Source organism: Bradyrhizobium sp. USDA 327 (assembly GCF_041262065.1).
Taxonomy (GTDB): domain Bacteria; phylum Pseudomonadota; class Alphaproteobacteria; order Rhizobiales; family Xanthobacteraceae; genus Bradyrhizobium; species Bradyrhizobium liaoningense.
This window is the reverse complement of record NZ_JBGCCW010000001.1, coordinates 5223444-5335144: the sequence shown is the minus strand read 5'-3', so window position 1 is coordinate 5335144 and position 111701 is coordinate 5223444. Positions and strand designations below refer to the sequence as shown.

Genomic DNA, 111701 nt, shown 5'->3' with positions numbered 1-111701 from the left:
CGCATCAAGGAGTATCAGGATCTCGGCATCGATACCTTCATCATGTCGGGCTATCCGCATCTGGAGGAAGCCTATCGCTTCGCCGAGCTGGTGTTCCCGCTGCTCTCGCTGGAGCAGCCGAGCAACGTGACGAAGCTCCATTTCAACGGCGGTCCGTTCGGCGAGACGGTCGGCAGCGATCTCCGTCCGCAGCACCGGGTGTCGCAGTCATGAGCCTGATCGACAGCGTTTCGCTTCCGCGCAGCCTCCGCCTGCCGCGTCTCGATGGCCTGATCCAGTGGATCGTGCCGCTCGCCATCATCGCGATCTGGCAGGTCGCGAGCGTCACCGGCTTCGTGCCGACCCGTGTGCTGCCGGCGCCGAGCGACGTCGTGCTGGCCGGCTGGAAGCTGCTGCTTTCCGGCGAGCTCGTCCGCAACATCTGGGTCTCGTTCTGGCGCGCCTCGATCGGTTTTCTGATCGGCGGCAGCATCGGTTTCGCGTTCGGCCTCGCCAACGGTCTGTCGCAGCTCTCGGCAAGGCTCACCGACACCACGCTGCAGATGGTGCGCAACGTGCCGCATCTGGCGCTGATCCCGCTGGTCATCCTCTGGTTCGGCATCGACGAGAGCGCAAAGCTGTTCCTGGTGGCGCTCGGCGTCTTCTTCCCGATCTACCTCAACACGCTGCACGGCATCCGCACCGTCGATCCGCAGCTGATCGAGATGGGCCGCATCTACGGCATGACTGACGGCGAATTGTTCCGCCGCGTGATCTTTCCGGGCGCGCTGCCCTCGATCTTCGTCGGCATCCGCTTCGCGCTCGGCATCATGTGGCTGACCCTGATCGTCGCCGAGACCATCGCGGCGTCCTCGGGCCTCGGCTACATGGCGATGCAAGCGCGCGAGTTCATGCTGATCGACGTCGTCGTGCTCTCGATCCTGATCTACGCTCTGCTCGGCAAGCTTGCCGACAGCGCCTCCCGCGTGCTGGAGCGCCTGACGCTTTCCTGGCACCCCGCCTTCCAGAAACGTTGAGCAGAAATACTGGGAATCACATGCAGACAGCGCTTCGTACGTCCCTTCCCGAGACCGAGCTCGCCAGCCGCGCCAATTTCGTCCCTCATGCTCGTGTCGCGCACGAGGAGCGTCCGGTTCACACCGGCGGCCGGCCGCTCAGCATCCGGGGCTTGCGCAAATCCTTCGGCGCCAACGAGGTGTTGCGCGGCATCGATTTGCACATCCCCGCCGGCCAGTTCGTCGCGATCGTCGGCAAGAGTGGCTGCGGCAAGAGCACGCTGCTGCGTCTGATCGCCGGCCTGGACGAGATCGACGCCGGCAGCATCAGTTTCGGCGGTGACGTCCAGCCCGAAGACATCCGCGTGATGTTCCAGGAGCCGCGGCTGCTGCCCTGGGCCCGCGTGCTCGCCAATGTCGAGGTCGGCCTCGGCCGCGATCGTGCCTCCAGCGATGCGCATGCGCGTGCCGAGAAAGCCTTGGGCGAGGTCGGCCTCGCCGACAAGCGCGACCAATGGCCCTCGGTGCTGTCGGGAGGCCAGAAGCAGCGCGTCGCGCTCGGCCGCGCGCTGGTTTCGCGCCCGCGCGTGCTCGCCTTCGACGAGCCGCTCGGCGCACTGGACGCTTTGACCCGCATCTCGATGCAGCGGCTCTTGGAGCGCGTCTGGCGTGACCAGGGCTTCACCGCGATCCTGGTGACCCACGACGTCTCCGAAGCGGTCGCCTTGGCGGACCGGGTGCTGGTGATCGAGGAGGGCCGGATCGCCCATGACGTCACGGTCGACACGGCCCGGCCGCGCGCGCGCGGCTCGGCCGAGCTCGCAAGCCTTGAAGGCTCGATCCTGAGCCACCTTTTGTCGGCGGACGATCGTACCTAAATATGAGGGAAGCCCCGCTTCGGGGAGCAATGCCATGAATGTAGTGCCCCGCGATCTCATGACCGAAATCCCCGTCTCGTCCGCCGATTTTCGCGGCGCCATGCGCCACCTCACCGGCGGCGTCAGCGTCATCACCGCCGGGCGGGGCAAGGATATTACGGGCATGACGGTGACCTCGGTCACCTCGCTGTCGGTCGAGCCGCCGACGCTGCTCGTCAGCATCAACCGCGATGCCTCATCCTTTCCGCTGATCAAGCGCCACGGCGCCTTCGGCGTGAACATCCTCAACGCCGACCAGCTCGAGATTGCCGAGCGCTTTTCCGGCAAGGGCGGATTGAAGGGCGCCGATCGTTTCGCAGGCGCCAAATGGGTGACGGCGGTCTCGGGCGTTCCCCTGCTGTTCGGCGCATTGTCCGCCTTCGATTGCGAGGTCGAGGAGATCGTCGAACGCCACTCGCACGGCATCGTCATCGGCCGCGTCAGGGACATCAGGAACTCGGCCCGCACCGCGGCCCTTGCCTATTGGCACGGCCAGTATGTGGCGGTCGACCAGGACGAGGACGCCGCCAGGCTCGCAGACGTCAGCCTTCCCGCGCGCGGCCGCCGCGGCATTTGATCGCCGCGCGTGTCGGCGCGGAAGGCTGGCCTTTTCTCCGTCGTCGCTCTAGAAGCGCCTGAACCCCCATGCGGGACGGCAATGGAGCGGATCGATGAAACGCGTTGCAACCTGGGCCTTCTACGCCGTCGGCGCGCTTGCGATCGCCTATCTCGCGCTCTACGCCTACGCGATGTTCTCAGGCTCTCCGATCGTGCCGGGCGACCCCATCCACATCTTCCGCAAGCCCGACGCGCCGAGTTATTCGTGAGGCTCGGGAGGTCTCGTAGGGTGGGCAAAGCGAAGCGTGCCCACCGTTATCTCGTATAAGAGGCGATGGTGGACACGGCGCAAGTGCGCCTTTGCCCACCCTACGGCACCTTCATTCACCCGCGCAGAATCGCCAGCGCCAGCGCCTGTGCGCGCGGCACGATGCTGTCGAGCTCGAGATATTCCTCCGGCGTGTGCGCGAGCCCGCCGACCGGCCCGAGGCCGCAGATGGTCGGCGTGCCGACCGCGGCGGTGAAGCCGGAATCGGCGCAGCCGCCGGAGAATTCGCCCTGGAGCGTAGTGAGGCCGACCTGTCTTGCGGCGGCCTGATAATTTTCGAACAGCGCTTTCGAATCCGCGCTCTGCACCACCGGCACGAACTCGCCCTTGATCGTCAGCGTTGCACTCGTGCCCGGCACGTAGGAGGTCGTGACGATCGTCTCGATTGCGGCCATCACCCTCGCGCGGTCCGCCGGATCGACATAACGCAGGTCGATCTGACCCTCGGCGTAGGGCGCCGTGGTGTTGACGGACTGGCCGCCCGAGACGAGGCCGACATTCAGCGTGATGCCCTTGTCGAGGTCGGTCAGCGCATGGATCTGCACGATCTTGTGCGCGAGCTCGCCGATCGCGCTGATGCCGGCAGCGAAATTGGCGCCGGAATGCGCGGCCTTGCCGGTGATGCCGAGATGCATGAAGATGCCGCCCTTGCGGCCGGTGACCACGTTGCCGGTGGGGCGGCCCGGCTCCGAATTGAACACCGCGCGTGAGGCGCGTCCCTCGCGTTCGATCACCGGGCGCGAGGAGGGTGAGCCGATCTCCTCGTCCGAGGTGATCAATACCTTGATCGGGTGCGGTGAGCCGCCGAATTTGTGGAAGGCGGTTGCGACGAACACGTTCATGACGAGGCCGGACTTCATGTCGGCGACACCCGGTCCGTAGGCGCGACCATCTCGAATCGTGAAAGGACGCCGACCGGCCTCGCCCTTGCCGAATACGGTGTCGCGATGCCCCATCAACAGCACCGGCTTCTCGTTGCTGCCGGGCTTTGCCACTTCGGCATGGATCGCATCGCCGAAGGTGGCGTTGGCCTCGCGTCGGAACGGAATGCCGTGCTCGGCAAAGTGCCGCTCGAACCGCGCACCGACCGCATCGACGCCCTCCTTGTCGTAGGATCCGGAATCGATGTTCACGACGTCGCGGAGAAGATCGATCATCGCCTGCCGCTGCGACGCCAGCCAATCCGTGATTTGAGCTTCAGACATGTTCATCCTCGCGTGATTCTCGCAGGGTTATAGGGCCTGGCGTCGCCATGGCCTAGTCACGCGGCGCGGTTCGGTCATGCGAAGGATGCTCTTGAGGTTCGTCATTTCGCTGCGCTCGCAATGACGAGGCTGGCAGCCTGCATCAAACAAAATGCCCGGGACCAGCCCGGGCATCTGCGTTCTCTCAACCAGCGGGGCCGCCTACGCCCCCATCATCGGCATCCGCGGATACTCACCCGGCGTTCCCGCGGGCGGGATCGGGATGCCGCCGTCGGCATATTCGTTGAGCTTGTTGCGCAGCGTGCGGATCGAGATGCCGAGGATGTTGGCGGCATGGGTCCGGTTGCCGAGGCAGTGCTTCAGCGTCTCCAGGATGAGGTCGCGCTCGACATCGGCCACGGTGCGCCCCACCAGTGCGCGCGTCACCTGCTCCGCGGCCATGGTGGCGTGCGCCACGGCCGGCGCGGTCTTGGCGAGATCGAGGCGGTCGCCGTCCGGCGTGATGATGGCGTCGGATCCGATCTCGTCGCCGTGCGCCATCAGCACCGCGCGGTGCATGGTGTTTTCGAGCTCGCGGACGTTGCCCTGCCAGCGGTTGGCGGAGAGCACCCGGCGGGCTTCCGCCGAGATCGGGCGCAGCGGCACGCCGTTGGCCTCGGCGTATTTCTTCACGAAGTGCTGGGCGAGCTCCAGGATGTCGGCAGGGCGCTCGCGCAGCGGCGGGATCTTCAGATTGACGACGTTGAGGCGGAACAGGAGGTCCTCGCGGAACGTGCCCTCGCGCACGGCTTCGACGAGATTGCGGTTCGAGGTCGCGATGATGCGGATGTCCACCGGCACCGGCTTGGTGCCGCCGACGCGATCGATCACGCGCTCCTGGATGGCGCGCAACAGTTTCGATTGCAGGCGGACGTCCATCTCCGAGATTTCGTCGAGCAGCAGCGTGCCGCCGGTCGCTTCCTCGAACTTGCCGATGCGGCGCGCGACTGCGCCGGTGAAGGCGCCCTTCTCGTGGCCGAACAGCTCGGACTCCAGGAGGTGTTCGGGGATTGCGGCGCAGTTGATGGAGATGAACGGGCGTTTGGCGCGCGCCGAGCGGGTATGGACGTAACGGGCCAGCACCTCCTTGCCCGTGCCGGACTCCCCCGTGATCATCACCGATGCGTCGGAGCCGGCGATCTGCTGGGCGAGCTTGATCACCTTCGCCATCGCCTCGTCGCGATAGACCAGCTCGCGGGAATCGTTGGCGACCGCGGCGAGCACCGCGGCGATCAGCTCCGGGTCCGGCGGCAGCGGGATGTATTCCTTGGCGCCGGCGTGGATCGCGGCGACCGCGGCGCGGGCGTCGTTGGTGATGCCGCAGGCGACGATCGGGGCGTGGATGTGCTCGGCCTCCAGCCGTAGCACGAGGTCGCGGATGTCGAGGGCGACGTCGACCAGCAGAAGGTCGGCGCCCTTGCCGCCGCGCAGCACGCGCATCGCCTGCTCGTGATCCTCGGCATGGGTCACGGTGGCGCCGTTCTCCATCGCGATCTTGGTGGCGGTGGTGAGTTGGCCCTTCAATGTGCCAACGATGAGAAGCCGCATGTCAGTCTCCTGTCCGTCTGTTCGCGCTGCCGCGCGTCATGTCCTTGTATCTTGCGCTAGCCGCGTTCGGCCTTGATGATTTCCGTCATGGTCACGCCGAGCTTGTCCTCGACCAGGACGACCTCGCCGCGGGCGACCAGCTTGTTGTTGACGTAAATGTCGATGGCTTCGCCGACGCGCCGGTCGAGCTCGAGCACGGTGCCTGGTCCGAGCTTCAGGAGCTCGCCGACGTCCATCTTGGAGCGGCCGAGCACGGCCGAGACCTGCACCGGCACGTCGAACACCGCTTCGAGGTCGGCGGCGGCACGCGCCGCATATTCGTCCTCGTTGTAGCCGACGTCGGTGCCGGTCGGAGGCATCGGGCCGTTGAGATCGGGCAGCGGGACCTGTCCGTCTGTGTCGCTCATGGCTTAATTCCCCCTGCGGGACGCGATATAGCGTCCGACCATTTCGTCGATCTTGGCCGCGATGGCGCCGCGCTCCAGCACGACGCCGCCATCGGCCCATTCGATCCGGCAGTCGCCGGTGGCAATTTCCGGCTCGGCCAGGATCACCAGCCGGCCCTCGAAGCCGCTCTGCTTGGCGAGCCGCTCGATCTTCTCGCGCGCGGCGTCGTAGAGCGCATCATTGATGCGGACGACGAGATGCGGCGTCGCGACCAGATGCGAGAAGCAGTCCTTGACCAGCGCAACGACCTCGCCGAGCGGCTCGGCGGCGACGAGATCGGCGCACAGCTTGCGCGCCACCGCGACCGCGACCTCGACCGCCTCGGTCTCCATCCTGGTCTCGATGTTGCCGATGCCGGAGGCGACGCCCCGAATTGCGATGTTGATCTCCTCCATGGCGAGCGCGACGCGGCGGTCGCTCTCGGCCTTGGCCTCGCGCTGGCCGGCGGCAAAGCCCTGCTGGTAGGCGCGCGCCTCGGCTTCCGCGACCTTCTGGGCGATCTCGGCTGCCGTCGCGGCCTTCTCGCGCGTCGTCCGCTCGGGCGCCGCGAAGTCGGTATCGAACAGGAATTTTGCCGGAGCGGCCATCAATACACCAGCTCGTCGTCGGCGCGGTTCTTGGTCAGCATGATCTCGCCCTTGGCGGCGAGGTCCTTGGCGAGGTTGACCAGAAGCGCCTGCGCCTCGTCGACGTCGCGCAGGCGCACCGGGCCCATCGCCGCCATGTCGTCCTGGAGCATCTTGGCCGCGCGCGAGGACATGTTGCCGAAGAAGAAATTGCGGACGTCCTCGTTGGCGCTCTTGAGGGCGACGCCCAGCTTGTCCTTGTCGACGTTGCGCATCAGGGTCTGGGCGGAGCCGGAATCGAGCTTCACGAGGTCGTCGAAGGTGAACATCAGCGCCTTGATGCGCTCGGCCGATTCGCGGTTGTCCTCTTCCAGCGAGGTGATGAAGCGGGTTTCGGTCTGGCGGTCGAAATTGTTGAAGATCTCCGCCATCACCTCGTGGGCGTCGCGACGGCGGGTCTGCGACAGGTTCGACATGAATTCGGTGCGCAGCGTCTTCTCCACGCTCTCGATCACCTCCTTCTGTACCGCCTCCATCTTCAGCATGCGGTTGACGACGTCGAGCGCGAGCTCCTCGGGCAGGATGCCGAGCACGCGCGCCGCATGCTCCGACTTCAGCTTCGACAGCACCACGGCGATGGTCTGCGGATATTCGTTCTTGAGGTAGTTGGCGAGGACCTCTTCCTGCACGTTGGAGAGTTTCTCCCACATGTTGCGTCCCGCGGGGCCGCGGATCTCATCCATGATGCCGTTGACGCGCTCCGGCGGCAGGTATTGCTGGAGCAGGCGCTCGGTGGCGTCGAAATTGCCCATCAGCGCGCCGGAAGCCGACATGCGCGAGACGAATTCGAGCAGCATGTCCTCGACGGTGTCGACCTCGACGGTGCCAAGCGTCGACATCTCCAGCGAGAGCTGGCGCACCTCGTCGTCGTCGAGCAGGCTCCAGATCTTGCCGCCATATTGCTCGCCCAGCGCCAGCATCAGGATCGCAGCACGCTTCGGCCCGGCCAGCGCCTCGGTCTTGCTGCCCCCGCGGCTGCCGGCGCGCTGGCCCAGCGTGGAGATCACGCTGGTGATGTCGTTCGAATTGGCGTTTTGCAGGGAGGCGGCCATGTCAGATCACTTCTTGATTCACTTGGCAGAGTTACGTGGCTTGGGTTATTTCGCGGGTTCGGTGAGCCATTGGCGGATGATGGCGACGGTTTCGTTGGGGTTGCGCTCGGCGAGCTCGCCGACGCGATGAACGGACTGGGCGTGGACTTGGCCCTGGATGGTGGCGACGTCGATGGCGCTGGCGGCGCCGCTCGGCAGCAGCGGCTGGCCGGAGGCCGGCGCGGCCTCTTCCGACGCGGCGGGACCCGTCAGCACGCCGGAGATGGCGGCGGCGACCTCGTCGGAGGCGAGGATGCGCTTGACCAGCGGGCGGATCACCAGGAACAGCACGACTAGGCCGAGCAGCATCATCACGCCGAGCTCGACGAAGTACATGACGTCGTCCTTGGTGAACTGGAGCATGCCGAGAAAGCCTGAGGACTCGCCGATCGGCGCGGTGGAAGGCGCGTCGGCAAAGCGCAGATTCACGACCTCGACCTGGTCGCCGCGCTTCTGGTCGAAGCCGATCGCCGAGCGCACCAGGGTGGCGATGCTGTCGAGCTGCTCCTTGGTACGGTCCTGGTAGGCCAGCTCGCCCTTGTCGTTCTTGGAGTAGATGCCGTCGACCAGCACCGCGACCGAGATGCGATTGACCCGGCCGGCTTCGGTCACCTCGGTCTTGGTGGTGCGGGAGATCTCGTAATTGTTGGTCTCTTCGGACTTCTTGCTCTGGTCCTTGGCGGCAGCGCCGGCGTTGTTCTGCTGGCTGCCGGGCAGCTCGTTGTTGACGGTGACCTGGCCGTTGTTGTCGGCGGTCATGCTCTGCTCTTCGCGGGTCTGGCTCGAGCGCAGCACGCGGCCTTCGGGGTCGAACTTGTCCGAGGTCTGGGTGATCTTGTTGAAGTCGAAATCAGCGGAGAGCTGCACGCGGGCGCGGCCCGAGCCGACCACGGAGGACACGATGTCCTCGACCTGCTTGCGCATGCGCTTTTCAAAGGCGATGCGGCGCTCGTCTCCGACCGTTTGCTCCGGATCGGTCGCCGCGCCGTCGGCGAGCAGCTGCCCGGCCTCGTCGACGATCGAGACCCGCTGCGGCTTCAGCCCGTTGACGGCGGAGGCGACGAGATGGCGGATGGCGCGGATCTGCTGGGCTTCCAGCGAGCCGCGGACGCGGACCACGATCGAGGCCGACGGCTCCGGCGCCTCGCGCGCAAACAGCGGGCGCTCGGGCAGCACCAGGTGGACGCGCGCGGCCTGGATGCGGTCGATGGCGCGGATGGTGCGGGCGAGCTCGCCCTCCAGCGCGCGGAGATGGTTGATGTTCTGGACGAAGGAGGTGGTGCCGAGTGCGTCCGACTTGTCGAACACCTCGTAGCCGACGCCGCCGCCCTTGGGCAGGCCGCCCTCGGCGAGCTTCATCCGCAGCCGCGTGACCTTGTCCTTGGGCACCATGATGATGGAGCCCTCATTGCGGATCTCGAACTGGATGCCCTGGCGTTCCAGGTCCTTGATGATGCTCGAGGAATCCTCGACGCTGAGGTCCGTGAACAGCGTCGTCATCTGCGGCGTGGTGACGCGCATGATGACGAAGGCGAAGAAGCCGATGAGCGCGGCAGTGACCGCGATCATCGCCCCGAACCGGGCGGCACCGATACTCTTCAGAAAGTCCGCAAGCCCTTGCAAGCAACCGCCCCAACAGATTCGGCCGCTTTCACCGGAAAGGCCGAGTGGGCAATTATTGCCTAGGTGATGGTTTCGATATGGTTAACGAGAGTTAAGAGGTCGGACAAAACTGCATCAAGAAAAAAATCGGCCTCGCTGGGCGAGGCCGATTTTCGTCAAAAGCCGCAGATTTCCGGATCGCCTACTGGCGATATTGCTGGATGCGGGTGGTGCGAAGACCCGCCAGACCGTGCTGGTCGATGGAAAACTGCCAGGAGAGGAATTCGTCGACCGTCAGGGTATAACGGCTGCAGGCCTCCTCGAGCGAGAGAAGTCCACCACGGACGGCGGCGACGACTTCGGCCTTGCGGCGGATGACCCAGCGTTTGGTGCCCGGAGCAGGCAGATCCGCGATCGTCAACGGACTGCCGTCCGGCCCGATGACGTATTTTACCCTCGGGCGATGGGGTTCTGTCATGGCGTACTCACAAACTCTCAACCACTGAACTCACGCCCGTAACCCTACGCCCCGCGGCTTAAAAATCCGCTAAGCCTAAGGCTTCAATACAATTCTCGTTGAAACTTGCGGGAACACGGCCGTCTCGGCCGGCGGGAGACGCGATTCCGGCGGGCCAAGCGGGCAGAAGGTAAATACTTTACTAACGCCGAAAGTCATTCGCGGGCTCGGCGAAAGCCCTGACTCTGATCCGCCTCTCCCCGCTGGGGAGAGGTGCTCTGCCCTCAATAGGCGCTCGTCGCGATGATGCTCTTGACCTGGCTCAGCGTGTAGCTCGCACCGTCGATGGTGAGCAGCGGCGGCGACTGCGTCAGGTCGACCGACGACACCACGCCCTGTACCTGCGCGGCGATGCCGACATTGTTGTTCGCAACGTCCTTGCCGGTGGCCGAGATCGTGTACCTGCCGTCGGGCCATTGCGTGCCGTCATTGCCCATGCCGTTCCAGGTGAAGGGAATGTCGGTGCCGGCGGAGGAGCTGTATTTGCCGGTGAACACGGTCTGGCCGCTGGAATTGGCGATGGAGATCTCGACGGTGGAGTCGGTCGGCACGTTGAGATGCCAAATCGCCGCCGAGTTCGTCATGCTCGTGGTCGAGCCGTCGACCAGCGCGGTCTTGCCGACGAAGCCCAGCGCCTGGGTCGCCTGCGTGGTCTGCTGGAGGGTGACGAGCTGGGCCAGCGAATCGTTGGTCTTGAGCTGCTGCTCGACGCCGGCGAACTGAACCAGCTGCTGGGTGAACTGGTTGGTGTCGAGCGGATCGAGCGGGTTCTGGTTCTGGAGCTGCGTCGTCAGCAGCGTGAGGAAGGTCTGGAAATTGCCGGCGAGCGTCGACCCCGTGGTCGAGCTCATCGAGTTCGACGAGGAGGATTTCGGGATGTCGGTCGTCCCGGAGACGACGGAAGGGGCGGTGGCGGCATTCGTGGTGGTCATTTGCGAATACTCCTCACACTCTGATGTCGATGCCGCCGCTCGATCCGAGCATGCGGCCGTAGCCGCGCCCGACGGGCGCGGCAGCAACGGTTTCGTCCTCGCTGATGATCAGCCGGCGAGCGTTGCCGCCATTGTCGTGGTTCTGCCCGGAATTCTGGCCCGATGAATTCTGGTCGCGCAGGCTGAAGGACAGCCCGTTGCTGCCGGTCTTGAAGCCTGCATCGTCGAGCGCGCGCTGCAATTGCGGTGCGTCCTGCTTCAGCATCGACAGCGTCTCCGGCTTCTCCACCGTGAGATGCGAGGTGACCTGGCCGTTGCGGTCGACATTGATGCGGACGTCGATGCGGCCGAGATCGGCTGGGTCGAGGCTGATATCGAACCGGGACTTGCCGGCGCGAATGGCAGCCGCGATCTCGATCGGCACGCCGCTGATCGGCACGGCCGCATGGGTTGCCGCGGTCGCGGTGAGCGTCGCGGTCGATGCTGTCGCGGCCGAGGTCGTATTGGTCAGCGGCGCCTGCACGGCGGAAGCGGCTTGCGCGCCGGCATCCGTCGCGGCCATGGTGGCTTGCGTGCCCGCATGCGCGTGCGTGGCTGGCGCGCCTTGTGCCGGATCGGCGGCGCGGTCGGCGAGGGCTGCCTTGGCGTCGGTCGCTCCGCTATCTGCCTGCGGCTTTGCCGCTTGCGGATGCGCGGCCGTCGCGGTCGCCGGAGCCTGCGCGGCGTTCGTCTTGCCGGTGTCCTGGCCGATATTCGAGACGTCGGTCTGGGCCTGCGTGGTTGCTGCATCCTTGAACGAGGTCTTCGGCGTGCCCTGGCTGACGGCGGCGATCACTCCGCCATTGGCCTTTGCATCGGTCGCGGTCGCCTCGCTCGCGCCGGTCGCGGTCTCGCCGAGGGTCGTCGTGGTATCGGCATCGACCTCGGCGCTTGCGGCCTTGGCGCTCTTGTCGCCGGCGGTATCGGTCTTGTTGCCGGCGATCTGCGCCGCAGTGGAGGCACTGGCGGCAAGACCTGCTGCGGCGATCGTCAGCGGCGAGGCGGCGGCATCGCCGGCCTGGCTCGCAGCCGCATTCGGATCGGCCGGCACGACGGGCGCGGCAACGACAATCGCGTTCGGATCAGGCGGGGTGGGCTGCGTCGCATCGGTCGACGCGGCGGCAGCCGCATCGACGGCGGCGGTGGGGGTGTCGGTGCCGTCGGTCTTGTCGCCCTTGGTCTCGTCGGATTCGTCCGCCGATTTGGCGTCCGATGTCTCGGACTTGTCCTTGATCTTGCCGGCGTCCTTGGCGGGATCGCTGGCCGCGTCGCTCTTGTCATTCTTTGCCGGCGCAGACGTGTCGGTATCGTCGCTCGCCTTGCTCTGCGAAGGCTGGTCCGTGGAAGAGGTGTCGCGCGGACTTCGGTCGGATGCGGTGGAAGATGACTTGGAATCGCTCCGGCGCGGGGCTGTGTCCTGCGCCTGCGCCTGCGCCTTGTTGCTGATTGCCTGGGTATTGCTGTCGACCAGCGAGCCGAAAGCGTCGTTCGCGGGCGTGTCCTTCGAGGCTTGCGACCGGGCAGGCTTTTGCTGCGCGCTCTGGACTTGCACGCTTGCCACGACATCTGACGTACGACCAACCACCGGCGACCCCTTGGAAGCAACTTCGGACAAGGGGTAGCAAGGAGCGGGCCAGCGTCCTGCCATGTAGATTTATGCAGCAAAATCAATACTTTGATTGTTTGATGTCGCCGCCGGGCAGCGCGCCGCGGCCCCGCCATTTCTGCCGCCCCGGCAAGAATTGCCCTAAGCTGGCTGCCCGCGTGATTGCTTCACCGGAATGCCGCCTATATTAAAGAGGTCGCTCTCAGCCGCTTTCGACTTGGGCAGTCGTGCCCTTCGGGAACTAAAGTTCCGGGGGATCGCCGATGCCCCGCGAGAAGGCACAGGAATCGCGGATCGCGCTACGCCGCCGTCACAACGCTTTAAGGCCCATGCTGAACAGTCTGGATCTCGAAGGCCGTCCCGAAGACACCAGGGTCGTCGTCGCCATGTCGGGCGGCGTCGATTCTTCGACGACGGCTGCGCTGCTGAAGGCGGAAGGCTACGACGTCGTCGGCATCACGCTGCAGCTCTATGACCATGGCGCGGCGACCCACCGCAAGGGTGCCTGTTGCGCGGGCCAGGACATCCACGACGCCCGCGATGTCGCCGCCAAGCTCGGCATTCCCCATTACGTGCTCGACTACGAGGACCGCTTTCGCGAGTCCGTCATCGACAACTTTGCCGACTCTTACGCGCTCGGCGAGACGCCGGTGCCGTGCGTCGAGTGCAACCGCTCCGTCAAGTTCCGCGATCTCCTGAAGACCGCGCGTGAGCTCGGCGCGCAGGCGCTCGCGACAGGTCATTATGTTGCCTCCCGCCGCCTGCCCGATGGCTCGCGCGCGCTGGTCTGCGCGGCAGATAGCGACCGCGACCAGAGCTATTTCCTGTTCGCGACCACGCGCGAGCAGCTCGACTTCCTGCGCTTTCCGCTCGGCGATATGACCAAGCCGCAGACCCGCGAACTGGCGCGCCGCTTTGGGCTCGCGGTCGCCGACAAGCACGACAGCCAGGACATCTGCTTCGTGCCGACGGGCCGCTACACCGACATCATCACGCGCCTGCGTCCGAACGCGATGGACCCCGGCGACATCGTCGATCTCGACGGACGCGTGCTCGGCCGGCACAACGGCATCGCCAATTTCACCGTCGGCCAACGCCGCGGCCTCGGCATCGCATCCGGTTCGCCGCTGTTCGTGGTGCGGCTGGATGCAGCGCACCGCCGCGTCGTCGTTGGTCCGCGCGATGCGCTGAAGATGCACCGCATCGTGCTGCGCGACGTCAACTGGATCGGCGATGGCGACATCGACAGCGCGATCGGCGGCGGCCTCGAGATGTTCGTGCGCGTGCGCTCGACCCGCAGCCCCCAGCCGGCGTGGCTGCGCGGCGGCAATGGCCAATACGAGGTCGAGCTCGTCGCCGGCGAGGAGGGCGTCTCGCCCGGCCAGGCCTGCGTGTTCTACGACGCAGCCAGCGGCCAGGCCCGCGTGCTGGGCGGCGGCTTCATCCAGAGCGCCGCGGCGAAGGTTGGCGCTGCCACCTCGCGCCCGCTGGCGGAAGCAGTCCGCGGCTGATCATCATGAGATCGGACTGCACTCTCGCGACACCGGAAGTGCGCCCCCTCTCCCGCCTGCGGGAGAGGGTTGGGGAGAGGGCTCTCTCCGCTAGCGATATATCGCAAGCGGAAAAAGCCCTCACCCGCCACGCTCTTGCGAGCGTGTCGACCTCTCCCGCAAGCGGGAGAGGCTCAGACCGCGGGCGAGGCTGGATTTGATCTCATCAACGGCTATTACTCTCTAGGTTTTTGTAGGGGCAGGGGGCATGGCAGCAGACATCTCGCGGGCCGGGGTCGAGAAGGCTTATGGCCGCTGGGCGCCGGTCTATGATCTCGTGTTCGGCAAGGTGTTCGACGCCGGAAGGCAGTCGACCATCGCGGAGGCCGACCGCATCGGCGGCCGCATTCTCGACGTCGGCGTCGGCACCGGGCTTTCGCTCTCCGACTACGCGCGGACCACGAAAATCTGCGGCGTCGACATTTCCGAGCCGATGTTGCGCAAGGCGCAGGCGCGCGTGCGCGCGCTTCGCTTGAGCAACGTCGAAGTGCTCTCGGTGATGGACGCGAAGAACCTCGCCTTCCCCGACAAATTCTTCGACGCGGTGGTCGCGCAATATGTCATCACTGCCGTGCCCGACCCCGAAGGCACGCTCGACGAGTTCGTCCGCGTGCTCAAGCCCGGCGGCGAGCTGATCCTCGTCAACCACATCGGTGCCGAGAATGGCCCCCGAAAGCTGTTCGAGCTCGCCTTCGCCCCCATCGCCCGCCGCCTCGGCTGGCGCCCGGAATTCCCCTGGGCCCGCCTCGTCAACTGGGCCACCAAGCACGGCGGCATCACCCTCACCGAGCGCCGCCCCATGCCGCCGATGGGCCATTTCTCCCTGATCCGCTACCGCAAATCGTGATTGCGTGACATGGGAACAGGGGACGCCGCGCGGGCGTTTCCTTTCCATGCGCACGACATCGCACATCATTCTGGCCGGCCTCCTGATCGCCGCTTCAGGCAGCGCGATCGCGCAGGCTCCGCCCGCCCCGGCGACGCCGCCGCAACAGACCGCGCCGCCGTCCCTGCAGCACGCGGCCAATTGCACGCCGCAGGACCGTCCCAATCGTCAGGCCGACGGCACCACCACCGGCCAGTCCCGGGAACCGCTCGGCGACAAGCTGGCCAAATCCGACGGCGTGCTTTGCCCGCCCTCCGGCATCGATCCCGAGATGCACGCGCCGGCCCCGGACACCGGCGCCAACACCCCGGTGATCCCGCCCCCCGGCAGCCCCGGCGGCGATCCGAATGTGAGGCCGAAATAGGCCTTTGCCCCCCCAAAATCTCGTCGTGCCCGGGGCTTGCCCCGGGCATCCTCGTTCCCGGGCTGCGAATGAAGGCGTTGAAGGCGTGGATGACCTGGACAAGCCCGGCTATGACGAACTCATTGAAAGAGAGGCTGTATTCACGAGGCGGCTTGTCCCGCCCCCTGGCCTCGGCGAGGGCGGAAAAAGGCGGCCCACTTTGCTTGACTTCCCGCCGCCCCCTTCTTTATATGCCGCGCGTTCGCGAGATCGGCCTCAGTCGCCGCCGCGATCCCTGTGGCGGGGTAGCTCAGCTGGTTAGAGCACGGGAATCATAATCCTGGGGTCGGGGGTTCGAGTCCCTCCCCCGCTACCAATCGTGCGATTTTGCCCGCTAAGCTTACGATTTCCTGCGATCTCGTCCGCCCACGGTAGGAAGCCGAGCCGCTGCGTGAATTGCGTCGGCTCAAAGGAACTCGCATACGTTCCCGGCACACATGCGCCATCAGCTCCCGACCGGTTCGACTTCGTGGTCGTCAGTCCAGTCGGCTCGCTCGGGCAATCCCTTGAACTGGCGACCGTGCTGCATCACGAGCTTCCGTCCGTTCCGATCGTCCTTGCGACGAGGACGGCATTCGAGATCGGTGCCGATACACTATTAGGGGCCGGTATTTCTGACGTCGTGCGGTGGCCCATTGTTGCCGAGGAGATTGCGATTGTTCTGTCGCAGATCTCCCGCGCCGGCAGGCCCGAGGTCTCGAGGCGCCTGATATCGGAGGCGTCAGTGACACTTCCGGCGCTATCGTGATGCGGGCCGACGCTATCTTTTGGAATTCTGAAACTTGTCTCGCACATCCACTCAATTCCCTTGTCGCTGGCGAAGCGGGAGTGGCTGTGCACCTTCACCTCAATCGGCGCGAGGTGAGGGCCAACCGGCTCGAGGACGAAAAGGATGCGCTTGTGCATCTCGATCGGAAGCTTTGAGAATTGCTTCCCATCACCTGACGCTTTTTCAGAGCGCAAGGGTGCAAGCTAGGATTCCGTCCAAAAGGAAACAAGGTCAACGGGCGCGTCGCAATAGATGTGACGGTGCAGAATCGCCTCTCAGGGCAGGGTACGCTGGCGGCCTGCTGGAATAGCCGAGGGCGGCGCCGATGGTCCGGGCTGCCTCCATGACGTGAACCGAATACTCCTTGATCTGCTTGCGCTTGATGCGGGTGTCGGGGCCGGACATGCCGATCGCTCCCACCAGTTCGCCGGAGCGGCCGAGGATCGCACAAGCGCAGGCCGCGATGCCCTCGCGCCACTCGCCATGCAGCACGGAGGAGTAACCCTGCGCGCGTGCCAGCTCGATGTCCTCCCGCAGCTCCTCGATCGTCGTTCGCGTCGTTTCCGTGTAGCGCCTCAGATGCGGCCGGAATCGTTCCAGGTAATCATCAGGCATATGTGCGAGCATCGCCTTCCCCGTCGCCATGGTGAAAGCGGGTGCGCGCATGCCCACGCTCGTATGGGCGCGGATATGGTGAGCGCTTTCGATCTTGTCGACGTAGACGACGTCGGTGTCTTCGAGCACGGACAGATGAATGGTTTCGCCGGTGATCTCGGCAAGCTTCGTCATTGCCGGTCGCGCGACGTTGATGAGATCCATCCGGTGGATGACATGGCTGCCGAGCGCCCAGATCTTGGTCGTGAGCTCGTAGGTGCTATGCGGGGGGATCTGGCGCACATAGCCTTGGGACTGCAAAGTCATCAGCAGCCGATGCACGTTGCTCTTGGTGAGCTTCAGCTCGCTCGCGAGGTCCGTAACCCCGCGGGGCTGCTCGCTCAGAGCAAGCGCTTCCAGGAGACGCAGCCCCTTGGTAAAAGCCTTATCCATCCACCAGCCAAAATAGAATGATCTTTCACTCGATCTAGCATGGCCGCGCGAACGGCAATAGCCCGGGTGTGGAATCAGCCCCGATCCTTTCGGATCGGGGCTGATCAGCCAGCCTACTGGGCCAGCAAGGCGTTGAGCTTCTCCTGCCCGTACTCTTCATTGGTGGAATTTCCGGCCGGCGAAGCCGCGCCCCAATAATCCGGACTCCATTCGATTGCTTTCGAGACGTTGTCCGGGTTGTTGGCCCAGTAGCGGGCGAGCTTCTTGTCGGTCGCGGCCTCGAACACGACCTGGGAGGGAAGGGCGACCGGGAAGGTCGAGGTGAGCTGCGCCGCGCGCTTGGGCTCGAGCCGCCAGGAAAGCAGTTTCAGCGCGTTGTCGTAGTTCGGCGCTCCCTTGGGGATCGAGAAGAAGTCGTAGTAGACGAAGCCCTGATTGAAGGTCAGCTCGATCGGGGCGCCCTCGAGGGCGAGCTTGCTCATCGAACCGGTGTAGGCCATGCACATGTCGGCCTCGCCATCGAGCAGGAGCTGCGGCGGCTGCGCGGCCGTCGTCCACCATTTGGCGATGTGCGGCTTGATCTCCTTGACCTTCTTCAGCGCCCGCTCCATGTCTATCGGATAGAGCTTGCTCTTCTCCACGCCGTCAGCCATCAGCGCCGCTTCGAACACGAAACGCGGCCAGGCGGGCATGCAGCGCCGGCCGGGGAATTTCTTCACGTCCCAGAAGTCGGCCCAGGTGGTCGGTACATTTTCACCCTTGTACTTGTCCTTGTTGTAGACGAGGCCGACGCCGATCACCTGCAATGCCACGCCCTTCTTGCGCTTCAGCTTGTCCGGCATCGCCGCCAGCGTCTGTTTCGCCGCGTCGGACAGCTTGGAATAGTCAAGGTCGGCCAGACAGCAGTCGCCGAGCAGCTTCGTCTCCTGGTCGAAGATGAACGTCAGGTCCCATTGCGCCTTGCCGGCTTCGGCTTGAGCCTTGATGCGCGGGCCGCTACGGGCCTCCTGGACGGTGACCACCTTGATGCCGGTCTCCTTCTCGAACGGGTCGTACATCACCTTGCGCAATGCATCGCCATATCCGCCGCCCGGATCCTGCATGATCACGACGTTGCTCTGCGCTTGAGCCAGACCCGTCCCCATCGCGACGAACAGGGCCGAGGCCAATACGGAAGCCGATAGTCGCCAGCGTTTCATTCCCAGCATTTTCTCTTTCCTCCAGTTGAAATTGATTTGCGTCACGACGCCTTCCGCGACGTGGCGAGAACGGGTCGCGCAAGGACGAGCCCTGCGACCACCAGAAGCACCTCCAGCGTCGAGACCACGGCCAGCACCGGATTGAGCCGATAATTGATGTCACCCCACAGCATGAGCGGGAGCGTCTTCAACTGCGCGCTCGACAGGAACAGCGTCAGCACCAGCTCGTCGAACGAGTGCAGGAAGGCAAAGAATGTCGCCGCAGCCAGGCCCGGCATGATGGCAGGCAGCGTCACCAGGCGGAACACGGTCAGGGACGATGCGCCATGGACGGCAGCCGCCTGTTCGAGCCTGGTATCGACGCCTTGAAGCGATGCGGACAGGATCACCACGACGATGGGAAGGCCTCCGATCGCATGCGCCGCGGCAAGGCCGAAGACGGAGCCGACCAGATCGAAACGCAGGAACAGGCTGTAGAGCGACAGGCCGAGCACGACCGGAGGGACGATGATCGGACTTACGAGAAGCAGCATGATGGCGGATTTGCCGCGAATGCTGCTCCTGACGATGCCGAGGGCGGCCGACGCGCCCAGCACGATCGCGATTCCGGCGGACATCGCCGCGACGACCAGGGATGTCCAGAACGCCCGCATCCAGTTTGAATCGGAAAAGAACTGCTCATACCAGCGCAGTGAGAAGCCCGGTGGCGGGAAGGTCAGATAGCTTGCGCTGCTGAAGGAAATGATCATCACCACGATGATCGGCAGGATGAGAATGGCAATGACCAGGCCGCCCATCAGGCGAACGGTCCAGGTCCCGCAGCTCGCCGGCAGGCGCCCGAACAGCCGCAGCAGCGGCCAGCCGATCAAATTGGCAGCCGAGGCGCCGAAGCTGCGGCGGCCGACATCGCCCGTGTCGCGGTCTGTGGCTCTTGGCGTGGCCTCCGTCAGCTTGCGGCCGCCCCAGATGAACTCGAAGCCGAGGAAGCGTCCGGCCACCGCGACCACCGCCAACGTGATCGTCAGCAGCACCACGCCCAAGGCCTGCAGGAATCCCTCCGACGTGACCGAGTCCGCCTGCTGGGTGATATGCATGGCAAACATCTGGTCGCCGGGGCCCCCGAGCAGGGTCGGCGTAATGAAGAAGCCGATCGCTGCGACGAAGACCAGCAGGAAGCCGGCGCCCATCCCGGGCAGGGTCAGCGGCAGCAACACGCGCCAGAAAGCCGCAATGGGTCCGGCGCCGCTGGCCAGCGCCGCGCGGGTCAGGCTTTGATCGAGGCGCGCCACGCTGGAATAGATCGTCAGCACCATCAGCGGCAGAAGCACCGCGGTCATGCCGAGAAGCACCGTGCCGCGATTGAACAGAAGCTGCACCGGCTCGCTCAATATGCCGACCGAGACCAGTAGCTTGTTGACGGGCCCGTTGCGGCCGAGCAGGACCATCCACGCGTAAGTCCGGATCAGGATGGCGATGAAATAGGGCAACACGATCGCGGTCGCGATCAGGACCTGGGCAATGCCGCGACTGCGGTGAATGAGCAGCGCGGTCGGATATCCGAACAGCAGGCACAGGCCCGCGACGGTCACCGAAATCTGCATCGTGCGGACCAGCGAATCCCAATAGAGCGGGATCGCGAACACCCGCGCGAAATACGACGACCACGATGGTCCGCTGACACTGATACGGATGAGATCGATCAGCGGGAGGAGATAGATGAAGGCCAGGAAGGCAAGCGCCGGCAGGAGCAGCAGCGCCGGATCTTTCAACCTCCTGACGAGATCAAGATCCGCGGGACGGTCTGCCTGGATGCCGATCGATGCCGAGGTCATGCAAGCACCCAGCAGTCTGCAGCGCCCCAGCTCACGTGCAGGCGATCCCCGACGGAGGGCAGGGGCCGGTCGGCCATGTCGGTACACCTGATCAGGAGCGGCTCTCCGCCCTCCATGTTCGCCTCGATCCGCAGGATCTCGCCGAGGAAGATCGCAGACGTGACGCTGACGGGCGCGGAATTCGCGGTTGGCTCGTTCGACACGGCAATGCGTTCCGGGCGCACCAGCACGGTTGCGCGCCCGACGTCGATCGTGTCCCGGCTTTCGGCGTTGAACACATATCCCGCGCGGTTCTTCATCGTCAGCGTCGATCCGCGCTTCTGCAGAATCTCAGCCTCGATCAGATTGCTCTCGCCGACGAACGAGGCGACGAAGCGATCGATCGGATGCCGATAGATGTCCAGCGGGCGGCCGATCTGAACGATCTTGCCGGCGTTGAGTACCGCGATGCGGTCGCTCATCGTCAGGGCTTCGCCCTGGTCATGGGTGACGAACAGGATTGTGCTGCCGATGGTCCGGTGAAGGTCGCGGATCTCGATCTGGATCGACTCGCGCAACCGCCGGTCCAGGGCGCTGAGGGGTTCGTCCATCAGCACGACCTTGGGCCTCCTGACGATCGCGCGGGCGATCGCGACGCGCTGCTGCTGCCCGCCCGACATTTGCGAAGGAGACTTCGTCGCATGCTCCGTCAGCCGCATGATCTCCAGCGTTTCAGCGACGCGTCGCTCCGCAGTCGCCCGGTCGACACCGGCCATGCGAAGTGGAAACGCGACGTTCTGGCTGACCGTCATGTTCGGAAACAGCGCGTAGCTCTGGAACACCATGCCGAAGCCGCGCTTGTGCGTCGGCACGTTGTGGACGGGCTTGCCGTCGACGAGGATTTCGCCGCTGTCGAGGCTCTGGAATCCGGCCACGAGATTGAGCAGCGTCGTCTTTCCGCTGCCGGAAGGGCCAAGAAGCGTGATGAATTCGCCCGGCTCGATGTCGATGCTGATCCGGTCGACCGCGTGAAAGCTGCCGTATCTTTTCACCGCGTCGCGGACGGCGATGCTCGATCCGATGGCGTCGCGTTCCCGGAGGCGGCCGGTCGGCGACGTCCGAGCGTTCGCATCGCCGGAGCGCATTGCGCGCAGAGCCGCGGGCTCACCCATTCTCTCCTCCCAAATCGTTCTATATTGTAGAACACTATTCCAATTATTGTTGGCGCAGCGCGCCGTCTTGTCAAGTCGAGACACCCGATCGCGGCGCAATGGCGCGCCGCTGCGATCCATGCGGAGCCGGGATCCCCTGCAAACAAAGGCTCCATTGGTGAAGCCAGATTGACAGGGTCGTCCCGATCCGCCTAACATAAATTTGGAATATCGTTCCACAATATAGAACATATCGCAGGGAGGATGATGGTGTTGAGCGAGCCTCGCGCAATGGCGAAGCACATCGAGCCGGGCATGCGCGTGGCGCTGCCGGTCGACTACGCCGGCGTCTCCATGGCCATGACGCGGCCCATCATCGAGCATGGTGCGGGCAATCTCGATCTCGTCTGCGTGCCAACCGGCGGATTGCAGGTCGACCAGCTTGTCGGCGCGGGTCTCGTCCGGACCGTGGAGACCAGCGCCGTCTCGCTGGGTGAAGCCGGTGCAGCGCCCCGATTCAACGCTGCGGTCAAGGAGGGCGCCGTTCGATTGAAGGACGCAACGTGTCCTGCCATTCATGCCGGCCTGATGGCGGCGCAGAAGGGCAGTCCCTTCATGCCGCTCCGGGGGCTGATCGGAACGGATCTGCTCCGTTATCGCGACGATTGGCGCGTCGTCGACAATCCGCTGGCGGATGGAGGCGATCCGATCGTGCTGATTCCCGCCATCAAGCCCGACGTCACGATCTTCCACGTGCCGATGGCTGATCGTTTCGGCAATGTCTGGATCGGACGGCGGCGCGAACTTGCCGCCATGGCTTACGCTTCGCGCACCGTTCTGGTCACGGTGGAGCGAATCGTCGAGGAAAATCTGCTCGCCGACGAGATGAGCGCTGCCGGCGTGCTGCCCGCGCTCTACGTCACGGCAGTCGCGCGCGCTCCGAAGGGGGCGTGGCCCTACGGACTGTGGGGTGAATATCCGGCCGATAGCGCAGAGATCGCACGCTATGCGAAGGCCGCGCGAACGGCCGACGGCTTCTCTGCCTATATGGCGCAGGCGCAGATGGAGCCCGCGTGATGGCCGAAGTTCTCCCTCGCGAAGTGCTGATTTGCACGATCGCGCGGCTGCTCGACGGGGTCAGGCATGTCGCCGTAGGCGCCTCCTCTCCAATTCCCGCCGCCGGCGCGATGCTGCTGCGTGCAATGAAGGAAGCGGGCGGCGCCGTCGGTCCACGCATCTCCATTCTTGGTTCTGTCGAGCATAATTTCTTCACCAACGGTTCGGCCGAGCTGTTCGATTGTGCTGGTCAGGGCCGGATAGATGCGTTCTTCCTCGGTGGTGGCCAGATCGACGGCTTCGGCAACGTGAACCTTGTCGGGACCGGTGACTATCCGCGCTCCAGCGTGCGCTGGCCTGGCTCGTTCGGGTCGGCCTATCTCTACTTTGTCGTGCCGCGGGTCATCCTGTTCCGCGAGGAGCATACGCCGCGCGTCTTCGTCGAGAAGGTGGACTTCATCAGTGCCCCCGGCGTCAGTCCCGAGGGGGTGTTTCGGAGCGGCGGCCCCGTTGCTCTCTTGACCGGCAAGGGTCTCTTTCGGTTCGACAAGACGCGGCCGGGATTCGAACTCGAGAGCGTTCATCCCGGGCACGATCTTGCAGAGATCAAGCTGGCGACCGGTTTTCAGTTTACGCACGACGCCGAGCCGCGGGAGACGCCGCTGCCAGACCGATCGACGCTGCAGCTGCTCCGCGGCCGCGTGTTCGACGAACTCGCCGAGACCTATCCCGAATTCGCCGCACAAATGCGGCGCGATCTTGGAGCGGTCGACGCATGAGCAGGATCAAGCGGGTCCCGCATTGCAGCCATTGGGGTGCTTACGCGATCCTCGTCGAGGACGATCGCATCGTGGGCGTCGAGCCGTTCGAGCACGATCCGGCGCCTTCTCCGATCATCCATTCCATTGCCGAATGGGCCAATCCCGAGCGGCGCGTGCTGCGGCCGATGGTTCGTTCCGGCTGGCTGGACAAGCGCGAAAGGAGTGATCGCCGCGGGCGCGGCCGAGAGAAGTTCGTCGCGGTCAGCTGGGACGAGGCGACGACGCTGGTTGCCGACGAAGTACGCCGCGTGGCCGGCGCGTTCGGCAATGCGTCGATCTTCGCAGGCTCCTATGGTTGGACCAACTCCGGTCGCCTGCATCATGCCTCTTCGCTCCTAAAGCGCATGCTCAATCTGGTTGGCGGCTTCACCAGGCACGTCGATACCTATTCCATCGCGGCAGGTCCGGTCATCCTGCGCCACACGCTGGGCAGCGACGACGCATGCGGTGGCCGCGCCAATACGCTCGACACGATCGCGCAGCACACCGAGACGCTGGTGGTGTTCGGCGCTCTGTCGCCGCGAACCGCGCAGAACGAGGCCGGAGGAATTGGCAGCCACCGCCTTGAGACTTATCTCAGGAAGATTGTCGAACGCGGTGTCAAGGTCGTCCACGTCTCGCCGCTGAAGGACGATTTACCGGACTGGGTCGATGCCGAATGGTGGCCGATCCGGCCGAACACGGACGCTGCGCTGATGCTCGGCCTCGCCGGCGAGATCGTGAAGGCGGGCCGGCACGACACGGATTTCCTCGCGCGCTGCACCAGCGGTGCGGATCGCCTGCTCGGCTATCTCGAAGGCAGAACGGATGGCGTGCGCAAGGACGCCGTGTGGGCCGCCGGCATCTGCGGGCTCGATGCCGGCCAGATTGCTGAGCTCGCAAGGCGCCTGGTCGACACGCGGAGCATGTTGACGGTGAGCTGGAGCCTGCAGCGTGCCCATCACGGCGAACAGCCGTTCTGGGCGGCGCTCGGACTTGCATCGGTTGTCGGCCAGATCGGGTTGCCGGGCGGCGGCGTCGGCTACGGCTACGCCTCGCTGGGGGGCGTGGGGGCACCGCTCAATCTGGGCCGTTCTCCTGCCGTTTCGCAGCTGACCAGGCCGATCGACAGCTTCATTCCGGTGGCGCGGATCAGCGACATGCTGCTCAATCCCGGCAGGCCCTTCAGCTACGAAGGCGAGATCCGCACCTATCCGGATACGAGGCTGGTCTATTGGGCGGGCGGCAATCCCTACCACCATCATCAAGATCTCAATCGCCTGTCGGAAGCCTGGACGAGGCCCGAGACGATCATCGTGCAGGACCCGATGTTCACGGCGACAGCCCAGCGGGCCGACATCGTGCTGCCGGCAACCACGTCGATCGAGCGCAATGATCTTGCCGGCAACAGGCGCTCCGACTTCATCCTGGCGATGAAGAAGGCCATCGAGCCGCTGGGCGAATCCCGCCCCGACTTCGAGATCTTCAACGCGATCGCAGGCAGGCTCGGGGTGGCCGATCGGTTCAACGAGGGCCGGGACGAAATGGGCTGGGTCCGCCATCTCTACGAAGCCTGCCGCAGCGATGCCTCGCAGCGCTTCGGCTTCGCGATGCCGGATTTCGATGCGTTCTGGGAAGCCGGCTATGCTCGCTGCCCGGTCAAGACAGAACATACTTTCCTGGCCGACTTCCGCAACGAGCCGGAGGCGCATGCGCTCAGGACCGAAAGCGGAAAGATCGTGCTCGGCAGCGAGACTCTGGCCAGGCTGGACTATGCCGACTGCCGCCCGCATCCCGCGTGGATCGAGCCGGCTGAATGGCTCGGCAATGCCGCCGACGCCGGCCAAATGCACCTCATCTCGCACCAGCCGGCCGGCCGTCTTCACAGTCAGCTCGAAACTGGCGCATCGAGCCGGAGCATGAAACGCAATGGCCGTGAACAGGCTCGCCTTCATCCTGGCGACGCGGCTGCTCTCGGCATCGCTGACGGTCAGACGATCCGCATCTGGAACGATCGCGGGGAGTGCCTTGCGACGGCAGAGGTCACCGACAAGGTCCGTCAGGGCGTACTGGTGCTTCCGACCGGTGCCTGGTTCACGCCGACCGGCAATAGCGGCCTGGAAATCGCCGGCAATCCGAACGTGCTCACGCTCGATATCGGCACGTCCCAATTCGGCCAAGGCTGCTCGGCCCATACCAGCCTCGTGCGAGTCGAGCCGTACGCCGCCGATCGGCGCGATGCGTTCGAGGCCTATCAGGAAACGCTCGTCGCGCTCGCGGCAGTCTAACAGGAGCTTGGAACATGTCTGTGCCCGCCATCAGCCGCTTTCCCGTCCCCGACATCGCAACGCTCCCCGAGGATATCCGCTCGCGGATCGAGGCGGTTCAGGAGAAGTCCGGCTTCGTCCCCAACGTCTTCCTGACACTCGCGCATCGTCCTGACGAGTTCCGGGCGTTCTTCGCCTATCACGACGCTCTGATGGACAAGCCCGGGCCGATCACCAAGGCCGAGCGCGAAATGATCGTTGTCGCGACCAGCAGCGCCAATCAATGCCAGTATTGCGTCGTCGCACACGGCGCCATCCTGCGCGTGCGCGCGAAGAATCCGCTGATCGCGGACCAGGTCGCCGTCAACTACCGCAAGGCCGATATCACCGCCCGGCAGAGGGCGATGCTCGATTTCGCGATGAAGGTCTCGGCGCGGGCCTATGAGGTGGACGACTCCGACATCGTCGATCTCAAGGGACACGGATTCACCGAGGAGGACGCCTGGGACATTGCGGCTATCGCTGCATTCTTCGGCATGTCGAACCGCCTCGCCAACGTCACCAGCATGCGTCCGAACGACGAGTTCTTCGCGATGGGACGCTGAACGCCGCGGACGAAAACTGCAATGGTATCGTTGGTCATCGACAGGCGCTTCCGGGGTCCGCCCAATTCCGGCAACGGAGGCTACGTTTGCGGATGTCTCGCAAGGCACGTCGCCGGAGACGCCGAAGTGACGTTGCGCGCCCCGCCGCCGCTGGAGCGGCCGCTCGACGTGCTGACGAAGGCCGACGGCGGGATCGAGTTGCGCGAAAACGGCGGGCTGCTCGCGACGGCGCGTGCAGCAGGCATCGATGTGTCGGACATTCCCCGGGTGAGCTACGCGGCGGCCGAAGAGGCGGTCGGCAGAACACCCTACGACGAGCAGACCCACAACCTTCCGGGATGCTTCGTCTGTGGCCCCGCACGTGGCCATGGCGACGGTCTCCGGATCTTCGCAGGCCCGCTGCAGGCGGGATCAGTCCCGGGCAAGCCCGTCGTGTTCGCGGCCTCCTGGGTGCCTCATGGCAGTCTGTCCGGCGACGACGGTTATGTCGCACCCGAATTCGTCTGGGCCGCTCTCGATTGCCCGACCGGCTATTGCAGCGTGGGTGCCCGTCACCTGGGATTGAACGGCGACGAGACGGCCCTGCTCGGACGCATGGCCGCTCGGATCGATCGCCGGCCGCGTCCCGGGGATCGATGCGTGGTGGTGGCGTGGCCGACCGGGCGGGAAGGCCGCAAGCTCTTTGCCGAAAGCGCCCTGCTTGATGCGAAGCAGGAGGTGCTGGCGACCGCGCGAGCCACCTGGCTGTTGGTCGACCGGCAGGTCCAGCTCGGAGCAAGTGCATGAACGCGAATTGGAAACAGGGCATGAGCGGCGGCGATACAGAGCTCGAACTTCGTCAATCCATCATCGACGCGTGCCGCGAGATGGCGGCGCAAGGCATCAACCAGGGAACGTCCGGAAACATCAGCGTCCGAACCGAAGACGGCATCCTGCTCACGCCGTCCGGTCTTCCATACGACCGCATGAGGCCCGAGGACATCGTGGCCATGAAGTGGGACGGCTCGTGGACCGCGTCGGCCGGCAACGTTCCGTCGACGGAATGGCGCTTTCACCTCGACATCCTGAGGTCGAAGCCGGAGGTTGGCGCCGTGGTTCACGCCCATCCGATCTTCTGCACGATCATCGCGATCATGAATCGCTCGATCCCCGCGATTCACTACATGATCGCCGCTGCCGGCGGAAACGACATTCCCTGCGCGCCCTATGCCCAATATGGCACGGCCGAGCTGTCGCAGGCCGCCCTGAACGCGCTTCGCTATCGCCGCGCCTGCCTGCTCGCACATCACGGGCTGATCGCCATCGGTCCCAACCTGCGCAAGGCCATGTGGCTCGCGGTGGAGGTCGAGGTGCTCGCCAATCAGTATCACGGCTGCCTTCAACTTGGCTCTCCTCCGCTGCTGCCGGACGAGGAAATCGACAGCATCCTGAAGCGATGGGGGCAGTACGGCCTGCGCGACAGCGACGGAACGCCCAGGATTCCCCAGCGTTCGAGCTAGATCACGATCAAACCACTGTCTGCGAGAAATCATGGCTCACTCTCACGACGTCAGCGTCTGCGGTACTTATATTCTGGATATTCTGGGGGTCCCGGTGACCGAGATTCCGCCCGGTGGCGGCCGCTTGCTGATCGAAGAAATTCGGCTCGCGGTCGCAGGCACCGCCGGCGGAACGGTGGTCCCTTGCGCGCGTCTCGGTCTGAAGGCGCTCGCGGTTGGCGCCGTCGGCTCCGACGAGAAGGCCGACTGGATGCTGAACGCGCTGGAGCGTGAAGGCATCGACATCTCTCTCATGGAGCGAATGGCCGGCAGTCCGACCTCGGCTACGATCCTGCCGATCCGGCCCGACGGCTCGCGTCCGGTCATGCACGCAAGGGGCGCCTCCGCCCGCTGGCGTATCGCACCCGACACGCAAAGGGCCGCTTGCCGGAGCAAGATTTTGCATCTCGGCGGGGTTGGTTCCCTGCTCGCGATGGATGGAGCGCCTTCCGTCGCATTGCTGCGCGACGCGAAGGCGGCCGGTTGTACGACGACGCTCGATCTCATCCAGGCGCGGGGTGAAACGCTGGCGCTGGTCGAGCCGCTGCTGCCCTATGTCGACTTCTTCATGCCGAGCATCGATGAGACCAATGCCATGGTCGGAACCGACGATCCCGCCGCGTGTGCGCGGTTCTTCATCGACAAGGGCGCGGGAGCCTGCGCCATTTCTCTCGGTGCCGATGGTTCGTTCGTGATGACACGCGACGGACGTCAGTTCACGGTGCCGGCGTTCGAGGTCGCGGTCCGCGATACCTCGGGATGCGGCGATTCCTACACGGGCGGCTTCATCGCCGGTCTGGTTCGCGACTGGGACCTGCTCGACTGCGCCAGGCTCGCGACCGCGACGGCCGCGATCGTCGCGACGGGGCTGGGTTCGGGCGCCAATCTCGTGTCGTTCGACGAGACCGTGAAGGCCATGAACACCCTCCCGGTCCGCAAGCCTGCTCGCGCCTGATCCACTCACACCGGCAAAAACCATTCATCCGAACAACAGGGGAGAACGCAACATGGCCCGACATGCGATCGTGACGGGAGCAAGCCGCGGAATTGGCCGCGCGATAGCCATCGGCCTTGCAAGGCGCGGCTACGATCTCGCGCTGACCGACATCGCGGCCCAGGAGAAGGTCCTTCTCGAGACGGTTGCAGAGGTCAGGGAACTTGGCGGCCGATGCATCCCGGTGCTGGGCGATGTGAGCGATGTCGGCGATTGCAGGCGGACCGTGGCTGAAGCCGTCCAGGGACTTGGGCACATCGATGTCCTCGTCAACAATGCGGGGATTCTCAGGCTGGCGACCATCGACGAGCTGACGACCGACACGTGGGACCAGACGTTCGCCGTCAACACGCGCGGTGTGTTCCAGATGACCCAGGCCGTGGTGCCCCATATGAAGGAGCGCAAGTACGGACGGATCGTCAACATCGCCTCGCTCGCCGCCCGAACGGGCGGTCCGGGACAGTCCCACTACGCTGCATCGAAGTCGGCCGTGGTCGGCTTCACGCGCGTCTCGTCCATGGAATTCGGAGGCCACGGCATCACCGTCAATGCCGTATGTCCAGGCATCATCGTGACGGAGATGGGGATGAACAATCTCCGCGATCCCGAGCGAGTTGCCTATTTCGAGAAGGTCACCGACCTGCACCGGCTCGGCCAACCGGAGGACGTCGTCGGTCCTGTGGCGTTCTTTGCGTCAGATGATTCCGCGTTCGTGACCGGCCAGGCCCTCAACGTGGACGGAGGCATCTTCTACAGTTAGCAGCCGGATCGTGCGCCGAAAGAACTCGCTACTGGGCTGGTTCCAGCGTGTCGGTTCGGATCCGAAGCTCCCCGTAAGCCCCAAGGCTTCGTGCGGAAGAACGGCCCTGACGGGTTCGTCTCGCCAGCGAGTTTCTGGCTCCCTCGACAGGGCCGGTGTGGCGCCGGTGACTTTCGCGGGATGAAGGTGGCCGGAAGGACATCGGCTCCCGGGAGACGGGCGCAGGAACTCTTGCACATGGTCGAAGCTTGACTCCGCGGGCCAGCGTCGCCGCCGATGGCTGGCCTGCACGGCCCCGCCTCCACCCCCCCGTACCCCCAAGGGTGGGGCCGTGCTTCCAAAGCAGGAGGTGCAATTGTCTGAGCCGACCGAGCAAGAGATCAGAGAACGCGCGCATCGCCTGTGGGAGCAAGCCGGCAGGCCCGAAGGCCGCGAGGAAGAGTTTTGGCACGCCGCCGAGCAGGAACTGCGCAACGAGGACAAGTCGAACACGTTGCGGACGCCGGATACGCTGTGACCGACAAGACCTGCCCATTCTGCCAGAGACTGGGATGGTCTGCGCACTAGTCTAACAGGTCGGTCGCCCGTATCCCTCGCAAGACAGAAAAAGCCGCCGGGTTCCTCGCCTGGCGGCTTTCGAAAGTCCGTAGCTGTCGATCGTCTCCGCAGCTCGTGCGTACCGCCGTTACCTTGTTTGCGGCCATGCCTGGTCTTTGTAGGGGAAGGCGCGTGCTTCTGCTGTGATCTGGAGCACACAATGGAAGGGATTCGATCCATGTCGCCTTCCGGATCCCGGCGCCGCACCGCGATAAGCGCGTTCGCGACGCGCGATCTGCGTTGCAGCTTGTCCGGGACCCGAGAGATTTCGGCGAACTCCCCCCTCAGCTCCGATACCACGCCGCCAGATTCCACGTGATGGTGTCCCAGCCCGAGATGTCGGTCATGAGGCTGTTGACGCTCGCGTTGACGATGTGGCGCGAGAGCAGCGGCAGGAACACATTGGCCCCGCAGAAGATCTCGTCGACCTTCATCAGCAGCGCGGCGCGCTTGACCGGGTCGAGCTCTTTCTGCGCGGCCTTGTAGGCCTTGTCGGCTTCGGGATCGGAATAGCGCGAGTTGTTGCGGCCGAGCCACTTATTGTCCTTGGTGGCGATCTCCCAGGAGACGCACTGGTTCAGCAGGCGCTCCGGATCGGGCTGCGGCTGCGTCGTGTTGTACATCTCCATGTCGGCATAGAATTTCGAGTAGGTGTCGGGGTTGCCGACGTCGGAGGAGAAGAACACCGATGCGGTGACGGCCTTGATCTCGATCTCGATGCCGGCTTTCTGGCAGGCCTGCTTGATGATGGCCTGGGTCTTCTGGCGCGGGGCGTTGGTCGAGGTCTGGAAGACGTATTTGAGCTTCTTGCCGTCCTTCTCGCGGATGCCATCCGCGCCCCTGGTCCAGCCGGCCTCGTCGAGGATCTTGTTGGCCTTGTCGATGTCGAACTCGTATTTCAGCCTGGGGGACTTGAACTGCCTGGGCGCGTTGACGAAGCTCGCGGTCGCGACGGCGCCGCGCCCGTAGATGAATTTCTGAATCGAATCGCGGTCGATCAGGAGGTTGATTGCCCGACGAACGGCGGGATCGGACAGCGTCGGGTGCTTGGTCTTGACGCTCGAACGCTCACCGTCGACCTCGGTCCAGGGGTCCGTCGTGTTGAGGATGATGAACTCGACATTGCCGGAAGGCGTGATGTCGAGCTTGCCTTTGCCGCCCGCTTCCATGCGCTTGAGGACCTCCTCCTCCACCTGCATGTTCCAGGCAAAGTCGTATTCGCCGGTCTGCAGCACCGCGCGCGCCGCAGACACCGCGTCGCCGCCACCCTTGACCTCGAGTGTATCGAAATGCGGCTGGTTCTTGACGTGATAGTCGGGATTGCGCTCGGCACGGATCATGTCGCCCGGCTTGAACTCGACGAATTTGTACGGACCGGTGCCGACCGGCTTGAGATTGCCCGGAGCCTCGCGCGACTTGGCACCGACATAGTCGCCGAAATGATGCTTTGGCAGGATCTGGCCGACCGAGCCGCCGACGAACGGGTCGGCCCAGAACGGCGTCGGCGCCTTGAAGAGCACCTTGACGGCGTAGTCGTCGATCTTCTCGACCTTGATGTCCTTGTAGGAGCCCGTGGTGTAAGCCGCGGTCGCGAGGTCCGCGGCGTACTGCCAGGTGAAGACGACGTCGTCGGCGGTGAAGGGCTTGCCATCGTGCCAGTTAACGCCCCGCTTCAGCTTCCAGATCACGCTCATGCCGTCCGCGGCAAGGCCGCCGTTCGCCTTGGTCGGCACCTCGGCGGCCAGGCAGGGAATGAGATTGCCGTCCTTGTCCCAGCCGGCGAGCGGCTCGAAGAAGATGCGCGTGGCGATCTGGTCCTTGGTGCCGATCGCGAAATGCGGATTGAGCAGGGTGGGCGCCTGCCAGAGCAGGATCTTGAGCGTGCCCCCGCCGCCGGCCTTGGTCGGCTTGTAGGCAAGCGTGGCGTCCGCCATCGCCACGTCGTGCCACGCCAGGATCTGGCTCGCGACCGGTGCCGCGATCCCGATCGCGGCGACTTTCCGGATGAACGAGCGTCGCGACAGCCTGCCTTGCTTGACCTCGGCGATCAAACCGCGAATTTCGTTCTCGTTCATCGGATGTCCTCCACCTGCGCAACTCGTCACCAAGCAGCCATCATGTTTCATGACGGCCGGGGCGGCAATGCCGGCAAGGCGGGGATGCGACGAAATGACGATGTGGAGAGCGCCCCCCGGTCGGGGCACGGACCCGGATCGCCTGCCTGAGAGACCCAGGCGGCGATCCGGTGCGATCTAGGTGAACTTGGGGAAGTTCTAAGGCCGCACCGAAACGCTAACCCGGCCGGCGCAGATCCATCAAGTTTCGGAGTGTTGCGCTGGCGAAAGAATCATTGCCGCGGCCGGGAAATCGCCACAGATCAAAGACGCCCGGCGTGGTTTCTTTTCCGTTTGATGTCGAATGGAGAACGTGCGTCCGCGCGGGCCTGCCAATATGGTTTTCCATTTCATTGATTTCGCGCGGCGGGAAGCGAATACGGTTCCATATTTGTCGCAGACCTACGGAGACCAAAATGTCGTTTCGCCTGCCTCTGATCCTCTCGGCCGTGCTCGCCGCATGGTCCTCCGCAGCCGGGGCCGAGACCATCAAGATCGGCGTGACGCCGGGTCCGCATGCGCAGATCCTCGAGGCCGTGAAGCCGATCGCCGCCAGGCAGGGGCTCGACATCCAGCTCCTCGAGTTCTCCGATTACGTGGTGCCGAACGCCGCGCTCGACGCCGGCGACATCCAGGCCAATTCGTTCCAGAATCAGCCCTACCTGGACAACCAGAAGGCCGATCGCGGCTACAAGATCGAGGCCGTCGGGCTGACCGTGAATTTCCCGATCGGCGTCTACTCGAAGAAGCACAAAGCCCTCGCCGACATCCCCGAGGGCGGCAAGGTCTCGATCCCGAACGATCCGACCAATGGCGGCCGCGTGCTGCTGCTGCTGCGCGACAAGGGCGTGATCAAGCTGAAGGACGGTGTCGGCTTCAAGCCGACGGTGCTCGACATCACCGAGAATCCCAGGAAGCTGAAGTTCATCGAGGTGGACGCGGCGCAGGCGCCGCGCGCGCTCGACGACGTCGACGCCGCCGCGATCAACACCAACTATGCAACCCAGGCCGGCCTCGATCCGGTCAAGGACCCGATCCTGCGCGAGGATCCGAAGGGCCCCTACGTCAACCTGATCGCCGTCCGCACCGCCGACAAGGACAAGCCCTGGGTCAAGATCCTCGTGGACAGCTACCACACGCCCGAGGTCAAGGAGTTCGTCCTGACCAAGTTCAAGGGCGCCGTACTGCCGAGCTGGTAGGCAATCTGCCTGCGTAAAGTCCATGTAAGGGCGATCCGGCGGGCAGCCTTGTGCAATGCCCCGCTTGTCTGGAGCTGCGGCAACCGACATCATCGGGGGCGTGGCAATCCTCGCCCGACAGGGGTCGTATGAAACGCTTCGCAAACCTGAAACGCCTGGGCTTCTTCACGCGGTTGCTCGACGAGGCACCGCCGGCGGACCGCTATCGCTTCGCGGCCGAGCAGATCGTGCACGCCGAGAAGGCCGGGCTCGATTCCGCGTGGATCGCGCAGCATCATTTTCACGAGCGTGAGGGCGGTCTGCCATCGCCCTTCACGTTCCTCGGCTACGTCGCCGCGCAGACCTCGCGCATCCGCCTCGGCACCGGCATCGTCACGCTGCCGCTGGAGAATGCGGTCAGGGTTGCGGAGAACGCCGCGGTGCTCGATCTGCTCTGCAACGGCCGCTTCGAGCTCGGCGTCGGCACCGGCGGCAATCCCTCGGCCTTTGCCGCTTTTGGCCTCGACAGCGCCCAGCGCAACGAGATCTTTGCGCGCAATCTCGAAATCGTTCGCACGGCCTTGGTCGGCAAGCCGCTCGACGGCGGCGACACGCTCTATCCGCTGCGTCCACAATTGGACAAGCGCATCTGGCAGGCGACCTTCTCGGTCGCGGGCGGTGCTCGGGCCGGCAAGGCCGGCGACGGCCTTTTGCTGTCGCGCACCCAGCCGCGGGCCAAGGATGCGCCGAAGGCCACGCTGGCCGAGATCCAGAACCCGATCATCGACGCCTATCTCGCAGCGCTGCCGTCGGGATGCGAGCCGCGCATCATGGCTTCGCGCAGCGTCTTCGTCGCCGACGACCATCGTGAGGCGATGCGCCTCGCAGACATCGGACTGCGGCGCGCGCTGCCGCAATTCATGAAGGGCGGTCACCTTCCCCCGGGCGAGACGCTGGAGGAGATGATCACCGCGTTCGACACCCATGTCGGCGCCGCCGACGAGGTGATCGCCTCGCTCCGCACCGATGCCACGCTCGAGCGGGTGACCGATCTCGTCTTCCAGGTGCATTCGGTCGATGCGCCGCATCCCTATGTGCTGCGATCGATCGAGCTCGTCGCCGACAAGGTCGCGCCGGCGCTGGGCTGGACCCGGACGGCACCCGAAGTGGCGCTGGCGGGCTAGCCGGAATGAACATGTTCGCGCTGCACGAGGCTGACTGATGGGTACACAAGATATCATCGACACGCTCGCCGGGATCGAGCCGGGATCGGCTCTCGACGCCATCCGCACGCGTCGTCTTCAGGCGCGCGAGAACGCGCAAAAGAGCTATCTCGCCCTGTTTGAGCCGATCGACCCGAGCGAGTTCTCGCTTTCCGAGCGCGCGGCGGTCGCGGCCTTCGTGACCGGGCTCCATGGCGAGTCCGCGGTCGCCGCCTTCTATCGCGAGAAGCTCGCCGCGAACGCGGATGGAGCACCCTTGCTCGAAGCGATCAAGGCCGAGACTGAGCGCGGCAGGACGTCCGGGCCGTACGGCGCCTATCCGGCCGGTCCGTTGTCGATCGAGAACAAGGCCGGGCTGATCTATCGCGTGAGCGCGGAGCGCAAACCTGTCCTCGGCACCCGGCTGGTCGCGGCACTGGAGCACGCGCATCTCCTGGTGTTCCACCCGCGCGATGCCGCGTCCGCCGACATGAAGGCGTTGCTGGCCGCCGGCTGGTCGACCACCGGCATCGTCACGCTCTCCCAGCTCGTTGCGTTCCTGTCGTTCCAGGTGCGCGTCGTCAGCGGTTTGCGCACGCTCGCAGCAGCAAGCGCGCAGGAGGTCGCATCATGAACACCGTCAACCCGCCCGTCGTCTTCACCCAGGACGAGCTCGGCTGGGTCTCGTGGATCGATCCGCTGCCCGAGGCCGAGCTGACCGAACGGCACTTCGCCGGTCTGGTCGACCGCGCCCGCGCCAAGTCGGAATATTTCCGTCTCCTGGTGCGCGACCCCGAGGTGCTGGAAGCCCGCACCAGGACCGACAAGGACATCTTCTACAATGTGGCCGACGGCCTGCCGCGCGCCGAGCGCGAGCTCGCGGCGGCTGCGACCTCGCGCTACAACGGCTGCATCTACTGCGCCTCCGTGCATGCGCGGTTCGCCAGCACCTACTCCAAACGCCGCGACGACGTGCAGCGCCTACTCGACGAAGGCGTCGAAGCCGATCTCGGCGAACGCTGGAATGCCGTGGTCAAGGCGTCCGTGGCATTGGCCGCGACGCCGATCGCGTTCGGTCCCGACAATATCGCGGAGCTGCGCCGTGCGGGCCTCGACGATGCCGAGATCGTCGACGTCATCAATGGCGCCTCGTTCTTCAACTGGGCGAACCGGCTGATGCTGTCGCTTGGCGAGCCCTCGAAATAGGCAATCTCACCGGCACAAGAATTGCTGCTGTTTCAACATTGAATGGATGGAGCCGTGCATGAGCAACATCGATCGCCGTACCCTGGTCAGGGGCTCACTCGCCGCCATGATGGCGGGAGCCGCCTTTTCGCGCGCCGCCCTTGCGCAATCCGCCGAACCGGTCCTGCTCGGCGTCAGCGGCCCCTTGACCGGGCCCAATGCGCAATATGGTGCCCAGTGGAAGCAGGGCTTCGATCTCGCGCTTGATGAGATTCACGCCGCCGGCGGCATCAACGGACGCAAGCTCGCCTACCAGTTCGAGGACAGCCAGAGCGATCCGCGCCAGTCGGTGGCGATCGCCCAGAAATTCGTCTCCGATCCCCGCATCGTCATGGAGCTTGGCGATTTTTCGAGTCCCGCCTCGATGGCGGCCTCGCCGATCTATCAGCGCGGCGGCCTCGTGCAATTCGGCTTCACCAACTCCCACCCTGATTTCACCAAGGGTGGCGACTTCATGTGGAGCACGTCCGTCAGCCAGGCCGACGAGCAGCCGCTGCTGGCGTCCTATGCCGTCAAGCGTCTTGGCCTGAAGAAGCTCGCGGTGCTGCACCTCAACACCGATTGGGGCCGCACCAGCCGCGACCATTTCGTCAAGGCAGCGAAGGAGTACGGTGCCGAGATCGCGGTGACCGAAGGCTACATCGCGGAGGAGCGCGACTTCCGCTCGACGCTGGTGCGCGTGCGCGACGCCAGTCCGGACGGGCTGATCCTGATCTCCTATTACTCCGACGGCGCGCTGATCGCCCGCCAGGCCCGCCAGGTCGGCCTGAAGCAGACGATCTGCGCGGCAAGCTCGGTGTACTCGCCGAAGTTCCTGGAGCTCGGCGGCGAAGCGGTCGAGGACGTCCATCTCGGCACGCGCTATTTTCCGGAAGATCCGCGGCCAGAGGTGAAGAAGTTCATCGCGGGCTTCAAGGCCAAGTACAACGGACAGGAGCCCGACGCCTTCAACGCCTATTCCTATGACGCGATGAACATGGCGGCTGCCGTGGTGAAGATCGGCGGCACCGACCGCCGCGCCATCCGCGACGCCTTCGCCAAGGTGAAGGACGTCTCCAGCGTCATCTACGGCCAGGCGACGTTCGACGTCGAGAGCCGCCGCGTCAAGGGTGCCATGAACGCCGAGCTCGTCGTGCGCAAGGGCCAGTTCACGCTGTGGGACGGCAAGCCGACCTGACCTGACGGCCGGAGTGGGCGCTCCGGCCGCACTTCTCTTTTCGCGGGGATCATCGCTTGTCTTCCTGGCTCGACTACACGATCAACGGGCTGATCGTCGGCAATGTCTACGCTCTCGTTGCGGTCGGGCTCGCGCTGATCTTCGGCGTCAGCCGGCTGATCAACTTCGCGCAAGGATCGATCTACCTGGTCGGCGCCTATATCGGCTGGGTCGCGGTGGTGCGGCTGCATACGCCGCTGCCGCTGACTATCATCGTGGTGGCGGCGGCCGCCGCGATGGTCGGCCTGATCATCGAGCGGTTCGGCCTGCGTCCGCTCCAGAACTCGGTGCGCATCGCGCCGCTGCTGGCGACCATCGGCATCAGCTTCGTGCTCGACCAACTGGTGATGCTGACCTTCTCGCCCAATCCGCGCGCGCTGCCGAGCCAACTGCCTGACGTTCGCTTTCAGCTCGGTGGCGGCACCATCGGGCCGCTCGATCTCCTGATCGCCGGCGTCGGCATCACCAGCGCGCTCTTGCTGTTCGTATTCCTGCGCTACAGCAAGCTCGGCTGGGCCGTGCGTGCCACCGCGCAGGATCGCGACGCCGCCATGCAGATGGGCGTCGACGTCAACCGCGTCAATCAGGCGGTGTTCGGCATCGCGGCCGCGCTCGGCGGCGTCTCCGGCCTGCTGGTCGGCATGTACTACAACCAGATCGACACCGCGATGAGCCTGCAGGCGACGCTCAAAGGCGTCGTCGCGGAAGTGGTCGGCGGCGCCGGCAACGTGCCCGGCGCGGTGATCGGCAGCCTGCTGCTCGGACTGGTGGAGAGCTACGGCGTCGCCGTGTTCGGCACCAGCTATCGCAATCTGTTCGCGTTCCTGCTGCTGGTCGTCGTGCTCGTGCTGCGCCCGAACGGCCTGTTCGCCAGCGCGCGGCAGGCCCCGCCCGAGCCGCTCACCGGCACCTTCATCGCGCCAAGCCGTCCGGTCCGCATTCCGCGCTTGGTCCTGTTGGGCGCGGCTGCTGCCTTCGCGGTCCTGCCGTTCTTCCCGGTGTCCTTTTACGTGCTCCAGACCCTGATCAACGCCTGGCTGCTCGGCATGCTCGCGCTCAGCCTGACGCTGGTCGCGGGCACGATGGGCCAGGTCTCGCTCGGTCACGCCGCGCTGCTCGCGATCGGCGCCTACACCTCCGCGCTGCTGTCACTGACGCTGGCCGTTCCGGTCGGCCTTGCCGTCATCGGCGGCGGCCTGATGAGTGCTGCGCTCGGCACGCTGTTGATCTCCCCATCGTTCCGCCTGCGCGGGCACTATGTGTCGATCGCGACACTCGCCATCGGCGAAATCGTCTCGCTGGTGATCCTGAATTGGGAGAGCGTCACCCGCGGTCCGATCGGCATCTCAGGCATCCCGCCGCTGTCGCTGTTCGGCTATGACCTGATCAGCCCGTCCTCGGTCTACTGGTTCAGCTTCGCGGTGATGCTCGTGCTGGCCCTGGTGCAAGGACGGCTGCTCGGTTCGCATCTCGGCCGCAGCTTTCGCGCCATCCGCGACGATGACATCGCCGCGCGTGCCTATGGCCTCAGCCTGAACCGCTACAAGTCACTCGCCTTCATCTTCGGCGGCTTCGCCGCCGGCGTCAGCGGTGGCATCGCCGCGCATCTTTACTCCTATATCAACCACGAGACCTTCAACACGCAGCAATCCATCCTGGCGCTGACGGTCGTGATCCTGGGCGGCCTCGGCAACGTCGTCGGCGCGATCGTCGGATCGGTCGCGTTGGTCGGCTTGCCCGAACTCTTCCGCATCGCGGCCGAGTACCGCATCCTGATCTATGGCATCGTGCTGCTGCTGCTGGTGCGGTTCAGGCCGCAAGGCCTGTTGGGGACAGTCTGATGGCGGATCAGCATGCGCCCATGTTGTCCCTGCGCGGCCTGACGCGCCGCTTCGGCGGCCTCACCGCGGTCGATGCGATCGATCTCGACCTCGCCAAGGGCGAGCTCATCAGCATCATCGGCCCGAACGGCGCCGGCAAGACGACGCTGTTCAATCTCGTGACCGGGCTCGACCGGCCCGATGGAGGCGCCGTGCGCTTCGAAGGCAAGGACATCACCGGTCTTTCGCCGGAACGGCTCGCGGCCGAAGGCATCGCCCGCACCTTCCAGCTAGGGCGCGTCTTCGGCAATCTCAGCGTCATGGACAACGTCCTGATCGGCGCGCACACCCGTCTGCGTGCGGTGAAACCGGCGATGCCGGTGATCGGTCCACTCCTGGAGCTGGGGCTGGCGCTGCTGCGGCCCGCCAGCGTCAAGGCGGAAGAAGAACGATTGCGCGAGGAGGTGAAGGCGATCCTCGCTCGCTTCGGCGAGCGGCTGCTGCCGCGGATCGACCAGCCCGCCTATAGTCTGTCCTACGCCAACCGCCGCCGTGTCGAGATCGCGCGTGCGCTCGCCCTGAGGCCGCGCCTCTTGCTGCTCGACGAGCCCACAGCCGGCATGAACCCGACCGAGACCGCGGAGATGCAGGCGCTCGTCGCCGAGCTGAAGGCGGAAGGGCTGACCATCCTCCTGATCGAGCACAAGCTGGAGATGGTGATGCGCCTGTCCGACCGCGTCGTCGTCATGGACGAGGGCAAGAAGATCGCGGAAGGGCCGGGCGAAGAGGTGCGTGGTGATCCCAAGGTGATCGAGGCCTATCTCGGCCACGGGCTATCAGGCACGACGGAGCAGGAGAGTGCGGCATGACGAATCCTTCGCCCGAGCCGCTGCTGGCCCTGTTCAACGTCAACACGTTCTACGGCCAGGCGCAGGTGCATTTCGACCTGTCGATCACGGTTGCGCGCGGCCACATCGTCTGCCTGCTCGGCGGCAATGCCAGCGGCAAGTCGACGACGATGAAGATCATTCTCGGTCTGGTCAAGCCGCGCTCGGGCGAGGTGACGTTCGACGGCGCCTCGCTGATCGGCCTCTCCACGCCGCAGATCGTCCGCCGCGGCATTGCCTCGGTGCCGGAGGCGCGCCGGCTGTTCGCGGACATGAGCGTGCGCGAGAACATCCTGATGGGCGCCTTCGTGCGGAACGACCGTGAGGCGGTGGCGCAGGATCTCGACAGGATGCTGACGCTGTTCCCGAAGCTCGGCGAGCGGCTGTCGCAGCGCGCCGGCTCCTTGTCCGGCGGCGAGCAGCAGATGGTGGCGATGGCGCGCGCTCTGATGAGCCGGCCGCGCATGATCGTGATGGACGAGCCGACCATGGGCCTGTCGCCGCTCTACGTCGACCGCGTGCTGGAACTGATCCGCAGCATCAACCAGGTGGGCGTCTCGGTGTTCATGGTCGAGCAGAACGCCAGCCTCGCGCTCGAGATCGCACATGAAGCCTATGTGCTGCAGACCGGCAGGATCGTGCTGTCAGGTCCGGCGCGGGCGCTGAAGGATGATCCGCGGGTGCGCGATGCCTATCTCGGCGGCTCCGAGGCGGCGTAGCAATTCAGGTGCGATGACGCGCCCGCACCGTCATGGCCTGTCCCGGCCATCGCCGTCTGGAACCGCGGCACGACGAACCTTCTCTGGGACTAGCCAGTGTGACTAATCTATGAAAAAATCATACCGTTGGCGCGACAGGGTGTGCAGCGGGACGGAATGAACTTCGTGATGAAATTGTCTGAGCGGGCGGCCGAGCCCGGAACGGTGGTGCTGCTCGGCGGGCTCGTCGCCGCCAACGTCGCCGCATGGGCCTGGGCCTTCTCGCTGTTCGGCGACCGGCCGACGGTGATGGCGACCGCGCTGCTGGCCTGGGTCTTCGGCCTCCGCCACGCCGTCGATGCCGATCACATCGCCGCCATCGACAACGTCGTGCGCAAGCTGATGCAGGCGGGCGGTACGCCGCGCAGCGCCGGTCTCTATTTTGCGCTCGGCCATTCCACCGTGGTCGTGGTCGCGACCATGTTGCTGGCGCTGGGCGTCGTGAGTCTTGGCGGTGACAGCCTGCTCAGGGAGATCGGCGGTCTGATCGGCACGTCGGTGTCGGCGCTGTTCCTGCTGGTGATCGCGGCCATCAATCTCGCCATCTTCGCCGGCCTGTGGCGGACGTTTCGCATGGCGCGAGAGCAGGGCGTTCACGATGCCGCAGGCCTCGATGCGCTCCTCGCCCGTCGCGGCGTCCTGGCGCGGCTGCTTGGGCCGCTGTTCCGTCTGGTGACGAAGCCGTGGCACATGTATCCGCTCGGGTTCCTGTTCGGCCTCGGCTTCGACACCGCGACCGAGATCGGCCTGCTCAGCATCTCCGCCAGCGAAGCCGCGCGCGGCGCCTCGCTCGCCGATGTCCTGGTCTTCCCGGCGCTGTTCGCCGCCGGTATGGCACTGGTCGACACCGCCGATTCGGCGCTGATGGTCAGCGCCTATCGCTGGGCCTTCGTCGATCCCCTGCGCAAGCTCTGGTACAATCTCACGATCACCGGCGCCTCCGTCGCGGTCGCGCTGTTCATCGGCGGCATCGAAGCGCTCGGCCTGATCGGCGATCGGCTCGGCCTCTCCGGCGGCATGTGGACGCTGGTCGACGGTCTGAACGAGTCGCTGGCGAATGTCGGCTTCGCCGTGATCGCGCTGTTCGCGATCGCATGGCTCGCCTCGATCGTGCTCTATCGCCGCATGTTCTCGGTTGACGGGCGAGGTTCGGCGGACGCGGCAGAAGGCTTCGATGCGACCGAGGCCGTCGTGATGAGACGTCCCTGATTCCGCCGACTCAGAGCGAAGCCGCGCTCTGGACCTGTTCCACCGGCAAGTCGTCGGCGTTGGGATCGCCCGGCGCCGTCGCCCAGGCGAGCTCCACCAGCGTCACGATCCGGCGTCCGCCGCCGTCGAGCTGGCAGACGATCAGGCCCTGCTCCTCCATGTAGCCGAGCAGCCGCTGCGCGCGGCGCAGCGAATGCGAGCCGTAGGCGCGGGCGATCGCAGCATCGCCGGGACACGGCCAGCCTTCCTTGGCCGCGCGCGCGATCATCATGAACACGCCCTGCATGTCGTCGGGCAGGATCGAGGCACGCAGCACGACGTCCTGCCAGGCGTCGTCTTCGGTGAGATCAGTCCCCAGCCCGGCGCGCGCATGCGTCAGCAATGCGGCGGAATTCGTTGAGGTCCGGCACCGCGGCGCCGAGCCCCTCGATGCGGCAGCGGACCACGAACTCCTGATAGAGCACGCCGATGGCGCGGAAGCCGGCATCGGGCTCCGCCAGCACGGCGCGCAAGGTGCGGGCGACGCGTTCGCGCCGCTCGGCGAGCTCTTCTGCGCTCACCGGCACCTCGGCCACCTCGGGCCGGATCTCCGGCGCGGCGGCCGCCTTCGCTGCGCGAAGCTGCTCCAGCAGATCCGGCGCAGGCCGGCGCTGCGGCCGGCTGGCATCGGGCGGTGGTGCCGCCAGGATCACGGCGCGCGCATCCTCCAGGGTCGCCTCCGGCAGCGGCATCAGCCGCGGCGTCGAATTGCGCGGGCTTGTATCGGTCGGGCCGATGTTCAAGCGCAGCGGACGGCGCGACAGTGCAGGTCCCAGCGCCATGAACTGTCCGCGCTCGAGGTCGCGAAAGGCTTCGGCCTGCCGCCGCTCCATGCCGAGCAGATCGGCGGCGCGCGCCATGTCGATGTCGAGGAAGGTCCGCCCCATCAGGAAGTTGGAGGCTTCCGCCGCGACGTTCTTGGCGAGCTTCGCCAGCCGCTGGGTCGCGATGATGCCGGCGAGCCCGCGCTTGCGGCCGCGGCACATCAGATTGGTCATGGCGCCGAGCGACAGTTTTCGTGCCTCGTCGGAGACTTCGCCGGCAACGGCCGGCGCGAACAGCTGCGCCTCGTCCACCACGACCAGCATCGGATACCAATGGTCGCGATCGACGTCGAACAGACCGCCGAGGAAGGCCGCGGCACGCCGCATCTGGTTCTCGGCGTCGAGCCCCTCGAGATTGAGCACGGTGGAGACGCGATGCAGCCGGGCGCGCTCGCCGGCGACCTGAAGGCCGCGCTCGGTATGGTCCTCGGCCTCGATCACGAGATGGCCGAAGCGCTCGGCCAGCGTCACGAAGTCGCCTTCGGGATCGATGATGGCCTGCTGCACCCACGGCGCGCTCTGTTCCAGGAGCCGCCGCAACAGGTGCGATTTGCCGGAGCCCGAATTGCCCTGCACCAGGAGGCGGGTCGCCAGCAGTTCCTCGAGGTCCATGGCGGCCGCGGCGCCTGCCGTGGTCTGCCCCATCTCGATCGCAACCGTCATGTCCCCGACTCAAGTCCCCATCATTCGCGGACAGGGGCTTATCAATCCCGTCGCGGCGCGTCGAGCGGCGCGGGGCGAATCATGCCGCGTTGCCCACGACGGGGTTCAGGCGTGCCCCGACAACCGTAGAAGCTCGGGTCGATAGGGGGCTTGCGGATCGTCGTCCTCGGTCTCGGGGATCGCGCAGGAGCCGAATTCCTGCCTGATCCGCTCGATCTCGGCGATTCGCTCGTGCAGCCGCCGCAAATGCTCCGGCGATGTCGCCTTCCAGAATCGGAACGTGTCGGCCGTGAGCGGGAGGAAGGCCGTGCCGAACGGCGTCGGATCGGGAACGATCGTGCGTCCAAGCAGCAGGAATCGCTCGGTGGCGGAGACGACGAGGGTGGCATAGCCGCGGTTTCCGATCCGCCTGATGCCGTTGAGCGACCATTCGGCAAGCTTGCTGAAATATGGCTCCCCGCGCCAGCGATCCGGGCAGTCGTCGTCGACGGTGACATTGACGGCGTCCTGGCTGAAATGCACGACGAGGCCGGCCGTCTCGGGAAACCAGTCGTCGTCGAGATGGCCTTGCAGCCAGGCGCACACGAATGAGCGGCACATCTGCGGGCGGCGGTCATAGATCGTGCACCCCGTGCCCGTCTGCCAATGCCGGCACAGCTGGTTCACCGGCTTGTCGACCGCGGCCACTTCGAGGATATCGCAGCAGGCGTTGCACGATCCGCATTGCCGGGCCGGCCGGGTCGTCTGCGGCAGGCCGGTCGCGCGAAAGCCCCGTCCGTCGCGGACCAGCAGCTTCTGCTTCTCCAGCGTATTCAACGCGCGTTCGATCTTGAGGCGGGATAGTCCGGTGGCGTCGATCACGCCCTTCATCGTCGTCGCGCCCGCCTCCACTGCGCGGACGACGCTCAGCATCGCCTGATCCATTCTTGTTGTTCTTGTCTGGCTATCTCAGCAGTGCATAGCGATCACGCCGGAACAAACGGACCGGCTAACAGGTTGCGGAAACCTGACTCAGAAACGTATCTTGCTCATCTCCCCGTGGCAGGGCAAGACGCCGTGCCCGTCCTGCGCGCATGCAACGTTTGCGCGAATGAAGGACCTGTACGTGTGCGAGCTGATTTCACGTGGAAATCGGCTCGCTTTGGCCACGAAGCGCCGGGATAGGGCGACCGGCATGCGGTCGTCTCACGCAGTCGTGATACCAGCGATCCGCGCGCGGGGCATGTGGCCGATGAGGCGCAAGGATTGTCGTTGAGTTTGCGCCACACCGGGAACAGTGTCGCGCCGAAGCTGGAGTGAGCGGCAATGCAAAGAGGCGATCCCACGCTCGGCACGGAATGACGCAGATCAAGATCCGTGAGCCCCAGGCCTGTTATTTGGCCGTATGACTTTTCTGACCTTCATTACGGCGGCCTATTTCCTGCTGGCGGTGCCGGGGCCGACCAACACCTTGCTCGCGACATCGGGCGCAGGGGCTGGCATCTCGCGCTCCCTTCATCTGCTCGCGGCGGAGCTGTGCGGTTATCTGCTGGCGATCGCGGTGCTGCGGCTGGCGCTTGGTCCCGTCATCAGCGACATCCCGATTGCGGCGATCGTGCTCCGCGTCGCTGTGACCATCTACATCCTGTGCCTCGCCGTCATGCTCTGGCGCGTCAACACACGCGAGCTGCGCGAGGGGGCTGCGGTGACGTTCGGTCAGGTGCTGCTGACGACCCTGTTGAACCCGAAAGCGCTGGTCTTCGCGTTCCTGCTCCTGCCCCTTGGGGCCGGGCCGCTTGAACTGTTGCCCTGGCTCGGCGTAGTCGCGCTTCAGATCGTCACTGCCGGAGCCGCGTGGATCGTTCTGGGCGCAACGCTTGGCCGCGGCGCCCGCCACCTCGGGCATCCCGACCTGATCGCGCGCACCGGCGCGGTCACGCTGGTCGCCGTGACCGGCCTGATCTGGCTTCAATCGTTCCTGATCGCCTGAGCGCCGACGTCGCCGGCGACGGCGCGTTATGGCGCGCCCGATCCACCCTGCACGATCTTCTCGTTCAGCTTCTGGTCCACGGTGTCGACGGTGCGGTCGATCTCGGCGTTCGGCACGCCGAGCTGATGCGAGATCAGTTTCACCAGGAGGTCGACGCGCTCGATGAAGGGCGCGCCGCTCGCGACCGCGCGCGCGGCCGAGGACGGCTTGAGCAGGCTTTCGGCGGCCTTGGCGTATTTCGCGAACGGCACCTGGTCCTGCGGATCGGCGCCGAGCCGGCGGGCGATCGCGTCGACATGGTCGTAGATCGTCTGCGAGCGCTTGAGATCGCCGTGCACGGCGTCGCGGATCGACTGCGGCTCGCCGGGCGTGATGCAGCGGTAATTGCCGGTGAGCAGCATCGACCATTTCGCCAGCGGCACGAACAGCGAGTCGAACACCTTCAGCTTCACCGGCACGTCGTGGCCGTCGAGCGTCACGGCGTCGATGTCGGCTTCGAGCTCGCGCAGCAGCTTGTTGTGCTTCTCGTCGGCAAAGACCGATGCCTTGAAGTTGGTCGGCAGGCCGACATGAAGCACGTTGGCGGCTTCCTCCGGCGGACGGAATGCCTGCGGGTCGGGCGAGCACAGCGTCACCAGCCCCGGCTCGAACCGCTCCCACACCTGCGCATTTGTGTAGGCCTCTTCGAGGTCCATGTCGGCGAGTGCCGGAATGCGCTTCAGATAGGGCAGCGGCGGCATGTTCATGATCGACAGGCACGGCAGTTTCGCCGCGGCGATCTTGACCATGAGAACGCGCACCGTGTGGTTGGTGTATTGCGGCTCCTGCATCGCAAGGCCGACCAGATCGTAACGGGAAAGGTCGACATTGGCCGGCGTGACCGCATCGAGCTTGCCGGGCAGGTCGCGCGAGAAGATCGCACGGTGCGCCGCCTCGTCACGCAACTTGATGCGCACCTCGGTACCGTCCCGATTGATCAGCTCCGCGGTCTTGGCGCGGCAGACCAGGGTCACGTTGTGCCCTGCCATCAGCAGCTTCGTGCCCAGCAGGGAGCCGTAAGAAGCCCCCAGAATCAATATGTTGCGCGCCATGTTCCGTCCCTTTGGAAAAATTGTGTTTTGAGCCCCGGGCTTCGACATCCGAGGCGAGTTGGCGCCATGTAAAGCGAAGTGCCGCGCGATGGCAACTGGGATAATGCATGCCAGTCAATTTGAATACACGGCTCGGCTCGCATCTTGATGAGTGCGGCGAGCGACGCCCGCAGTCAGCGCCGCAGTGACATGCATCGCCCGAAATTCGGAAATATCGCCTCTGCTGATCCCGCCTCGACGGGAGGCGATCGTGTGTCGTCACGCTTCGGCCGCGGACGCGCGGCGCCGATGAAGCGGCAATCCGCTGCGTCGTTCGCGGTCTCGCGCCCGACGGCGCGTCGCTGCCAGCAATGAAAAACTACAAAACTACAAAGCGGGACCACAAAAACGGCAGAGTGCGCAGGCGCATGACTACCTATGAATGACGGAGCTGAGACGTGAGATCGAGTTGTGCCGGCCCGGAGCTTGTCTCGAAGCCGGTTCGTTTGGGCAGACTGCTTCATTCAGTGCCGTTGCCGTCGTTCGGAGACAGAGATGGAAATTGACCATTGGCCTCGCGGCCCGTGCGACGGTGCGGGTCGAAGCCTGGCGCGTCTGCGGAATCGCGCGTCGAATTTCTTCGAGAACATGTCCGTGGCAGAACTTGCGCGCGACGTACACAGGCATCTGTGGGTCTCGGACTGGTTGAGGATTGCAAACGAATATTGGACATTCGCGGAAACTGCGAGCGCGGATGGGCTTCTTGAGATTGCGCGCGAGGCGTACCTTTGTTCGCTGACGGCCTTTGAAGTTTCGAGAAGTCTGGCTTGCCGGGGCGACCTTGCGGGCATCGACCTCGGAAGGAAGATTGATTCCATCACGAGCAGGTTCGAGACAGAATTTGGTGGTGCGATCGAACGCGTCAAGATTGATTGCCACGATCAGGGGACGACCGGCTTCTTTCTCGCGGCGTCCTGTCATGTCCTTCCCGCACCCGCGATCATCTGCATAGGCGACGAGGAAATCTCCTTTCGCTCGATGCTGAGCAGGCTGTTGCCGGCGTCACTCCGCCGCAACGTGTCACTCCTGCTGATCGATGCCTGCAATTCACGTATTCCCCGCACCTTCAAGCCCGAACATCTGCTTCAATGCTGGTTGGATTACCTGGAGGCTCGGCCGGACGTCGATTCGCGGCGGATCGCCATCTACGGCGAAGGGGCGGGCGCCAGTCAAGCGTCCCGCCTTGCCCGCTCTGACCGCAGGATAGCTGCCGCCGTGTGCGACGGAGGTCTTTTGACGTCGGTCATGCGTCGAACATCGGTTCGCTGGATGACCGGCTTTGCGGAGGCCAGCCATGAGGGGACGGCGACGAATTCGTTGCTGCCGTCGCGTCGAATACCTTGCCCGCTTCTCGTGGTCGTTGGAAGTCGCTCGATGGTGCGGGAGCAGGATGCTCTCGAACTGCAAGCCGGCTATCGGCAGGCCGGAGCCGATTGCTCGATCGTCGTACCGAATCGCATCCCGTACCCTCTGGGCGAGGTCGAGAATTTCGTCACCGTCGACGACTTCATTTTCGAATGGCTCGACAGCAAGCTCGGAACTGCCCGCCGGCTCGATCCCGTAGTCTACCTCTAGCCGCGTCGGGGATCGCCTGCAGGCGGTTCGGCGCGACCACAGCAGCTCGGGGCGTCATTCTGCCCCAGGCATCAACGGATCACGAAACGTCGATGGCCAGCAATCGCGCAGCCAGTCGGGCGTTCTTGGCGATCCTTGCGAGTGCGACGTTCAGATCAGCCAAGGTCTTCTCGTCGAGCTCGTTGAACATGGTGGAATTCAAGGCGAGCTTTCTCTTGGACAGTTTTTCGATTTCCGTTGTCGCCTTTGCCGTGAGCGACATCAGGACGAAACGCGCATCCTCCGCTCCGGGCCGCCGCGATATGAAGCCGCTCTTTTCGAGGTTCTTGGTCTGGTTGGTCACAAAGGCCGGATGGACCCGTAACTTATTTGCGATGTCGATTCCGGCGACGCCGCGACCATCGTCCAGTTCAGTTATTGCCATCAAGATCAGCCACTGCGGCTCGGTTATGCCCAGCAGTTCGGCCCAACTGGTGTGGATGTCCTCCAGCTGGGAGTGGATTTCGACCACGTTCCAGATGAAGTCCGTAATCGCTCTGTCGAGTTTCTTCTCGATCATGTCGGTTCGCGGTTTCGTTCGAAGGGAGCAGAGCAGATCTTGTAACGGCATATTTCGTTGATGTCTCGATGATCGCGCGCAGCCTCGGCCCGTGGGCATTGCATGGAGGCAACGAACTGGTCGTTTTTTAATTGCAAAAAACAATTGATGAAGTTATTTAGTCTGTACTCGATATTTGCTGCTCTTGACCATCAATGGACAGCGATGCGAGACCTCCAAGGAAGCCCTCAGGATGCCCCCTGAGGGCTTTTTTGTGCGCTATTGTGCTGCGTTTCTGCTTGTATCGTCTTCCTGTTGCCCACGGGCAACAGCTTCTTCAGAACATACGATTCACGAAATTAATGAATTGGAGTGATTGTTTTTATAAACTATATGTGATCCCGCGACGGAGGGGGCGCCTCACTGTCGTTTCAGTCCGGACCTTCGGTGCGGACCTGAACTGAACGGAAATTGAAGAGGGCAACGCGGCGTCCACCGAGGCGCCGAGCCCCCGGAACCGACTTGGAGGTACTAATGAAGTTGACGAAGACGCTCTTTCTCGGCTCGGCCGCCGGCCTGATGGCTGTCTCCGGGGCACTCGCAGCCGATCTCCCCGTAAAGGCCAAGGCGATCGAATACGTGAAGATCTGCTCGCTGTACGGCGCCGGATATTACTACATCCCGGGCTCTGACACCTGCATCAAGCTGGGTGGTTACCTGCGCGCTGAAGTCGCGCTGGGCACCAACAGCGTCTACGGCGCTGCGAACGGCGCCACCGCTGGTTCCCACAATCGCCTGAGCAACTATTACACCGCGCGCGCTCGTCAAGACCTCAACATCGATACGCGCACCGCGACCGAGTACGGCGTGGTCCGCACCTTCTTCGATGCAACGTTCTCCTGGACCACGGGGAACTACACCGGTCAGGGCTCCGCGACTGGCGCGACTGGCTACTCCGCCACCACCTCCGGTACGTCGACCGTCAATCCAACGGACGGCGGCACCTCAGGCGGTTCGGTGGGTGTGTATTACGCCTTCATCCAGTTCGCCGGCTTCACGATGGGTAAGGCCGTGTCGCAGTTCGACGCGCCCTGGACCAACTATCCCGGCAACAACTTCGACGGTCTCGTCGGCGGCAGCGGCACGGTCACCGGTGTCTTGCAGGGCTCCTACACCGCCGATTTCGGTCAGGGTGTGACGGCCTCGTTCTCGGTGGAAGACGCGACAGCCTACTATCAGGCCGGCAATCTGAACATGTCGGGTGCGAGCGTCGCCGGCATCGTGGGCGGCTCGTATGGCAGCAACGACGTTGGCGGCTCGCGTTCGCCGAACCTCGTTGGTCAGGTGCGGGTCGACCAAGCCTGGGGTCTGTTCCAGGCGTCTGTTGCAGCCAAGGACAACCACGTCGCCTATTACGGCGCCACCGAGGCCACCGGGCACCCCGACGACAAGTGGGGTTGGGCGATTCAGCTCGCTCTGTCGATCAAGAACATCCCGACCGGCGCGGGGGATACGATCAACATTTCGGGCGTCTACACCGATGGCGCGACCCGCTACAATTTCCAGAACCTCGCGGGCAGCTCCTACTCGATGTATGGCAGCTCGAGCAGCTCGTACGGAAGCGTCGGTTTCGCCAATGCTCCTGACACGGTCTTCGTCACGGGCAGTCAGCAGGAGAGCGTCAAGACATGGGGCTTCCGTGGCGCGTACACGCACAACTGGAATCCGAACTGGAACACCGCGCTGTACGGTGCGTATGCCGGGGCTCGTTTCGGTACGCTGGCTAAGAACTATGTCTGCGGTGGTGGCGGTTACGCCGGTGTCATGAACGTCGCCGGCGTTACGTCCTGCAATCCGGATTTCAACGTCGGCCAAGTGGGTGTGATCACCCGCTGGACGCCGGTGAAGAACCTGACCTTCTCGGCCGACCTCACGTGGACCCATCTCGACCAGAAGTATGCAGGCACGGTCACGGTCACGCCGGCAGCCAGCTACGGCAAACCGACAGCAACCTACGAGCTGAAGGATCAGAACAGCCTGACCATGCTCCTCCGCGCTCAGCGCAACTGGTAAGATCCGTCGAAGCAATTCGAGGAGCACCCGGCGGGAAACCGCCGGGTGCTTTTCATTGTGCAGCCCTGCGGACAACTGCGTCTGCAGGCTGCATGGAGCGAAGCGCCTTCAGGACCGTCGCACCGGTGGCAAGACGCCGGACTACGGTTGGAGGCTGCAATCTCCCAAATTGCCCGACCGGGCAAAACACCCCGCGGGGCTGTCAAGCGGGCTGTGCGAAAATATTCCGCTTTACCGAAATTCTGATTTATCGTATGTGTCGTCCATCCCGGGTCATCCTTGAGGGGCGATCATGAGGTCGTCATTGTCGCGAGCCGGGCTTGCGGCGGACGCGGCAGCGTCGTGCACGAGAGTCAGGGCAGGGCGGATTGCTCTCCGTGAGCCCGAAACCGCGTGCGGACGAGCGGCGCTGCTAGGCTTCGTCTCGCCTGTAAGTTTCCAGCTCCGTCGACAGGGCTGGGAAAACTGCGGCGAAATGGCGGGCCGCGCGTACGGCAAAACCGTGTGGTCCTGGCCGTCGTTGCTACGGTCAAGCTCTTGCGGAGGCGGCAGTCGCGTCAACCGGCGCGGCGCCGGCGACTTTCGCGGGGTGAGGGAGGCCAGAACGAACTCGGCTCCCGGGAGAGCACGGCATAAGCCGTCCGACCATCGCGCAGGGAAGGCCGTGTGTTGGGCTTCACCTGTATGCTGCTGTGCGGTTCTTCCTGCGTGTGCATTTCGCGCAGCGGACCGCGGGTGCCGGCCGGCACCCGGTCTTCCCTGCGCCCTCTTGGCTCGAGAGGGTGAGCGACGAAGCAAAGCTCGGGCGAATTCGGCCGCGAGAGCGCGAAGCCATGTCTGCAAGTTGAGATGCGGTGTTGGGACTGCGATGGCGCCTGTGCTCCGCAATGCGAGTTGGAAACAGGCTTGAGGAGCAGACACGCGCTGGATGAAACTTTGGAATCCCTCCAGGGAAACGCACAGGATCTGCTTCGCTGCGCTCGCAATGCCGACGTGCTCCCGGGAGGGACACGTGAGCGTCTCGAAGAGATTCTTCCGCTGCGAGATCTTCCGCAGGTCTTGGGTCGTCATCCCAGGTTGCGGTCGGGTCGTCCGCCTCACCCCCGGCTCGCCACGCGCGCGGGGTCGAGATGCTGCTCGATCTTGGGGCGGTCGCGCGTGCGCTCGAAACTGGTGCAGAGCAGCTCGGTCTCTTCGAGCGAGACCGGCGCACGATACAGCCGGCACATGAATTCGGCGGTTGCACGTCCCTTGCCGGTGCCCGGACCGCGCTCTGCGAGAAACATGCAGTCCCGGCAGATACTGGCATTGAGCCGCTGATGGGCTGCATCGAGGTGATTGAGGATCTCGCGGAGAGAGTCGCGCAACCTGATGCACTCGTCGGTCCCGAGCGAAGTGACCGCATTCACCACGTGATTGATCGGGTCGTGCTGGCTCAGGCATTTCTCGCCCTGGGCGGTGACGTGCAGGACGACAGAACGCTTGTCCTCATGCGACGGCTTTCGCACCAGAAAGGACTTGCTCTCTAAAGTCTTCACGATCTGCGATGCAGTCGCCCGAGTGGCGCCGATGAAGCCGGCCAGCGCGGACGGGGTGCGCGAAAATCTGTTGGCGCGGCCGAGAAAGCGCAGCGCCATCCACTCCCGATCGCGCAATCCATGCTGATCGCCTTCGAAATACCAAGCCCTCGCCGCCTGAACCAGCAGCTCGACGGCTTCCCGCGCCAATGGCATGGATCTACCTCGTCCCCGGAACTTTGTCTGCGGCGTCCCGGAGCCGCTCTGCGCCCTGAGTGTCCGACGAGCCTGTCGTGCCGAGCTCTCGTTCAAAGGCACGGACCGCAACGCGCCGCACCTTGGCCGTTGCGGAACGCATCGTCCGGAACGAGAGGCTGCGTCGATGGCATGCCAGCAGCGTCGTCGTCGCGCGGGAGCCCGGGTTGCCGTCACCGGCAGACGGTGGATCGGAGTGGTTCAACCGAAGCCCCCAAAGTTCAAGTCACAGGCAGACGTTTCTTATACTCGAGCGAAACGATGAATGAGCTTCTCAACAAAATCAAGTCAAGACGCTCGCGCAGACTGGATGTCGTCGTAAGCGGCTGCAACGTTCAAGACAATCGCGCTCTTCGGGACACATGATGGTGAACGCAATACGCTGCCTGACGAGCAACATGCGCTCGACTTTGCGAGGGGCTGATTGCACGGCATGTTGCTGTCTGTCGTCGACGCAAACTGACCGAAGCTTGTGCACGACGATGATGTGTGTCGGCACGTCATCCACAACTTGTGCGTTCCGGCGGAGAATGCCCCAAGGGAACTCACAGGAATTGCACGTGACGGTTGTCGTCGCCGTGTTCGCAGAATCGTCGCGCGCGATCGCCTGCGCCGCGGCGGGGCGTTGTGCTCACCCGAATGGTGACGCGCTCGTGACGGAAATCGGTGATGGATCCGGGTACGCATGCGCCGGCAGCGTAACGCCATGCGCAATATCCTGTCGAAAACCTCGCGCAGAATGGGCGGCAGACGCCTCTCATACGCCGCCTCACCCTCTCCATCCGCTAATCGCCCTTGAGCATGTCCCGGAGCTCGCGGAATGGATCGGCGCTCGGCGGAGCCGAAGCGCCTTGCCGCATCGCGTTGTAGATTCTCGGAACCATGTCGACCGCCTGATCGAGACCCGAATCACGTCCCGACTGATATCCGCCCATCAAGCGAAGGTCGCGCGTGTCCTCGTATTGCGCGATCATGGCGCGCAGCTTGCTCACCAGCTCGCGCTCCTCGGGGTCCCAGACGTTATGGGCGAGGCGTGAGACCGACGCCAGAACGTCGACGGCCGGATAGCGCGCCTGGTCGGCGATGTGCCTGGAGAGCACGATGTGCCCATCAAGTGTGCTGCGGATGGTGTCGGCGATCGGCTCGTTGTGATCGTCGCCGTCGACCAGCACGGAGAAAATCCCGGTAATCGTGCCGGATCCCTCCTCGCCTGGACCGGCGCGCTCGAGCAGACGCGGCAAATCGGTGAAGACCGTCGGCGCGTAGCCGCGCGCGACCGCGGGCTCCCCGGCGGCGAGCGCGACCTCGCGGGCGGCATGGGCGAAACGGGTGATCGAATCGACCATGAGCAGGACCGATTCGCCCCGATCACGGAAATATTCGGCGACGGCCATGGCCGTCTTCGGCGCCAGCCGCCGCATCATCGGGCTTTCGTCTCCCGTCGACACGATGGTGACGGCGCGGTGACGGTCGGTGCCCAGCACGTCCTCGATGAACTCGCGCACCTCGCGGCCGCGCTCGCCGACCAGCGCCAGCACGACGGTGTCGAAACCCTGGCTGCGGGCGAGCATCGCAAGCAGCGTCGATTTGCCGACGCCGGAGCCTGCGAAGATGCCGACGCGCTGGCCGGCGCAGATCGGCGCGAACAGGTCGATGACGCGCACGCCGGTGCGCAGCGGCTTGTGCACGCGTGCGCGCTTCATGGCCGACGGCGCCTCCGCCTCCGCCGAGACCGCCTGGGGACCCTGGGTGAGGGGGCCCTGTCCGTCCAGCGGTGCGCCGAGGGCGTTGATGACGCGGCCCTTCCAGCTCGGATCGGGCGCGAAGGACAGCGGCGGCATCCGGTAGGCGACCGAGCCGAGCCCGCCGGCAAATTGCCGGTCGAACGGCTTGGCAACGATGCCGTCGCTGTCGATCCGCACCACCTCCCCGATCTGGCGCTTTCCGGCCGAATTGACGCCGATGAGCTCGCCGAGCCTGACGAAGCGCGACAGGCCGGAAACGCGGAAATGCGTCGGCGCGATCTCGGAGATCGCGCCGCTGACGCTTGCCAGGGGAGTGCTCTGCTGAAGCTCCAGCAGCGCCCACTCGAGTTGCCGAAGAGCGTTCAAGGAAACCGTCCAACCTCAATCTCAACGCGCGCGAGGCGCAGTCTACTTGCCGGGTTCGCCGAGTGTCCGGATCGCGTTCTGGAGCGAGCTCTCGGTGCCCTCGATCATCGAATTGGTGCCGTCGAAGGCGCGCGAGGCCGAGATCAGCCGCGTCAATTCGAGCATTGGATTGGCGCCGGAGCCCTCGACATAGCCCTGCTTGAAGCCGTCCCGGGAGAAATCGGCAATGGCAGTCGCTGGCCGGTCGGGCGTCACGCCGGAATTGCCGTAGCGTTCGAGATTGGCGTCGGGCGGAATGTTGAACAGGCCGATTGTGCCGATCTCGTTGTTGTCCTGGGTGATCGCGCCGCTGCGCGCGATCGAGATCGGTCCGCCGTTCGGGTCGAGCGTGATCTGCGCGCCGCCGGAATCGACGACGGGGAAACCGCTCACGGTCTGAAGGTCGCCGTTGGGAGCGATCTGGAGGCGGCCGTCGCGCGTGTAGACCGTGCCGTTCGGACCGGCGAAGGCGATCCAGCCCTGTCCGACCACGGCGACGTCGAGCGGGTTGCCGCTCTCGGTGATGCTGCCCATCTCGCGGGAGATGATGTTGTCGCCGGGCGAGGAGAACGCCACCGGGGTCGGTCCCGCCTTGGACAGCACGGTCTCGAACTTCACAACGTCGGTGCGGAACGCCGCCGTGTTGACGTTGGCGACGTTGTTGGCGATCGTCTGGAGACGCTTTTCGAGCGCGACCTGCGCCGACAATCCCACATAGAGAGCCGATTGCATGGCCTACCTGTTGAACTTGATGTTCTGAAGTGTCGTGAGCATGTTGGTATCCATGCTGATCGACGTCGACGCGCCGGCGATCAGGACCAGCGCGGGGTTGGTCGAGGGATCGTTCTGGGCCTGGGTCGCGTCCCACATCGCCGCGAAACGCTGCACGAATTTAGTGACCTTGGCCGGGTCCTGGAAATCGGCGAGATCGATCTTGTCCGTGATCATCTTGGCCTGGGCATCGATGTCGGATGAGCTGATCGTCGACGACCAGCCCATTGCAGTCTGAACCACCTGCGTCAACGCCTTGTCGGCGAGGATCTGGTAGGAGGTCGTGATCGTGGAAGCCTTGCGGGCGAAGTAGAGCGCCAATCGCAGGCCTTCGTTCTGATCGCCGGCCTTCTCCTCCATCGTCTGCGTGACGTATTGGGTCGCGGTGCCGGTCGTGGCCGCGGCGGCCTGCGTTGCCTTGTCGCCGAGGGCAGCGAAATTGAAGGCAGTCGCGAATTGCCGATAGCGGGTGTCGGTCAGCTTGTTGGCGAAGGCGTCCTTGCTCGCAACGCCCTCGGTCAGCACCTTGCGCATGAACGCCTTGGCATAGGTCATGTCGCTGAGGCCGTAGGCCTTCATCGCGTAGGAATAGAGACGATAGTCCTTCAGGAAATCGTCGATGGTCTTCACGTTGCCGATATGGCTGAGGAAATAGTCGGTCTCGCGGCTGACGTCAGGCTGCTGTGCGACCTGCGTCAGCGACTTGCCCATGTCCTTGGTCAGTCGGGTGTAGTCCGCGATGGTGGATAGCATGACGCGCGCCCCTCTGGCCGCTGTTGCGGCTTCGCCTCAAACTGCCGCGAATTGCTTGCGCGAGGCTGGCGACGAAGAAGCCAGCCTCGCGCAAGCGTGGCCGACTAGATATTCCCGATGGGATCGGCGATGGAGCGGCGCGTTGGGCAGTTTCGTGGGGATTTTCATCACGGTAGCGGCACTGCTCGGCGGCTTTGCAGCCATGGGCGGGCATCTGGCCGTGCTCATGCAGCCGTGGGAATTCGTGATCATCATGGGTACCGCGGTCGGCACCTTTATCGTGGCCAATCCCTGGAAGACGGTCGTGGACACCGGTGTTGCCTGCATGCAGGCCATCACCGGCGCGGTGCCGGGGCAGCGCTATTATCTCGACCTGCTCGGGGCCCTGCATGCCCTGATGCGTGAGCTGCGGGGCAAGGGCCGCAACGAGGTCGAGGCACATATCGACGATCCCTCGTCCTCCGAGATCTTCAAGGCGTTTCCGAGCGTGCTCGGCGATCCTTCGCTGCTCCAGTTCATCTGCGACTACGTCCGCCTCATCATCATGGGAAATGCGCGCACGCACGAGATCGAGGCGCTGATGGACGAGGAGATCCACACCATCGTGAAGAGCAAGCTGACCCCCTACAATGCGCTGGTGGTGGTTTCCGAAGCGCTTCCGGCGCTCGGCATCGTCGCGGCGGTGCTCGGCGTCATCAAGGCCATGGGCGCGCTCGACCAGTCGCCGAAGCTGCTGGGCGGCTTCATCGGTGCCGCGCTCGTTGGCACCTTTGCCGGCATATTCCTGTCCTACGGCATCATTTCGCCCTTCGCGCTGAAGATCAAAATGACGCGCGAGAAGCGCTGCCGGCCCTACATCATCGTCAAGCAGACGCTGCTGGCGTTCATGAACGGCGCCATGCCGCAGATCGCCGTCGAGCACGGCCGCAAGATGATCGCGAGCACAGAGCGGCCGTCGATCGACGTCGTCGAGAACGAGACCATCGCAGGTCCCAAGCCGGTCGTGGCCGAAGCCGAACCCAAGGCGGCGCGCGCATGATGATGGAAGACGCCGAAGTCGATCAGCGCAAGCAGCTGCCGAACTATTTGCTGGACGCCGCCGGCATATCGATCGATCGTATGCCGATGCTCAATGTGATCTTCGATCGCATGGCGGCATCGTGCACCGACAGTCTCCAGCCGATGGCTGGAACCCCCTGCTATTTCTCGGTCAACGGCATTACCAACGACCGCGTCGGCGACATCATCAAGGACTACGAGGCCAACGCGGTGGCGGCGGTGCTCTACGCCGAGCAGTGGGACTCCCGCATCATCATCATGCTCGACCGTGACTTCGTGTTCACGATGGTCGAGGCGATGTTCGGATCCGACGGCGCCGAGCCGCCGCTCGACGTCGAGCGCGCGTTCTCGAACATCGAGCTCCGCCTGGTGCAGGCACTGTTCGAGCGGTTTGCCAAGGCGCTGCAATCCGCCTTCGCCGGCACTTCGAACGTCACCTTTCGCGTGGAGCGGGTCGAGACGGCGATGGCTTCGCTGGCGATCGGGCGAAGCGGCAACATGTCGATCTGCGCGAACATCATGCTGCAGGCGCTCTACCGCGGCGGCCAGATGTTCCTCATCATCCCGCACTCCGCGCTCAATCCGCTCCGGCAGAAGCTTGCTCATGTCGTGGTCAGCGACGGTCGCGCGGCCGACCCACGCTGGCGCGAGCAGATGGAGAGCGAGGTCCACCGGACCGAGGTGACGCTCAGCGCGGTGCTCGACGAGAAGACGGTGTCTCTCGGCGACGTCGTGAAGTTCCAGGTCGGGCAAGTGCTCGAGCTCGAGGCCACGCCGCGCACGCTGGCCCGTCTCGAAAGCAACAATCAGGTGCTGTTCTGGTGTCAGATCGGCCAGCTTGACGGCTATTACGCCATGCAGGTGGCAGATCCGGTCGACCAGAAACGGGAGTTCGTCGATGATATCCTATCTCGTTGATGCCGTGCTGCTGATCGCGCTCGCCTTCACCAGCATGCGGGTGACAAGGATGCACCGCGAGCTGGCGCGGCTGCGCAGCTATCAGGGCGAATTCTCGACCATCGTGCACGAGACGGCGGGCGCCTTCGACACGGTCATCACGGCGGCGCACGATTCCACCGCAAATCTCGGACGGCTCGCCAACGTGCTGAGCACGAAGATCGATCAGGCCCACGAGGCGATCGCGGCGCTCGATGCCAGAAGCGGCCTCGCACCCGCCGCGACCGCAGGCGGCGCCGACTTGAACAAGCATTGAAGCCGAAGCCGGCAGGACAACTACGATCGGAACGCCACGGCGCTCCGGCAGCGGATATACCAAGAGGCGATACCAGATGGCGCAATCCTTCGACTATGAATCTGCACCCGCATCGGCAGAGGCCGAAACGTCTCCCCTTGAGCGGCTGGCGGAGATCGCCCAGCGCACGGCCGAGGAGACCGGCAAGTTCGCCAATATCGACGCCATCCTGCGGATCCCCGTGACCATGCAAGTGGTGCTCGGCTCGGCGACCATTCCGGTGGCGAACCTGATGAAGCTTGGTCGCGGCGCGGTGGTTCCGCTCGATCACCGGGTCGGAGAGCCCGTCGACGTCGTCGTCAACGGCCGCATCGTCGCCCGCGGCGAGGTGGTCGTCGTCGAAGAGGACAATTCCCGCTTCGGCGTCTCGCTCACGGAGATTGTTGGTCCGCTGGGCCAGGGTGATACCTGATCATGGCGGCACCGGTCGGCATCGCGCCAGCCAAGCAGCGAGGTGTTACCACGCTGGGCGGCACGGAAAAGGTTGCCGCGCTCCTGCTGGCGATGGGCCGGCAGGCGGCGGCGAGCGTGCTGCAGCAGTTCGAGCCGCAGGAGATCCGCATCGTCACCAAGGCGGCGGCGGAGCTGCGGCCGATCACTGCGCAGGAGCTCGAGGGAATCGTCGAGGAGTTCGCCCAGCAGTTCTCGATGGGCGCCAACATCCTCGGCACCCTCGGCGGCCTGGAAGCCGTGCTCGGCGACGTGCTTCCGGCCGACCAGGTCTCGCAGATCATGTCGGATCTGCTCGGCAATTCGAGCCGGTCGGTATGGGACCGCGTCTCGTCGGTGTCTGAAAACTCGCTCGCGAGCTATCTGTCCAAGGAGCATCCGCAGACGGCGGCGCTGATCCTGTCCAAGGTCAAGCCAGCCTGCGCCGCCAAGGTGATGAGCCAGCTGCCCTCGAGCCTGCGTAACGAACTGATGCGGCGCGTTCTGAGCCTCAAGCCGATCGTCGACGATGCCATGCGCATCATCGAGAAGACGTTGCACGAAGACCTGACGCTGAACTTCGCCCGCAACCTCGGTGCCGACACTTACGCCCGCGTCGCCGACATCATCAATAAGATGGAGCGGGGTCATATCGAGGACATGCTGAAGAGCCTGTCGGAGAAGCGGCCGAAGTCGGCCGAAGTGCTGAAGGAACTGCTGTTCACCTTCGACGACGTGGTCAACCTGACGCCGAAGGCGCGCACCATGATCTTCGACCAGGTGCCGACCGATCGCATCGTCGTCGCGCTGAAGGGCACCGACAAGCATTTCCGCGAGCTGATCCTGTCCTCGGTCGCCTCGCGCGTCCGCCGCGTCGTCGAGCACGAGCTCGCCATCGGAGAGCCGTCGAACCAGCGCGACGTGCTGGAGGCGCGACGCGTGATCACCGATCTTGCGCTCGAGCTGGCGGAAAAGGGCGAAATCGAGCTCAACCCCGAGCAGGAGGATGAGCTGGTCTTCCGCTGACCGCTGAACGGGCATGGCAGAAACATCCGATCCGGAGAGCAAGACAGAAGAGCCGACCGAGAAGAAAGTCCGTGATGCGCTCGAGCAGGGCAAGATTCCGGTCTCTCGGGAGGCCTCCATATTCGCCTCGATGGCCGCGCTGATGGTGATCCAGGCCTTCCTGATCGGCCAGGGTGTGCAGCAATTGACGCCGACGCTGAAGAGCCTCCTCGACGATCCCGAGGGCTTCCCGCTCAGCACGGGCGCAGACGCGCAGAACCTGCTCACCGTGGTCGGACTCCAGGCGCTCCGGTTCCTGGTGCCGCTGGTCGTCATCCTGGTGGTGTTCGGGCTCGCCGCCTCGCTGCTGCAGAACGCCCCGCGCGTGGTGCTCGAGCGCATCAAGCCGGACTTGAACCGGATCTCCCCGATCAGCGGCTGGAGCCGGTTGTTCGGGACGCAGGGCCTGATCGAGTTCGCCAAGTCGCTGTTCAAGCTTGGCGCGGTGAGCGCCGTCGTCGCCTTCGTGCTGCGCTCGTCCGAAGCGAGGGCGTTCGAGGCGATGTACACCGATCCGGTCGCGCTGCCGGAGATGATTCTCAACATCGCGATGCGGATCGTCTCGGCGATCTGCATCGCGACCATCGTCCTGGTGGCGATTGATCTCGCCTGGGCGCGCTTTCACTGGCGGCGCGAGCTGCGCATGACGAAGCAGGAGATCAAGGACGAGCACAAGCAGGCGGAAGGTGATCCGCTGATCAAGGCGCGGCTGCGCTCGCTGGCGCGCGACCGTTCGCGCCAGCGGATGATCGCCTCGGCCTCGCGCGCGACGCTGGTGATCGCGAACCCGACGCATTTCGCGATCGCGCTGCGCTACAAGCGCGAGGAAAATGCCGCGCCGCTCGTCGTGGCCAAGGGCATGGACGTGATCGCCTTGAAGATTCGCGAGGTTGCCGAGCAGAATCGAATCCCCGTCATCGAGAACAAGGCGCTGGCGCGCGCACTCTACGAGGCGGTCCAGGTCGATCAGGTGATTCCGGCCGAATTCTTCCGACCCGTCGCCGAGATCATCTACTTCCTCCAATCCAAGCAGACGCCGCGGCCGGAGAAGGTCCAGTAGGATTTCGGAGGATAGCGTCTGCCTCATCAGCCTGACGAAAGCTTGACGCCCTAAGCTTCCCTCGAATGGACCAGAATGGGGCTGTCGTGGGACCGCTTTATCTCTTCGAACTCGCATCGTCGCAGGCGCGGTACCTCGAACTCCGCCAGTCGACCATCGCCACGAATGTCGCCAACGCCAACACGCCGGGCTTTCGGGCGCGCGACGTCGAGCCGTTCAACAAGGTGCTCGACGGCATGCCGGTCAGGCTTGCGACGACGTCGCCGTCGCACATGCAATTGTCCGCGACCGAGACCGACACGCGGGCGACCGCGAAGAAGGACAGCTGGGAGGTGGTTCACTCCGGCAACTCCGTCAGTCTCGAGCAGGAGATGATCAAGGGTAGCGACGTCAATCGCGACTATTCGATGAACTCGGCGATCGTGCGGTCGTTCCACCGTATGGTTCTGTCGAGCGCAAAAGCCTGAGGTGAACTGACATGCTGGACTCACTGCAAGCTTCGTTGACGGTCGCGAGCTCCGGGCTCGAAGCGCAGTCGACGCGCATGCGCATCGTCTCGGAGAATCTCGCGAACGCCACCTCGACCGGGCGCATTGCCGGCGCCGATCCGTATCAGCGCAAGACCATCACCTTCGATGCCGCGATGGACCGAGCCTCGGGCGCGCAGCTCGCGAAGGTCAAGGAGATCGGGGTCGACACCACGCCGTATCGCGTGGAGTACGATCCGGGACATCCCGCTGCCGACAAGGCCGGCTACGTCAAGCTGCCGAACGTCAACATGATGATCGAAATGGCCGACATGCGGGAAGTCAACCGGTCCTATGAAGCCAATCTTCAGGTCGTGAAGCAGGTGAGATCCATGCTCGGCATGACCATCGATCTTCTGAGGAGCTGACAATGCTTGAGGCGATTTCATCCACGGCGATATCCGCTGGCCAGGCGGCTAGCCGCGCCACCGAGACGCAGGCCGTCTCGCCCGCGGCGACCACGGCGATCCAGACCGGTGACGACGTCGGCTTCGAATCCGTGATGAAGCAGGTGACGACCGACGCGATCGGGACGCTGAAGGCGGGCGAGGCGGCGTCGATCTCGGCGATGCAGGGCAAGGAATCGACGCGTCGCGTCGTGGAGGCGCTGATGTCGGCCGAGCAGGCCCTGCAGACGGCGGTCGCGGTTCGCGACAAGGTCGTGCAGGCCTACCAAGAAGTCGTTCGGATGTCGATCTGACCTGAAGGAATGAAATAAGTGAAATCGCTCGCCATTGCGGCCACGGGCATGAACGCCCAGCAGACCAACATCGAAGTCATCGCGAACAACATCGCCAACATCAACTCGACCTCGTACAAGCGGGCGCGCGCGGAGTTCACCGATCTGTTCTACCAGATGGACCGCATGCAGGGCGTCGCGAACGTCAACGGCTCCTCGCCGATCCCGGAAGGTGCCAATCTCGGCCTCGGCGTCAAGTCGGCGGCGATCCGCAAGCTGCACATCCAGGGCGCGCTGACCCAGACCGGCAACCCCTACGACCTCGCGATCAACGGTCGCGGCTGGTTTCAGGTGCTCGGCCCCAACAACGAGGTGCAATACACCCGCGCGGGCTCGTTCAATACCAATGCCAACGCTCAGCTCGTCACGATCGACGGCTATCTCCTGGATCCCGCGATCACCGTGCCGCAGGGGACGGTCGAGGTCACGGTCAACGCCACCGGCCAGGTGTTCGCCAAGCTGGATACGGAAGTGAACCCGCGGCAGATCGGTCAGCTCAACCTCGCCAACTTCGCCAATGAAGCGGGCCTGGAGCCGCTGGGCGGAAATCTCTATCGCGAGACCACGGCGTCCGGCACGCCGGTCGTCGGGCTGCCCGGCGACGCCGGTTACGGCAAGATCAACCAGAAATGGCTCGAAGCCTCCAACGTCGATCCGGTCAAGGAAATCACCGAATTGATCTCAGCGCAGCGCGCCTACGAAATGAATGCCAAGGTCATCCAGGCCTCGGATGAAATGGCCCAGACGGTCTCGAAGGGCATGCGCTAGTTCCGGTGTCTCGATGTTGAACAGGGTGGGCCTGATCATGCGCGGGTTGGCCGCCGTGCTGCTGGTTCTCGTCGCGGCGCGCGGCGCTGCGGCCGAGGAGAAGCGGCTTCCCGTGCCGGCCGTCTCGATCCGCGCCGGCGAGCTGATCCGGGAGGAGATGATCACCGAACGCGCCTTCGCGCCGAGTCTGCTCGGCGTCGCCATGTTCATCGAGGGCCGTCAGGTCCTGGTCGGCCGCATGGCGCGGCGCGCTCTGTTTCCGGGCCAGCCCATTCCGACCAATGCGGTGGAAGACCCCTGGACCGTCGCCCGCGGCGCCACGGTCAAGGTCGTGGTCGAAGACAGCGGCCTGTCCATCGTCACCTACGGTTCGGCGATGCAGTCGGGTGCGGCCGGCGCACTCATTCCGGTACGCAATACGGATACCGGGGTGATCATCAGGGGCGTCGTCCAGCCGGACGGCACCGTTAAGGTCGTGGACGGGTCATGACAAGACTCCTGCTTGCGCTCGTCCTGCTCATGTCGGTCGTCAGCGCCCAGGCGGCCGTCCGCGTCAAGGACATCGCGGACATCAAGGGTTTGCGCGAGAACCAGATCGTCGGTTACGGCCTCGTCATCGGCCTGAACGGCACCGGCGACACGCTTCGCAACGCGCCGTTCACGGAACAGTCCCTGCAATCGATGCTCGAGAACATGGGCATCAACGTCAGGAACGAGACCACGAGCACCAACAACCCCCCGCGTCCGACGACGCTGCGCACGCGCAACGTCGCGGCGGTGATGGTGACCGCGGACCTACCGCCATCGATCGGGCCCGGCGAGCGCATGGACGTCACCGTGTCGTCGCTCGGCGATGCGACGTCGCTGCTCGGCGGCACGCTGGTCATGACGTCGCTGCGCGCCGCGGACGGCGCCGTCTACGCGGTGGCGCAGGGCGCGATCACGGTCGCCGGCTACAGCGTCGGAGGCCAGGCGCAGAACGTCAGCCAGGGTACGCCGACGGCCGGGCGCATCCCGAACGGTGCGCTGGTCGAGCGCGAGGTGCAGGGAAGTCTCCGCGAGATGGAGTTCCTGGTGCTGGAGCTGAAGAACCCCGACTTCGTCACCGCGACGCGCATTCTCGACGCCATCAACCGATACGCCGGCGGACGTTACCGCGCGCAGATCGCCTTCGAGCGCGACTACCGCACCATCGTGCTGTCGAAGCCGCGTCACATCGGCCCTGTCCGTTTCCTGGCCGAGATCGGCGAACTGACGGTCGAGCCGGATACGCCGGCGCGGGTCGTGATCAACGAGCGCACCGGCACGGTCGTGATCGGGCGCGACGTGCGGATATCGACCGTTGCCGTGACCCACGGCAATCTGACGGTTCGTGTCACGGAGATGCCGGTCGTTTCGCAGCCGGCGCCGTTCTCGCGAGGGCAGACGGTGGTCGTCCCGCAGACCGTGGTCGAGGCCAACGAGGCGGGAGCGCAGGTGGCGATCCTGAGCGGGGTCGATCTCCAGCGCCTGGTGCGCGGGCTGAACCAGATCGGCCTGAAGCCATCGGGGATCATCGCGATCCTCCAGGCGATCAAGACGGCAGGCGCGCTCCAGGCCGACGTCATCGTGCAATGATGCATAAGCGTCGTGCAAGCTTGGTCGCTCAATGCTCAAGTCTCGACCGAGAATCGCACGCGGCCCGATGCTGAAGCTGGATCACAAAGCCAAACTCCTCCTGCTGGCCGCGGCCTCAATGCTCGCGAGCGCATCGCCCGTGCTGGCGCTGGACGAGGCCAGGCCGTCGAAGCCGCTCAACCTGCTCTCCTTCGCGCGCGCCCGCGCGGCGGGACCGCAGAAGCCGCAGGTGCCGGCCGCCCCGAATTCCGGCGAGAGTGCTTCGATCCGGGCGACGGCATGGGCGGCCGAAGAGTCGGGACCCGCGGTCACCGGGGCGATGCCGGCTTCCGAGACCCCGACACCCGCGCCTGCGCCCGCACCGGTCCGTCCGGCCAGGCCCGGCAGCGTCACGGCGCCGCCGAAGCCTGCGCCGCCGCAGGCTGCGCCGGCCCCGGACAACGAAATCGCCCTGTTCTGCAGCAACGTCGCCGATCCCGCCGTCGACGCAAGGCTGGCCTGGCAGCTCAAGGAGCTGGAGAAGGCCGAGAGCCTGCTGCGCGAGCGCATTGCCGAAGTCGAGGCCAAGCGCGCCGAATACGAGAAGTGGATGGTGCTGCGCGACGACTTCCTGAAGAAGGCTGAAGCGAGCGTTGTCGAGATCTATTCGCGCATGAAGCCCGAAGCTGCGGCGACCCAGATCGCCGGCATGACCGACGAGACCGCCGCCGCCGTGCTCGCCAAGCTCAGCCCGAGGAGCTCGAGCGCGATCTTCAATGAGATGGATACGGCTCGCGCGGCCCATCTCGCCGACCTGCTCGGCGGCATGCGTCGCGTGGATGACGGAAAGACCAAATAGATGAACAAGCCGATCCTCGTCCCTTCGCTCCTGCTGGCGTCCATGGTCCTGGCGGGATGCTATCATGATCCGGCCGAAGTCCTGACCGGTCCGCAAATGTCGCCTGTCGGCAGCGGCCTGAGGATGCAGGCCGATCCGATCCCGGTGACGCCGCGCATGCGCACGCCTGTCAGCTATCGCTCGACCTGGGACGACGGCACCGATCTCTACCGCGATCCCCGGGCTCGGCGCACCGGTGACGTCGTGACGGTGATCATCTCGATGCAGGACAAGGCCAAGCTCGACAACAAGACCGACCGCTCCCGCGATTCCCAGGTCAAGTTCGGGCTCGACTGGCTGATGAACGTCGCAGGCTGGAGCGACACTGGCCAAGCCAATGCCAACCTCAACACCAATACCCAGATCAAGGGCAACGGCCAGATCGATCGCACCGAGGACATCAAGCTGTCGATCGCGGCCATCGTCACTGACGTGCTGCCGAACGGCAACATGATGATCAGCGGCTCGCAGGAATTTCGCGTCAACACGGAGATGCGCGTGCTCAACGTCGGCGGCATCGTACGTCCGCGCGATATCTCGCGAACCAACACGATCTCCTACGACAAGATCGCTGAGGCGCGCGTGTCCTATGGCGGGCGCGGCAATCTGTCGGACGTGCAGCAGCCTGGATGGGGACACCGTATCTATGACGCCGTGGCACCATTCTGAGGCTTGCGCCGGCCGGGTCGCGTCACGATGGCAGGGGACGTTATGCGCCTGATTGCCGCCATCGTCGTGCTGACCTTGATCGCGATCGGCGCGGGCGCCCTTGCCGGCCTGCATCTGATCGCGACCGCCGAGCGCGTTGCCGATGCGAAGAAGAGCGCCACGCCGCCGCCGATCGCCTCGAGCTACGCCGGCAGCGCGCGGCTCAGGAAACTGTCTCCGATCGTGACCAATCTTGCCGCGCCGACCAACAACTGGGCGCGCATCGAAGCCTCCATGGTGACCGACAGCATGAGCGACGAGGATGCCGGCATTCTGGCCGCACATATCAGCGAGGACATCGTGACCTATCTGCGGTCGGCGACGGTTGCGCAGTTCGAGGGATCGCGCGGACTCCAGCATCTGCGTGACGACCTGACCGAGCGCGCCAACATCCGCTCGTCGGGCAAGGTCCGAGAATTGATCATCGAGACGCTGGTGATCCAGTGAGAGTGAAAGTCCTGCTGATCGCTTTGGTTCTGGTCGTGCTGCCCGAAGCGGCGCTGGCCCAGATTCCGGACCTGAATTCCCTGTTGCCGCCGGGAAACGGCTCGACCAGCGGCCGGATCATCCAGCTGATGGCGTTGATCACGGTGCTGTCGGTGGCGCCGGGGCTGCTCATCATGGTGACGAGCTTCACGCGATTTGCGGTGGCGTTGTCGTTCCTGCGCGCCGGTCTCGGCCTCCAGACCACGCCTGCCAACCTCGTACTGATCAGTCTCGCATTGTTCATGACCTTCTACGTCATGGCGCCGACCTTCGACAGGGCCTGGGAGACCGGCGTCCAGCCGCTGATGAAGAACGAGATCTCGGAAGAGCAAGCCTATCTCAAGATCACCGACCCGTTCCGCGAGTTCATGCTGGCCCATGTCCGCGACAAGGATCTCCAGACCTTCGAAGCGCTCGCCGCGGAGAGCTTCCGCAAGAAGTTCGACGACAAGCGCGTCGATTTGCGCGTCATCATCCCGGCCTTCATGATCTCCGAGCTCAGGCGCTCGTTCGAGATCGGATTCCTCATCATCCTGCCGTTCCTGGTGATCGACATGATCGTGGCGACGCTGACCATGTCGATGGGCATGATGATGATGCCGCCCACGATCCTCGCGCTGCCGTTCAAGATGCTGTTCTTCGTGCTGATCGACGGCTGGAACCTGCTGGCCTCCGGACTGGTGCGCTCGTTCTCGTAAGAGCCGATATCGCTGACCGGCTGGATATGGTTAAGCGATAGGCGCGGGATATGGTTAGCGGCGGGTAATGTTAACCATATGATTTTACAGCGAAATTCTATCTGACCTTAATCTGGAGGCAAGATTCGGCGTGCTAGCAATGCGGCACGGCGGGTTGGACCCCACCCACATCAGTCCAAAGGCATGATGCCGTCCCTCCGTACCGGTGAAAGCCCGGTATGTCCCCTCGTGAAAATGTATCGCGTACAAAAAAGGGACATTCGCAATGTCAAGCCTGCTTACGAACTCGACTGCCATGACCGCACTCCAGACCCTGCGGTCTGTGAGTTCGCAACTCTCCACCACCCAGAACCGGATCTCCACCGGCCAGCGCGTCGCCACCGCTTCGGACAACGCCGCCTACTGGTCGATCGCGACGTCGATGCGCGCCGACAACGCCGCGCTCTCCGCCGTCTCGGACTCGCTCGGCCTGTCGGCCGCGACCGTGGATACGCAGTATACCGCTCTGAGCACGGTCATCGGGGACAAGGACTCCGGTCTGACCAAGCTCCAGTCGCTGCTGGTCCAGGCCAAGACCGCCGGTATCGACCGCACCAAGATCCAGGCGGACATCACCCAGATCCAGCAGCAGATGAAGAGCACGGCCGATGCCGCGACCTTCAACGGCGTCAACTGGCTGAGCACGACGACCGGAACCACACCGACGAGCTTCAGCCTCGTGTCGTCGTACTCTCGCGTCGGCGGCACGCCCACGACCGGTTCCATCACCGTGACGACCGCCGACTACACGCTCTATTCCAGCACGCAGACCGGCATTCTGGACACCGTGAGCGGCAGTGCGTCGGTCAACACCATCAACATCTCCGCGCTGACGGACTCGGCGGCTGACCAGACCACGCTCGACGGCTACATCGCGCAGGTCACGACCGCCATCAACTCGGTGGCCGCATCCGCTGCCAATCTCGGTGCGGTCAAGAACCGTATCTCGACCAACACGCAGTTCGTGAAATCGCTGATGGACTCGGTTGATCGTGGTGTCGGCCAGCTCGTCGACGCGGACATGAATGCGGAATCCACCCGCCTGGCCGCCCTTCAGGTCCAGCAGCAGCTCGGCGTTCAGGCGCTTTCGATCGCCAACAACAGCAGCCAGAGCATCCTGTCGCTGTTCCGCTAAGATCCAAGTCATCGGAGGAGGGCCGCGCTTCTCGCGAAGCGCGGCCCTTTCGTTTGGCGTGACGCCATGCGCACGCCGTCATTTCGGCTCCCTGTTGCAGCTGGAGCACAGAGCCACAAGCCTCGCACAAGCTTCGCTCGCTAACCTCGCCGTTACGACAGATTGGGCCTTGAACCCGCGTTTTGCGGGAAGCCCAAAGGCATGACGCCGCCCTGTCGTACCGGTGCAAGCCCGGTATGTCCCCTAAGCTCGATTCAATCTTCAAAGGGACATCAAAATGGGTTCTAGTCTCCTCACCAACTCCTCCGCCATGACCGCGCTCCAGACCCTGCGGTCTGTCAGCGCGCAACTCGCCACCACGCAGAACCGGATCTCCACCGGCCAGCGCGTGGCCACCGCTTCGGACAACGCCGCCTACTGGTCGATCGCGACGTCGATGCGCTCCGACAACGCCGCGCTGTCCGCCGTTTCCGACTCGCTCGGTCTGTCGGCCGCGACCGTCGACACCGAATACACCGCTCTGACCTCGGTGATCGGCGACAAGGAATCCGGCCTGACCAAGCTGCAGGCGCTGCTGGTCGAAGCCAAGACCGCGGGTATCGACCGCACCAAGATCCAGGCCGACATCACCCAGATCCAGCAGGATATGAAGCTCAAGGCCAATTCGGCCACCTTCAACGGCATCAACTGGCTGAGCACGACGACCGGTACCACCCCGACGAGCTTCAATCTCGTATCGTCGTATTCGCGTGTCGGCGGCACGCCCACCATCGGCTCCATCACCGTGACGACCGCCAACTACACGCTCTACTCCACCACGCAGACCGGCATTCTGGACACGGTGAGCGGCAGCGCGTCCGTCGACACGATCAACATCTCCGCGCTGACCGACTCGGCGGCTGACCAGACCACGCTCGATGGTTACATCGCGCAGGTCACCGCTGCGATCAACTCGGTGAGCTCGGCCGCTGCCGATCTCGGTGCGGTCAAGAACCGCATCTCGACCAACTCGGAGTTCGTGAAGACCCTGATGGACTCCGTGGACCGCGGTGTCGGCCAGCTCGTGGACGCCGACATGAACGCGGAATCGACCCGCCTCCAGGCTCTGCAGACCCAGCAGCAGCTCGGCGTCCAGGCGCTCTCGATCGCCAACCAGAACAGCCAGAGCATCCTGTCGCTGTTCCGCGGCTAAGCGGCGCTTTCGAAACGACCGTGCTCCCTCAGGGGGCACGGTCCCCGCCATGATCGGCGGATGCGACGGCGAACGACACGCCGGCATCGACCTTCCGACGCCAGACTTCATGCAATACGCCGCAGCCGATGGCGCTGCCATGCGCCCGAGCGTCGGCTTGTGGCCGCCGAACGGATTGCGTCGTCCTGGCTTCTTGCAAAATTGCAACGCCTCGCCAGCGAACTGACACATTCGCGGCCTCGCGCAACCTTCAGACAAGGTTGGCAGCTGAGTGTCCTGTACGTTCGCATTGGTACGAGGTCATATGCTCAGTCGTGCGCAGGTACAGCAACTGCTCAACAATCTGCTGGAGCTTGGGCCGCGACGCCTGATGGCCTTGGGACTGATCGGCTTTGCCGTTCTCGTCACCGTCGTCGGCGGTACCTATTATCTCAGCCGCCCCGAGTTCGAAACGCTCTATACCGGCCTCACACGCGAAGATGTGACGCGCATGGGCGCTGCGCTGCGCGAGCAGAACATCGCCTTCGACGTCAACACCGCCGGCGATGCGGTCTCGGTGCGCCCGAGCCAGACCATGCAGGCGCGGATGCTGCTTGCCGAGAAGGGGCTGCCGACCAGCGCCAACTCCGGCTACGAGCTGTTCGACAAGATCGGCTCGCTCGGCCTGACGTCGTTTATGCAGGAGGTCACCAAGCTCCGCGCACTGGAGGGCGAGATTGCGCGCACGGTACAACTGATGAAGGGCGTGAAGGCGGCGCGGGTGCATATCGTGCTGCCGGTCCGCGGCTCGTTCCGCGCGACGCAGCAGCCGCCATCGGCCTCGGTCGTGCTGCGCACCGACGGCGCGATCGAGGCGCGCACGGCGCAGTCGATCCGTCATCTCGTCGCCGCCGCCATCCCCGGCATGAGCCGCGACAAGGTGACGGTGCTGGACGCCGACGGATCGATGCTGCTCGCCGAAGAGGACGAGGCTAGCGCCGCGCCGACCAAGATGGCGAGCCTTCAGAAGACGGTCGGCGGCATGGTGCAGGAGAACATTCGCAAGGCGCTGACGCCGTATCTCGGCCTCGACAATTTCGAGGTGAGCGTTGCACCGCAGCTCTCCACCGACAAGCGGCAGATCAACGAGACGGTCTATGATCCCGAGAGCCGCGCCGAACGTTCGGTCCGGAACGTGCGCGAGAAGGAATCGTCGCAGAACGCCGACCGCTCGACGCCGACCACGGTGCAGCAGAATCTTCCCGACCAGCAGGTGAATGCCGGCGGCGGCAAGAACTCCAGCGAGGACAAGAGCCGCCGCGAGGACGTCACCAATTTCGAGGTCTCGTCCAAGACCACGACGACGGTAAGCGACGGCTATTCGGTCAAGAAGCTCTTCATCGCCATCCTGGTCAACCGCGCGCGGCTGGTCGCCGATCTCGGCGACAAGAGCAACCAGGCCATCGTCGACAGCAAGCTTGCAGAGATCAGTCAGCTCGCGGCGACGGCGGGCGGACTGGACAAGGCGCGCGGCGACCAGATCCAGGTGACGGCCGTCGACTTCATCGAGGGCTCGCGTGAGCTGGCGCCGGTGCCCCCGATCAGCTTCGTCGAGATGATCAACAAGCAGCTCGGCAGCGTCATCAATGCAGTGACGATCCTGGCGGTTGCTGCGATGCTGGTCTGGTTCGGGCTTCGGCCCGCGGTCAACGGCATTCTGACCCATCGCGCGGAGCAGGAGCAGGCCGAGGCGGCTGAGGCCGCCCAAATCGAGGCTGCGGCGGCCCTTGCGTTGCCCGACAGCGAGGAGGCCGAGCTCAACCTCGTCGAAGACCTCGAAGGCAAGATGCAGCGAACGCCGCAGAAGCGGCTGGAGCAGATCGTCCGGCTCGATCAGATGCAGGCGGCTGCGATCCTTAAAGACTGGATGCGACGTGAGGAGGCGGCATGAACGCGGCAATCGGAAAACTCCTGACGCAGTTCGACGCGAATGGCCGGGTCAAGTCGTCGCCGCCTCCGTCGCCGAAAATCCAGGACGTGCTGACGAGGTCGAAGGAAGCCCGGCGCGAGCCTCAACCTCAACCGCAGCCCCAGACCCAGCCGCAGCTACAGGCGCCGCCTCCGGCGCCCGCGACGGAAGCTCCGCCCGCCAACCTCCTGGACGATGCCTATCGGCGAGGACATGCCGCCGGCGTCGCGGAGGGCGAAGCCAAGTTGGCGGAGGAGCGCGTCCGCGGCGCGATCCGGCTCGGAGAGGAGCGGGCCAAATGGTCCGACCAGCAGGCGGTCGCGATCGTCGGCGGCTTCGAGGCGGCCTGCCGGGAGATCGAGAGCAACATCGCAAGCTCCGTTGCGCGGATATTGCTGCCGTTCCTCACCGAGGCGGTGCGCAACAAGGCAATCGAGTCACTGGTCGAGCAGATTGCGGTGCTGACCGGCGGTTCACCGGTGCCGGTCTTCAAGGTCACGGGCCCGAGCGAGTTGCTCGACCTCGTGAAGACGCAGCTCGAGGCTTCCAGGCGAACCGGCATCGCGTACGAGGCCGCCGATACCTTCGAGGTCCGTGTCGTGGCCGACCAGACCGTGATCGAGACGCAGATCTCCGCCTGGAGTGAACGCCTCAAGGAAGCGCGCCGGTAGTCCGCCATGGAAGAGGTCAAGCATGAGATCGTGATCGTCCGCCGGCGCAGCGCCTTCGCCGAGGAGGCGCATCACGGCGGCGTCTGGAAGATCGCCTATGCGGACTTCATGACCGCGATGATGGCGTTCTTCCTGGTCATGTGGCTGCTCAATGCGCTCAACCAGGACCAGAAGCAGGTGGTCGCGAGCTATTTCAATCCGATCAAGCTCGCGGAGAACGCACCTGCTCCAAAGGGTCTCAAGGATCTCTCCAAGAAGGAGCCGTCCTCGTTCGAAGGCCAGGACGGCAAGCGTCAGCCGGCCGGGCCGAACGAAGAACGTCGCGGTGACTCTCCGACGGCCGAGAAGCCGGCCTCCTACGAGGAGAAGGTCCTGTTCCGCGATCCCTATGCGACGCTCGCGGAGATCGCCAACAGCGCGAACCAGTCCACGGGTCAGCGGCGTGCCGGCGCTCTGACGTCCGTCGAAGAGGACGGCCTCAAGGGCGGCGACGCCTACCGCGATCCCTTCGATCCCGGCTATTGGAGGCTGGCGCCGCAGGCGTCCAAGGACGCCGATCGTTTCATCGAGAGCGAGCCCAAGCCCAAGCCGAATGCGTCCGCGCGTGACGGTGCAGCCGGACCAAACCCGGGCGAGCCGCAGGCACGCCGTGCCAAGGCGGAAGAGGCCGGCGGAAGCGTGGCTCCGAACGCGGACAGTCCGTCCGCAAGCCTGTCGCCCCTGTTGCCGCCGGGCCCCGCACCCACGCAATCCTCGCGCGAGGGCAGCGCCCAGTCTGGCGTTCAAGCCAATGCCGCCCCCCCGGCGCGTCTCAACGACACGGCAAAGGAGTCCGAACCGCGCGATGCGGCGCAAACGCAGCAGCCGACCCTCAAGCAGCTTCAGTCCGCGATCGCGGACGCGCTGTCGGATATTAAAGCGGGCGCGGGGCCAGCGGCCGAGGTGCGTCAGGTCGAGGAAGGACTCCTGGTCAGCCTGACCGACGATGCGAGCTTCGGCATGTTCGCGGTCGGCTCGGCCGAGCCGCGGCCCGAGCTGATCCGCGTGATCGACAAGATCGGGCCGCTGCTGACCAAGCGCCAGGGCATGATCATCGTGCGCGGCCATACCGATAATCGGCCGTATCGTTCGGAAACCTACGACAATTGGCGGCTGTCGACTGCCCGTGCGCAGATGGCCTACTACATGCTGGTTCGCTCCGGTGTCGATGCGCGGCGGATCGAGCATATCGAAGGTTACGCCGACCGGCGGCCGAAGCTTCCGAACGATCCGGCGGCCGCACAGAACCGCCGGATCGAGATCCTGATCCGGGAGAAACGCCCTTGATCAGGCTGCTGCGCCGCGCCGCCTTGCTGCTGCTGCCGTTCACGGCGGCGAGCGCGCTTGCCCAGCCTGCGCCCCAGTCCGGCGAGCCCTATGAGCTCGTCCGTGCGCTACAGGCGGTGCAGGACGGCATCGCCAACGGCGACACCGCCGCGCACGGCAGCCACATCGCGCTGATCCGGCAGATCGGCGAGAAGTTTCTCGCGGCCGATCCCGCCGTGTGGAGCAATCCGCAGAACAGCCAGGCCGTGGTCATCTACCTGCTCAGCGGCGGTGCACCGCAGGTCGTTCGCAAGCTGCCGCGCGACAGGATGAACGTCGACGAGCGGCTGTTCAACGGTGCGCTCGCCTATGTCGAGGGTCGTCAGGACGACGCGCGGGAGCTGCTCAAGGACGTCAAGCCGCGGACGATTCCCTCGGGCCTGGGCGGACAGGTCGCGCTGGTCCAGGGCGCGCTGTTCGCGCGTGCAGAGGCATCGCTCGCGATCGAGCGTCTGGACGACGCGCGCCTGCTGTTGCCCGGCACGCTCGTCGAGGAGGCGGCGCTGCGGCGCGAGATCCTGCTGGTGGGTCAGGCGGAGGACTTCGAGAAGTTCGAGTTTCTGACGCTGGCCTATATCCGCCACTACCGCAACTCGATCTATGCCGGCGATTTCTGGCAGCGCTTCTCCGCGGGGCTGACGCAATCGAGCCTGGCGCTCGACGAGCACCGTTTTGCACGGATCACAGCCCTGCTGGAGCAGATCGATCGCACGAGCCGCCTCAAGCTGTATTTCGTGATCGCGCGCGCCGCGATGGTGCGCGGACGGCTGGCCGTGACCCGGCTGGCCGGCGAGCGGGCGCTGGCGCTCAGCGCCGACGCCTCGGCGGATCGCGAGCGGGCCCATTTCTTCCGCGGCGCCTCGCGGGTGCTCACCGACGAGTATGACGGCGGTCTGGCCGAGCTGAAGGCGCTCGACCGGTCGAAGCTCCCCGAGCGCGACCTCCCCCTTCTGAATGCCACGGTGCAGCTCGCGCTCGACGTCCGCAAGCCGTTCGCGGGCGGATCCGTTGCGGCCGCCGACAAGCCTCCGGCAACGCCGGCGCGGCTCGATCTGTCCTCATCGACCGTGACGCTCGCGCGCGCGCAGAAGCAGCTCGCCGAGCTCGAACTCCTTACCAGGGACCGCCGTCCATGACCAAGCTCAGTGGAACCTCCGGACAGCTCTTCTCGGGTCTCGCCGAGAGCCTCAACGTGCGCGGGACGTCACGTTCCGCGAAGAGCGCTGGGTCCAGATCGCAGGCAAATTCGTCGTTCAACGATTTGCTCCACACCGTCTCGAATCTCGCAAAACAGGCACTGAGCGATGGTGCCAGCGACACGACAGCGAAGACGGGAACGCTGCGCACGCGTCTGGCTCATTCCAACGAGCAGGAGAGGCCGAAGGACGCGACGGTGCGCGAACGCATCGCGGCGTCCGAGGGAGCGGAGGCCACAGAGGAGTCCTCCGACAACAAGGCCGACAGGTCGTCGGAAAAACTACGTTCGGTGGATCAAGCCGCCGGAGCAGACGTCCAGGGGCAATCGGGCGTTGCCGTGGTGGTCGGGCAGGAGATCGTTGCCGCGCCTGCCGTGAAGCTGCAGATGCCACTACAGTCCGCCGATAAGGAGGTGTCTGCGCGCGACGAGCGGTCCTCCACGACGAAGCGCGAGGCTTCCGGCACAGGCGCGGCGAAGGCGGCGACGGTCGATACCGCCCCATCCAGTGTCGCTCCCACCGCCGCGCGCTCGCAGGCTGCGGCTTCGCAAGCGATGGGCGCGGCGCAGTCGGCACCGATGCAAGGCACGGAGGCTTCGAGCGCAATGCCCGGGTCAGCGGGCTTCGAGGCGGTCACGGCCAATGTCGAGCGTGCCGCCAAGGCCTCGGCGCGCGCCGCGCTGCCCGAGACGACCAAGGTCACCGTGGTCCAGCAGGAGACCCATCTGCCGCCAGCGCAGTTCAACGCCCCGCAACAGGTCGCCAATGCAGTCGTCGCCGAGCTGAAGGAGTCCTCGGCACCGGCGGCGTCGGCGCCGGACCTTGCAGCTTCCCAGACCAATGCGCCGGATCAGCCGCTCAAGATCCTGACAGTCAATCTTGAGCCGCCGGCGCTCGGCAACGTCACCGTGCGCCTGCGTCTCGTCGGCACCGAAGTGTCCGTCCAGCTTGCGGCCGAGCGCAAGGACACGAGCCAAATGCTCGACCAGCAGCGCGACCAGATCCGCGATCTCATGCAGTCGGCGGGCTACGTCGCCGACGTCGCGCCGGTCCAGCACGGCTCGCTGGACGGATTCCAGAGCGGCTCCGGCCAATCGCAGCCGCAGCTCTCGGGCCAGCACCAGCCCTCGTCGCAGTCGCAAGGCACGTTCGGTGGTGCCGGCACGTCGTCGGGGCAGTCCGACGGCGGCGCGAAGCAGGCCCGGCAGGCGCACCAGTTCAACCAGGAGACGCGTCATGATCAGGACGTGGCGCCGCATCATCGTCGCGGCCCTGTTTATCTCTAGTGCGAGCGCTGCGCAGGCGGCCGCCGAAATTGCGCGTCCCTGCGAGCGCGAGATGGCGCGCGCGGCGCGGCAGCACGGTATTCCGCTCGGCATTCTCTACGCGGTTGGCCTCACCGAGACCGGTCGGCGCGGCGCGCTCCATCCTTACGCCCTCGGTGCCGACGGCCAGACCGTGTTCGCCAAGGACATGGATGACGCAATCGCGAATTTCGAGACGATGCGCAGCAAGGGGATCAAGCTCATCGACCTCGGTTGCATGCAGATCAACCACTATTACCACGGCGACAAATTCGCTTCGGTACGGGCGATGTTCGATCCCGCCAGGAACGTCGACTACGCCGCGCGCTTCCTGAAGGAGCTGAAGCAGCGCGAAGGCAGCTGGACCATGGCTGTCGCGCGCTACAATGCCGGTCCCAACAACCAGCCGGCGCAGAAGCGCTACGTCTGTCACATCGTCGCTCATCTCGTCTCGAGCGGGTTCGGCGCGTGGACCGACAAGGCGCGCTCGTTCTGTCAGCCGAAAACGACATGACAACATGAAGTTGTGCATCGCTTCCAATCATCAGCCCCGCGCAAGCAAGACCCCCCATTGTAGCTGCAATCTACCAAAGGAGCCCAATTCATGAGCCTGTATGGTGTTATGCGCACCGGCGTTTCCGGTATGTCTGCGCAGTCCAACAAGCTGTCGACGGTCTCGGACAACATCGCCAACGTCAACACGACCGGCTACAAGCGGGCTTCCACGGAGTTCTCCTCGCTGATCCTGAAGAGCGGCTCCGGCAATTACGATTCCGGCGCCGTCGAGACCACGGTCCGCTACGCCATCACCGATCCCGGGCATACGCAGTTCACCACGTCGAGCACGGACCTCGCCGTTCAGGGCAATGGCTTCTTCGTGGTGTCGAACGCAAACAATACGCAGCAGTATCTGACGCGCGCCGGCTCCTTCGTGCCTGACAGTCAGGGCAATCTGGTCAACGCGGCCGGCTACTATCTTCTGGGACAGCCCGGTCTCGTGACCAACTTCTCGCAGAACAGCCTGGCCGGCATGCAGATCGTCAACGTTGCCCAGGTTCCGCAGGTGCCTGTGCCGTCGACGGCGGCAACACTCACGACCGGCAATCTGGATCCGAAAGCGGCTGTTATCGCCGGTCCGCCGGGCCCGGCGTCGTATTCATCGAAGAGTTCGATCGTCGCCTACAACAATATCGGCCAGGCCGTTACGCTCGACGTCTATATGTCCCACACGGCGACGGCTGCCGGCTCGGATACCTGGCAGATTGAGGTCTATGACTCCGCGACGGGCACCTCGCTCGGCGCCGCCACCACTTTCACCTTCGACACCACGGCGGCCGGCAAGGGCGCGCTGGCCGCGGCGAGCCCGACCGGTCTCACAGTGACCGTCCCCGGCGGTGCGCCGCTGACCATGGACCTGTCGAACATGACGCAGGTCGGAACCGACTTCAGCTTCAAGGCGACCGTCAATGGCAGCGTTCCCTCGGCCATCGACAAGGTCGACGTCGACGATGCGGGCCACGTGACGGCGATCCTCAAGAACGGGCAGCAGTTGACGCTCTACACGATCATGCTCGCCGACGTCGCGAGCCCCGACAATCTGACGCCCGAGCCGGGCAACGTCTATTCGACCAACCTGAATTCCGGCAACGCGCAGGCCGGAAATGCCGGTACCGGCGGGCTCGGCACGATCCAGTCCGGCGCCCTGGAAGCCTCCAACGTCGACCTCGCGGACGAACTCACCGGGATGATCGAGGCCCAACGCGGCTTCACCGCGAACTCGAAATCGTTCCAGACCGGTGCCGACCTGCTCGACGTCGTCGTCAACTTGAAGCGCTGAACTCTTCAGCGCCCATTCCGGGCAAGAGCAAGCCATGTCCCTTACCGCCGCTCTCGACTCCGCTCGCGCTTCACTCATGGCGTCGGGCATTCAGTCCTCGACGATCTCGCGCAACATCGCCGGTGCGAGCGCTGCCGGCTATTCGCGCAAGATCGCCGTGCTGGACAACCTGCCAAATGCCGGCGTCTATGTCGCGGCGATCCAGCGCGCCGCGAGCGGCGGCCTGTTCACCAACGTCCTGACCGCGACCTCGGCGTCCGCCAAGCAAAGCGTGATCTATGACGGTCTCCAGAAGATCGCGGCATCGACCGTGGATGATCCCGAGCTCGATCAATCGCCGACGGCGCAGCTCAATGCGCTGAAGCAGGCTCTGCAGAAATATGCCAACGCCCCGGACAACACCACGCTGGCGCAGGCGGCGGTCGCGTCCGCCAAGGACATGGCCACCGCGCTGAACCAGGCGACCCGGACCGTGCAGTCGGTCCGCGAGGGCGCCGATGCCGACATGAGGACGTCGGTCCAGAACATCAACCAGTTGCTCTCCCAGTTCGAGACCGTGAACACCGCGATCGTGAAGGGCACGATCTCCGGCGACGACATCACCGACTACCTCGACCAGCGCGACAACATCGTCTCGCAGCTGTCGCAGGAGGTCGGCGTCACGATGTCGATCCGTCCCAACGGCGACGCTGCGCTCTACGCCGACAGCGGCGTCGTGCTGTTCGACAAGTCGGCGCGGACCGTCAGCTTTGCGCCGACGAATGCCTACACCGCCGGCACCACGGGCAATGCCGTCTACATCGACGGCGTTCCCGTGACCGGGGCCAATTCGGTGATGCCCCTGAAGTCGGGCAAGCTCGCGGGCCTCGCCCAGCTGCGTGACCAGGACGCCGTCACCTATCAGAGCCAGCTCGACGAAATCGCGCGCGGCCTGATCAACACTTTCAGGGAAAGCGATCAGACCGCCGCCGCGCTGCCCGACGTCCCCGGTCTGTTCACCTATCCCGGCGCGCCAGCCATGCCCGCGAGTGCCACCGTCTCGGTGGGCCTCGCCGGCACGATCTCGGTCGCCGCATCGGTCGATCCGGCCCAGGGCGGCAACCCGAATCTGCTGCGCGACGGTGCGATCAGCGGCAACCCCGCCTACCAATACAACACCGCCGGCAACGGCGGCTACTCGACCCGGCTGCAGCAGCTCATCGACGGCATGGATGCGTCGCAGCCGTTCGATCCAACAACGCAAGGCAAGCCGAGCGGCAACCTGATCGACTTCGCATCGTCGTCGACGAGCTGGATCGAGAACCAGCGCAAGACCGCCAACGACAACTCCGAGTACCAGAACACGCTGCTCAACCGCAGCATCACGGCGTTGTCGAACGTCAACGGCGTCAACATGGACGACGAGATGGCGTTGATGCTCCAGGTCGAGCGAACCTATTCGGCTTCGTCAAAGATCATTTCGACCGTCGATGAAATGCTGCAGAGCCTGCTGGCTGCCGTGGGGAACTAAGCCATGATGAGCGCGAACTACGTCTCGACCTTGATGCTGTCCTCGTCCTTGAGGTCCTCGATCACGAACAACCAGGCTGCGCTGAGCAAGGCATCGACGGAGGCGACCACCGGCCGCTTCTACGACGTCGGCCTCGAGCTTGGCGCCACGACGGGAAGCGACCTCACGCTGCGGGCTGACTTCAGCTTCGCCGATCAGCTCGTCGATACCAACGGGCTCGTCGCGGGACGCCTGGACGTGACGCAGAACCGCATCACCCAGCTCAGCAAGACGGCGACGGACTTCCTCAAGGACCTGATCGCGGCCCGCAGCACCGACGGCGGCGGGCGGGTCATCCTGCCGCCTGCGGCCTCCAATCTCCAGGATCTGATCGGGGCCTTGAACGTCTCCTACAACGGCTCGTATCTGTTCTCGGGCATCAACACGCAGAACGCGCCGATCACGGCCTATACCGCCGGCTCGGCCAGCAAGAATCAGGTCGACGCCGATTTTCTCGCGACCTTCGGCTTCTCGCAATCTTCGCCCGCCGTGGGCACCATCACCCCGGCCCAGATGCAGACCTTCCTCGACACCACGTTCGATGCCGAGTTCGCGAGCCCTGCCTGGAATACCAACTGGTCATCGGCCACCGACCAGACCATGCAAAGCCGCATCTCGACGACCGAGATCGCCGATACGTCCGTCAGCGCCAACGAGGCCGGCTTCCGCAAGCTCGCCGAGGCCTACACCATGATGGCCGATCTCGGGAATGTAAACCTGAGCCAGGAGACGTTCCAGGTCGTCGTGGACAAGGCGATCGGCCTCGTCGGTGAAGCCATCACGGACCTCGCTGCGCTCGGCGGCAGCGTCGGCACGGTCCAGCAGCGGATCACCACCGCAACCGAAAAGCTCAAGACGCAGCAGGACATTCTGAACAATCAGATCGTCGGTATGGAGAAGGTCGACCCGACCGAAGCCTCGGTCCGGGTCAACACCCTGCAGACCCAGATCCAGACCGCCCTGGCGCTCACCTCGCAGCTCCAGAAGATCAGCCTCATCAATTATCTCTGAGCCAAGGCTGCCCCTGGAAGCCTCGTAACCTTTGTCTAGTTGTTCGGTCTCCTGCGAAGAGTGGTCCTGATGACGTTTGAAGCCTATGAAGCCGTCGTTGACGAAAGTGGCTATGAGGCGCGAAGCCGCGAGCGGCAGGCGCTCACTCTCGGAATCGACCGGCTCGAGCGGATTCAGAAGGGTCGCTTCAGCGCCGAGGATCTGGTCGAGAGCCTGCTCTATGTGCGGCGGTTGTGGACGATCTTCATTGAAGATCTCGCGCACCCGGAAAACGGGCTGCCGGACAAGCTGCGCGCCGACATCATCTCGATTGGCCTGTGGGTCGTCAAGGAAGCCGACCGTCTTCGCGAGCAGAGGTCGAACGACGTGGTGCAGCTCATCGAAATCAATCGCCTGATCCGAGACGCGCTTTAATGAAGATCTCCTTGCGGGCGGGCGAACGGATCTACATCAACGGCGCGGTGCTCCGCGTGGACCGCAAGGTCTCCGTCGAACTCGTCAACGACGTGATGTTCCTGCTCGAAGGGCAGGTCATGCAGGCGTCCGACGCCACCACGGCGCTGCGGCAGCTCTATTTCATCGTCCAGCTCATGCTGATGAACCCGACCGACGTCCGCGACGCCGCGGCGCTCTACGCGCAGCATCACGCCGCCCTGCGTGCTGTGTGCGAGAACCGCGAGATGCTGGACGGACTTGGCGCCGTCGACGAACTGGTCGGGGCGACCCGCTACTTCGAGGCGCTCAAGCGGATTCGGGCCCTGTTCCCGGTGGAGCAGGCCATCCTGGCCGGCGCCGCCACCATTCCTCCAGTCGAGGCTGCCTGACAGCGGAGAGACACATGAACGTCACCAGCGCGACCGATAGCACCAGCAGGTCAAGTTCGACCGACACCAGTTCGGCGACGTCGAGCAACAGCGTGGATTACAATACATTTCTTCAGCTCCTCATCGCCGAGATGAAGAATCAGGATCCGACCAATCCGATGGATACCTCGCAATATATGAGCCAATTTGCCCAGCTCTCGACGGTCGAGCAGGCGATGCAGACGAATTCGAAGCTGGACGCGCTGCTGTCCTCGCAGTCCTTGTCGCAGGCCAACGGGCTGATCGGGAAGACGGTCAGCTTCACCGACTCGACCGGTGCCAGTTTCAGCGGCAAGGTCGTGTCGGTCTCCATCAACAGCGACGGCTCCATCGCCACCCTCGCGGACGGCACGAAGGTCGCCGTCGGGCCCGGGCTCACGATCAGCCAGTCATGAACGAGCGGGATGCTCTCGATATCGTCCAGGCCGCGATCTGGACCATCATCGTCGCCTCCGGTCCCGCGGTCGGCGCCGCGATGCTGGTCGGCACCGTCATCGCGTTGATCCAGGCCCTGACCCAGATCCAGGAGGTGACGCTGACCTTCGTTCCGAAGATCATCGTCATTCTCCTGGTCGTTGCCGTCTCGGGCTCCTTCATCGGTGCGCATCTCTCGACCTTCACCGAAATGGTCTATTCGCGGATCGAGCACGGCTTCTGATCCGGACAGCCCCGGCACCACCCTCGCGTAAGCTTTGCGCGGCAGATTGCGGGCGGACCCTTCTGCCGGTGACCCATGGCCGATACGTTAGCTGCCAGCCTGCCCAGCCCACGCCGCCTCGGAGCGGACGCCTTCTTCGCGGCCGGCATCGTGACCATGCTCACGATCCTGTTCCTGCCGATTCCTCCGATCCTGATCGATCTCGGCCTCGCATTCTCGATCGCGCTGTCGGCGCTGATTCTGATGGTCGCGCTATGGATTCAGCGGCCGCTTGACTTCTCGGCCTTCCCGACCGTGCTGCTGATCGCGACGATCCTGCGCCTGGCGCTGAACATCGCGACGACGCGTCTGATCCTGTCGCGGGGCGGGGAGGGCGAGCAGGCCGCGGGCCATGTCGTTGCCGGCTTCTCGAAGTTCGTCATGGGCGGCGACTTCGTCATCGGCCTGATCATCTTCGCGATCCTTGTCACGGTGAATTTCGTCGTGATCACCAAGGGTGCGACGCGTATCGCCGAGGTCGGCGCCCGTTTCACCCTGGACGCCATTCCCGGCAAGCAGATGGCGATCGACGCGGATCTCTCCGCCGGCCTGATCGACGACAAGGAAGCCCAGCGCCGCCGGCGTGAGCTCGAAGAGGAGAGCGCGTTCTTCGGCGCCATGGACGGCGCCTCGAAGTTCGTCCGCGGCGACGCCATCGCCGGCCTCATCATTACTGCGATCAACATCTTCGGCGGAATCGTCATCGGCGTCACCCATCACGGATTGACTCTCTCCCGCGCCGCCGACGTCTACACCAAGCTCTCCGTCGGCGACGGTCTGGTGTCGCAGATGCCGGCGTTGATCGTGTCGCTGTCCGCGGGCCTCCTGGTCTCCAAGGGCGGCACCAGGGGCTCGGCGGAGCAGGCGGTGCTGCGGCAGCTCGGCGGCTATCCGCGCGCGGTGTCGGCTGCCGCGCTGATGATGTTCGTGCTGGCCCTGATGCCGGGGCTGCCGATGGCGCCGTTCGTGCTGCTTGGGGGTGTCATGGCCTTCGTCGGCTATTCGCTGCCGAGGCGGCAGGCGGCGCGGGAGCGCAAGGAGGCGGCATCCAAGGCCGACGAGCGCGCCCAGGCCGAGGCGAAGGAATCGGTGAAGGAGCAGCTCAAGACCGCCGAGATCGAGCTGGCGCTCGGCGGCCACCTTTCGGTCCATCTCCTGGGCTCGCGCACCGAGCTCGCCCACCGCGTGGCCAAGATCCGCAAGAAGTTTGCCAAGCAGTACGGCTTCGTCATTCCCGAGATCAAGCTCACCGACAATCTGTCGATCGATCCCAAGAGCTACCAGATCCGGATCCACGACACGCGCGTTGCTCATGGCGAGCTCAGGCTCGGCGAGGTGCTGGTGCTAGTCGACAAGGACGGTAAGCCCGACGTGCCGGGCGACGAGGTGATCGAGCCTGCCTTCGGCATGAAGGCGCTGTGGGTGACGGAAGCCTTCACCGAAGAGGTCAAGCGGCAGGGCTGCAAGCCGGTCGACAATCTGTCGGTGCTGCTCACCCATTTGAGCGAAGTGATCAGGGCGAACCTCGCCCAGCTCCTGTCCTACAAGGACATGCGCGGGCTGCTCGACCGGCTCGATCCCGAATACAAGCGCCTTGTCGAGGACCTCTGCCCTTCGCAGATCTCCTATTCGGGCCTGCTGGCAATCCTCAAGATCCTGCTGGCCGAGCGCGTGTCGATCCGCAACCTCCATCTGATCCTCGAGGCGATCGCGGAGATCGCGCCCCATGTGCGGCGCTCCGAGCAGGTCGCAGAGCATGTGCGGACGCGGCTTGCCCAGCAGATCTGCGGCGACCTCTCCGACAATGGCGTGCTCAACGTGGTCCGTCTCGGCAACCGCTGGGACCTGGCGTTCCACCAGAGCCTGAAGCGCGATGCCAAGGGCGACGTCGTCGAGTTCGACGCCGATCCGCGCCTGATCGAGCAGTTCGCGACCGAAGCCAGCGCCGCGATCCGCAAGTTCACCGAGAACGGCACCAGCGTGGTGCTGGCGGTGACCCCCGAAGCCCGTCCCTATGTCCGGATGATCCTGGAGCGGGTGTTCCCGACCCTGCCGATCCTGTCGCATGTCGAAGTCGCGCGCAGTGCCGAGATCAGGGCGCTCGGAGCCGTATCGTGATCAGCGGCCTCGCCGACAGCGTACTGGTGACGTTCATCGTGTTCTGCCGCATCGGCGCCTGCCTGATGCTGGTGCCCGGCTATTCCAGCGTCAACGTTCCGCCCCAGGTGCGCCTGTTCGTCGCGCTGGTCACGACGTTTGCGCTGACGCCGATCCTGATCGCGGTCCTGAAGCCGCTCACGGACAACGCGGCACCGCTGACGCTGGCGCTCCTGATCTGCTCGGAGCTCGTGGTCGGCAGCGTCATCGGGCTCGGCGGGCGCGTGTTCTTTCTCGCGCTCCAGACCATGGCAACCATGATGGCGAGTGCGATCGGGCTGAGCAACATCCCGGGCACCCCGGTCGGTGACACCGATCCGGCGCCGGCCCTGGTGCCTCTGATCATGGCGGCCGTCACCACGCTGTTCTTCATGACCGACCAGCATTGGCAGGTGCTGCGCGGGCTGATGAACTCCTACGACGTCTGGCAGCCCGGCAGCAAGCTTGGTGGCAGCATGGCGCTCGACCTGCTCGTCGGCCGCCTCTCGGAAGCGTTCGTGCTGACGCTGCGGATCACCAGTCCCTTCATCGTCTATTCGGTGATCGTCAACCTGGCGGTCGGCCTGATCAACAAGCTGACGCCGGCGATCCCGGTCTATTTCATCTCCGTGCCCTTCGTGCTGTTCGGCGGCTTCTTGCTGCTCTACCTCACCAGCGACGAACTGCTGACGCAATTCATGCTCGGCGTCTCGTCGTGGCTGGCGGAGTGACCCGGTCATGACGTCGCGCGCGGACAAGCTCGGCCGGATGGTCTCGCTGGTGAAGCTCCAGCTTCGGTTGTCCGAATGGCAGCTCGTGCAACTGCGGCAGCAGGAGCGCAGCCTGCAGGACGAGCAGGAATGGCTGGTCGGAGCCCTGAACGATGGCAGGCCGCCCGCGGGATCGTCGAGCGAATCGATCGCGCGGCGCTTGAACAGGACGAGCGTCGGCGCACGCGCGGTGCAGGCGCAGGCCGCGCAGCAGCTCGACCAGGTTCGCGCGGAGAGCCGCCGCGTGAAGCAGCTCGAGGAGGTCGCGAAGGCCGCGCTCGCCGACAAGCTCCGTGACGCGGAGAAGCGCTCGCTCGAGGAGATGACGGGAATAAGCCCTGCCGTGCGCGCGTGGATGCCACGGCCAGCCAACCGGGACAAGATATGATCGTGACCGCCACACCCGACCTCGTTCTCGATGTCCTCGAAGCCGCCGATCCCGTGTCGCAGCGCGCGGCGACCGCGAAGCTCGACGCGTTGAAATCCGCCGATGCCGACTTCGCCGCCACGATGGACGCGGAGATCGGCAAGGCCGCCGCCGATCAATCCGCGACGAAGGTTTCGGAATCGCAGTCGGGGGCAGTGAACGGTCCGCCAGTGCAGGTGATCAAGGCGCCGGGATCCGGCGAGGTTTACCGCAAGTTCGAAGCCTTCATCCTCCAGACCTTCGTCGAGACGATGTTGCCGAAGGAGTCGGAGGAGGTGTTTGGCAAGGGCACGGCTGGCGGCGTCTGGAAGTCGATGCTTGCTGAGCAGCTTGGCAACCAGCTGGCAAAGGGCAAGGGCATTGGCCTTGCCAGGCAGCTCGCCGCAGCACATCCGGCCCGACCGGACGCTGCGGGGAAGGCTGGATCATGATCTGCGAACGGGTGACAGAAGTTGAGGGGTGAATTTCCGATGCAGGCACAAGAAGGTGCGACGGCCATGGCGATGGACCAGGCGGTCGCGGACACCGAAATGATGACGACGGAAGCAGCAGCAAGCGATGCGCTGCTGCCCGTCCTGCTGCCGATCGCGGGCGGCGAGGCGGTGGTCGAGGCCGCGGATGCGGTGAGATCGGACGAGGTGCGCGGCCTGCTGGCCGCAATCCGCCGGCTCGCGAATATCGTCGAGGAGGAGACGGCCGCGCTCGCGACGGGTCGGAAGATCGATTTCGACGACTTCAGCGCGCGGAAGAGCCGGAGCATGCTCGAATTCGTCCGCCTGATGCGGGCGCGGATGCACCTCGGCGGTGAGGTCGAGATCACCGAGGAGATCCAGCGCCTGCGCGAGAAGCTCGAGCGGAATCGTTCCATTCTGGAAATGCACTACGATGCGGTGCGTGAGGTCGCGAGCATCATCGTCACCGCGATCAAGGAAGCCGAATCGGACGGCACTTATACCGGTCGCGCAACGCAGGACGGAAAATGATCAGGCTGGTGCTGGCCGGACTGTGGGTATGCATCCTCACCGCGGGCACGAGCTATGCGGTCGCCTACTGGAAGGAGAACGGCAGCCTGCTGCCGGCGAAGGACGAATATCTCGACGGGCTGCAATATCAGAAGACGCGGGCACTGAGCGTGCCCATGGTCGAGAACGGCAATGTGCAGGGCTACATCGTCGCGCGCTTCGTCTATACCGTCGAGGGGCGGACCATGCACCAGCTGAACGTTCCGCCGGAACCGTTCGTCGTCGACGAGGCCTTTCGCAGGATCTATGCCGACGAGCGTCTCGACTTCAGGAAGCTCGCCCGTTACGACCTCTCCATCCTGACCACGGCCATCAAGCAGCGTGTCAACGAACGGATGCATGCTGAAATCGTCCAGGACGTCCTGGTGGAGGACTTCAACTACGTGTCCAAGGAAGAATTCCAGCAGAAGCCGTAGAGCAAGCCATCCGGAACGGCGTTTCCGGGAGGATCGCGCCCCAAATGGCCAGCTGACGCCGGCGCCACGACAGTCGCGCCGCGAATGCAGGCATACGTCCTGCCGTCTCTGCCGCTGAAAGTACAACGGCCTCTGCGAAGTTGCTCGCAGAGGCCGTCGCAGGTTTGGCGGCAGCCTCCTGTCGCGTCAGTTTCCGGCCGGATAGGCCGCCGGGGCGGCATGGGCTCTGTTCAGGAGAATCCCGACCTCGTCGAGCTCCTGCACCGGCTCGTCGAGGGTCTCGCCGGCCGGGATGTTGAGGCGATATCCGACGTAACGTCGGGCCACGATGGCGTCGAAGCCGAGGCGGTCGCGGAGCTTCTTGCGCAGCTTGCTGACGTGACTCTCGATCACGCTCTCATCGAAGGTGGACTCGAAGATGCCGTAGACCGCGTTGAAGATCTGCGTCTTGGTGATCCACTTGCCGTGGTTGGCGACCATATATTCGAGAATGCGCAGTTCGCGGCGGGGCAGGGTGAGGGCGTGGCCCGCGATCTCGGGGTCACGGCCGTTGAAGAAGACCTGGATCCTGCTCTCACAGGGCCTCGGCAGCTCGCCCACCCGGCGCCGCGCGATCGCGGCCGTTCGGGCGAGGATCTCACGCAGGTGAACCGGCACGTGCACGACGTCGTCGACGCCCGATTCGAACAGCTCCAGCGTGTTCTTGAGCATCTTCTGGCCGCTCATGGCGATGATGGGCGCCGAGGAACGCTTGCGCATCGCCCGTGGCAGACTTCCGCGTGCATCGCAATCCCCGAGGAGAAAGGCGTCCACCGCTGCCAAATCCGATTCACTCGCGGATTGCAGCCAGTCCCAGAATTCTCCGGAAGAGAAGCCGATCGACGACACACCTTCGCGAACGAGCCCTCCGACGTAGCTGTTCGCGACGCTCTCGCGATCATCAACGATAATATACATCAGTCTTTCGCCCCTGTTTCGCACTTGTTGCGGCCGGTTGGTTGTTGTGATGCTCCGGCTCGGCAACGATGCTGTTTGACGACATTCCTTCCCGCGAACCGTTGTTATGGTTTCGATATTCGCGGGCAGCCCTACGCATTCAGTGCCTGCGTCACGCAGGCCTGCTACATCAACTCGATACTGAACGCTTACTGGCGTGAGGCCCGGCGGGTGCCTTGCGGATCACCTCGCGGAGCGGATTGAGAAACGACCTAGATCAGTTGCGCCAAGTTGCTCATCGCTTCCGAACACTGCTGAACTGTGTCGATCTCCTCGCCAACTGGCGAGAATCACTTGAGTAGGACCGTAACAATTGCCGATTTCCGATCAAGCGTGCGCAGCAAAGCGGTTGCTACACGTGCTTGATGTTGTTGATACGTTTCTGGTTGTTTCTTGGTGTACTCAATCGCATCAGTTGATTTGGATTCCAAACTAGTTTTGCACCGCGGCGGATGTAAAGTTCCGCATCCCCGTACAATTACAGCTATTTTGAGTAGTGCAGAGGTCTTGCAAACTGAGCTGTCTTCAACCCCGGATTGACTCTGGCGTTTGCTTTTCCACATGCGACAAGTCGACTCACTTGTGGCGACAGGACTCCAGCTTGGTGAAATCTTGGCGAGTGTGTGTCTTTCGAGTCGCACTATCGCCGCGTGTGTGGCGCGGTCGACTCTTGCAGCGTCGCATCGCGCACTATGGAAAGTTTTCGATGCGCACGTTTCAGGCAAGCTTCGGCAAATAACGTCATCGTTCGACAGATCGAACGAACCGGAGCATTTTCACATGTTGTCCGATGGACAAGCTCGTCCCAACGCGACCGCGGATGCTTCCGCTGCGGCGCAGCCGGCTCCGGAGGCGCGCGATACAAAGGATAAGGCGACGCGAGCGGCCAAGCCCGTTGCGAGCGCAAAGCGTGTATCGGCTGCGGCGAGCGACGAAACTCTCGCGAAGGAAGCTCTCGAGGGGCTGAAGCGCATTCGTGCAAAGGCACGCCTCGACAAGATGGCGATCCCGAAACCTGCGCCGGCCGTGATCAAGCCGGCCGTGATCGTGGCGAAGCCGCCGCCACCCCGTCCGACATGGGTCGCACCGCTCGCAACTCTGGCGGTCGCTGCCATGCTGGTGGTCTGCGCCTGCACCGGCGTGATCGCCTATCTCACCACCCAGCCCGCTCAGAACAACGTTGCGGCCAATGCCGAGATCAGAAATCTGCGCGAGACCGTGGCGCAATTGCGCAGGCAGGTGTCGGGCGTGTCCGAAAATCTCGATGGCTTGCGCACTGCGGTCGATCAATCGAGCAAGGCGACGAATGATCGCTTCGGCAGATTTGCCGAGAACCTGGACCGGATCGAGCGGGTAAGCTCGTCCTCGACGGCGAAGCTCGACAAGCTTGCCCAGGGACAGGCCCAGGCGCAGGCTCCGGCGCCGGCAATGGTGCAATCGCAGCCGGTGTCGCAGCAAGGGCCGATGATGGCTTCGGTCGCAGCGCCCGAATTCACGGGCTCGGTGCCTGCGTCCGAGCGCGCGTCGGTGCCGCGCCGGGCGATCAAGGGCTGGTCGGTCCGTCAGGCCTATGAGGGGATTGCGATCCTGCAAGGCCCGAACGGGGTCATCGAGGCCGTGCTGGGACAACAAGTGCCCGGCCTCGGTCGCATCGAAGAGATCAGAAACGAGAACGGGCGCCTGGTGGTGGAATCCAGCGGCGGCGTCATCTATTCGTCACGTAAGGCAACGCCTTGAGCAGTCTTCTATTGACGGTGATGCTCGAAGCTGGTGCATAGCAGATCGACCTCCGTCTCCGCGATCGGTGCACGAAACAGGCGGCAGCTGAACTCGACCGTCGTCTTGCCGTCCGTGGTGGTGCGATCTTCCCGCAGGAAGATGCATCGCTTGCAAACGTCGGTATGATGCCGCTGCTCGGCTGCGTCGGATTGGTCCAACACGTGCCGGAACGTGTCGCGGAAGCGGATCTTGACGTCGTCGTCGAGAACGGCAATCGCCTCGACGAGAACGTTGACGGGGTCGCGCACCAGGAACTTCTTGCCCTGCTGGGTCACGCTCAACATCACCGACCGCTTGTCCGTGGCCGAACGTTTTCGTTCGAGGTAGCCGAGCCGCTCGAGCTCGCCGATGATGAACGAGGCGGTGCCCCGCGTGGTGCCGACGTAGCTCGCCAGCGCCGACGGCGTTCGGGAAAACCGGTTGGCCCGCGAGAGGAAGCGCAGCGCCATCCATTCGCGGTCGCGCAAGCCGTGCTTGGTGCCTTCGAACCACAGGATTCGCGCGGCCTGCTCCAACAATTCAATCGATTCGCGAGCCAAGTTCATTTCAGTTCCAGGTCGTATAAACGTTTATTCAATTGAGCCTTGGGTAGCGCAATCTGGGTGGACGAGAATGAAGCCCGCAGGCGCTCCTTCGTCCGTTGATGGGCGGCGGATCGCGCTTGGGGGAAGAAGCCTCTCCGTTTCGGAGATGGAACTTCCGGCCGTGGACTAGTGCGTCACAAAGAAAGTTCGAGTAAATCGCGCGGCTCGGATACTCGGAAAATTTCAATCAAATGACGACGGTTCGCCCGCGAATTGGCGATGATATGCGATGCGCGAGCAACATGATCTGTCATTGCCGCCGCTGCAGTGGCCATTTGTTGCGGCCGAGCATGTCGAGCGTGCGAACAGGGGCGTCCTTCGCAACCTCTCGCAGTGTGGCCGGCCGGGAAAGAACCATATTTTTCGGTTAATGGATGTTGCGATGCAATGTAGCTAGACGGTTAAGTCCGGTACACGCGCGATCCAGGGACCGAGTGTCCGTGGGAGATGGACAGGCAGGCGAGGTTCGACTTTGAAGCGTGCCGCCTTCTTGGCCGCGATCTGCAGCATCCTCGAATTTCGACGACTCGTGCTCGCAGGCTGGTGATTTGCGTTTCACCGGCAACTATTGGCGAATGCGTCGCCCCAGGGGTAGCAGGCAGCAGGAAGCAGGAAGCAGGAAGCAGGAAGCAGGAAGGAATGGACCGATGAGCTTCGAAACCACCATGGCATCCGACGTCGTCGGGCTGACCAAAAGCGCCCCGGTCTCACGTCGCGGATTCATGAGTGCCACCGCGGCCGTGGCGGCGGGCTATACGCTTGCGGCCGGGCCCGTGCGCGCCGGGGTGGTCACGACCGACACCAATGGTCTTGAGGCCGGCGATGCCAAGATCAAGGTCGGCTCCGAGGAGATGCCGGTCTATTTCGCCCGCCCGGCCGGCAATACCAAGGCGCCGGTGATCGTCGTGGCGATGGAGATTTTCGGCCTGCACGAATACATCAAGGACGTGACGCGGCGCCTGGCCAAGCTCGGCGCGTTCGCGGTCGCGCCCGACTATTATTTCCGCAAGGGCGTCGACCTGACCAAGGTCTCGGAGCTCAAGGACCTGCTGCTGGTGGTGAACGCGAAGCCGGACGCCGAGCTGTTGTCCGATCTCGACGCGACGGTGGCGTGGGCGGGATCGCAAGGCGGTGACGTCACCAGGCTCGGCATCATCGGCTTCTGCCGGGGCGGCCGCACGGTCTGGGAATATGCCGCCCACAGCGGCGCTCTCAAGGCGGGCGTTGCCTTCTATGGCACACTGGTCGATCCTGCCAATCCGGCGTGGCCGAAGAGCCCGATGCAGCTCGCGCCCGAGATGAAGGCGCCGGTGCTCGGCCTTTACGGCGGCGCTGATACCGGCATTCCCGTCGCCCAGGTCGAGCAGATGAAGGCAGCGCTCGAGCAGAACAAGAAGACGGCCGAGTTCAAGATCTACCCCGAAGCGCCGCACGGTTTCCATGCCGACTATCGCGGTAGTTACCGCAAGGACGCCGCAGAAGACGCCTGGAAGCAGGCGCAGGCCTGGTTCAAGAAGTACGGCGTGTTGAGCTGATGCATGGTTTCGAAGGGCGGCCCGATCGGCCGCCCTTTTGATTTGCACGCAGCGACCTCACTTCACCATCGCGCCGTAGACGATGTCCTGGACCTGCTCGCGGTAATATTTCCTGAGCTCACCAGGGGCCGCCGTCCCCACCACCACGACGAGACGCTCCTTGGGATCGCAGAAGAACTGCGTTCCGTAGGCACCATTCCAGGTGAACTCGCCGGGATTGCCGGGGACTGACGACAATCCTTCGCTGGTCCGGACCGCAACCGAAAGGCCGAAGCCGAAGCCGCCGCGATGTGGCTCGACATTGGCCACCTTGTTCTTGATCTCGGGGCCGAGGTGATTGGACGTCATGTGATGCACGGTCTTCGGACCGAGGATGCGCTGGCCGTCGAGCTCGCCGCCGTTGAGCAGCATCTGTCCGAAGCGGATGTAGTCGCCGACCGTCGCGAACGAGCAGGCGCCGCCACAATCGAATTTGATCGGGGTGTCCAGGAGCTTGATGGCCTGCGGCTTGCCGGTCAGCGGATCGTTCGTGAACGGGCGGGCAAGGCGAGGGCGCTGGGCGTCAGTCGGGTGGAAGGTCGCATCCTTCATGCCGAGCGGCTGCCAGACGCTGGCAGCGAGATAATCGCCGAGCTTCTGCTCGCTCACCTTCTCGACGACCGCGCCGAGCACGTCGATCGAGAAACCATACTCGAACTCGGTCGAGGGCTGATGCGCCAGCGGCAGCCTGGTGATGCGGTCGATGAAGGCCTGGGTGTCGCCTTCGATCGCCGGCGCGACGCCGTCGGGATATTGCCGCGCCACCGGGCTCGATGAGTCCGGGCGGCCGCCGTACATCAATCCCGACGTATGCCGGTAGAGATCGTGGATGAAGATCGGCGAGGCCTGCGGCTCGAGCTTGAGCGAATCGTCAGCCTGGGGAACGCCGACCTTCATGTCGGCGAAGCCCGGGTAGTAGTCGGACAGCTTGGCCTGGAGCGGCAGCCGTCCCTGCTCCATCAGAGTCAGGCCGGCGACCGCGGCCATCGGCTTGGTCATCGAGGCCAGCGCAAAGATCGCATCGATCGGCATCGGCGTGCTCTTGGCGGGATCGAGCATGCCATAGGCCTTGTAGTGGACGAGCTTGCCGTCGCGCGCGATGGCGACCACTGCGCCGGGTACGCGCTTGGCCGCGATCTCGCGCGCGAAGAAGCTATCGAGGCGCGCAAGGCCTTGTTTCGAAAAACCGACGTCGTCGGGATTGGCTTCGGGCAGCGGCGCGGCGCGCGCCGCACCGAGCGCGATGACGGCAGTCGCAGCGATCATGGCGATCGTCTTGTTCATTGCATTCTCCCAAGAGGCGAGCTCGTTGTGTGGTGGCTCGCTCGATGGCTAGATCACGACCGCACCGGGATGAAGTCAAGCGCGGGCAAGGCATGTCTGGGAGGCGTGGGAGTGCAGGAACCCTATCGTCCTTCGCCTGCCCGCCACAGCGCGTCGAGGCCGTGCCGATAGGTGGGGTAGGCCAGCGAGACGCCGAGCTCGTGCTTCAATTTCGCGTTGGAGACACGGGCGCTGCTGGCATAGAAGCTGCGGGCCATCGCCGACATCTCGGCGGTCGCGAACGCCTCTTCGGGCGGCGGCGCCACGCCCATCAGCTTCGCCGCATAGGCGATCACGTCCTGCGGCGGCGCGGGCTCGTCATCGCAGACGTTCCAGGTGCCGCCGTTCGGATAACGAATAGCGGCCATGATCGCGCTCGCGATGTCGTCGACGTGGATGCGGTTGAAGACCTGTCCCGGCTTGATGATGCGCCTTGCCGTTCCCGCGCGCAGCGTCACGAGCGCGTTGCGACCGGGACCGTAGATGCCCGCGAGCCGCAGGACCGCCGCATCGCCGCGCGCCGCGTCCGTCCAGGCCTGCTCCGCGGCAACCCGCATGCGCGTGCGGTCGAGGACGGCCTGCGGCGGCGTGCTCTCGTCGACCCACGCGCCGCCGTGATCGCCGTACACGCCGATGGTCGAGAGATAGACGACCTTGCGGCGGCGTTCCTGTAGCACGTCGCCGAACGCCGCGATCGCGGGATCGCCGGCGCTGCCGGGCGGGATCGACACCAGGAGGACATCGGCGTCGCGAACCTGCTGAACCGTCTCTTGCGACGGACGGCCGTTGGAATACGGATGCACCTCAAGGCGGCGGAGGTCGTTCCGCTGCGCGGGGTCGCGCACGGTGCCGGCGACATGCGAGAAGCTGCCGCCGTGCTGGCGAACGAAGTGCCGGGCACTGTAGCCGAGGCCGAGGATGAAGAGCCGCATGCGTCTCCTGTGCAGGTCGGAGTTCCCGCTCGCGCCGTGGCGCCCCACGCTCATAAGAGATTTTTGGGTCCGGCAAAAGATATTGCGATTTGTCTCGCCCGCCACTGCGGGCAATGCTCGCACGTCACAGCCAGTTCGGGAGGGAGGCGTCGTTGGCGACCGGATCGATCATTCAGACGGGAGCGCCCGCGGTAGCGCGACGCGATGCCGGTGAACTGATCCGGCGCGCGGCTGCGCTGATCTTCGACGTCGACGGCACCCTGGCCGAGACCGAGGAACTGCACCGCCGGGCCTTCAACTTCGCCTTCGCCCGCCACGGTCTCGACTGGCGGTGGGACCGTGCCGTCTACAAGGAGCTGTTGCGGGTCACGGGCGGCAAGGAGCGCATGCGCGCCTACCACACGAGGCTCGGGACCGCTCCGCCATTGTCGGACATGGACATCGCAGAGCTGCATCGCATCAAGACCGCGCATTATGCCGAGCTGATCGAAACCGGCTGCTGCCCCTTGCGGCCGGGCGTGACGGATCTGCTCGCTGCGGCCCGTGCGCGCGACCAGCGACTTGCAATTGCGACCACCACCTCGCACGGCAATATCGATGCGCTGCTCTCGCAGGCGCTGGGCAAGCGCTGGGCTGCGGATTTCGAGGCGATCGTCGCCGGCGATGACGTGCGGCACAAGAAGCCTGCGCCGGACGCCTATCTCGAGATCCTGGCGCGGCTGAAGCTGGGCGCGGCGGACTGCGTCGCGATTGAGGATTCCGCCAACGGCCTGATTGCGGCCTCGCGTGCCGGCATCCCGGTTTTGATCACGCGCAGCATGTTCTTTGGGGACGATGACTTCACCGCGGCGCGGGTCGTGCTGGACGACCTGTCGGAACTCGGTGCGCCAAATAAAAAACTGAGGAACAACCCCATGCACAGTAGATCACGCCTACGTGATCGCTGCGGTCAGTGGACGCGGTGACTCGTTCTATCGTCCTCGGCCTGTTCGACAATCTGCGCGATCGGGCTGGACTGGTGGTGCACGAGGCGCCAGTCGTCGCCGACGCGGCGGAAATGGTTCGCGGCCGCCAAAGCGGTGCCGTCGACGATCTCGATGCAGAGCACCCGCGCGCTGTCGCCATCGACGATCGCCTGCGGCTCGGCGCAGACGATCTGCGGCCGCTCCGGGTTTTGCAGGATGTCGCGCCAGCTTCCGATCACGGTGGCGCGCCCGATGATGGCCGGCCAGCCGGGATGGATGCAGGAGATGGCGTCGTCATCCGCCCACATCCGCTGCATTTCGTCGAAATCGCCGGTCGAAAAGGCGGCGTAGAAGGCCGCGTTGGCGGCGATGACCTTGCTGTCCTTTGCCATGCCTCCGGGGTGGGGCAAGGGCAGGCAAAAATCAAGCGCGACTTCCGTCGATTTTGGCCGCAGTGCAGCATTCAAGTTCGCGCCCGCTCTGTGGGCGATCCACGCGGGGGAAGGCGGGCGAAGACGCATCATCCGATCGCAAAATCGGCTGCCGTCTCCGCGTGTATTGCCGTCGTGTCGAACGTCTCGACCGAGGTATCGTCCTGGCCGACCAGCATCGTGATCTCGGTGCAGCCGAGGATCATGCACTCGGCGCCGCGGGCGACGAGGGCCGCCATTACCTCCTGATAGCGACGACGCGAGGGAGCGGCGACGTTCCCAAGGCACAGCTCGTCGTAGATGATGCGGTTCACGTCGGCGCGCTCGTCGGCCGGAGGAATCAGCACATCGAGATCATGCGCGCGCAACCGATCGATGTAGAAATCCTGCTCCATCGTGAACTTGGTGCCGAGCAGCCCGACCCGCCGGTATCCCTTGGCCCGAATCCGCTGCGCCGTCGCGTCGCCGATGTCGATGAACGGAACGGTCACGCTGGCCGTGATCTCGGGCGCCAGTTTATGCATCGTGTTCGTGCAGAGCACGATCGCACGCGCCCCGGCGCTTTCGAGCCGCCGTGCGACTTCCGCCAGGCTGGCCGCCGCCTCCTGCCAGCGGCCGGCATACTGCATCTGTTTGATCTCCTCGAAATCGTAGGAATACAGCAACAAGGGTGCCGAATGCAGCTTGCCCATGCGGTCGCGAACCCGCTCGTTGATCAGCTTGTAGTAGAGCGCGGTGCTCCCCCAGCTCATGCCGCCGATCAGGCCGATGGTTTGCATTCCAGTGCTCCCAGCAGTGATTCAATCGGATCGTAGACGAAGACGCCGAAGCTCGGTAGCCGTCCCTTGATTGCGGCACCTTCGTTGTGTCATTGTTCCCCCGCGCCGATTTGATCCTCAGCTTGCGGGCGCTTCTACAAATGCAGCTAAAGAGAACCGCTATCCCTGCATCGTCCCGCATGAGTGAATCGTCGGCCATCTCGACTGGGAGGGTCAAATGAAATTTGCTGCGATCGCGGATGTGCACGGGAATCTCCCGGCGCTGGACGCCGTCCTTGCGGACATTGCCGCGCACGGTATCGAGGACGTCGTAAATCTTGGAGACCACGTCAGCGGACCGCTCGAGGCGGCAAGAACCGCAGACCTGCTCATCGAGCGGGGCTTTCCGTCGGTGCGGGGCGATCAGGATCGAATCCTCCTGGAGCTCCGGCAGGCGGGTACTTCGGCGCGCAGCGATTTCCAGCAACTCGCGCGCAAGCATTTCGACTGGATGGCCAGCATGCCACCCACGCTGATGTACAGAGACCGCGTGTTCCTGTGCCATGCGTCACCTGGGAACGATGCCGCCTTCTGGCTCGATCATATAGCCGATGACGGCGGCGTGCGCGCCAGTCCGATCGAGGCGATCGAGTTCGAAGCCGCGGGGATCACTGCTCAGGTCATCCTGTGCGGGCACACTCACATTCCGAGGGTCGTTCGTCTGAGGAATGGTCGACTGGTCGTAAACCCCGGCAGCGTCGGGCTGCCTGGTTACGACGGGAAGTTGCCTGTGCCTTACGTGGTTGAGGTCGGCACGCCCCACGCGTGCTACGCCATATTGGAGCATGCCGGACGCGCCTGGAGCGCGATGATCCGCTATGTGCCCTACGATAGCGCAGCCATGGCCGCATTGGCGCGCAGCAAGGGCATGCTCACCTGGGCAAGCGCGATTGCAACCGGTTGGGTTCGGCCGGAGCGAAGTTAGGCCGGCACCAGGTCAGAACGGCGCTCCATGGTGCCGCGCTGACGCTGCGGACCTCGAAGCGCTCCGGTATCTGTTCACGGATCTGGTCCGGGGTGGCCGCGACACGGGCGGTCGTGCAAACGGCAGGGACGGGCATGCCGCCTGCGCAGAGTGCGAAAAGCCTTTCGATCTTGCGTGTCCTGTCGGCCTGTCCTACGCCACGTCCGAACGAAATTATGCGAGGCGGTGAGGGGCATCGCCGAAGTCTCGAGGGAGCCGACATGACCATTCGCAACACCCGCACCGGGGGCCAGATCCTGATCGATCAGCTCGTCGCCCAAGGCGTCGAGCGCGTCACCTGCGTGCCGGGCGAGAGCTATCTGGCGGCGCTCGATGCGCTGCATGACAGCCCGATCGACGTCGTGATATGCCGCGCCGAAGGCGGCGCTGCGATGATGGCGGAAGCCTATGGCAAGCTCACCGGCCGCCCCGGTGTCTGCTTCGTCACCCGCGGCCCCGGCGCGACCAATGCCAGCCACGGCGTCCACATCGCGATGCAGGATTCGACGCCGATGATCCTGTTCGTCGGCCAGGTCGACACCGGCATGCGCGAGCGCGAGGCGTTCCAGGAGCTCGACTACAAGGCGGTGTTCGGCTCCATGGCGAAATGGGCGGTCGAGATCGATCGCCCCGACCGCATTCCGGAGCTGGTGGCGCGCGCCTTCCGCGTCGCCATGCAGGGCCGCCCCGGTCCGGTGGTGATCGCGCTGCCGGAGAACATGCTGACCGAGACCGCCGCCGTTGCCGATGCCATGCGCATCGAGCCCGCCGTGAGCTGGCCGGCGCCTGCCGATATCGAACGCGTCGGTGCGATGCTTGCGAGCGCCAAGGCGCCGCTCGTCATTCTCGGCGGCACGCGCTGGACCGATGAGGCGACCAGGAGCATTGCGCGCTTTGCCGAGCGGTTCGACCTGCCGGTCGCGACCTCGTTCCGCAGGGCCTCGCTGATCGATGCCGACCATTCACACTATGCCGGCGATCTCGGCATCGGGCCGAGCCCGGGCCTGAAGGCGCGCATCGAGGGCGCCGATGTCATTCTGCTGATCGGGGGCCGCATGTCGGAGATGCCGTCCTCGTCCTACACGCTGCTCGACATCCCCACTCCGCGACAGAAGCTCATTCACGTGCATCCGGGCTCCGAGGAGCTCGGCCGCGTTTATCAGCCGGCGCTTGCGATCCAGGCGACTCCCGCCGCATTCGCCGCCGCCGTCGAGACGCTGAAGCCCGCCGGCGCGGTGGCCTGGAAGGGCGAGGCCGCCAAGGCACACGCCGATTATCTTGCCTGGACCGGGAAGGCGCGCGAGCTGCCGGGCTCGTTCCAGTACGGCCAGGTGATGACGTGGTTGCGCGACCGCCTGCCGAAGGACGCTATCGTCTGCAACGGAGCCGGCAACTATGCCGGCTGGATCCATCGCCATCACCGCTTCCACAGCTTTGCCGCCCAGCTCGCGCCGACTTCGGGCTCGATGGGCTACGGCGTTCCGGCCGGCGTGCTCGCCAAACGGCAGTATCCGGATCGCGTCGTCGTCGCGTTCGCCGGTGACGGCTGCTTCCTGATGAACGGCCAGGAATTCGCGACGGCCGTGCAGTATGACGCGCCGCTGGTCGTCATCATCATCGACAATTCGCAATACGGCACCATCCGCATGCACCAGGAGCGCGACTATCCCGGCCGTGTCGTCGGCACCCAGCTCAAGAATCCGGACTTCGCGATGTATGCGAAGGCGTTCGGCGGCCATGGCGAGCGCGTCGAGCGCACCGAAGAGTTCGCGCCGGCCTTCGAGCGCGCGCTCGCTTCCGGCAAGCCGTCGATCCTTCACTGCATCATCGATCCGCGCGCGATCTCGGTCGGCAAGGATTTCGTGCCCGCGGTGAAGGCCTAAGCGATGTCGGCCGGCCGCCACGTCGCCATCATCGGTGCCGGCGCGATCGGCGTGATCAGCGCGATCGAGGCCCTGCGCGAGGGCCATCGCGTCACGCTGATCGATCCGGGCGAGCCCGGCGGCGAACAGGCGGCGAGCTACGGCAATGCCGGCTGGCTGTCGTCGCATTCGGTGATCCCGCCGGCCGAGCCGGGCATCTGGATGAAGGTGCCGGGATATCTTTTGGACCCGCTCGGCCCGCTCGCGATCCGCTGGTCGTACCTGCCGAAGGCGTTGCCCTGGCTGATCAAGTACCTGCTCTCGGGCTGGACCGCGGCGCGCGTCGAGACGACGGCCTTTGCGTTGCGTGATCTCCTGAAGGACGCGCCGTTGCTGCACCGGAAGCTCGCGGAAGAGGCGGGCGTCCCTGAATTGATCGAGCGCAACGGCGTGATGCATGTCTTCCCGTCGCGAGGCAATTTCGACAGCGACCTCGGCTGGCGCCTGCGCAAGAAGGTCGGCGTCCAATGGCTTGAGCTCAACACGGACGAGATGCGGCAGCGCGAGCCGGACCTGCATCCGCGCTACACCTTTGGCGTGGTGGTGGAGGAGGCCGGCCGCTGCCGCGATCCCGGTGCTTACGTTGCTGCGCTTGCCAATCATGCTATCGCCAGCGGCGCGAAGCACGTGCGCGCCAAGGCGACCGGGCTCAAGCTCTCCGGCGGCAAGCTCGTCGCGGTCATCACCGAAACCGGCGAGATCGCATGCGATGCCGCTGTGGTCGCGGCGGGTGCCCGCTCGAAGCAACTCACCGCGTCGGTCGGCGATCCCCTGCCGCTGGAGACCGAGCGCGGCTATCATGTCGTGATCGAGAATCCGGAATCGGGCCCGCGTAGTTCGATGATGGCATCCGACGCCAAGATGGTGGTGAACTGGACCAACAAGGGCCTGCGCGCCGCCGGCACGGTGGAGATCGCCGGCTTGGAGGCCGCGCCGAACTGGAAACGCGCCGAGATCCTGCGCAGCCACCTCCTCAGCATGTTCCCGAAGTTGCCGAAGGACATCCCGGCCTCGCGCATCAAGACCTGGTTCGGCCATCGCCCGAGCATGCCGGACGGGCGTCCCTGTATCGGCTACGCGCGCGCCTCGCGCGACATCGTCTATGCCTTCGGCCACGGCCATGTCGGCCTGGTCGGCTCGGCCCGCACCGGCCGTCTCGTCGCCCAGCTCGTGAGCGGCAAGGCGCCGGAGATTCCACTCGCGCCGTTCGCGCCCGACCGTTTCCTCTGAGAGCGTACCATGAGCACCTCAGCCAGCCCGTCCTCCCGTATCGCCCGTGGTGGCAAGGCTATCTATGGCGCGCCGCTCGGCATCCTGATGCTGGAGGCGCGCTTCCCCCGCATTCCCGGCGACATGGGCAACGGCACGACCTGGCCGTTCCCCGTGCTTTATCGTGTGGTGAGCGGCGCCTCGCCGGAGAAGGTGGTGCTGAAGGGCGCCGCCGGCCTGCTGCCCGACTTCATTGACGCGGCCAAGGATCTGGTGCGGTTAGGCGCCGAGGCCATCACCACCAATTGCGGCTTCCTCTCGCTGTTCCAGAAGGAGATCGCGGCGGCCGTCGGCGTTCCCGTCGCGACCTCGTCGCTGATGCAGGTGCCCTGGGTGCAGGCGACCTTGCCGCCGGGCAAGCGCGTCGGGCTCGTCACGGTGTCGGGCTCGACCCTGACGCCGGCCCATCTCGAAGGCGCCGGCGTGCCGCTCGACACGCCGCTGGTCGGTACCGAGAACGGCAAGGAGTTTTTCCGTGTCCTGATCAAGGCCGAGAAGGACGACATGGACGTAGCGCAAGCCGAGCGCGACGTGGTCGAGGCCGGCAAGCAGCTCGTCGCCGAGAATCCCGACGTCGGCGCCATCGTGCTCGAATGCACCAACATGCCGCCTTATGCCGCAGCGCTTCAGGCCGAAGTCGGGCTGCCGGTCTACGACATCTATTCCATGATCACCTGGTTTCACGCCGGACTGCGCCCGCGCGTCTTTGCGTGAACGCGTCCGCGAGATTGTCACAAGTCCTGGAGCGAACCCATGAAACTATCCGGCAAGGTCGCCGCCATCACCGGCGCGGCGCGCGGCATCGGCAAGGCCTGCGCGAAGAGATTCCTGGACGATGGCGTCAAGGTCGTCATCTCCGATGTCGATGCAGACGGCCTCGCCGCGACGGCCGCCGAGCTGGGGCGGCCGGACGCCTTGCGCACCGTGGTCGGCAATGTCGCCAAGCGCACTGACGTGGATCAGCTCGTCGCGACCGCCGTGAAGGAGTTCGGCCGGCTCGACATCATGGTCAATAATGCCGGCGTCGCCCGCAACCGGGACATCCTCGACATTACCGAAGAAGAGTTCGACGAGATCATCGGCATCAACCTGAAAGGCGCGTTCTTCGGCGTGCAGGCGGCGGCGAGGCAAATGATCGCGCAGGGCGGCGGCGGTGTCATCATCAACATGTCCTCGGTGAATGCGCTGCTCGCGATCCCGGCGCTGGCGACCTATGCAATGTCCAAGGGCGGCATGAAGCAGCTCACGTCGGTCGCGGCTGTCGCGCTCGCCCCGCACAACATTCGTGTGGTGGCGGTCGGCCCCGGCACGATCCTGACCGACATGGTGGCCTCGTCCATCTACACCTCGGAGGATGCCCGCAGGACCGTGATGTCGCGCACGCCGGCCGGCCGCGGTGGCGAGCCGAGCGAGGTGGCGTCGGTCGTGGCGTTCCTTGCCAGCGACGATGCGTCCTACATCACCGGCCAGACGATCTATCCCGATGGCGGCCGGCTGATCCTGAACTACACGGTGCCGGTGAAGGAAAAGTAGGGGCGTTGCCGCCCCACACTCGATGTCATCGCCCGGCTTGACCGGGCGATCCAGTAGGCCGAGGCGGTCGTGATCGGATCGATGGGCCGCGGCGTACTGGATTCCCCGCTTTCGCGGGGAACGACAGTCGTCGTGAGGCAGGCAGTCTGCCTCACTCCGCCGCAACGGTCAGCCCATATCCCAGCCGCTTCGAGATGCCACCGGCACAGTCGCGCAAGGCATGCGCGATCGGGCTGTCCCAGCGCGCGTCGAAAGTGCCTTCCGGCCCCATCGCGGTGATGACCAGCGCGACATGGCCGGAATGGTCGAACACCGGCGCCGAGAATGCGTTGACGCCGGGCAGGGGATCGCCGAGCGCACGGGCGAGGCCGTGCTTGCGGACTTCGGCGAGTATCTCGGCGACCTTCACGCCCTTCACCGCGCGCTTCGGATTGTAGCCGACGCCGCGACGATCGAGCCCGCTTTCGAGCGCGGCAGCGATCGTCTTCTCCGGCAGGAACGCCGCAAAAGCCCGGCCCGTCGCGGTCTCCAGCAGCGCCATCACCGAACCGGCCCGCATCACGATGTGGACGGGCTGGGCCGGCTCTTCGAGCTGCACCACGGTTGGACCGTGCGTGCCCCAGACGGCGAGCGAGACTGCATGTCCGATCTGGTTCGCGAGCGCGGCGATCCTGGGGCGCGCGATGCGCACGCCTGAGAGGCGGCGCAGGCTGATGAGGCCGAGCTCGAGCGCCAGCGCGCCGATCTCGTAGCGGCCGGTGGTTTCGTCCTGCTCGATCAGGCCGATGCGGGAGAAGCTGGCGAGATAGGGATGCGCCTTGGCCGGCGTCATGCCGGCTTCGCGGGCGAGATCGCGCAGCATCATCGGCTCGCCGCATCTTGCGAGCGCGCGGAGCAATTCTCCGCCGACCTCGATCGACTGGATGCCGCGGCTTTCCCTCTTCATGCGCCTCCTGGCGGGTGGCCTACGCTGCGTCGCGTCTGGCGGCGCTGTCGGCAAGATGCCGTCCGGCAATGTAGCCGAAGGTCAGCGCCGGCCCAAGCGTGATGCCGGCGCCTGGATAATTCCCGCCCATGATGCTCGCCATGTCGTTGCCGGCGGCATAGAGGCCGGGAATCACGCGGCCTTCGGCGTCGAGCGCCCGCGCGTTCTCGTCGGTGACGATGCCGGCATAGGTGCCGAGATCGCCGATCACCATCTTGATGGCGTAGAACGGTCCGTTTTCGATCGGTGCGACGCAGGGGTTCGGGCCGTGCAGTGCGTCGCCCTGGTAGCGGTTATAGGCCTTCGAGCCCTTGCCGAAGGCAGCATCGTGACCGAGTGGGGCGGTCGCATTGAACTGCCTGACCGTTTCGGTGAACGCCTTGGCATCGATGCCGGCCTTCGCCGCCAGCGCCTCCAGCGTGTCGCCGCGCATGAGATAGCCGGACTTCAGGTGATGGCCCAGCGGCATCGGGAAGGGCGGCACGCAGCCGAGGCCGTATTTGCGCAATGTCTTGTGGTCGCAGACGAGGAAGGCGGCGATCTCCTCGCCGGGCTTGGCCGCCTTGACCATGGCCTGGACGAAGTCGTGATAGGAATTGCCTTCATTGGCAAAGCGCTTGCCGTCGCCCATCACCGCGATCACGCCGGGCTTGGCGCGGTCGATGAAATGCGGCATCACGCCCTTCGAGCCGTCCTTGCGCGTGGTCAGCGACACCGGCACCCAGGCTGCCGCGTTCGGCAAGCGATTCTCGACATGCCCGCCGGCGGCTTCCGCCAGGCGTAGTCCATCCCCGGTATTGCCGGTCGGCCCCGGCGAATAATGCTCGTTGCCGGTCGGTGCATGCGGAAACATCTTCCTGCGCCGTTCGACGTCATGGGGAAAACCGCCGCAGGCGAGCACGACGCCGTGGCGTGCGCGGATACGCACGTCGCGTCCCTCGCGCGACACGATCGCACCGGTGACGGCGCCGTTCTCGACCGTCAGCTCGCGCACCGGCGAGGACAGCCACATCGGAATCTTCAGGTCGAGCGCGGATTTCGCGAGGCGCCCGGCCAGCGCGTTGCCGTTGGTGAGCGTCATGCCGCGGCCGTAGCGCAGCACGTCCATCAGATGCCGCGACAGGCGCTTGGCGACGTAGACCGCGGAGGTCAGCGACTTCGTCACCCGCATGAAATGGATGATCTCCTTGCCGGAGCCAAGCATCATGCCGAACACGGTGAGCTCGGGCAGCGGCATGCCCAGCGTCTTGATCTGATCGCCGAGCTCGCGGCCGTCGAACGGGCGCGTCACCATGGAGCGGCCGCCCTGCGCGCCGCCGGGCGCCTCGGCATGGTAGTCCGGAAACACCAGCGGCATGTCGAAGCGCAGCGCCGTCTTGCTGGTGAAGAAGTCGACCGCCTCTGGGCCGGCGCTCAGGAAGGCATCGACCCGCGCGGCGTCGTAATTGTTGCCGGCTTCGTGGCGAAGATAGGTGCGGGCCTGTTCCGGCGTCTCCTCGATGCCATAGGCCTTTGCCAGCGACGTACCGGGAATCCAGAGCCAGCCGCCGGAGCGCGCGGTGGTGCCGCCGAAGCGCGGCTCCTTCTCGACGATCAGCACATCGAGGCTGCGGGAGCGCGCGGTGATCGCGGCCGACATGCCGGAGCAACCCGATCCGGCCACGAGCACGTCGCACTCGTAAGTCTCAATGGCGCCATGCTCGTTGCCGGTCATGCCTCACCTCATTTCTTCAGGAGCGGACATTTGGATTCGGAGACGGGGCGGAAGGCGTCCTCGCCCTTCACGGTCTTGACGATATCCAGATAGTCCCACGGCTCCTTCGATTGCTCGGGCGTCTTCACCTTGGCGAGATACATGTCGCGGATGACGCGGCCGTCCTCGCGCAATTTGCCGCCGTGAACGAAGATATCCTCGATCGGCAGCTCGCGCATCCTGGCCATCACCTTGGCGGAATCGTCGGTGCCGGCAGCCTTGATGGCCTTCAGATAATGCAGCACCGAGCCGTAGACGCCGGTCTGGATCATGGTCGGCATCACCTTGGTGCGCTCGTAGAACTTCTTCGACCAGGCGCGCGTGGCCTCGTCCATGTTCCAGTAGGAAGCCGTGGTCATGTAGGTGCCCTGCGCAGCCTTCAGGCCGATCGCGTGCACGTCGGTGTCGAACATCAGGAGGCCGACCAGCTTCTGGCCGCCCTGGACGAGGCCGAATTCGCCGGACTGCTTGATGGCGTTGTCGGTGTCCTGGCCGGCATTGGCGAAGGCGACCACGTCGGATTTCGAGCTCTGCGCCTGGAGTGCGAAGGAGGAGAAGTCCGCCGTGTTGGTCGGATGCTTCACGCCGCCGAGCACCTTGCCGCCCATCTCGTTGATGAAGCGGGTTGCGTCCTTCTCGAGCTGCTGGCCGAAGGCGTAATCGGCCGTGATGAAGTACCAGGACTTGCCGCCTTCCTTGATGACGGCCGAGGCCGTCACCTTCGACAGCGCGTAGGTGTCATAAGTGAAGTGCACGGTGTTCGGGCTGCACAGCTCGTCCGTCAGCGAGCTCGCGCCGGGACCGGACAGCAGCGCGATCTTGTTGCGCTCGCGCACCATGTTGTGTACGGCGATCGCGATGCCGGAATTGGGGATGTCGACCACGGCGTCGACCTTGCCGTTGTCGAACCAGCCGCGCACGATCTGCACGCCGACGTCGGTCTTCATCTGATGGTCGGCGCCGATGATCTCGATGGGCTTGCCGAGCACGGTCGGCCCGAACTCCTCCACCGCCATCTTCGCGGCTTCCACCGAGCCCGGCCCGCTGTTGTCGCGGCCCCAGCTCGACAGATCCGTCAGCACGCCGATCCGCACCACGTCGTCGGAGACTTGTGCGGTGGCCGCTGTGGTCATGGCAGCCGACGTCATGGCCGCGAGCATGGCGCAGGCCAAAAGCCCTCTCATCGTCGTTCCCTCTCTTGACTGGCCGCCTGACGCGGCGGGGTTGTTCTGGAGGTAAATTAGATAATGACGAATAAGTTTGTCAATGGCGAATAGATGCGGAGCCGGGTTCCGCGATCGCCGGCGCGCTTGGCATGTGCAATTGCCCCGCCACCATCATTGCGAGCGGCTTGTCCACCGAAGCTCGAAGACGAGAGCGGAAGCGAAGCAATCCAGATCTCTCCGCCGAGGCATTCTGGGTTGCTTCATCGCAAGGGCTCCTCGCAATGACTGATGTGGCAGTCGTGCGCCAAAATCTCGCGCCGTATCGTGCGGGAGCCAGCGCTGCCGCAGGTTGCAACGGCCGCTGCGATTGGCCATGATGTCCAACGGAATCTCTGGGCAGGGCATGACGGCAGCAGTAGGGGCCTCCGCTTCGGCGGAGAGATCGACGACGGCGCATGTGGTGTGGGCGAGCGCGCTCGGCACCGCCATCGAGTGGTACGATTTCCTGATCTACGGCACGGCCGCGGCGCTGGTCTTCAACAGGCTGTTCTTCCCGAGCTTCGATCCCTTCGTCGGCACGCTCGTGGCATTCTCGACCTATGCGGTCGGCTTCGTGGCGCGGCCGATCGGCGGTGCCATCATCGGGCATTACGGCGACCGGCTCGGCCGCAAGACCATGCTGGTCGCGACCATGATCGCAATGGGGCTCGGCACCTTCCTGATCGGCTGCCTGCCGACCTACAGTCAGATCGGTCTCTGGGCGCCGATCCTGCTCGTGATCCTCCGTTTCGTTCAGGGCATTGGGCTCGGGGGCGAGTGGAGCGGCGCGGTGGTGATGGTGATCGAGCACGCCGGCAATCGCCGCGGCTTCTACGGCAGCCTGGTGCAGATCGGCTTTCCGGTCGGGGTCGCCGCCTCCACCGGCATCTTTGCTCTGATGACGAAGCTGCCCGAGGCGGACTTCCTCAGCTGGGGCTGGCGTGTGCCGTTCCTGATCAGCATTCTGCTCGTCGGTGTCGGCTTCATGGTGCGGCTCAAGCTCGCGGAGACGCCGCACTTCAAGGAAGTGGTCGAGCGCAAGGAGGTGCTGGCGCAGCCGGCGCTCGAGGTGCTGCGCCGCGACTGGCGCAGCTTCCTGCTCGCGGTCGGCATCACGGTATCGGAGGTCGGGCTCGCTTATCTCCTCACCGTCTTCATCGTGGTCTATGCCACGACAAAGCTCGGTCTGCCACGGCAGGTGATCCTGGATGCCGTGGTCTATGCCGCCATCGTCGAATTCGCGACGCTGCCGCTTGCCGGCTGGCTCTCCGACATCTTCGGCCGCAAGGCGCTGTATCTCGCCGGCGGCGTCTTCTCGGTGGCGCTGGCCTTTCCGCTGTTCTGGTTCCTCGACACCAGGGAGCCGGCGCTGATCACGCTCGCGCTCGTCGTCACGATGACGCTGACCCATGCGCTGCTGTTCGGGCCGAAGGCCGCGTTCATGCCGGAGCTGTTCCGCACCCAGGTGCGCTACAGCGGTGCCTCGCTCGGCGCCAACGTCGCGGCAGCGCTGAGCGGCGGCTTCTCGCCGCTGATCGCGGCTGGGCTGCTGGCATGGGCCGGCTCGTACTGGGCGGTGTCGGTCTACATCATCGCGCTGTCGATCGTCACGATCATCGCCACGCTGCTGGCGCCGGAGACGGCGCGCGATGCGCTGAGATCCTGAACATCAGCGCCCGATCCCCGGGGCCCCGGGGGGCGGCGGCCCTCGGATTTTTTTCTGGCCGGCCCCCTTGAAATCGGTTTCCGGCTTTCTAAGTCGTTTTTCGCCGCGAGAGCGGTGTGCCGGACGCCAGAATCGGGTCCGGCACGGGCGCCGGGCTGGTCTTTCGGACCCGTCTGAATTCCCGCCTTGCGCTCCTTCGTATCCATCTTGCTCTTTGGAGGACTTGGTTATGAGGACCAGTTTTGATTTCGCGCCCCTGTGGCGCTCCACCATCGGCTTCGATCATCTGGCCGACCTCGTCGACAGCACGCTGCGCCAGGCGACCGAGGACAACTATCCCCCCTACAACATCGAGCGCTCCGGCGAAGACCATTACCGGATCAGCCTTGCGGTGGCAGGCTTCGGCGCCAGCGACATCACCGTGACGGCCGAGCAGAACGCACTCACCATCGAGGGCAGGAAGCCCGAGACCGCTGCGCGCGAATATCTATACCAGGGCATCGCCGCGCGTCCGTTCCGGCGCGTGTTCAATCTCGCCGACTACGTCCAGGTGAAGCAGGCCTCGTTCCAGGACGGGCTCCTGATCATCGACCTCGTCCGCGAGGTTCCGGAAGCCATGAAGCCGCGCCGCATTCCGATCGCGGGCGGCGCTTCTGCGGCATCGCAGATCGAGCAGAAGAAAGCAGCCTAAAGCGCTCGATCGATTGAATGGCGGAACGCGGCGCGCGGATGCGCGGGTCGCGCTCCCGATGCATGAAGGAGAGAACCATGGCTTTTCGTGATCTCATTCCCTGGTCGAGAAACCAGGAGCTTGCGCCGGCGCGCGACAATTTCGATCCGTTCCTGACGCTTCACCGCGAGATGAACCGTCTGTTCGACGACGTCTTCCGTGGCTTCGGCGGGACCAGCCTGTCGCCGCTGATGGAAGGCCGGTTCGGCTGGCCGAAGGTCGAGCTCAGCGAGACCGACAAGACGCTGACGGTCTCGGCCGAGCTTCCCGGCCTCACCGAGAAGGACGTGCAGGTCGAGATCGCCAATGGCGTCCTGACCGTCCGCGGCGAGAAGAAGGCGGAGCGCAACGGCGAAGGCAGGTACTTCACCGAGCGCTATTACGGCGCCTTCGAGCGGCAGATCCCGCTGGACGGTGTCGAGGAGGACAAGGCCGAGGCGTCGTTCAAGAACGGCGTCCTGACCGTGTCGTTGCCGAAATCGGAGAAGGCGCGCGAAGGCGTCAAGCGCATCGCCATCAACACGCATTGATGTCAAGCGGGACGGCGGCGTTCGGCGCCGCCGTCCCATCGTCGACAAACCCGTCCCCTGGAAAGGAGCATGAGGGAGACACGCCGATGACCAACGTGAATTCCAATCCCGGCACTCTCAATCCGCTGTTTCACCCTGCGGCCCATTACGACTCGCCTGCCGACGTTCTGAATGCGCCGGAGCTTTCTTCGCCCGAGAAGCGCATCATCCTGTCGTCCTGGGCATCCGACATGTACGCGGTCGAATCCTGTCCCGCCTTGCGCGAGATTCCCGGCATGAGCCACACGGTCCGGCTCGCCGATATTCTGGCCGCCTTGCGCAGGCTCGACGGCGACAACGACAATGACGATCCGCCGCGGGGCGGCGGCGTGCCGATGCGGCTGCGGCGGCCATGGGCCGCCGCAGAAGGGCGGGCCGCATGATGTTCACGCCCGCCGTTCTCGGACTCGTGCTGCTCGGCCAGGCCGCGGCAGCCTGGACCGTCCCGCTTCTGGCCCTGCAGGGCTGGATCGTCGCACCACGCGACGAAGGCTGAGGCCACGCAGGTCGCGCATATCCACACAACGCAAGCGGCAGGTGACGAAGATGAATGCTGTGCGTCTGCTCTCGCTGGCCCTGCTGGTGCTGACGCTCACGGCGTCGCAGCCTGCCGCCGGCCAGATTCCGGATCTGAAGACCGGCGGCCCAGTGCCGACCCTGGCGCCGCTGGTGCGCCAGGTGACGCCCGCCGTGGTCAACATTTCCGTGCACGGCCGCGTGCGCGAGGACAACCCGCTCTATCGCGATCCGCTCTTCCGCGAATTCTTCGACGTCCCCAGGCAGATCGAGAAGGAGGTCAACGCGACCGGCTCCGGGGTCATCGTCGACGCCCAGCGCGGCTATGTGCTGACCAATAATCACGTGGTCGAAGGCACCTCCGCCGTTCAGATCACGACCAAGGACGGCCGCCAGTTTTCCGCCAGGGTCATCGGCCGTGATCCGCCGACGGATGTCGCGGTGCTTCAGGTCGAGAACCCGGCCGGGCTCAAGGCGCTTCCCTTCGGCGACAGCGACGGGCTCGAGGTCGGTGATTTCGTCCTTGCGATCGGCAATCCGTTCGGCCTCGGCCAGACCGTGACGTCAGGGCTCGTCAGCGCGCTGGGCCGCACCGGCCTCGGCAAGCAGGGCTATGAGGACTTCATCCAGACCGATGCGGCGATCAATCCCGGCAATTCCGGCGGGGCGCTGGTCAGCCTGCGCGGCGAACTCGTCGGCATCAACTCTGCGATCATCTCGCCCGCGGGCGGCAATGTCGGCATCGGCTTTGCCATCCCGGTCAACATGGCGCGAAAAGTGATGGAGCAGATCATCGCCAACGGCCGCGTCGAGCGCGGTCGCATCGGCGTTTCGCTGAAGGACCTGCATCCCTCGATCAACAAGGGCTTGAATCAAGGCGCCGTCATCGCCGAGATCGCTGCGGATTCGCCTGCAGAGAAGGCCGGCTTGCGCAAGGGCGATATCGTCACCGGAGCCGACGACCGCCCGATCCGCACCGCCGCCCAGCTCCGCAATACGATCGGTCTTGCGCGCATCGGCGAGGATGTGAGGCTCACTCTGCTGCGCAAGGGTACGCCGCTCACCGCTACCGTGAGAGTGGCGCCAGCGACCGAGCCCAGCAGCGCGCTCGCAGGCCCCAACCGCCTCGTTCGCTGAAACGAATGCGGGGACGAACCGCGCAAGCGGTTCGTCCCCGCGATGGCAGGGCTATCGCATATGAGATGTCGCTATGGGCACCGGCTGTCTCCACAGCGTCATGGCCGGGCTTGACCCGGCCATCCACGCCTTTCCACGCGGCGCAAAGAACGTGGATGCCCGGGACAAGCCCGGGCATGACGACCTCTGCAAAATTCAAATGCGATTGACCTGGGGTGACGGGGCGTGTGATCTCCCAGCTCAGGCCGCGCGGTGATCCAGCCCGCCTTGCAGGTCCCGGATCAGCCGCCGCTCGCGCTCGATGCGTTGGCGATAGAGCTCGCGCTCATGCTCGGTCTTGGCGCTTGCAAGGAGCAGCTCGTAATGGCCGATGACCTTCTCGCTGCCTCGAATGAGCAGATCTCGCTGGCTGCTCATTGCGCCATCCCCGTCGCATTGGCCGGCGCTCCGGAAGCACGGAAGCTGACAGGGAAGGTCGCCGCGGTCAGGCCATCGAGCGCCGATTGCTCTTCCGCGAGGCGTCTCTCGACGAACTGGCGCTCCAACTGAGACAGCCTGGTCTTCAGCAGACGCCGGTAGCGGTGGATGTTGTTGCGGTGCGCACGAATGCGGGCCAGATTCTCATCGAGCATCATCGTCTCTCCAGACGGTCGCGTTTGATCCTTTGATTGTCGAGAGGGTGAGAAGTCCTTTCGCGACGGAAAAATATGCCGCGGAAGATCGGTGTCAAGATCTGCGAAGGCGGTGCTGCTGCCGTGCTCGCGATCTCCAGGACGGCGTGGCGGCGCAGCAGAAGCGCCGGGAGATCGGCAAGGGCTTCGACCCCGCCGCGGCGCCCGGCCCGATCCCTCCGGCCGGGAAGCAGCGTGCGCTCGGCACGTCTGGCGCTGGTCGTCTGGTTTGCCCGAGTTCCAATTTGGCCACTGCCTCATGTCGGCCAGCAAGCGAACCTCGTGCGGCCATATTTCGGCAGGAGTGATTTCCCGAGAGGGAGGCGCTCCGATGACCAAAGCTCTGATCACCGCTGTTGCAATACTGGCGTGCGTGCCGGCGAGCGCGATTGCGCAGGAGCGCGCGGGCGATGCGGCGCTCGGCGCGGTGTCGGGCGCGGTCGTGCTGGGCCCGGTCGGTGCGGTCGCCGGAGCCTTGATCGGCTACACTGCCGGACCTTCGATCGCCCGCTCCTGGGGCATGAGAGGTTCGCAATCGGCAAGGCCTCGGCAGCCGCCGCGCCGGTCCGTCGCGACCGGCGGCCCGCCGCGCACGCGCGAGGCGATGGCAGCCAACGGCCAGATGAGAGCCGCCGGCAATCCGGCCCCACCGGTTCAAGCCGCAACTGCCGTGCCGGCCCCAACCTCGGCGCCGCCCGTTCAGGGATTCGACTGAAGCCGGACCTCAAGTCGAAGCTTCGGGCGCAG

At 64.9% G+C, this 111701-nt stretch carries 113 protein-coding genes, 1 tRNA gene and 1 pseudogene (1 of these 115 only partly in view); 82 read left to right on the top strand and 33 right to left on the bottom strand.

Annotated features, from left to right (window positions below):
* The 5 genes from ssuD to ABIA42_RS25105 form a co-directional block, all read left to right on the top strand.
* A protein-coding gene (gene ssuD, locus ABIA42_RS25125) for an FMNH2-dependent alkanesulfonate monooxygenase (protein WP_370120078.1) crosses the window boundary here: on the top strand, nt 1-213 show its 3' portion. 951 nt of this gene lie to the left of the window's left edge; 213 of the gene's 1164 nt are visible here — the last part of the coding sequence; its start codon lies off the left edge, out of view; its stop codon occupies nt 211-213.
* Nucleotides 210-1016: an aliphatic sulfonate ABC transporter permease SsuC gene (gene ssuC, locus ABIA42_RS25120; protein WP_239626913.1), complete on the top strand. Its 807-nt coding sequence runs from the start codon at nt 210-212 to the stop codon at nt 1014-1016. Before ssuD ends, ssuC begins: the two co-directional genes overlap by 4 nt.
* A gap of 20 nt (nt 1017-1036) precedes the next feature.
* Nucleotides 1037-1873 carry an ATP-binding cassette domain-containing protein gene (locus ABIA42_RS25115; protein WP_370120082.1) on the top strand — a complete coding sequence of 279 codons (837 nt, stop codon included), beginning with the start codon at nt 1037-1039 and terminating at the stop codon, nt 1871-1873.
* 34 nt (nt 1874-1907) lie between these two features.
* On the top strand, nt 1908-2489 hold the full coding sequence (locus ABIA42_RS25110) for a flavin reductase family protein (protein ID WP_370120084.1): 582 nt from the start codon (nt 1908-1910) through the stop codon (nt 2487-2489).
* A gap of 94 nt (nt 2490-2583) precedes the next feature.
* The gene (locus ABIA42_RS25105; RefSeq protein WP_028180679.1) at nt 2584-2739 is read left to right on the top strand and encodes a hypothetical protein; all 156 of its coding nucleotides are present in this window, start codon (nt 2584-2586) and stop codon (nt 2737-2739) included.
* Nucleotides 2740-2854: 115 nt separating this feature from the next.
* On the opposite strand, the gene ABIA42_RS25100 is transcribed toward ABIA42_RS25105, so the two are convergent.
* From ABIA42_RS25100 to ABIA42_RS25060, 9 genes are all read right to left on the bottom strand, one after another.
* Complete coding sequence (locus ABIA42_RS25100; RefSeq protein WP_370120088.1) at nt 2855-4003, bottom strand: M20 family metallopeptidase; 1149 nt, start codon at nt 4001-4003, stop codon at nt 2855-2857.
* A 201-nt stretch (nt 4004-4204) separates the two neighbouring features.
* Nucleotides 4205-5590 carry a sigma-54 interaction domain-containing protein gene (locus tag ABIA42_RS25095; RefSeq protein ID WP_370120091.1) on the bottom strand — a complete coding sequence of 462 codons (1386 nt, stop codon included), beginning with the start codon at nt 5588-5590 and terminating at the stop codon, nt 4205-4207.
* 56 nt (nt 5591-5646) lie between these two features.
* Nucleotides 5647-5997, bottom strand: a complete 351-nt coding sequence (gene fliN, locus ABIA42_RS25090) for a flagellar motor switch protein FliN (RefSeq protein WP_057027996.1) — start codon at nt 5995-5997, stop codon at nt 5647-5649.
* Nucleotides 5998-6000: 3 nt separating this feature from the next.
* Nucleotides 6001-6624, bottom strand: a complete 624-nt coding sequence (locus ABIA42_RS25085; RefSeq protein ID WP_370120095.1) for a FliH/SctL family protein — start codon at nt 6622-6624, stop codon at nt 6001-6003.
* Nucleotides 6624-7715, bottom strand: coding sequence for a flagellar motor switch protein FliG (gene fliG / locus ABIA42_RS25080; protein ID WP_271531133.1), 1092 nt, complete (start codon nt 7713-7715; stop codon nt 6624-6626). The genes ABIA42_RS25085 and fliG overlap by 1 nt, the downstream gene beginning before the upstream one ends.
* Before the next feature lie 45 nt (nt 7716-7760).
* On the bottom strand, nt 7761-9377 hold the full coding sequence (fliF, locus tag ABIA42_RS25075) for a flagellar basal-body MS-ring/collar protein FliF (RefSeq protein WP_271531132.1): 1617 nt from the start codon (nt 9375-9377) through the stop codon (nt 7761-7763).
* Between the two features lie 181 nt (nt 9378-9558).
* Complete coding sequence (locus tag ABIA42_RS25070) at nt 9559-9834, bottom strand: DUF1153 domain-containing protein (RefSeq protein ID WP_002714638.1); 276 nt, start codon at nt 9832-9834, stop codon at nt 9559-9561.
* A gap of 263 nt (nt 9835-10097) precedes the next feature.
* On the bottom strand, nt 10098-10805 hold the full coding sequence (locus tag ABIA42_RS25065) for a flagellar hook assembly protein FlgD (RefSeq protein WP_271531131.1): 708 nt from the start codon (nt 10803-10805) through the stop codon (nt 10098-10100).
* 13 nt (nt 10806-10818) lie between these two features.
* Nucleotides 10819-12429 (bottom strand): flagellar hook-length control protein FliK, encoded by a 1611-nt coding sequence (locus tag ABIA42_RS25060; protein WP_370120100.1) that lies wholly within the window; start codon nt 12427-12429, stop codon nt 10819-10821.
* Nucleotides 12430-12779: 350 nt separating this feature from the next.
* On the opposite strand from ABIA42_RS25060, the gene mnmA reads away from it, so the two are divergent.
* The 5 genes from mnmA (at nt 12780) to ABIA42_RS25035 (ending at nt 16037) form a co-directional block, all read left to right on the top strand.
* The gene (gene mnmA, locus ABIA42_RS25055) at nt 12780-13961 is read left to right on the top strand and encodes a tRNA 2-thiouridine(34) synthase MnmA (protein ID WP_370120103.1); all 1182 of its coding nucleotides are present in this window, start codon (nt 12780-12782) and stop codon (nt 13959-13961) included.
* Between the two features lie 247 nt (nt 13962-14208).
* A complete protein-coding gene (locus ABIA42_RS25050; protein WP_370120106.1) occupies nt 14209-14847 on the top strand; it encodes a class I SAM-dependent methyltransferase in 639 nt (212 codons plus the stop codon).
* Nucleotides 14848-14893: 46 nt separating this feature from the next.
* Nucleotides 14894-15250, top strand: a complete 357-nt coding sequence (locus tag ABIA42_RS25045; RefSeq protein ID WP_271531127.1) for a hypothetical protein — start codon at nt 14894-14896, stop codon at nt 15248-15250.
* Nucleotides 15251-15528: 278 nt separating this feature from the next.
* Nucleotides 15529-15605, top strand: a tRNA-Met gene (locus tag ABIA42_RS25040).
* A gap of 75 nt (nt 15606-15680) precedes the next feature.
* Nucleotides 15681-16037 (top strand): hypothetical protein, encoded by a 357-nt coding sequence (locus tag ABIA42_RS25035; protein ID WP_370120110.1) that lies wholly within the window; start codon nt 15681-15683, stop codon nt 16035-16037.
* A 252-nt stretch (nt 16038-16289) separates the two neighbouring features.
* On the opposite strand, the gene ABIA42_RS25030 is transcribed toward ABIA42_RS25035, so the two are convergent.
* The 4 genes from ABIA42_RS25030 to ABIA42_RS25015 all read right to left on the bottom strand — a co-directional run bounded on the left by ABIA42_RS25030 (nt 16290) and on the right by ABIA42_RS25015 (nt 21287).
* The gene (locus ABIA42_RS25030; protein WP_370120113.1) at nt 16290-17105 is read right to left on the bottom strand and encodes an IclR family transcriptional regulator; all 816 of its coding nucleotides are present in this window, start codon (nt 17103-17105) and stop codon (nt 16290-16292) included.
* Nucleotides 17106-17218: 113 nt separating this feature from the next.
* The gene (locus tag ABIA42_RS25025; RefSeq protein ID WP_271531124.1) at nt 17219-18313 is read right to left on the bottom strand and encodes an extracellular solute-binding protein; all 1095 of its coding nucleotides are present in this window, start codon (nt 18311-18313) and stop codon (nt 17219-17221) included.
* A 32-nt stretch (nt 18314-18345) separates the two neighbouring features.
* Nucleotides 18346-20136, bottom strand: a complete 1791-nt coding sequence (locus tag ABIA42_RS25020; protein WP_370120116.1) for an ABC transporter permease subunit — start codon at nt 20134-20136, stop codon at nt 18346-18348.
* Nucleotides 20133-21287 carry an ABC transporter ATP-binding protein gene (locus ABIA42_RS25015; protein WP_370120118.1) on the bottom strand — a complete coding sequence of 385 codons (1155 nt, stop codon included), beginning with the start codon at nt 21285-21287 and terminating at the stop codon, nt 20133-20135. The genes ABIA42_RS25020 and ABIA42_RS25015 overlap by 4 nt, the downstream gene beginning before the upstream one ends.
* A 246-nt stretch (nt 21288-21533) precedes the next feature.
* Between ABIA42_RS25015 and ABIA42_RS25010 the strand changes: the two genes are divergently transcribed.
* The 9 genes from ABIA42_RS25010 (at nt 21534) to ABIA42_RS24970 (ending at nt 29803) form a co-directional block, all read left to right on the top strand.
* On the top strand, nt 21534-22343 hold the full coding sequence (locus ABIA42_RS25010; protein WP_271531183.1) for a CoA transferase subunit A: 810 nt from the start codon (nt 21534-21536) through the stop codon (nt 22341-22343).
* Nucleotides 22343-23101, top strand: coding sequence for a CoA transferase (locus ABIA42_RS25005; protein WP_271531182.1), 759 nt, complete (start codon nt 22343-22345; stop codon nt 23099-23101). The genes ABIA42_RS25010 and ABIA42_RS25005 overlap by 1 nt, the downstream gene beginning before the upstream one ends.
* Nucleotides 23098-25410: a molybdopterin-dependent oxidoreductase gene (locus ABIA42_RS25000; RefSeq protein ID WP_370120121.1), complete on the top strand. Its 2313-nt coding sequence runs from the start codon at nt 23098-23100 to the stop codon at nt 25408-25410. The genes ABIA42_RS25005 and ABIA42_RS25000 overlap by 4 nt, the downstream gene beginning before the upstream one ends.
* Nucleotides 25411-25424: 14 nt before the next feature.
* Nucleotides 25425-25994: a peroxidase-related enzyme gene (locus ABIA42_RS24995; protein WP_370120123.1), complete on the top strand. Its 570-nt coding sequence runs from the start codon at nt 25425-25427 to the stop codon at nt 25992-25994.
* A gap of 126 nt (nt 25995-26120) precedes the next feature.
* A complete protein-coding gene (locus ABIA42_RS24990; RefSeq protein ID WP_370120125.1) occupies nt 26121-26780 on the top strand; it encodes a hypothetical protein in 660 nt (219 codons plus the stop codon).
* Between the two features lie 20 nt (nt 26781-26800).
* Nucleotides 26801-27493 (top strand): L-fuculose-phosphate aldolase, encoded by a 693-nt coding sequence (locus ABIA42_RS24985; RefSeq protein ID WP_370123935.1) that lies wholly within the window; start codon nt 26801-26803, stop codon nt 27491-27493.
* A 31-nt stretch (nt 27494-27524) separates the two neighbouring features.
* Nucleotides 27525-28487 carry a carbohydrate kinase family protein gene (locus ABIA42_RS24980; protein ID WP_370143664.1) on the top strand — a complete coding sequence of 321 codons (963 nt, stop codon included), beginning with the start codon at nt 27525-27527 and terminating at the stop codon, nt 28485-28487.
* 52 nt (nt 28488-28539) lie between these two features.
* Entirely contained in the window at nt 28540-29286 is a 747-nt protein-coding gene (locus tag ABIA42_RS24975) for an SDR family NAD(P)-dependent oxidoreductase (protein WP_370120127.1), read from the top strand.
* Nucleotides 29287-29641: 355 nt separating this feature from the next.
* A complete protein-coding gene (locus ABIA42_RS24970) occupies nt 29642-29803 on the top strand; it encodes a DUF2934 domain-containing protein (protein WP_080659892.1) in 162 nt (53 codons plus the stop codon).
* Between the two features lie 364 nt (nt 29804-30167).
* On the opposite strand, the gene ABIA42_RS24965 is transcribed toward ABIA42_RS24970, so the two are convergent.
* Nucleotides 30168-31958 (bottom strand): peptide ABC transporter substrate-binding protein, encoded by a 1791-nt coding sequence (locus ABIA42_RS24965; protein WP_370120129.1) that lies wholly within the window; start codon nt 31956-31958, stop codon nt 30168-30170.
* 455 nt (nt 31959-32413) lie between these two features.
* Between ABIA42_RS24965 and ABIA42_RS24960 the strand changes: the two genes are divergently transcribed.
* The 9 genes from ABIA42_RS24960 (at nt 32414) to ABIA42_RS24920 (ending at nt 41512) form a co-directional block, all read left to right on the top strand.
* Entirely contained in the window at nt 32414-33196 is a 783-nt protein-coding gene (locus ABIA42_RS24960; protein WP_370120131.1) for a MetQ/NlpA family ABC transporter substrate-binding protein, read from the top strand.
* A gap of 128 nt (nt 33197-33324) precedes the next feature.
* Nucleotides 33325-34359, top strand: a complete 1035-nt coding sequence (locus ABIA42_RS24955; RefSeq protein WP_370120134.1) for a putative FMN-dependent luciferase-like monooxygenase — start codon at nt 33325-33327, stop codon at nt 34357-34359.
* 37 nt (nt 34360-34396) lie between these two features.
* Entirely contained in the window at nt 34397-35011 is a 615-nt protein-coding gene (locus tag ABIA42_RS24950; protein ID WP_271531114.1) for a CMD domain protein, read from the top strand.
* On the top strand, nt 35008-35583 hold the full coding sequence (locus ABIA42_RS24945; protein WP_370120138.1) for an alkylhydroperoxidase domain protein: 576 nt from the start codon (nt 35008-35010) through the stop codon (nt 35581-35583). Before ABIA42_RS24950 ends, ABIA42_RS24945 begins: the two co-directional genes overlap by 4 nt.
* 58 nt (nt 35584-35641) lie before the next feature.
* Nucleotides 35642-36799 carry an ABC transporter substrate-binding protein gene (locus ABIA42_RS24940; protein ID WP_370120141.1) on the top strand — a complete coding sequence of 386 codons (1158 nt, stop codon included), beginning with the start codon at nt 35642-35644 and terminating at the stop codon, nt 36797-36799.
* 56 nt (nt 36800-36855) lie between these two features.
* Nucleotides 36856-38679: an ABC transporter permease gene (locus ABIA42_RS24935; RefSeq protein ID WP_370120144.1), complete on the top strand. Its 1824-nt coding sequence runs from the start codon at nt 36856-36858 to the stop codon at nt 38677-38679.
* Nucleotides 38679-39527 (top strand): ABC transporter ATP-binding protein, encoded by an 849-nt coding sequence (locus ABIA42_RS24930; protein WP_370120147.1) that lies wholly within the window; start codon nt 38679-38681, stop codon nt 39525-39527. Before ABIA42_RS24935 ends, ABIA42_RS24930 begins: the two co-directional genes overlap by 1 nt.
* A complete protein-coding gene (locus ABIA42_RS24925; RefSeq protein ID WP_271531109.1) occupies nt 39524-40264 on the top strand; it encodes an ABC transporter ATP-binding protein in 741 nt (246 codons plus the stop codon). The genes ABIA42_RS24930 and ABIA42_RS24925 overlap by 4 nt, the downstream gene beginning before the upstream one ends.
* A gap of 156 nt (nt 40265-40420) precedes the next feature.
* Nucleotides 40421-41512 carry a HoxN/HupN/NixA family nickel/cobalt transporter gene (locus ABIA42_RS24920; protein ID WP_271531108.1) on the top strand — a complete coding sequence of 364 codons (1092 nt, stop codon included), beginning with the start codon at nt 40421-40423 and terminating at the stop codon, nt 41510-41512.
* Between the two features lie 10 nt (nt 41513-41522).
* Here ABIA42_RS24920 and ABIA42_RS24915 read toward each other — a convergent pair.
* Together ABIA42_RS24915 and ABIA42_RS24910 are read right to left on the bottom strand one after the other, a co-directional pair.
* Nucleotides 41523-43038 (bottom strand): annotated as a pseudogene (locus tag ABIA42_RS24915) (helicase HerA domain-containing protein).
* Nucleotides 43039-43143: 105 nt separating this feature from the next.
* The gene (locus ABIA42_RS24910; protein WP_370120156.1) at nt 43144-43962 is read right to left on the bottom strand and encodes a YkgJ family cysteine cluster protein; all 819 of its coding nucleotides are present in this window, start codon (nt 43960-43962) and stop codon (nt 43144-43146) included.
* Between the two features lie 460 nt (nt 43963-44422).
* Between ABIA42_RS24910 and ABIA42_RS24905 the strand changes: the two genes are divergently transcribed.
* Entirely contained in the window at nt 44423-45007 is a 585-nt protein-coding gene (locus ABIA42_RS24905; RefSeq protein ID WP_370120160.1) for a LysE family translocator, read from the top strand.
* Between the two features lie 26 nt (nt 45008-45033).
* Here ABIA42_RS24905 and ABIA42_RS24900 read toward each other — a convergent pair whose 3' ends face one another.
* Entirely contained in the window at nt 45034-46098 is a 1065-nt protein-coding gene (locus tag ABIA42_RS24900; RefSeq protein WP_370120163.1) for a ketopantoate reductase family protein, read from the bottom strand.
* Nucleotides 46099-46632: 534 nt separating this feature from the next.
* Between ABIA42_RS24900 and ABIA42_RS24895 the strand changes: the two genes are divergently transcribed.
* Nucleotides 46633-47712, top strand: coding sequence for an alpha/beta hydrolase family protein (locus ABIA42_RS24895; RefSeq protein ID WP_370120166.1), 1080 nt, complete (start codon nt 46633-46635; stop codon nt 47710-47712).
* Between the two features lie 79 nt (nt 47713-47791).
* On the opposite strand, the gene ABIA42_RS24890 is transcribed toward ABIA42_RS24895, so the two are convergent.
* Nucleotides 47792-48271, bottom strand: a complete 480-nt coding sequence (locus tag ABIA42_RS24890; RefSeq protein ID WP_271531102.1) for a MarR family winged helix-turn-helix transcriptional regulator — start codon at nt 48269-48271, stop codon at nt 47792-47794.
* A 513-nt stretch (nt 48272-48784) separates the two neighbouring features.
* Between ABIA42_RS24890 and ABIA42_RS24885 the strand changes: the two genes are divergently transcribed.
* On the top strand, nt 48785-50323 hold the full coding sequence (locus tag ABIA42_RS24885; RefSeq protein ID WP_370120170.1) for a porin: 1539 nt from the start codon (nt 48785-48787) through the stop codon (nt 50321-50323).
* A 1097-nt stretch (nt 50324-51420) separates the two neighbouring features.
* Here the strand turns inward: ABIA42_RS24885 and ABIA42_RS24880 are convergent.
* The 4 genes from ABIA42_RS24880 to ABIA42_RS24865 all read right to left on the bottom strand — a co-directional run bounded on the left by ABIA42_RS24880 (nt 51421) and on the right by ABIA42_RS24865 (nt 55769).
* Nucleotides 51421-52056: a MarR family winged helix-turn-helix transcriptional regulator gene (locus ABIA42_RS24880; RefSeq protein WP_271531100.1), complete on the bottom strand. Its 636-nt coding sequence runs from the start codon at nt 52054-52056 to the stop codon at nt 51421-51423.
* 824 nt (nt 52057-52880) lie between these two features.
* Entirely contained in the window at nt 52881-54206 is a 1326-nt protein-coding gene (fliI, locus tag ABIA42_RS24875; protein ID WP_370120174.1) for a flagellar protein export ATPase FliI, read from the bottom strand.
* A 42-nt stretch (nt 54207-54248) separates the two neighbouring features.
* The gene (flgF, locus tag ABIA42_RS24870; protein WP_131869528.1) at nt 54249-54977 is read right to left on the bottom strand and encodes a flagellar basal-body rod protein FlgF; all 729 of its coding nucleotides are present in this window, start codon (nt 54975-54977) and stop codon (nt 54249-54251) included.
* A gap of 3 nt (nt 54978-54980) precedes the next feature.
* Nucleotides 54981-55769 carry a DUF1217 domain-containing protein gene (locus tag ABIA42_RS24865; protein ID WP_370120178.1) on the bottom strand — a complete coding sequence of 263 codons (789 nt, stop codon included), beginning with the start codon at nt 55767-55769 and terminating at the stop codon, nt 54981-54983.
* Nucleotides 55770-55911: 142 nt separating this feature from the next.
* On the opposite strand from ABIA42_RS24865, the gene motA reads away from it, so the two are divergent.
* The 37 genes from motA to ABIA42_RS24680 all read left to right on the top strand — a co-directional run bounded on the left by motA (nt 55912) and on the right by ABIA42_RS24680 (nt 86632).
* Entirely contained in the window at nt 55912-56808 is an 897-nt protein-coding gene (motA, locus tag ABIA42_RS24860) for a flagellar motor stator protein MotA (RefSeq protein WP_271531096.1), read from the top strand.
* Entirely contained in the window at nt 56805-57746 is a 942-nt protein-coding gene (locus ABIA42_RS24855; RefSeq protein ID WP_370120183.1) for a flagellar motor switch protein FliM, read from the top strand. The genes motA and ABIA42_RS24855 overlap by 4 nt, the downstream gene beginning before the upstream one ends.
* Nucleotides 57727-58041, top strand: coding sequence for a hypothetical protein (locus tag ABIA42_RS24850; protein WP_035670167.1), 315 nt, complete (start codon nt 57727-57729; stop codon nt 58039-58041). Before ABIA42_RS24855 ends, ABIA42_RS24850 begins: the two co-directional genes overlap by 20 nt.
* Before the next feature lie 76 nt (nt 58042-58117).
* Nucleotides 58118-58492, top strand: coding sequence for a flagellar motor switch protein FliN (fliN, locus tag ABIA42_RS24845; RefSeq protein WP_061877142.1), 375 nt, complete (start codon nt 58118-58120; stop codon nt 58490-58492).
* 2 nt (nt 58493-58494) lie between these two features.
* A complete protein-coding gene (locus ABIA42_RS24840) occupies nt 58495-59535 on the top strand; it encodes a flagellar motor switch protein FliG (protein ID WP_035670173.1) in 1041 nt (346 codons plus the stop codon).
* A 13-nt stretch (nt 59536-59548) separates the two neighbouring features.
* Nucleotides 59549-60634, top strand: a complete 1086-nt coding sequence (flhB, locus tag ABIA42_RS24835; protein WP_271531093.1) for a flagellar biosynthesis protein FlhB — start codon at nt 59549-59551, stop codon at nt 60632-60634.
* 65 nt (nt 60635-60699) lie between these two features.
* Complete coding sequence (gene flgB, locus ABIA42_RS24830) at nt 60700-61101, top strand: flagellar basal body rod protein FlgB (protein ID WP_061877140.1); 402 nt, start codon at nt 60700-60702, stop codon at nt 61099-61101.
* Between the two features lie 11 nt (nt 61102-61112).
* Entirely contained in the window at nt 61113-61529 is a 417-nt protein-coding gene (gene flgC, locus ABIA42_RS24825; RefSeq protein WP_035670180.1) for a flagellar basal body rod protein FlgC, read from the top strand.
* Nucleotides 61530-61531: 2 nt separating this feature from the next.
* Nucleotides 61532-61861, top strand: coding sequence for a flagellar hook-basal body complex protein FliE (locus tag ABIA42_RS24820; protein WP_035670186.1), 330 nt, complete (start codon nt 61532-61534; stop codon nt 61859-61861).
* 18 nt (nt 61862-61879) lie between these two features.
* On the top strand, nt 61880-62668 hold the full coding sequence (flgG, locus tag ABIA42_RS24815) for a flagellar basal-body rod protein FlgG (RefSeq protein ID WP_035670189.1): 789 nt from the start codon (nt 61880-61882) through the stop codon (nt 62666-62668).
* Between the two features lie 13 nt (nt 62669-62681).
* Entirely contained in the window at nt 62682-63158 is a 477-nt protein-coding gene (gene flgA, locus ABIA42_RS24810; RefSeq protein ID WP_081494926.1) for a flagellar basal body P-ring formation chaperone FlgA, read from the top strand.
* Complete coding sequence (gene flgI / locus ABIA42_RS24805) at nt 63155-64285, top strand: flagellar basal body P-ring protein FlgI (protein ID WP_370120191.1); 1131 nt, start codon at nt 63155-63157, stop codon at nt 64283-64285. The genes flgA and flgI overlap by 4 nt, the downstream gene beginning before the upstream one ends.
* 67 nt (nt 64286-64352) lie before the next feature.
* Nucleotides 64353-65123, top strand: coding sequence for a MotE family protein (locus ABIA42_RS24800; RefSeq protein WP_370120194.1), 771 nt, complete (start codon nt 64353-64355; stop codon nt 65121-65123).
* On the top strand, nt 65124-65831 hold the full coding sequence (gene flgH, locus ABIA42_RS24795) for a flagellar basal body L-ring protein FlgH (RefSeq protein ID WP_370120197.1): 708 nt from the start codon (nt 65124-65126) through the stop codon (nt 65829-65831). It abuts the gene before it with no gap.
* Between the two features lie 42 nt (nt 65832-65873).
* Nucleotides 65874-66317: a flagellar basal body-associated FliL family protein gene (locus tag ABIA42_RS24790; RefSeq protein ID WP_370123938.1), complete on the top strand. Its 444-nt coding sequence runs from the start codon at nt 65874-65876 to the stop codon at nt 66315-66317.
* Nucleotides 66314-67054 carry a flagellar type III secretion system pore protein FliP gene (fliP, locus tag ABIA42_RS24785; protein ID WP_271531086.1) on the top strand — a complete coding sequence of 247 codons (741 nt, stop codon included), beginning with the start codon at nt 66314-66316 and terminating at the stop codon, nt 67052-67054. The genes ABIA42_RS24790 and fliP overlap by 4 nt, the downstream gene beginning before the upstream one ends.
* Before the next feature lie 265 nt (nt 67055-67319).
* Nucleotides 67320-68228: a flagellin gene (locus ABIA42_RS24780; RefSeq protein ID WP_271531085.1), complete on the top strand. Its 909-nt coding sequence runs from the start codon at nt 67320-67322 to the stop codon at nt 68226-68228.
* Nucleotides 68229-68505: 277 nt separating this feature from the next.
* The gene (locus ABIA42_RS24775; protein WP_035670210.1) at nt 68506-69420 is read left to right on the top strand and encodes a flagellin; all 915 of its coding nucleotides are present in this window, start codon (nt 68506-68508) and stop codon (nt 69418-69420) included.
* Between the two features lie 304 nt (nt 69421-69724).
* Nucleotides 69725-71350, top strand: coding sequence for a flagellar basal-body MS-ring/collar protein FliF (gene fliF, locus ABIA42_RS24770; protein ID WP_370120202.1), 1626 nt, complete (start codon nt 69725-69727; stop codon nt 71348-71350).
* On the top strand, nt 71347-72039 hold the full coding sequence (locus ABIA42_RS24765; RefSeq protein WP_370120205.1) for a hypothetical protein: 693 nt from the start codon (nt 71347-71349) through the stop codon (nt 72037-72039). The genes fliF (ABIA42_RS24770) and ABIA42_RS24765 overlap by 4 nt, the downstream gene beginning before the upstream one ends.
* A 6-nt stretch (nt 72040-72045) precedes the next feature.
* Nucleotides 72046-73365 (top strand): MotB family protein, encoded by a 1320-nt coding sequence (locus tag ABIA42_RS24760; RefSeq protein ID WP_370120207.1) that lies wholly within the window; start codon nt 72046-72048, stop codon nt 73363-73365.
* A complete protein-coding gene (locus ABIA42_RS24755; RefSeq protein ID WP_370120210.1) occupies nt 73362-74540 on the top strand; it encodes a chemotaxis protein in 1179 nt (392 codons plus the stop codon). Before ABIA42_RS24760 ends, ABIA42_RS24755 begins: the two co-directional genes overlap by 4 nt.
* The gene (locus ABIA42_RS24750) at nt 74537-75886 is read left to right on the top strand and encodes a flagellar hook-length control protein FliK (protein WP_370120213.1); all 1350 of its coding nucleotides are present in this window, start codon (nt 74537-74539) and stop codon (nt 75884-75886) included. Before ABIA42_RS24755 ends, ABIA42_RS24750 begins: the two co-directional genes overlap by 4 nt.
* A complete protein-coding gene (locus tag ABIA42_RS24745; RefSeq protein ID WP_370120215.1) occupies nt 75837-76418 on the top strand; it encodes a transglycosylase SLT domain-containing protein in 582 nt (193 codons plus the stop codon). Before ABIA42_RS24750 ends, ABIA42_RS24745 begins: the two co-directional genes overlap by 50 nt.
* A 90-nt stretch (nt 76419-76508) precedes the next feature.
* Nucleotides 76509-77741 carry a flagellar hook protein FlgE gene (locus tag ABIA42_RS24740; RefSeq protein ID WP_271531078.1) on the top strand — a complete coding sequence of 411 codons (1233 nt, stop codon included), beginning with the start codon at nt 76509-76511 and terminating at the stop codon, nt 77739-77741.
* 34 nt (nt 77742-77775) lie between these two features.
* The gene (flgK, locus tag ABIA42_RS24735) at nt 77776-79251 is read left to right on the top strand and encodes a flagellar hook-associated protein FlgK (protein WP_370120218.1); all 1476 of its coding nucleotides are present in this window, start codon (nt 77776-77778) and stop codon (nt 79249-79251) included.
* A gap of 3 nt (nt 79252-79254) precedes the next feature.
* Nucleotides 79255-80301, top strand: a complete 1047-nt coding sequence (locus ABIA42_RS24730; protein ID WP_271531076.1) for a flagellar hook-associated family protein — start codon at nt 79255-79257, stop codon at nt 80299-80301.
* Between the two features lie 69 nt (nt 80302-80370).
* On the top strand, nt 80371-80715 hold the full coding sequence (gene flaF, locus ABIA42_RS24725) for a flagellar biosynthesis regulator FlaF (protein ID WP_199752193.1): 345 nt from the start codon (nt 80371-80373) through the stop codon (nt 80713-80715).
* The gene (flbT, locus tag ABIA42_RS24720; protein WP_370120223.1) at nt 80715-81125 is read left to right on the top strand and encodes a flagellar biosynthesis repressor FlbT; all 411 of its coding nucleotides are present in this window, start codon (nt 80715-80717) and stop codon (nt 81123-81125) included. The genes flaF and flbT overlap by 1 nt, the downstream gene beginning before the upstream one ends.
* Nucleotides 81126-81139: 14 nt before the next feature.
* Nucleotides 81140-81559 (top strand): flagellar hook assembly protein FlgD, encoded by a 420-nt coding sequence (gene flgD, locus ABIA42_RS24715; protein WP_271531074.1) that lies wholly within the window; start codon nt 81140-81142, stop codon nt 81557-81559.
* Complete coding sequence (gene fliQ, locus ABIA42_RS24710; protein WP_027572776.1) at nt 81556-81822, top strand: flagellar biosynthesis protein FliQ; 267 nt, start codon at nt 81556-81558, stop codon at nt 81820-81822. The genes flgD and fliQ overlap by 4 nt, the downstream gene beginning before the upstream one ends.
* Nucleotides 81823-81897: 75 nt before the next feature.
* Nucleotides 81898-83979, top strand: coding sequence for a flagellar biosynthesis protein FlhA (gene flhA, locus ABIA42_RS24705; RefSeq protein ID WP_271531073.1), 2082 nt, complete (start codon nt 81898-81900; stop codon nt 83977-83979).
* Nucleotides 83976-84728: a flagellar biosynthesis protein FliR gene (fliR, locus tag ABIA42_RS24700; RefSeq protein WP_035670248.1), complete on the top strand. Its 753-nt coding sequence runs from the start codon at nt 83976-83978 to the stop codon at nt 84726-84728. Before flhA ends, fliR begins: the two co-directional genes overlap by 4 nt.
* Before the next feature lie 7 nt (nt 84729-84735).
* Nucleotides 84736-85155 (top strand): hypothetical protein, encoded by a 420-nt coding sequence (locus ABIA42_RS24695; protein ID WP_271531071.1) that lies wholly within the window; start codon nt 84736-84738, stop codon nt 85153-85155.
* Nucleotides 85152-85625 carry a rod-binding protein gene (locus ABIA42_RS24690; RefSeq protein ID WP_370120230.1) on the top strand — a complete coding sequence of 158 codons (474 nt, stop codon included), beginning with the start codon at nt 85152-85154 and terminating at the stop codon, nt 85623-85625. Before ABIA42_RS24695 ends, ABIA42_RS24690 begins: the two co-directional genes overlap by 4 nt.
* Before the next feature lie 39 nt (nt 85626-85664).
* Nucleotides 85665-86177 (top strand): flagellar biosynthesis protein FlgN, encoded by a 513-nt coding sequence (locus tag ABIA42_RS24685; protein WP_370120233.1) that lies wholly within the window; start codon nt 85665-85667, stop codon nt 86175-86177.
* Nucleotides 86174-86632 (top strand): hypothetical protein, encoded by a 459-nt coding sequence (locus ABIA42_RS24680; RefSeq protein WP_370120236.1) that lies wholly within the window; start codon nt 86174-86176, stop codon nt 86630-86632. Before ABIA42_RS24685 ends, ABIA42_RS24680 begins: the two co-directional genes overlap by 4 nt.
* A gap of 186 nt (nt 86633-86818) precedes the next feature.
* Here the strand turns inward: ABIA42_RS24680 and ABIA42_RS24675 are convergent, their stop codons facing one another.
* On the bottom strand, nt 86819-87589 hold the full coding sequence (locus tag ABIA42_RS24675; protein WP_370120239.1) for a winged-helix domain-containing protein: 771 nt from the start codon (nt 87587-87589) through the stop codon (nt 86819-86821).
* Between the two features lie 819 nt (nt 87590-88408).
* On the opposite strand from ABIA42_RS24675, the gene ABIA42_RS24670 reads away from it, so the two are divergent.
* A complete protein-coding gene (locus ABIA42_RS24670; protein ID WP_370120242.1) occupies nt 88409-89365 on the top strand; it encodes a hypothetical protein in 957 nt (318 codons plus the stop codon).
* Between the two features lie 8 nt (nt 89366-89373).
* Here the strand turns inward: ABIA42_RS24670 and ABIA42_RS24665 are convergent, their stop codons facing one another.
* A complete protein-coding gene (locus tag ABIA42_RS24665) occupies nt 89374-89952 on the bottom strand; it encodes a MarR family winged helix-turn-helix transcriptional regulator (RefSeq protein WP_271531066.1) in 579 nt (192 codons plus the stop codon).
* Nucleotides 89953-90638: 686 nt separating this feature from the next.
* Here ABIA42_RS24665 and ABIA42_RS24660 point away from each other — a divergent pair.
* On the top strand, nt 90639-91526 hold the full coding sequence (locus tag ABIA42_RS24660; RefSeq protein WP_271531065.1) for a dienelactone hydrolase family protein: 888 nt from the start codon (nt 90639-90641) through the stop codon (nt 91524-91526).
* Between the two features lie 57 nt (nt 91527-91583).
* Here ABIA42_RS24660 and ABIA42_RS24655 read toward each other — a convergent pair whose 3' ends face one another.
* On the bottom strand, nt 91584-92849 hold the full coding sequence (locus tag ABIA42_RS24655) for a serine hydrolase domain-containing protein (RefSeq protein ID WP_370120246.1): 1266 nt from the start codon (nt 92847-92849) through the stop codon (nt 91584-91586).
* A 122-nt stretch (nt 92850-92971) separates the two neighbouring features.
* Nucleotides 92972-93820 (bottom strand): SDR family oxidoreductase, encoded by an 849-nt coding sequence (locus tag ABIA42_RS24650; protein WP_370120249.1) that lies wholly within the window; start codon nt 93818-93820, stop codon nt 92972-92974.
* Nucleotides 93821-93990: 170 nt separating this feature from the next.
* Here ABIA42_RS24650 and ABIA42_RS24645 point away from each other — a divergent pair, with 170 nt between their 5' ends.
* Entirely contained in the window at nt 93991-94785 is a 795-nt protein-coding gene (locus ABIA42_RS24645; RefSeq protein ID WP_370123941.1) for an HAD family hydrolase, read from the top strand.
* On the opposite strand, the gene ABIA42_RS24640 is transcribed toward ABIA42_RS24645, so the two are convergent.
* Both ABIA42_RS24640 and ABIA42_RS24635 read right to left on the bottom strand, forming a co-directional pair.
* The gene (locus ABIA42_RS24640) at nt 94770-95177 is read right to left on the bottom strand and encodes a nuclear transport factor 2 family protein (RefSeq protein WP_370120252.1); all 408 of its coding nucleotides are present in this window, start codon (nt 95175-95177) and stop codon (nt 94770-94772) included. The two genes, ABIA42_RS24645 and ABIA42_RS24640, sit on opposite strands and share 16 nt — an antisense overlap.
* 128 nt (nt 95178-95305) lie before the next feature.
* Nucleotides 95306-95995, bottom strand: coding sequence for an aspartate/glutamate racemase family protein (locus ABIA42_RS24635; protein WP_370120255.1), 690 nt, complete (start codon nt 95993-95995; stop codon nt 95306-95308).
* 217 nt (nt 95996-96212) lie between these two features.
* On the opposite strand from ABIA42_RS24635, the gene ABIA42_RS24630 reads away from it, so the two are divergent.
* From ABIA42_RS24630 to ABIA42_RS24610, 5 genes are all read left to right on the top strand, one after another.
* Nucleotides 96213-96959, top strand: a complete 747-nt coding sequence (locus tag ABIA42_RS24630) for a metallophosphoesterase (RefSeq protein ID WP_370120258.1) — start codon at nt 96213-96215, stop codon at nt 96957-96959.
* A gap of 260 nt (nt 96960-97219) precedes the next feature.
* Nucleotides 97220-98881, top strand: a complete 1662-nt coding sequence (locus tag ABIA42_RS24625) for a thiamine pyrophosphate-binding protein (RefSeq protein WP_370120261.1) — start codon at nt 97220-97222, stop codon at nt 98879-98881.
* 3 nt (nt 98882-98884) lie between these two features.
* Nucleotides 98885-100150 carry an NAD(P)/FAD-dependent oxidoreductase gene (locus tag ABIA42_RS24620; protein ID WP_370120264.1) on the top strand — a complete coding sequence of 422 codons (1266 nt, stop codon included), beginning with the start codon at nt 98885-98887 and terminating at the stop codon, nt 100148-100150.
* Nucleotides 100151-100159: 9 nt separating this feature from the next.
* The gene (locus ABIA42_RS24615) at nt 100160-100903 is read left to right on the top strand and encodes an aspartate/glutamate racemase family protein (RefSeq protein ID WP_370120267.1); all 744 of its coding nucleotides are present in this window, start codon (nt 100160-100162) and stop codon (nt 100901-100903) included.
* A gap of 39 nt (nt 100904-100942) precedes the next feature.
* Nucleotides 100943-101722 (top strand): SDR family NAD(P)-dependent oxidoreductase, encoded by a 780-nt coding sequence (locus tag ABIA42_RS24610; RefSeq protein ID WP_370120270.1) that lies wholly within the window; start codon nt 100943-100945, stop codon nt 101720-101722.
* Nucleotides 101723-101873: 151 nt separating this feature from the next.
* Here the strand turns inward: ABIA42_RS24610 and ABIA42_RS24605 are convergent, their stop codons facing one another.
* Genes ABIA42_RS24605 through ABIA42_RS24595 form a run of 3 tightly spaced genes read right to left on the bottom strand, consistent with a single transcriptional unit; the run spans nt 101874 to nt 105644 of the window.
* Complete coding sequence (locus ABIA42_RS24605; protein WP_370120273.1) at nt 101874-102668, bottom strand: IclR family transcriptional regulator; 795 nt, start codon at nt 102666-102668, stop codon at nt 101874-101876.
* A gap of 19 nt (nt 102669-102687) precedes the next feature.
* Nucleotides 102688-104421: an FAD-dependent oxidoreductase gene (locus ABIA42_RS24600; protein ID WP_370120276.1), complete on the bottom strand. Its 1734-nt coding sequence runs from the start codon at nt 104419-104421 to the stop codon at nt 102688-102690.
* Between the two features lie 8 nt (nt 104422-104429).
* Nucleotides 104430-105644, bottom strand: coding sequence for an ABC transporter substrate-binding protein (locus ABIA42_RS24595; protein WP_370120279.1), 1215 nt, complete (start codon nt 105642-105644; stop codon nt 104430-104432).
* A 385-nt stretch (nt 105645-106029) separates the two neighbouring features.
* Between ABIA42_RS24595 and ABIA42_RS24590 the strand changes: the two genes are divergently transcribed.
* The 5 genes from ABIA42_RS24590 to ABIA42_RS24570 all read left to right on the top strand — a co-directional run bounded on the left by ABIA42_RS24590 (nt 106030) and on the right by ABIA42_RS24570 (nt 110283).
* On the top strand, nt 106030-107331 hold the full coding sequence (locus tag ABIA42_RS24590; RefSeq protein ID WP_370120282.1) for an MFS transporter: 1302 nt from the start codon (nt 106030-106032) through the stop codon (nt 107329-107331).
* Nucleotides 107332-107560: 229 nt separating this feature from the next.
* Nucleotides 107561-108022, top strand: a complete 462-nt coding sequence (locus ABIA42_RS24585) for an Hsp20 family protein (RefSeq protein ID WP_124162495.1) — start codon at nt 107561-107563, stop codon at nt 108020-108022.
* A gap of 77 nt (nt 108023-108099) precedes the next feature.
* Complete coding sequence (locus ABIA42_RS24580; protein WP_271531052.1) at nt 108100-108591, top strand: Hsp20/alpha crystallin family protein; 492 nt, start codon at nt 108100-108102, stop codon at nt 108589-108591.
* An 86-nt stretch (nt 108592-108677) separates the two neighbouring features.
* Nucleotides 108678-109013, top strand: a complete 336-nt coding sequence (locus ABIA42_RS24575) for a hypothetical protein (RefSeq protein WP_271531051.1) — start codon at nt 108678-108680, stop codon at nt 109011-109013.
* Between the two features lie 163 nt (nt 109014-109176).
* Nucleotides 109177-110283 (top strand): trypsin-like peptidase domain-containing protein, encoded by a 1107-nt coding sequence (locus ABIA42_RS24570; RefSeq protein WP_370120287.1) that lies wholly within the window; start codon nt 109177-109179, stop codon nt 110281-110283.
* A gap of 240 nt (nt 110284-110523) precedes the next feature.
* Here the strand turns inward: ABIA42_RS24570 and ABIA42_RS24565 are convergent, their stop codons facing one another.
* Nucleotides 110524-110700: a hypothetical protein gene (locus tag ABIA42_RS24565; RefSeq protein ID WP_370120290.1), complete on the bottom strand. Its 177-nt coding sequence runs from the start codon at nt 110698-110700 to the stop codon at nt 110524-110526.
* On the bottom strand, nt 110697-110918 hold the full coding sequence (locus ABIA42_RS24560; RefSeq protein WP_370120293.1) for a hypothetical protein: 222 nt from the start codon (nt 110916-110918) through the stop codon (nt 110697-110699). The genes ABIA42_RS24565 and ABIA42_RS24560 overlap by 4 nt, the downstream gene beginning before the upstream one ends.
* Before the next feature lie 367 nt (nt 110919-111285).
* Here ABIA42_RS24560 and ABIA42_RS24555 point away from each other — a divergent pair, with 367 nt between their 5' ends.
* The gene (locus tag ABIA42_RS24555) at nt 111286-111669 is read left to right on the top strand and encodes a hypothetical protein (RefSeq protein WP_370120296.1); all 384 of its coding nucleotides are present in this window, start codon (nt 111286-111288) and stop codon (nt 111667-111669) included.
* Nucleotides 111670-111701: the final 32 nt, after the last annotated feature.

Coding starts and splice junctions, on each gene's coding strand:
- ABIA42_RS24625 (WP_370120261.1), top strand. CDS start 97,220: ATGACCATTCGCAACACCCGCACCGGGGGCCAGATCCTGATCGATCAG.
- ABIA42_RS24610 (WP_370120270.1), top strand. CDS start 100,943: ATGAAACTATCCGGCAAGGTCGCCGCCATCACCGGCGCGGCGCGCGGC.
- ABIA42_RS24950 (WP_271531114.1), top strand. CDS start 34,397: ATGGGTACACAAGATATCATCGACACGCTCGCCGGGATCGAGCCGGGA.
- flaF (WP_199752193.1), top strand. CDS start 80,371: ATGACGTTTGAAGCCTATGAAGCCGTCGTTGACGAAAGTGGCTATGAG.
- ssuC (WP_239626913.1), top strand. CDS start 210: ATGAGCCTGATCGACAGCGTTTCGCTTCCGCGCAGCCTCCGCCTGCCG.
- flhB (WP_271531093.1), top strand. CDS start 59,549: ATGGCAGAAACATCCGATCCGGAGAGCAAGACAGAAGAGCCGACCGAG.
- ABIA42_RS24675 (WP_370120239.1), bottom strand. CDS start 87,589: ATGTATATTATCGTTGATGATCGCGAGAGCGTCGCGAACAGCTACGTC.
- ABIA42_RS24760 (WP_370120207.1), top strand. CDS start 72,046: ATGGAAGAGGTCAAGCATGAGATCGTGATCGTCCGCCGGCGCAGCGCC.
- ABIA42_RS24790 (WP_370123938.1), top strand. CDS start 65,874: ATGCGCCTGATTGCCGCCATCGTCGTGCTGACCTTGATCGCGATCGGC.
- ABIA42_RS25010 (WP_271531183.1), top strand. CDS start 21,534: ATGGTGTTGAGCGAGCCTCGCGCAATGGCGAAGCACATCGAGCCGGGC.
- ABIA42_RS25070 (WP_002714638.1), bottom strand. CDS start 9,834: ATGACAGAACCCCATCGCCCGAGGGTAAAATACGTCATCGGGCCGGAC.
- ABIA42_RS24660 (WP_271531065.1), top strand. CDS start 90,639: ATGAGCTTCGAAACCACCATGGCATCCGACGTCGTCGGGCTGACCAAA.
- ABIA42_RS24585 (WP_124162495.1), top strand. CDS start 107,561: ATGAGGACCAGTTTTGATTTCGCGCCCCTGTGGCGCTCCACCATCGGC.
- ABIA42_RS24570 (WP_370120287.1), top strand. CDS start 109,177: ATGAATGCTGTGCGTCTGCTCTCGCTGGCCCTGCTGGTGCTGACGCTC.
- ABIA42_RS24690 (WP_370120230.1), top strand. CDS start 85,152: ATGATCGTGACCGCCACACCCGACCTCGTTCTCGATGTCCTCGAAGCC.
- ABIA42_RS25025 (WP_271531124.1), bottom strand. CDS start 18,313: ATGCTGGGAATGAAACGCTGGCGACTATCGGCTTCCGTATTGGCCTCG.
- ABIA42_RS24565 (WP_370120290.1), bottom strand. CDS start 110,700: ATGAGCAGCCAGCGAGATCTGCTCATTCGAGGCAGCGAGAAGGTCATC.
- ABIA42_RS24885 (WP_370120170.1), top strand. CDS start 48,785: ATGAAGTTGACGAAGACGCTCTTTCTCGGCTCGGCCGCCGGCCTGATG.
- ABIA42_RS24680 (WP_370120236.1), top strand. CDS start 86,174: ATGATCAGGCTGGTGCTGGCCGGACTGTGGGTATGCATCCTCACCGCG.
- fliN (WP_061877142.1), top strand. CDS start 58,118: ATGGCGCAATCCTTCGACTATGAATCTGCACCCGCATCGGCAGAGGCC.
- ABIA42_RS24605 (WP_370120273.1), bottom strand. CDS start 102,668: ATGAAGAGGGAAAGCCGCGGCATCCAGTCGATCGAGGTCGGCGGAGAA.
- flgH (WP_370120197.1), top strand. CDS start 65,124: ATGAACAAGCCGATCCTCGTCCCTTCGCTCCTGCTGGCGTCCATGGTC.
- ABIA42_RS25030 (WP_370120113.1), bottom strand. CDS start 17,105: ATGGATAAGGCTTTTACCAAGGGGCTGCGTCTCCTGGAAGCGCTTGCT.
- ABIA42_RS24855 (WP_370120183.1), top strand. CDS start 56,805: ATGATGATGGAAGACGCCGAAGTCGATCAGCGCAAGCAGCTGCCGAAC.
- ABIA42_RS25050 (WP_370120106.1), top strand. CDS start 14,209: ATGGCAGCAGACATCTCGCGGGCCGGGGTCGAGAAGGCTTATGGCCGC.
- mnmA (WP_370120103.1), top strand. CDS start 12,780: ATGCTGAACAGTCTGGATCTCGAAGGCCGTCCCGAAGACACCAGGGTC.
- ABIA42_RS25085 (WP_370120095.1), bottom strand. CDS start 6,624: ATGGCCGCTCCGGCAAAATTCCTGTTCGATACCGACTTCGCGGCGCCC.
- ABIA42_RS25065 (WP_271531131.1), bottom strand. CDS start 10,805: ATGACCACCACGAATGCCGCCACCGCCCCTTCCGTCGTCTCCGGGACG.
- ABIA42_RS24775 (WP_035670210.1), top strand. CDS start 68,506: ATGGGTTCTAGTCTCCTCACCAACTCCTCCGCCATGACCGCGCTCCAG.
- ABIA42_RS24665 (WP_271531066.1), bottom strand. CDS start 89,952: ATGAACTTGGCTCGCGAATCGATTGAATTGTTGGAGCAGGCCGCGCGA.
- ABIA42_RS24890 (WP_271531102.1), bottom strand. CDS start 48,271: ATGATCGAGAAGAAACTCGACAGAGCGATTACGGACTTCATCTGGAAC.
- ABIA42_RS25095 (WP_370120091.1), bottom strand. CDS start 5,590: ATGCGGCTTCTCATCGTTGGCACATTGAAGGGCCAACTCACCACCGCC.
- ABIA42_RS24630 (WP_370120258.1), top strand. CDS start 96,213: ATGAAATTTGCTGCGATCGCGGATGTGCACGGGAATCTCCCGGCGCTG.
- ABIA42_RS24995 (WP_370120123.1), top strand. CDS start 25,425: ATGTCTGTGCCCGCCATCAGCCGCTTTCCCGTCCCCGACATCGCAACG.
- flgI (WP_370120191.1), top strand. CDS start 63,155: ATGACAAGACTCCTGCTTGCGCTCGTCCTGCTCATGTCGGTCGTCAGC.
- ABIA42_RS24975 (WP_370120127.1), top strand. CDS start 28,540: ATGGCCCGACATGCGATCGTGACGGGAGCAAGCCGCGGAATTGGCCGC.
- ABIA42_RS24620 (WP_370120264.1), top strand. CDS start 98,885: ATGTCGGCCGGCCGCCACGTCGCCATCATCGGTGCCGGCGCGATCGGC.
- ABIA42_RS24865 (WP_370120178.1), bottom strand. CDS start 55,769: ATGCTATCCACCATCGCGGACTACACCCGACTGACCAAGGACATGGGC.
- fliG (WP_271531133.1), bottom strand. CDS start 7,715: ATGGCCGCCTCCCTGCAAAACGCCAATTCGAACGACATCACCAGCGTG.
- fliQ (WP_027572776.1), top strand. CDS start 81,556: ATGAACGAGCGGGATGCTCTCGATATCGTCCAGGCCGCGATCTGGACC.
- ABIA42_RS24740 (WP_271531078.1), top strand. CDS start 76,509: ATGAGCCTGTATGGTGTTATGCGCACCGGCGTTTCCGGTATGTCTGCG.
- ABIA42_RS24640 (WP_370120252.1), bottom strand. CDS start 95,177: ATGGCAAAGGACAGCAAGGTCATCGCCGCCAACGCGGCCTTCTACGCC.
- ABIA42_RS25005 (WP_271531182.1), top strand. CDS start 22,343: ATGGCCGAAGTTCTCCCTCGCGAAGTGCTGATTTGCACGATCGCGCGG.
- ABIA42_RS24730 (WP_271531076.1), top strand. CDS start 79,255: ATGATGAGCGCGAACTACGTCTCGACCTTGATGCTGTCCTCGTCCTTG.
- ABIA42_RS25020 (WP_370120116.1), bottom strand. CDS start 20,136: ATGACCTCGGCATCGATCGGCATCCAGGCAGACCGTCCCGCGGATCTT.
- flgA (WP_081494926.1), top strand. CDS start 62,682: ATGTTGAACAGGGTGGGCCTGATCATGCGCGGGTTGGCCGCCGTGCTG.
- ABIA42_RS24940 (WP_370120141.1), top strand. CDS start 35,642: ATGAGCAACATCGATCGCCGTACCCTGGTCAGGGGCTCACTCGCCGCC.
- ABIA42_RS24800 (WP_370120194.1), top strand. CDS start 64,353: ATGCTGAAGCTGGATCACAAAGCCAAACTCCTCCTGCTGGCCGCGGCC.
- ABIA42_RS24655 (WP_370120246.1), bottom strand. CDS start 92,849: ATGAACAAGACGATCGCCATGATCGCTGCGACTGCCGTCATCGCGCTC.
- ABIA42_RS25115 (WP_370120082.1), top strand. CDS start 1,037: ATGCAGACAGCGCTTCGTACGTCCCTTCCCGAGACCGAGCTCGCCAGC.
- ABIA42_RS24560 (WP_370120293.1), bottom strand. CDS start 110,918: ATGATGCTCGATGAGAATCTGGCCCGCATTCGTGCGCACCGCAACAAC.
- ABIA42_RS24650 (WP_370120249.1), bottom strand. CDS start 93,820: ATGCGGCTCTTCATCCTCGGCCTCGGCTACAGTGCCCGGCACTTCGTT.
- flgB (WP_061877140.1), top strand. CDS start 60,700: ATGGACCAGAATGGGGCTGTCGTGGGACCGCTTTATCTCTTCGAACTC.
- ABIA42_RS24590 (WP_370120282.1), top strand. CDS start 106,030: ATGACGGCAGCAGTAGGGGCCTCCGCTTCGGCGGAGAGATCGACGACG.
- fliF (WP_370120202.1), top strand. CDS start 69,725: ATGCTCAGTCGTGCGCAGGTACAGCAACTGCTCAACAATCTGCTGGAG.
- ABIA42_RS24920 (WP_271531108.1), top strand. CDS start 40,421: ATGAACTTCGTGATGAAATTGTCTGAGCGGGCGGCCGAGCCCGGAACG.
- ABIA42_RS24955 (WP_370120134.1), top strand. CDS start 33,325: ATGAAACGCTTCGCAAACCTGAAACGCCTGGGCTTCTTCACGCGGTTG.
- flgD (WP_271531074.1), top strand. CDS start 81,140: ATGAACGTCACCAGCGCGACCGATAGCACCAGCAGGTCAAGTTCGACC.
- ABIA42_RS24985 (WP_370123935.1), top strand. CDS start 26,801: ATGAGCGGCGGCGATACAGAGCTCGAACTTCGTCAATCCATCATCGAC.
- flgF (WP_131869528.1), bottom strand. CDS start 54,977: ATGCAATCGGCTCTCTATGTGGGATTGTCGGCGCAGGTCGCGCTCGAA.
- ABIA42_RS24945 (WP_370120138.1), top strand. CDS start 35,008: ATGAACACCGTCAACCCGCCCGTCGTCTTCACCCAGGACGAGCTCGGC.
- ABIA42_RS24615 (WP_370120267.1), top strand. CDS start 100,160: ATGAGCACCTCAGCCAGCCCGTCCTCCCGTATCGCCCGTGGTGGCAAG.
- ABIA42_RS24900 (WP_370120163.1), bottom strand. CDS start 46,098: ATGGCGCGCAACATATTGATTCTGGGGGCTTCTTACGGCTCCCTGCTG.
- ABIA42_RS25105 (WP_028180679.1), top strand. CDS start 2,584: ATGAAACGCGTTGCAACCTGGGCCTTCTACGCCGTCGGCGCGCTTGCG.
- fliN (WP_057027996.1), bottom strand. CDS start 5,997: ATGAGCGACACAGACGGACAGGTCCCGCTGCCCGATCTCAACGGCCCG.
- ABIA42_RS24910 (WP_370120156.1), bottom strand. CDS start 43,962: ATGGATCAGGCGATGCTGAGCGTCGTCCGCGCAGTGGAGGCGGGCGCG.
- flhA (WP_271531073.1), top strand. CDS start 81,898: ATGGCCGATACGTTAGCTGCCAGCCTGCCCAGCCCACGCCGCCTCGGA.
- ABIA42_RS24555 (WP_370120296.1), top strand. CDS start 111,286: ATGACCAAAGCTCTGATCACCGCTGTTGCAATACTGGCGTGCGTGCCG.
- ABIA42_RS24765 (WP_370120205.1), top strand. CDS start 71,347: ATGAACGCGGCAATCGGAAAACTCCTGACGCAGTTCGACGCGAATGGC.
- ABIA42_RS24670 (WP_370120242.1), top strand. CDS start 88,409: ATGTTGTCCGATGGACAAGCTCGTCCCAACGCGACCGCGGATGCTTCC.
- ABIA42_RS24580 (WP_271531052.1), top strand. CDS start 108,100: ATGGCTTTTCGTGATCTCATTCCCTGGTCGAGAAACCAGGAGCTTGCG.
- ABIA42_RS24840 (WP_035670173.1), top strand. CDS start 58,495: ATGGCGGCACCGGTCGGCATCGCGCCAGCCAAGCAGCGAGGTGTTACC.
- ABIA42_RS24895 (WP_370120166.1), top strand. CDS start 46,633: ATGGAAATTGACCATTGGCCTCGCGGCCCGTGCGACGGTGCGGGTCGA.
- ABIA42_RS24930 (WP_370120147.1), top strand. CDS start 38,679: ATGGCGGATCAGCATGCGCCCATGTTGTCCCTGCGCGGCCTGACGCGC.
- ABIA42_RS25015 (WP_370120118.1), bottom strand. CDS start 21,287: ATGGGTGAGCCCGCGGCTCTGCGCGCAATGCGCTCCGGCGATGCGAAC.
- ABIA42_RS24980 (WP_370143664.1), top strand. CDS start 27,525: ATGGCTCACTCTCACGACGTCAGCGTCTGCGGTACTTATATTCTGGAT.
- ABIA42_RS24965 (WP_370120129.1), bottom strand. CDS start 31,958: ATGAACGAGAACGAAATTCGCGGTTTGATCGCCGAGGTCAAGCAAGGC.
- ABIA42_RS24600 (WP_370120276.1), bottom strand. CDS start 104,421: ATGACCGGCAACGAGCATGGCGCCATTGAGACTTACGAGTGCGACGTG.
- ABIA42_RS24635 (WP_370120255.1), bottom strand. CDS start 95,995: ATGCAAACCATCGGCCTGATCGGCGGCATGAGCTGGGGGAGCACCGCG.
- ABIA42_RS24905 (WP_370120160.1), top strand. CDS start 44,423: ATGACTTTTCTGACCTTCATTACGGCGGCCTATTTCCTGCTGGCGGTG.
- ABIA42_RS24880 (WP_271531100.1), bottom strand. CDS start 52,056: ATGCCATTGGCGCGGGAAGCCGTCGAGCTGCTGGTTCAGGCGGCGAGG.
- ABIA42_RS24820 (WP_035670186.1), top strand. CDS start 61,532: ATGCTTGAGGCGATTTCATCCACGGCGATATCCGCTGGCCAGGCGGCT.
- ABIA42_RS25000 (WP_370120121.1), top strand. CDS start 23,098: ATGAGCAGGATCAAGCGGGTCCCGCATTGCAGCCATTGGGGTGCTTAC.
- ABIA42_RS25100 (WP_370120088.1), bottom strand. CDS start 4,003: ATGTCTGAAGCTCAAATCACGGATTGGCTGGCGTCGCAGCGGCAGGCG.
- ABIA42_RS25045 (WP_271531127.1), top strand. CDS start 14,894: ATGCGCACGACATCGCACATCATTCTGGCCGGCCTCCTGATCGCCGCT.
- ABIA42_RS24780 (WP_271531085.1), top strand. CDS start 67,320: ATGTCAAGCCTGCTTACGAACTCGACTGCCATGACCGCACTCCAGACC.
- ABIA42_RS24925 (WP_271531109.1), top strand. CDS start 39,524: ATGACGAATCCTTCGCCCGAGCCGCTGCTGGCCCTGTTCAACGTCAAC.
- ABIA42_RS24695 (WP_271531071.1), top strand. CDS start 84,736: ATGACGTCGCGCGCGGACAAGCTCGGCCGGATGGTCTCGCTGGTGAAG.
- ABIA42_RS24750 (WP_370120213.1), top strand. CDS start 74,537: ATGACCAAGCTCAGTGGAACCTCCGGACAGCTCTTCTCGGGTCTCGCC.
- flbT (WP_370120223.1), top strand. CDS start 80,715: ATGAAGATCTCCTTGCGGGCGGGCGAACGGATCTACATCAACGGCGCG.
- flgC (WP_035670180.1), top strand. CDS start 61,113: ATGCTGGACTCACTGCAAGCTTCGTTGACGGTCGCGAGCTCCGGGCTC.
- flgK (WP_370120218.1), top strand. CDS start 77,776: ATGTCCCTTACCGCCGCTCTCGACTCCGCTCGCGCTTCACTCATGGCG.
- ABIA42_RS24960 (WP_370120131.1), top strand. CDS start 32,414: ATGTCGTTTCGCCTGCCTCTGATCCTCTCGGCCGTGCTCGCCGCATGG.
- ABIA42_RS24595 (WP_370120279.1), bottom strand. CDS start 105,644: ATGAGAGGGCTTTTGGCCTGCGCCATGCTCGCGGCCATGACGTCGGCT.
- ABIA42_RS24575 (WP_271531051.1), top strand. CDS start 108,678: ATGACCAACGTGAATTCCAATCCCGGCACTCTCAATCCGCTGTTTCAC.
- ABIA42_RS25110 (WP_370120084.1), top strand. CDS start 1,908: ATGAATGTAGTGCCCCGCGATCTCATGACCGAAATCCCCGTCTCGTCC.
- ABIA42_RS24850 (WP_035670167.1), top strand. CDS start 57,727: ATGATATCCTATCTCGTTGATGCCGTGCTGCTGATCGCGCTCGCCTTC.
- ABIA42_RS24685 (WP_370120233.1), top strand. CDS start 85,665: ATGCAGGCACAAGAAGGTGCGACGGCCATGGCGATGGACCAGGCGGTC.
- ABIA42_RS24745 (WP_370120215.1), top strand. CDS start 75,837: ATGATCAGGACGTGGCGCCGCATCATCGTCGCGGCCCTGTTTATCTCT.